General features: G+C 36.4%; 112 protein-coding genes and 2 tRNA genes (1 of these 114 only partly in view). 45 read left to right on the plus strand and 69 right to left on the minus strand.

The window, feature by feature from the left end; translation table 11 throughout:
- Nucleotides 1-28 precede the first annotated feature (28 nt).
- The 18 genes from RBH95_RS06750 to xerA form a co-directional block, all read right to left on the minus strand.
- Nucleotides 29-310: a hypothetical protein gene (locus tag RBH95_RS06750; RefSeq protein ID WP_307901918.1), complete on the minus strand. Its 282-nt coding sequence runs from the start codon at nt 308-310 to the stop codon at nt 29-31.
- Complete coding sequence (locus tag RBH95_RS06755) at nt 300-695, minus strand: hypothetical protein (RefSeq protein ID WP_307901919.1); 396 nt, start codon at nt 693-695, stop codon at nt 300-302. Before RBH95_RS06755 ends, RBH95_RS06750 begins: the two co-directional genes overlap by 11 nt.
- Nucleotides 696-847: 152 nt before the next feature.
- On the minus strand, nt 848-1,345 hold the full coding sequence (locus tag RBH95_RS06760; protein WP_307901920.1) for a hypothetical protein: 498 nt from the start codon (nt 1,343-1,345) through the stop codon (nt 848-850).
- Nucleotides 1,346-1,532: 187 nt separating this feature from the next.
- A complete protein-coding gene (locus tag RBH95_RS06765) occupies nt 1,533-1,910 on the minus strand; it encodes a hypothetical protein (RefSeq protein WP_307901922.1) in 378 nt (125 codons plus the stop codon).
- Between the two features lie 811 nt (nt 1,911-2,721).
- On the minus strand, nt 2,722-3,168 hold the full coding sequence (locus tag RBH95_RS06770; RefSeq protein ID WP_307901923.1) for a hypothetical protein: 447 nt from the start codon (nt 3,166-3,168) through the stop codon (nt 2,722-2,724).
- A 169-nt stretch (nt 3,169-3,337) separates the two neighbouring features.
- Entirely contained in the window at nt 3,338-4,084 is a 747-nt protein-coding gene (locus RBH95_RS06775) for a DUF4240 domain-containing protein (RefSeq protein WP_307901924.1), read from the minus strand.
- Between the two features lie 396 nt (nt 4,085-4,480).
- Nucleotides 4,481-5,083, minus strand: a complete 603-nt coding sequence (locus RBH95_RS06780; RefSeq protein ID WP_307901925.1) for a hypothetical protein — start codon at nt 5,081-5,083, stop codon at nt 4,481-4,483.
- A gap of 151 nt (nt 5,084-5,234) precedes the next feature.
- Nucleotides 5,235-6,179: a hypothetical protein gene (locus RBH95_RS06785; protein WP_307901926.1), complete on the minus strand. Its 945-nt coding sequence runs from the start codon at nt 6,177-6,179 to the stop codon at nt 5,235-5,237.
- A gap of 66 nt (nt 6,180-6,245) precedes the next feature.
- A complete protein-coding gene (locus tag RBH95_RS06790) occupies nt 6,246-7,094 on the minus strand; it encodes an IS3 family transposase (protein ID WP_307902240.1) in 849 nt (282 codons plus the stop codon).
- Nucleotides 7,040-7,498, minus strand: a complete 459-nt coding sequence (locus tag RBH95_RS06795; protein WP_307901927.1) for a helix-turn-helix domain-containing protein — start codon at nt 7,496-7,498, stop codon at nt 7,040-7,042. The genes RBH95_RS06790 and RBH95_RS06795 overlap by 55 nt, the downstream gene beginning before the upstream one ends.
- A 209-nt stretch (nt 7,499-7,707) precedes the next feature.
- Nucleotides 7,708-8,775, minus strand: a complete 1,068-nt coding sequence (locus tag RBH95_RS06800) for a T9SS type A sorting domain-containing protein (RefSeq protein ID WP_307901929.1) — start codon at nt 8,773-8,775, stop codon at nt 7,708-7,710.
- 774 nt (nt 8,776-9,549) lie between these two features.
- Entirely contained in the window at nt 9,550-9,987 is a 438-nt protein-coding gene (locus RBH95_RS06805) for a hypothetical protein (RefSeq protein WP_307901931.1), read from the minus strand.
- 159 nt (nt 9,988-10,146) lie between these two features.
- Nucleotides 10,147-10,599 carry a hypothetical protein gene (locus tag RBH95_RS06810; RefSeq protein ID WP_307901932.1) on the minus strand — a complete coding sequence of 151 codons (453 nt, stop codon included), beginning with the start codon at nt 10,597-10,599 and terminating at the stop codon, nt 10,147-10,149.
- Between the two features lie 215 nt (nt 10,600-10,814).
- On the minus strand, nt 10,815-11,453 hold the full coding sequence (locus RBH95_RS06815; protein WP_307901933.1) for a hypothetical protein: 639 nt from the start codon (nt 11,451-11,453) through the stop codon (nt 10,815-10,817).
- 149 nt (nt 11,454-11,602) lie between these two features.
- Entirely contained in the window at nt 11,603-12,085 is a 483-nt protein-coding gene (locus RBH95_RS06820; protein ID WP_307901934.1) for a DUF4265 domain-containing protein, read from the minus strand.
- A 150-nt stretch (nt 12,086-12,235) separates the two neighbouring features.
- The gene (locus RBH95_RS06825; protein ID WP_307901935.1) at nt 12,236-12,916 is read right to left on the minus strand and encodes a hypothetical protein; all 681 of its coding nucleotides are present in this window, start codon (nt 12,914-12,916) and stop codon (nt 12,236-12,238) included.
- 148 nt (nt 12,917-13,064) lie between these two features.
- Entirely contained in the window at nt 13,065-13,637 is a 573-nt protein-coding gene (locus tag RBH95_RS06830; protein WP_307901936.1) for a hypothetical protein, read from the minus strand.
- 105 nt (nt 13,638-13,742) lie between these two features.
- A complete protein-coding gene (gene xerA / locus RBH95_RS06835; protein WP_307901937.1) occupies nt 13,743-14,873 on the minus strand; it encodes a site-specific tyrosine recombinase/integron integrase in 1,131 nt (376 codons plus the stop codon).
- Between the two features lie 109 nt (nt 14,874-14,982).
- Here xerA and RBH95_RS06840 point away from each other — a divergent pair, with 109 nt between their 5' ends.
- Nucleotides 14,983-15,372: a hypothetical protein gene (locus tag RBH95_RS06840; protein WP_307901938.1), complete on the plus strand. Its 390-nt coding sequence runs from the start codon at nt 14,983-14,985 to the stop codon at nt 15,370-15,372.
- A gap of 34 nt (nt 15,373-15,406) precedes the next feature.
- Here the strand turns inward: RBH95_RS06840 and RBH95_RS06845 are convergent, their stop codons facing one another.
- From RBH95_RS06845 to RBH95_RS06880, 8 genes are all read right to left on the minus strand, one after another.
- A complete protein-coding gene (locus RBH95_RS06845) occupies nt 15,407-15,832 on the minus strand; it encodes a hypothetical protein (RefSeq protein WP_053977303.1) in 426 nt (141 codons plus the stop codon).
- A gap of 46 nt (nt 15,833-15,878) precedes the next feature.
- The gene (locus RBH95_RS06850) at nt 15,879-16,607 is read right to left on the minus strand and encodes a hypothetical protein (protein WP_307901940.1); all 729 of its coding nucleotides are present in this window, start codon (nt 16,605-16,607) and stop codon (nt 15,879-15,881) included.
- The gene (locus RBH95_RS06855) at nt 16,600-17,949 is read right to left on the minus strand and encodes a site-specific integrase (protein ID WP_307901941.1); all 1,350 of its coding nucleotides are present in this window, start codon (nt 17,947-17,949) and stop codon (nt 16,600-16,602) included. The genes RBH95_RS06850 and RBH95_RS06855 overlap by 8 nt, the downstream gene beginning before the upstream one ends.
- Before the next feature lie 344 nt (nt 17,950-18,293).
- The gene (locus RBH95_RS06860; protein ID WP_307901942.1) at nt 18,294-19,241 is read right to left on the minus strand and encodes a HipA domain-containing protein; all 948 of its coding nucleotides are present in this window, start codon (nt 19,239-19,241) and stop codon (nt 18,294-18,296) included.
- A gap of 4 nt (nt 19,242-19,245) precedes the next feature.
- Nucleotides 19,246-19,566, minus strand: coding sequence for a HipA N-terminal domain-containing protein (locus tag RBH95_RS06865; RefSeq protein ID WP_053993051.1), 321 nt, complete (start codon nt 19,564-19,566; stop codon nt 19,246-19,248).
- Complete coding sequence (locus tag RBH95_RS06870; RefSeq protein ID WP_053993052.1) at nt 19,563-19,772, minus strand: helix-turn-helix domain-containing protein; 210 nt, start codon at nt 19,770-19,772, stop codon at nt 19,563-19,565. The genes RBH95_RS06865 and RBH95_RS06870 overlap by 4 nt, the downstream gene beginning before the upstream one ends.
- A 189-nt stretch (nt 19,773-19,961) precedes the next feature.
- On the minus strand, nt 19,962-20,435 hold the full coding sequence (locus tag RBH95_RS06875) for a hypothetical protein (protein WP_307901943.1): 474 nt from the start codon (nt 20,433-20,435) through the stop codon (nt 19,962-19,964).
- A gap of 56 nt (nt 20,436-20,491) precedes the next feature.
- Nucleotides 20,492-21,061, minus strand: coding sequence for a hypothetical protein (locus RBH95_RS06880; RefSeq protein WP_307901944.1), 570 nt, complete (start codon nt 21,059-21,061; stop codon nt 20,492-20,494).
- A 285-nt stretch (nt 21,062-21,346) separates the two neighbouring features.
- Between RBH95_RS06880 and RBH95_RS06885 the strand changes: the two genes are divergently transcribed.
- From RBH95_RS06885 to RBH95_RS06950, 14 genes are all read left to right on the plus strand, one after another.
- Nucleotides 21,347-22,351, plus strand: coding sequence for a YafY family protein (locus RBH95_RS06885; RefSeq protein WP_307901945.1), 1,005 nt, complete (start codon nt 21,347-21,349; stop codon nt 22,349-22,351).
- A gap of 69 nt (nt 22,352-22,420) precedes the next feature.
- Nucleotides 22,421-24,904 carry a restriction endonuclease subunit S gene (locus RBH95_RS06890; protein ID WP_307901946.1) on the plus strand — a complete coding sequence of 828 codons (2,484 nt, stop codon included), beginning with the start codon at nt 22,421-22,423 and terminating at the stop codon, nt 24,902-24,904.
- Between the two features lie 5 nt (nt 24,905-24,909).
- The gene (locus tag RBH95_RS06895) at nt 24,910-25,788 is read left to right on the plus strand and encodes a hypothetical protein (protein WP_307901947.1); all 879 of its coding nucleotides are present in this window, start codon (nt 24,910-24,912) and stop codon (nt 25,786-25,788) included.
- 5 nt (nt 25,789-25,793) lie between these two features.
- Entirely contained in the window at nt 25,794-27,431 is a 1,638-nt protein-coding gene (locus tag RBH95_RS06900; RefSeq protein ID WP_307901948.1) for a class I SAM-dependent DNA methyltransferase, read from the plus strand.
- A gap of 1 nt (nt 27,432) precedes the next feature.
- Nucleotides 27,433-28,620: a restriction endonuclease subunit S gene (locus RBH95_RS06905; protein WP_307901949.1), complete on the plus strand. Its 1,188-nt coding sequence runs from the start codon at nt 27,433-27,435 to the stop codon at nt 28,618-28,620.
- Nucleotides 28,621-28,642: 22 nt separating this feature from the next.
- Nucleotides 28,643-29,107 carry a hypothetical protein gene (locus RBH95_RS06910; protein ID WP_307901950.1) on the plus strand — a complete coding sequence of 155 codons (465 nt, stop codon included), beginning with the start codon at nt 28,643-28,645 and terminating at the stop codon, nt 29,105-29,107.
- A 47-nt stretch (nt 29,108-29,154) separates the two neighbouring features.
- A complete protein-coding gene (locus RBH95_RS06915) occupies nt 29,155-29,676 on the plus strand; it encodes a hypothetical protein (protein ID WP_307901951.1) in 522 nt (173 codons plus the stop codon).
- 4 nt (nt 29,677-29,680) lie between these two features.
- Entirely contained in the window at nt 29,681-30,250 is a 570-nt protein-coding gene (locus RBH95_RS06920) for a DUF1643 domain-containing protein (protein ID WP_307901952.1), read from the plus strand.
- A gap of 86 nt (nt 30,251-30,336) precedes the next feature.
- A complete protein-coding gene (locus RBH95_RS06925) occupies nt 30,337-30,894 on the plus strand; it encodes a hypothetical protein (RefSeq protein WP_307901953.1) in 558 nt (185 codons plus the stop codon).
- Between the two features lie 12 nt (nt 30,895-30,906).
- Entirely contained in the window at nt 30,907-34,398 is a 3,492-nt protein-coding gene (locus RBH95_RS06930) for a DEAD/DEAH box helicase family protein (protein WP_307901954.1), read from the plus strand.
- Between the two features lie 673 nt (nt 34,399-35,071).
- Nucleotides 35,072-35,302: a DUF2188 domain-containing protein gene (locus RBH95_RS06935; protein WP_307901955.1), complete on the plus strand. Its 231-nt coding sequence runs from the start codon at nt 35,072-35,074 to the stop codon at nt 35,300-35,302.
- A 3-nt stretch (nt 35,303-35,305) separates the two neighbouring features.
- Nucleotides 35,306-35,923: a hypothetical protein gene (locus RBH95_RS06940; protein ID WP_307901956.1), complete on the plus strand. Its 618-nt coding sequence runs from the start codon at nt 35,306-35,308 to the stop codon at nt 35,921-35,923.
- Between the two features lie 2 nt (nt 35,924-35,925).
- Nucleotides 35,926-36,933: a cyclic GMP-AMP synthase DncV-like nucleotidyltransferase gene (locus RBH95_RS06945; protein ID WP_307901957.1), complete on the plus strand. Its 1,008-nt coding sequence runs from the start codon at nt 35,926-35,928 to the stop codon at nt 36,931-36,933.
- The gene (locus RBH95_RS06950; RefSeq protein WP_307901958.1) at nt 36,923-37,576 is read left to right on the plus strand and encodes a hypothetical protein; all 654 of its coding nucleotides are present in this window, start codon (nt 36,923-36,925) and stop codon (nt 37,574-37,576) included. Before RBH95_RS06945 ends, RBH95_RS06950 begins: the two co-directional genes overlap by 11 nt.
- An 83-nt stretch (nt 37,577-37,659) precedes the next feature.
- Here the strand turns inward: RBH95_RS06950 and RBH95_RS06955 are convergent, their stop codons facing one another.
- The 7 genes from RBH95_RS06955 to RBH95_RS06985 all read right to left on the minus strand — a co-directional run bounded on the left by RBH95_RS06955 (nt 37,660) and on the right by RBH95_RS06985 (nt 47,399).
- A complete protein-coding gene (locus tag RBH95_RS06955) occupies nt 37,660-39,267 on the minus strand; it encodes a hypothetical protein (RefSeq protein WP_307901959.1) in 1,608 nt (535 codons plus the stop codon).
- Between the two features lies 1 nt (nt 39,268).
- Nucleotides 39,269-42,427, minus strand: coding sequence for a DEAD/DEAH box helicase (locus RBH95_RS06960; protein WP_307901960.1), 3,159 nt, complete (start codon nt 42,425-42,427; stop codon nt 39,269-39,271).
- Between the two features lie 830 nt (nt 42,428-43,257).
- The gene (locus tag RBH95_RS06965) at nt 43,258-44,304 is read right to left on the minus strand and encodes a carbon-nitrogen hydrolase family protein (RefSeq protein WP_307901961.1); all 1,047 of its coding nucleotides are present in this window, start codon (nt 44,302-44,304) and stop codon (nt 43,258-43,260) included.
- Between the two features lie 286 nt (nt 44,305-44,590).
- Nucleotides 44,591-45,022 carry a hypothetical protein gene (locus RBH95_RS06970; protein WP_307901962.1) on the minus strand — a complete coding sequence of 144 codons (432 nt, stop codon included), beginning with the start codon at nt 45,020-45,022 and terminating at the stop codon, nt 44,591-44,593.
- A 126-nt stretch (nt 45,023-45,148) separates the two neighbouring features.
- Nucleotides 45,149-45,817, minus strand: coding sequence for a hypothetical protein (locus RBH95_RS06975; RefSeq protein WP_307901963.1), 669 nt, complete (start codon nt 45,815-45,817; stop codon nt 45,149-45,151).
- Nucleotides 45,807-47,270: a tyrosine-type recombinase/integrase gene (locus RBH95_RS06980; protein WP_307901964.1), complete on the minus strand. Its 1,464-nt coding sequence runs from the start codon at nt 47,268-47,270 to the stop codon at nt 45,807-45,809. The genes RBH95_RS06975 and RBH95_RS06980 overlap by 11 nt, the downstream gene beginning before the upstream one ends.
- Nucleotides 47,271-47,325: 55 nt before the next feature.
- A tRNA-Met gene (locus tag RBH95_RS06985) sits at nt 47,326-47,399 on the minus strand.
- Between the two features lie 140 nt (nt 47,400-47,539).
- On the opposite strand from RBH95_RS06985, the gene RBH95_RS06990 reads away from it, so the two are divergent.
- Together RBH95_RS06990 and RBH95_RS06995 are read left to right on the plus strand one after the other, a co-directional pair.
- A complete protein-coding gene (locus RBH95_RS06990; protein ID WP_307901965.1) occupies nt 47,540-47,932 on the plus strand; it encodes an START-like domain-containing protein in 393 nt (130 codons plus the stop codon).
- 55 nt (nt 47,933-47,987) lie between these two features.
- The gene (locus RBH95_RS06995; protein ID WP_307901966.1) at nt 47,988-48,836 is read left to right on the plus strand and encodes an aminotransferase class IV; all 849 of its coding nucleotides are present in this window, start codon (nt 47,988-47,990) and stop codon (nt 48,834-48,836) included.
- Here RBH95_RS06995 and RBH95_RS07000 read toward each other — a convergent pair.
- From RBH95_RS07000 to RBH95_RS07020, 5 genes are all read right to left on the minus strand, one after another.
- Nucleotides 48,833-49,393 carry a YqgE/AlgH family protein gene (locus RBH95_RS07000; RefSeq protein ID WP_307901967.1) on the minus strand — a complete coding sequence of 187 codons (561 nt, stop codon included), beginning with the start codon at nt 49,391-49,393 and terminating at the stop codon, nt 48,833-48,835. The genes RBH95_RS06995 and RBH95_RS07000 overlap by 4 nt on opposite strands.
- 156 nt (nt 49,394-49,549) lie before the next feature.
- Nucleotides 49,550-49,822, minus strand: a complete 273-nt coding sequence (locus tag RBH95_RS07005) for an HU family DNA-binding protein (RefSeq protein WP_053992906.1) — start codon at nt 49,820-49,822, stop codon at nt 49,550-49,552.
- A 197-nt stretch (nt 49,823-50,019) separates the two neighbouring features.
- Entirely contained in the window at nt 50,020-50,970 is a 951-nt protein-coding gene (gene fmt, locus RBH95_RS07010) for a methionyl-tRNA formyltransferase (protein WP_307901968.1), read from the minus strand.
- On the minus strand, nt 50,967-52,874 hold the full coding sequence (locus RBH95_RS07015; RefSeq protein WP_307901969.1) for an ATP-dependent DNA helicase RecQ: 1,908 nt from the start codon (nt 52,872-52,874) through the stop codon (nt 50,967-50,969). Before RBH95_RS07015 ends, fmt begins: the two co-directional genes overlap by 4 nt.
- A 2-nt stretch (nt 52,875-52,876) precedes the next feature.
- Nucleotides 52,877-53,416 (minus strand): ATP-binding protein, encoded by a 540-nt coding sequence (locus RBH95_RS07020; RefSeq protein ID WP_307901970.1) that lies wholly within the window; start codon nt 53,414-53,416, stop codon nt 52,877-52,879.
- Between the two features lie 192 nt (nt 53,417-53,608).
- On the opposite strand from RBH95_RS07020, the gene RBH95_RS07025 reads away from it, so the two are divergent.
- From RBH95_RS07025 to RBH95_RS07040, 4 genes are all read left to right on the plus strand, one after another.
- On the plus strand, nt 53,609-53,902 hold the full coding sequence (locus tag RBH95_RS07025; protein WP_307901971.1) for a DUF493 family protein: 294 nt from the start codon (nt 53,609-53,611) through the stop codon (nt 53,900-53,902).
- 180 nt (nt 53,903-54,082) lie between these two features.
- Nucleotides 54,083-54,736, plus strand: a complete 654-nt coding sequence (locus RBH95_RS07030; protein WP_307901972.1) for a DUF4290 domain-containing protein — start codon at nt 54,083-54,085, stop codon at nt 54,734-54,736.
- A 5-nt stretch (nt 54,737-54,741) separates the two neighbouring features.
- Nucleotides 54,742-56,058, plus strand: a complete 1,317-nt coding sequence (murA, locus tag RBH95_RS07035; RefSeq protein ID WP_307901973.1) for a UDP-N-acetylglucosamine 1-carboxyvinyltransferase — start codon at nt 54,742-54,744, stop codon at nt 56,056-56,058.
- A 179-nt stretch (nt 56,059-56,237) separates the two neighbouring features.
- The gene (locus RBH95_RS07040) at nt 56,238-56,765 is read left to right on the plus strand and encodes a hypothetical protein (protein WP_307901974.1); all 528 of its coding nucleotides are present in this window, start codon (nt 56,238-56,240) and stop codon (nt 56,763-56,765) included.
- A gap of 81 nt (nt 56,766-56,846) precedes the next feature.
- Here the strand turns inward: RBH95_RS07040 and RBH95_RS07045 are convergent, their stop codons facing one another.
- The 9 genes from RBH95_RS07045 to RBH95_RS07085 all read right to left on the minus strand — a co-directional run bounded on the left by RBH95_RS07045 (nt 56,847) and on the right by RBH95_RS07085 (nt 64,827).
- A complete protein-coding gene (locus RBH95_RS07045) occupies nt 56,847-58,151 on the minus strand; it encodes a deoxyribodipyrimidine photo-lyase (protein WP_307901975.1) in 1,305 nt (434 codons plus the stop codon).
- Nucleotides 58,148-58,615: an SRPBCC family protein gene (locus RBH95_RS07050; protein WP_307901976.1), complete on the minus strand. Its 468-nt coding sequence runs from the start codon at nt 58,613-58,615 to the stop codon at nt 58,148-58,150. Before RBH95_RS07050 ends, RBH95_RS07045 begins: the two co-directional genes overlap by 4 nt.
- On the minus strand, nt 58,615-59,079 hold the full coding sequence (locus RBH95_RS07055) for a TspO/MBR family protein (protein ID WP_307901977.1): 465 nt from the start codon (nt 59,077-59,079) through the stop codon (nt 58,615-58,617). The genes RBH95_RS07050 and RBH95_RS07055 overlap by 1 nt, the downstream gene beginning before the upstream one ends.
- On the minus strand, nt 59,079-59,588 hold the full coding sequence (locus RBH95_RS07060) for a glutathione peroxidase (RefSeq protein ID WP_307901978.1): 510 nt from the start codon (nt 59,586-59,588) through the stop codon (nt 59,079-59,081). Before RBH95_RS07060 ends, RBH95_RS07055 begins: the two co-directional genes overlap by 1 nt.
- A gap of 33 nt (nt 59,589-59,621) precedes the next feature.
- Nucleotides 59,622-60,305 carry an SDR family NAD(P)-dependent oxidoreductase gene (locus RBH95_RS07065; protein WP_307901979.1) on the minus strand — a complete coding sequence of 228 codons (684 nt, stop codon included), beginning with the start codon at nt 60,303-60,305 and terminating at the stop codon, nt 59,622-59,624.
- A complete protein-coding gene (locus RBH95_RS07070) occupies nt 60,302-61,243 on the minus strand; it encodes a mechanosensitive ion channel family protein (RefSeq protein ID WP_307901980.1) in 942 nt (313 codons plus the stop codon). Before RBH95_RS07070 ends, RBH95_RS07065 begins: the two co-directional genes overlap by 4 nt.
- Before the next feature lie 156 nt (nt 61,244-61,399).
- Nucleotides 61,400-62,851 (minus strand): SDR family oxidoreductase, encoded by a 1,452-nt coding sequence (locus RBH95_RS07075; protein WP_307901981.1) that lies wholly within the window; start codon nt 62,849-62,851, stop codon nt 61,400-61,402.
- Nucleotides 62,848-64,167, minus strand: a complete 1,320-nt coding sequence (locus RBH95_RS07080; protein WP_307901982.1) for an AarF/ABC1/UbiB kinase family protein — start codon at nt 64,165-64,167, stop codon at nt 62,848-62,850. The genes RBH95_RS07075 and RBH95_RS07080 overlap by 4 nt, the downstream gene beginning before the upstream one ends.
- 3 nt (nt 64,168-64,170) lie before the next feature.
- Nucleotides 64,171-64,827: a TetR family transcriptional regulator C-terminal domain-containing protein gene (locus RBH95_RS07085; protein WP_307901983.1), complete on the minus strand. Its 657-nt coding sequence runs from the start codon at nt 64,825-64,827 to the stop codon at nt 64,171-64,173.
- Between the two features lie 271 nt (nt 64,828-65,098).
- Here RBH95_RS07085 and RBH95_RS07090 point away from each other — a divergent pair, with 271 nt between their 5' ends.
- The 4 genes from RBH95_RS07090 to RBH95_RS07105 all read left to right on the plus strand — a co-directional run bounded on the left by RBH95_RS07090 (nt 65,099) and on the right by RBH95_RS07105 (nt 70,813).
- Nucleotides 65,099-65,947, plus strand: a complete 849-nt coding sequence (locus RBH95_RS07090) for a DUF2911 domain-containing protein (RefSeq protein ID WP_307901984.1) — start codon at nt 65,099-65,101, stop codon at nt 65,945-65,947.
- Between the two features lie 161 nt (nt 65,948-66,108).
- Nucleotides 66,109-68,037 carry a helix-turn-helix domain-containing protein gene (locus RBH95_RS07095; protein ID WP_307901985.1) on the plus strand — a complete coding sequence of 643 codons (1,929 nt, stop codon included), beginning with the start codon at nt 66,109-66,111 and terminating at the stop codon, nt 68,035-68,037.
- 129 nt (nt 68,038-68,166) lie between these two features.
- A complete protein-coding gene (locus RBH95_RS07100) occupies nt 68,167-70,098 on the plus strand; it encodes a helix-turn-helix domain-containing protein (RefSeq protein WP_307901986.1) in 1,932 nt (643 codons plus the stop codon).
- Nucleotides 70,099-70,282: 184 nt separating this feature from the next.
- Nucleotides 70,283-70,813 carry a hypothetical protein gene (locus tag RBH95_RS07105; protein ID WP_307901987.1) on the plus strand — a complete coding sequence of 177 codons (531 nt, stop codon included), beginning with the start codon at nt 70,283-70,285 and terminating at the stop codon, nt 70,811-70,813.
- A 3-nt stretch (nt 70,814-70,816) separates the two neighbouring features.
- Here RBH95_RS07105 and RBH95_RS07110 read toward each other — a convergent pair whose 3' ends face one another.
- From RBH95_RS07110 to RBH95_RS07155, 10 genes are all read right to left on the minus strand, one after another.
- Nucleotides 70,817-71,800 (minus strand): Gfo/Idh/MocA family protein, encoded by a 984-nt coding sequence (locus tag RBH95_RS07110; RefSeq protein WP_307901988.1) that lies wholly within the window; start codon nt 71,798-71,800, stop codon nt 70,817-70,819.
- The gene (locus tag RBH95_RS07115; RefSeq protein ID WP_307901989.1) at nt 71,784-73,481 is read right to left on the minus strand and encodes a sodium:solute symporter; all 1,698 of its coding nucleotides are present in this window, start codon (nt 73,479-73,481) and stop codon (nt 71,784-71,786) included. Before RBH95_RS07115 ends, RBH95_RS07110 begins: the two co-directional genes overlap by 17 nt.
- A 113-nt stretch (nt 73,482-73,594) precedes the next feature.
- Entirely contained in the window at nt 73,595-76,117 is a 2,523-nt protein-coding gene (locus tag RBH95_RS07120) for a PIG-L family deacetylase (RefSeq protein ID WP_307901990.1), read from the minus strand.
- Between the two features lie 199 nt (nt 76,118-76,316).
- Nucleotides 76,317-77,057 carry a hypothetical protein gene (locus tag RBH95_RS07125; RefSeq protein ID WP_307901991.1) on the minus strand — a complete coding sequence of 247 codons (741 nt, stop codon included), beginning with the start codon at nt 77,055-77,057 and terminating at the stop codon, nt 76,317-76,319.
- A gap of 36 nt (nt 77,058-77,093) precedes the next feature.
- Nucleotides 77,094-78,161, minus strand: a complete 1,068-nt coding sequence (corA, locus tag RBH95_RS07130) for a magnesium/cobalt transporter CorA (RefSeq protein ID WP_307901992.1) — start codon at nt 78,159-78,161, stop codon at nt 77,094-77,096.
- A gap of 35 nt (nt 78,162-78,196) precedes the next feature.
- Nucleotides 78,197-78,727 (minus strand): mechanosensitive ion channel domain-containing protein, encoded by a 531-nt coding sequence (locus RBH95_RS07135; protein WP_307901993.1) that lies wholly within the window; start codon nt 78,725-78,727, stop codon nt 78,197-78,199.
- Between the two features lie 75 nt (nt 78,728-78,802).
- The gene (locus tag RBH95_RS07140) at nt 78,803-79,390 is read right to left on the minus strand and encodes a Maf-like protein (RefSeq protein WP_307901994.1); all 588 of its coding nucleotides are present in this window, start codon (nt 79,388-79,390) and stop codon (nt 78,803-78,805) included.
- Nucleotides 79,390-80,304 (minus strand): geranylgeranylglycerol-phosphate geranylgeranyltransferase, encoded by a 915-nt coding sequence (locus RBH95_RS07145; RefSeq protein ID WP_307901995.1) that lies wholly within the window; start codon nt 80,302-80,304, stop codon nt 79,390-79,392. Before RBH95_RS07145 ends, RBH95_RS07140 begins: the two co-directional genes overlap by 1 nt.
- Nucleotides 80,305-80,338: 34 nt before the next feature.
- Entirely contained in the window at nt 80,339-80,869 is a 531-nt protein-coding gene (locus RBH95_RS07150) for an HAD family hydrolase (RefSeq protein ID WP_307901996.1), read from the minus strand.
- Nucleotides 80,859-81,617 (minus strand): Rossmann-like and DUF2520 domain-containing protein, encoded by a 759-nt coding sequence (locus RBH95_RS07155; protein WP_307901997.1) that lies wholly within the window; start codon nt 81,615-81,617, stop codon nt 80,859-80,861. The genes RBH95_RS07150 and RBH95_RS07155 overlap by 11 nt, the downstream gene beginning before the upstream one ends.
- Nucleotides 81,618-81,675: 58 nt before the next feature.
- Between RBH95_RS07155 and RBH95_RS07160 the strand changes: the two genes are divergently transcribed.
- Nucleotides 81,676-82,068, plus strand: a complete 393-nt coding sequence (locus RBH95_RS07160; protein ID WP_307901998.1) for a group III truncated hemoglobin — start codon at nt 81,676-81,678, stop codon at nt 82,066-82,068.
- 77 nt (nt 82,069-82,145) lie between these two features.
- A complete protein-coding gene (ccsA, locus tag RBH95_RS07165; protein WP_307901999.1) occupies nt 82,146-85,334 on the plus strand; it encodes a cytochrome c biogenesis protein CcsA in 3,189 nt (1,062 codons plus the stop codon).
- Nucleotides 85,335-85,408: 74 nt separating this feature from the next.
- On the opposite strand, the gene RBH95_RS07170 is transcribed toward ccsA, so the two are convergent.
- Nucleotides 85,409-86,125: a DUF3307 domain-containing protein gene (locus RBH95_RS07170; protein ID WP_307902000.1), complete on the minus strand. Its 717-nt coding sequence runs from the start codon at nt 86,123-86,125 to the stop codon at nt 85,409-85,411.
- Nucleotides 86,122-86,721 (minus strand): transcriptional regulator, encoded by a 600-nt coding sequence (locus tag RBH95_RS07175; protein WP_307902001.1) that lies wholly within the window; start codon nt 86,719-86,721, stop codon nt 86,122-86,124. The genes RBH95_RS07170 and RBH95_RS07175 overlap by 4 nt, the downstream gene beginning before the upstream one ends.
- A 164-nt stretch (nt 86,722-86,885) precedes the next feature.
- On the opposite strand from RBH95_RS07175, the gene mscL reads away from it, so the two are divergent.
- From mscL to RBH95_RS07200, 5 genes are all read left to right on the plus strand, one after another.
- On the plus strand, nt 86,886-87,335 hold the full coding sequence (gene mscL, locus RBH95_RS07180; protein WP_307902002.1) for a large conductance mechanosensitive channel protein MscL: 450 nt from the start codon (nt 86,886-86,888) through the stop codon (nt 87,333-87,335).
- Between the two features lie 42 nt (nt 87,336-87,377).
- Complete coding sequence (locus tag RBH95_RS07185; protein WP_307902003.1) at nt 87,378-87,977, plus strand: glutathione peroxidase; 600 nt, start codon at nt 87,378-87,380, stop codon at nt 87,975-87,977.
- A gap of 114 nt (nt 87,978-88,091) precedes the next feature.
- On the plus strand, nt 88,092-89,261 hold the full coding sequence (locus RBH95_RS07190; RefSeq protein WP_307902004.1) for a PLP-dependent aspartate aminotransferase family protein: 1,170 nt from the start codon (nt 88,092-88,094) through the stop codon (nt 89,259-89,261).
- A 92-nt stretch (nt 89,262-89,353) separates the two neighbouring features.
- A complete protein-coding gene (gene bshB1, locus RBH95_RS07195; protein WP_307902005.1) occupies nt 89,354-90,070 on the plus strand; it encodes a bacillithiol biosynthesis deacetylase BshB1 in 717 nt (238 codons plus the stop codon).
- A 59-nt stretch (nt 90,071-90,129) separates the two neighbouring features.
- A tRNA-His gene (locus RBH95_RS07200) sits at nt 90,130-90,205 on the plus strand.
- Nucleotides 90,206-90,300: 95 nt separating this feature from the next.
- Here RBH95_RS07200 and RBH95_RS07205 read toward each other — a convergent pair.
- From RBH95_RS07205 to RBH95_RS07220, 4 genes are all read right to left on the minus strand, one after another.
- Complete coding sequence (locus RBH95_RS07205) at nt 90,301-91,341, minus strand: response regulator (protein WP_307902006.1); 1,041 nt, start codon at nt 91,339-91,341, stop codon at nt 90,301-90,303.
- Nucleotides 91,342-91,462: 121 nt separating this feature from the next.
- Nucleotides 91,463-95,254 (minus strand): ATP-binding protein, encoded by a 3,792-nt coding sequence (locus tag RBH95_RS07210; protein WP_307902007.1) that lies wholly within the window; start codon nt 95,252-95,254, stop codon nt 91,463-91,465.
- A 25-nt stretch (nt 95,255-95,279) separates the two neighbouring features.
- Nucleotides 95,280-95,651, minus strand: coding sequence for a response regulator (locus RBH95_RS07215; protein WP_307902008.1), 372 nt, complete (start codon nt 95,649-95,651; stop codon nt 95,280-95,282).
- A 431-nt stretch (nt 95,652-96,082) separates the two neighbouring features.
- Nucleotides 96,083-97,066, minus strand: coding sequence for an aldo/keto reductase (locus RBH95_RS07220; RefSeq protein ID WP_307902009.1), 984 nt, complete (start codon nt 97,064-97,066; stop codon nt 96,083-96,085).
- A 247-nt stretch (nt 97,067-97,313) separates the two neighbouring features.
- Here RBH95_RS07220 and RBH95_RS07225 point away from each other — a divergent pair, with 247 nt between their 5' ends.
- A complete protein-coding gene (locus RBH95_RS07225) occupies nt 97,314-98,675 on the plus strand; it encodes a hypothetical protein (RefSeq protein WP_307902010.1) in 1,362 nt (453 codons plus the stop codon).
- Between the two features lie 69 nt (nt 98,676-98,744).
- Here the strand turns inward: RBH95_RS07225 and RBH95_RS07230 are convergent, their stop codons facing one another.
- From RBH95_RS07230 to RBH95_RS07245, 4 genes are all read right to left on the minus strand, one after another.
- On the minus strand, nt 98,745-100,310 hold the full coding sequence (locus tag RBH95_RS07230) for a M28 family peptidase (protein WP_307902011.1): 1,566 nt from the start codon (nt 100,308-100,310) through the stop codon (nt 98,745-98,747).
- A 108-nt stretch (nt 100,311-100,418) separates the two neighbouring features.
- The gene (locus RBH95_RS07235; protein WP_307902012.1) at nt 100,419-101,453 is read right to left on the minus strand and encodes a M28 family metallopeptidase; all 1,035 of its coding nucleotides are present in this window, start codon (nt 101,451-101,453) and stop codon (nt 100,419-100,421) included.
- Nucleotides 101,454-101,533: 80 nt separating this feature from the next.
- Nucleotides 101,534-101,941 (minus strand): FUSC family protein, encoded by a 408-nt coding sequence (locus RBH95_RS07240; RefSeq protein ID WP_307902013.1) that lies wholly within the window; start codon nt 101,939-101,941, stop codon nt 101,534-101,536.
- A 4-nt stretch (nt 101,942-101,945) separates the two neighbouring features.
- Complete coding sequence (locus RBH95_RS07245) at nt 101,946-102,731, minus strand: DUF3108 domain-containing protein (RefSeq protein WP_307902014.1); 786 nt, start codon at nt 102,729-102,731, stop codon at nt 101,946-101,948.
- Between the two features lie 199 nt (nt 102,732-102,930).
- Here RBH95_RS07245 and RBH95_RS07250 point away from each other — a divergent pair, with 199 nt between their 5' ends.
- Nucleotides 102,931-103,710, plus strand: coding sequence for a zinc-dependent peptidase (locus RBH95_RS07250; protein WP_307902015.1), 780 nt, complete (start codon nt 102,931-102,933; stop codon nt 103,708-103,710).
- Between the two features lie 8 nt (nt 103,711-103,718).
- On the opposite strand, the gene RBH95_RS07255 is transcribed toward RBH95_RS07250, so the two are convergent.
- Nucleotides 103,719-104,180 carry a pyridoxamine 5'-phosphate oxidase family protein gene (locus RBH95_RS07255; protein WP_307902016.1) on the minus strand — a complete coding sequence of 154 codons (462 nt, stop codon included), beginning with the start codon at nt 104,178-104,180 and terminating at the stop codon, nt 103,719-103,721.
- Between the two features lie 264 nt (nt 104,181-104,444).
- On the opposite strand from RBH95_RS07255, the gene RBH95_RS07260 reads away from it, so the two are divergent.
- The 6 genes from RBH95_RS07260 to RBH95_RS07285 all read left to right on the plus strand — a co-directional run bounded on the left by RBH95_RS07260 (nt 104,445) and on the right by RBH95_RS07285 (nt 109,882).
- Nucleotides 104,445-105,275 carry a universal stress protein gene (locus RBH95_RS07260; RefSeq protein ID WP_307902017.1) on the plus strand — a complete coding sequence of 277 codons (831 nt, stop codon included), beginning with the start codon at nt 104,445-104,447 and terminating at the stop codon, nt 105,273-105,275.
- A 60-nt stretch (nt 105,276-105,335) separates the two neighbouring features.
- Nucleotides 105,336-106,190 carry a universal stress protein gene (locus RBH95_RS07265; RefSeq protein WP_307902018.1) on the plus strand — a complete coding sequence of 285 codons (855 nt, stop codon included), beginning with the start codon at nt 105,336-105,338 and terminating at the stop codon, nt 106,188-106,190.
- Between the two features lie 23 nt (nt 106,191-106,213).
- Nucleotides 106,214-107,065, plus strand: a complete 852-nt coding sequence (locus tag RBH95_RS07270; protein WP_307902019.1) for an ATP cone domain-containing protein — start codon at nt 106,214-106,216, stop codon at nt 107,063-107,065.
- A 1-nt stretch (nt 107,066) separates the two neighbouring features.
- Nucleotides 107,067-108,440: an MBL fold metallo-hydrolase RNA specificity domain-containing protein gene (locus tag RBH95_RS07275; RefSeq protein WP_307902020.1), complete on the plus strand. Its 1,374-nt coding sequence runs from the start codon at nt 107,067-107,069 to the stop codon at nt 108,438-108,440.
- 146 nt (nt 108,441-108,586) lie between these two features.
- On the plus strand, nt 108,587-109,042 hold the full coding sequence (locus tag RBH95_RS07280) for an Hsp20/alpha crystallin family protein (protein WP_307902021.1): 456 nt from the start codon (nt 108,587-108,589) through the stop codon (nt 109,040-109,042).
- 111 nt (nt 109,043-109,153) lie between these two features.
- On the plus strand, nt 109,154-109,882 hold the full coding sequence (locus RBH95_RS07285) for a sulfite exporter TauE/SafE family protein (protein WP_307902022.1): 729 nt from the start codon (nt 109,154-109,156) through the stop codon (nt 109,880-109,882).
- An 8-nt stretch (nt 109,883-109,890) separates the two neighbouring features.
- Here the strand turns inward: RBH95_RS07285 and RBH95_RS07290 are convergent, their stop codons facing one another.
- The gene (locus RBH95_RS07290) at nt 109,891-110,736 is read right to left on the minus strand and encodes a universal stress protein (RefSeq protein WP_307902023.1); all 846 of its coding nucleotides are present in this window, start codon (nt 110,734-110,736) and stop codon (nt 109,891-109,893) included.
- A gap of 272 nt (nt 110,737-111,008) precedes the next feature.
- Here RBH95_RS07290 and RBH95_RS07295 point away from each other — a divergent pair, with 272 nt between their 5' ends.
- The 5 genes from RBH95_RS07295 to RBH95_RS07315 form a co-directional block, all read left to right on the plus strand.
- Nucleotides 111,009-111,848 (plus strand): universal stress protein, encoded by an 840-nt coding sequence (locus RBH95_RS07295; protein ID WP_307902024.1) that lies wholly within the window; start codon nt 111,009-111,011, stop codon nt 111,846-111,848.
- Between the two features lie 178 nt (nt 111,849-112,026).
- The gene (locus RBH95_RS07300) at nt 112,027-112,521 is read left to right on the plus strand and encodes a DinB family protein (RefSeq protein ID WP_307902025.1); all 495 of its coding nucleotides are present in this window, start codon (nt 112,027-112,029) and stop codon (nt 112,519-112,521) included.
- 12 nt (nt 112,522-112,533) lie between these two features.
- Nucleotides 112,534-112,851, plus strand: a complete 318-nt coding sequence (locus RBH95_RS07305; protein WP_307902026.1) for an antibiotic biosynthesis monooxygenase — start codon at nt 112,534-112,536, stop codon at nt 112,849-112,851.
- Nucleotides 112,852-112,989: 138 nt separating this feature from the next.
- Nucleotides 112,990-114,300 carry a TolC family protein gene (locus RBH95_RS07310; RefSeq protein ID WP_307902027.1) on the plus strand — a complete coding sequence of 437 codons (1,311 nt, stop codon included), beginning with the start codon at nt 112,990-112,992 and terminating at the stop codon, nt 114,298-114,300.
- A 25-nt stretch (nt 114,301-114,325) separates the two neighbouring features.
- Nucleotides 114,326-115,343 carry the 5' portion of an efflux RND transporter periplasmic adaptor subunit gene (locus RBH95_RS07315; protein WP_307902028.1) on the plus strand. 59 nt of this gene lie beyond the right edge of the window, so the window shows 1,018 of its 1,077 coding nt (coding positions 1-1,018); its start codon is at nt 114,326-114,328; the stop codon falls past the right edge of the window.

Raw genomic sequence — 115,343 nt, forward strand, 5'->3', positions numbered from 1 at the left:
ACACGGTGTTGTGCTTAGTTTTTTTTTCTTAGATTTTCTTAATCAAGTCATCAAACTCAGCTGATAATTTTAGAAATTCTTTAGTCCAATTATTGGCTATAGAAATTTCTTGAATAGTTGATGTCGGAGCAAACTCAACACCAAGTAGAATCTTGTCTATTGGTCTGTCATATTTTAAATTCTCAATTTGTTTTTTTAAATTTTTAATTACTTCTTCAGGAGATAATGGACTCCAAACTGATTCTACGGAGTTTGACAAAAAATCAATTGTCGTTTCTAAAATCTCCTTTAAAAGTTTTTTATCGTCCATTTATCAGTTCAGAGTGATTTTTGGCATTTTTCAAATCAGATTTCCATTTTTCCGTATGCTCGTCAGGTTTTAAATCAGAAATCCGTTCAAGTAGATAATTTCTTAATTGGTCAACAGTCCAATTTTCGTTAGTCATTGTGAAAAGTACTTCGCGTTTCCAAATATTAGGAATAAATCGAAACCAATTTCGCCATTTTTCAGTCAATTCAGCTTTTTCTATGGCTCGATAAATTAGTCCATTACAATCAATAAATAATTTATTTTTATACAATTCATAAAATATTGATTCCCTATCTGTATAGATAAATTTATCGAAAAGTATGTAGTCAGTTAGGTCTTCTGAATTCCACTTCTTTTCGGATATGTTCAATAATGGAAAATTCATTTTCATCAATTAAGCACAACGGTTTGGCTATGATTCCGTTGCGAGGAAAATCCGTAGGATTTTCGGAGTAGGAATCAATAGTAGTGTTAATATACAAAGTTTCGCTTAAACATCTAATTGAGCAATGGATTATAGCCGTTGTTGGCAATAGTTTATTCAGCCATATTAGTAGTTGCAACTTCTCTGTGTAATTTCCATCTACCGTCCTTTTTATCCTTTTTCAAAATAGCTAAAAAAGTATCAGTAATTTCTACCGCTTTGCCCTCTTTGTTAGTATAGTAAACAGAGCTAGTTCCAAAATCGTAAGCCACACTATCACTTACAATTATGGTCTCTTTAGGTCTCATGACCAGACTGTCGTAACTAAATAATTCATTTGGGTTCGACCTTTGAGTTTTATATTGTTCCCATTCTCCGCATACTGGTGTAAATGAAATAATGTCTTTTGTTCCAAACATTTTCAGATCTTGATATCTTTTTTCTTTAATAGCAAGTTCAAAGCCACTTCTTGTTTCTTCGATTGATTTTAATTCTGCTTCAATATCAATTTTATTTTCAACAGTCATTAGATTTTTGTCTAATTTCTTATCTCTATTGTTATTACAGGCAGTAAAAATTATTAGAATTGTCAATAAATATAGAAGTCTCATATATATTAAATTTTGTTTAGTTTAAATTATTGCCAACGGTTTGTGTATAGTTTCGTTGCGTGAAAATCCGCAGGATTTTCGTGTTAAGAAACTAAGATAATAAAGTTGCGAGGATTTTCCGTGAGGAAAATCAGAAGCAATGAATTATACATGGTGTTGTAACACGTTTTTATTTTAAAAATGATTTTTAATTTTTTAGTGAAACTACAGCATTTACGATAAAAATAATAAATGAAATTCCTGTTGCTAAATAAATTATATTAAAATTAATATCAGTAAAACTCATTAATGTAATGGAAATAACAAATGATGTAAAATGAATTTTTGACCAAAATAAATTAGTGTTTATTTTTAAAACGCTAAGAATGAGGTAAAACGTAAAATACAATAAAGGTAAATAAGCAGTAAAAAAATCAATTGGTGAGTTTATGATTTGAAGTTGCCATCCTATGGTCTGATTTAGTTTAATCATTGTGGCAAGTGCATCGCCAAGCAAGGAAGCTAACAAAAAACTAAAGAAAAAGACTAGGAATAGACGTGTTTTTAGTAATACATCAAAATTCATTTAATTAATATTTTGAACTAAAATAAGTTATTAAAGATTGTACTGAGTTTTTTTAATTATTACGGTCTGAATTAAGTCAGATTGAGAGCTGTTCTCTTTAGATTTACTGTCAGATTTATTTTTTTAGAGTGGCTATTAAATGTGTTACAACGGTTTGTGTATAGTTTCGTTGCGTGAAAATCCGCAGGATTTTCGGGTTTAAGAAACTAAGATAGCAAAGTTGCGAGGATTTTCCGCGAGGAAAATCAGAAGCAATGAATTATACACTGTGTTGTGCATAGTGTTTTGTTTTAAAACATTATTGACAAAATGGAGATAATAGCAAGTGCTAAAACGCAATTCCAGGGATTTGCTATGTTTTCGTTCCAATAATTTTTATTCCATATTTTTTGAAGTCTTATCCATTTATTAAGGGATAGAATTGAAATTAATGATGAAAACAAAATTTTAATAAAGGTACCAATCAAATTCAAGATCAGATATGGGATAGCAAAAATTATACCCTCAATTGTTCTTGGAGCTTCCCATATTAGATCGGCGATTGATTCCCATTTATTATTTTTTTTTGTCAATTTATTCTTGTTTATTCATTTTTTATGGTCTATCAAGTATGCGTTGGGGAGGTAATGCTTGTATTATTAAATTGAACGATTTTTTTCTTTAGACATTATGCACAACGGTTTGTGTATAGTTTCGTTGCGTGAAAATCCGCAGGATTTTCGGGTTAAGAAACTAAGATAGCAAAGTTGCGAGGATTTTCCGTGAGGAAAATCAGAAGCAATGAATTATACACGGTGTTGTAACCAGTTTTTTAATTTGGTTTTTCATTTTTCAGTAACGCTGAGTAAATTTTCATTAGTCTTTTTTCATAAATTCCAAAAGATGACTTTGTTATTAAAACACCAATAATTGGAAAAGTCAGCATTAAAATCAATTCAAAACTCAAAATATCTGCTCCATTAGTTAATTTGTAAATAGCAACTCCCCAAAGTCCGACAAACGTTGCTATCAGAAACAAGTTAGTTAATAAGTCAAATTCGTTTTTAATTTCAATGATTGTTTTTCTGTCTGTTTTTTCTTTTAAATCTATAACAGATATAATGTTATAACCTTTCCCGTGAGTGTTTTTCATATATCCATATAATTTTGTCTCGCTCAATTGTGTTACTGTTAATTTTGTAGTTGGTGATTTCAAATCATTCCGAACAATATCAATTGGTTTATCAGATACAAGATTGTGTTTTTTTATAAATAACATTCTTTAGAGATCTGATTTTGAATTGGTTACAACGGTTTGTGTATAGTTTCGTTGCGTGAAAATCCGCAGGATTTTCGGGTTTAAGAAACTAAGATAGCAAAGTTGCGAGGATTTTCCGTGAGGAAAATCGGAAGCAATGAATTATACACTGTGTTAGCCACAGTTATTTTTATTCCATTCCGAATTTTGCGTATAACTTCGGAAATCTATTTTTTAATTCATTTTTATCTTCTTCCCATTCTTCTCCAGTAATTTCAAAATTTTCTTGAATTCCATTAGGCATGTCATTTCCTGTCTTTTTTTCATAAATGTCAGTTGGAATATAACTTAAACCTTCCCAATCTCCATCGTTTGTTTCTTTGAGTTCGGAAAGTGATTCAATATTCTGAACTGCACTTTCAAATACTGATTTTCCTTGTCCAATTAACCAACCTCTAAAATCAGAGAAACAGTCATCAGAGCAACCTCCATTTATTATATATGCAGCAGCCCAAAAATCCCAAGTATAGATTTCCCCTTTTAATGTTCTAAATTTATTGTCGAATTCTAAAACTTCTTTTGCAGTTAGTTTTAATAATTCTCTTTCAAGTAGAGATTGTTGTTTTTCATAATCTCCAGAACTTTCAGATTTTGTAATCTCAATAATTTTCCAAAATTTTTCTGAATCCATAATTTCTTTAGAATCTTGAATTGATTCTGTGATTTCAGTATTTTGAAATTTGATAAACTCTTTAAAACTTTTAGCAAAACCAAAATGATAAATTGCCATTGAATAAACAAAAACCATAACCAATAAAGGGATTTTATTGATAAAAGGTGTGTCTAAAGTTGCTAAACCAACTAATGCTCCTAGAAGTGCTAAAGAAAATAAAATTATTGAAACAATTTTCGCCCAATTCTTTCCTTTATAAACCATTATTAACAGTCCGATTGTCAATGAAAACCTTATTATTTGTTGAATAAGTTTTCCTGATTCAATTCAATTTCAGGTCGAACAGAGTGATAAAAATATATTGTGTGAATTGAAACTAATAAAATACTTATTGAAATCAGTATTGTTCTTTTCTTTCCAAGTTTAGTTAATTCGTTCATTTTTTGGTTTAATTGTGGCTAACGTGTAAGCTAAGGTTAGTGTGGGAGGGAGATAATCGGCAGATTATCAACCGAGCCACTAAGCTTAAGCTTATTTATGGTTTTTAGTTTATCGGAATAAAAGTAACTAAATAAGGTTAAGTGACCTAGCAAGTACAAACAGAACTTAGAATTTAGTCTAAAAACCCACATTAACTTTAGGTATTGTTGTAAAACGTTTTTAATCAGTGGGTATTTCAATAAATTCCGATAATATTTTTCCATTTTTAGAATTTATTTTTATCACTTTCGATTGATTATTTTCTAATTTACTTTTCAAAGTCCAAATCAGTTTCTTTTTCTCAAAATCAATATCCCAAAAATATATTTTATTCAGACCATTCTCATTTCCTATTTGAAGTGCTTTTTTCAAGTCAATTTTTGTATGATTCTGCAAGACTCTTAAGTAAGGCTCTAAAATATCTTGAGTGTCTTTTTTATTCCAAGGTGTTGTGCAATTCAGATTAAATGGAATCAATAATTCCGTCAATTCGAGGTCTTGACAAGTTATTCGATAATTCAGCCAAAACTGTATCGCTGGATATTCAGAATTTTTGAATTCAGCTAAACTTATGCGTTCAAGTCCTTTTTCGGGATTATGAATTTCTACTATCGTTTTTGATTTATCGAATTTAAAGTTTGCTTCTAGGATGTCTTTATCAACTATAAATTTAAGTTTCTCTTCAACTCGATGTTCGGCACAAGAAATTATTCCATCGATGAAGTTTTGTGAGTTAGAAACCCAAAAATTCATTAGTAGTAAGATTGTTAGCAGGATTTTCATTCAAATGTTTTACAACGTTTTGTGTATAGTTTCGTTGCGTGAAAATCCGCAGGATTTTCAGGTTTAAGAAACTAAGATAGCAAAGTTGCGAGGATTTTCCGTGAGGAAAATCAGAAGCAATGAATTATACACGTTGTTGTATGCCGTTTTTTTATTTTCCATTTCTACATTCCTCAACTAATTTTCGAGTTAAGGAATCCATTTTAATTCTGTCTTTATATTCAAATTCGGTTATTGTGTCTTTATAGAGCTCAAAATCTGTATATCTTATAGTCAATGGTGAATCCGAAGAGAATCCAGTTTCAGTTTTCCCAGCGTAATTTCCAGAGCCACCAAGTCTGACTCCTGGAACATTCTTTATTCCTGTAACATAATTCTCGTATTGTTCAATCTTTGTTCGATTTCCATTGTTGTCCACGAGATAGTATTCGTGGTCTATAATTCCTGCTTTAAATTCCGGTTTGATAATCAGAACTCCATTTTGAGGAATCTCTAAAATTTTTCTGTCATTTTCTGTCTTTGGCATTATTCCACATTCTTCTCCGTAAACTATTTTGAATTGTCCGCTGAAGTTTTCAGGAATCAGGTAAGTTTCTGCCTCTGGTTTTGTCAAATAAGACCTTAAGTATGAAAATCCAAAAATTAAGACTATTGAGCAGAATGCGACAAGAGGAAATAATAGTAATCTAATTAGATTTTTCTTAATTGATTTATTCTTTTCTTCCTTTGGCAATTTCCAATCAAGATATAGAAGTTGAAAAATCATTCCAATTGTCCATAAATAGAAAATCGGAATGCTAAAGGCGTTAATCCAAGGATCTATTATCAAGTAAAGAACCCAAACCCAAGCGTAAGAGAATATTCCAGACACAATTATAATTCCGATTGCACGTAATATTTTGTTTTCGGTTGGTATTAAACCTAAAAGGTTATTTCCGATTACCGAAATTCCAATTGCAAGTGGAACTGTCCAAAATAGGTAAGACCAAATGTCGCCATCTCCAAACCAATCTTGTGAAAAAAGCACAATTAATGCTGTCACAATTCCAGTGACAATGTGAATTAATCCGCTATATAATTTGATTGGTTTTCGCATTTTTGTATTATACTGAAATAGGTTGACCTTTTTTTGGTTGATTTTCGGTTGTTCAAAACGATGTTTTCAAATCGTTAGAGGATTTAAAATTACATTATTTTTTCGATACGATTTGTAGTTGATGTTTGGATTGAGATGTACTTCGGCAGGTTTTCTCAGATCCAGGCTGAAATGAGCTCTTAGGTTGTTGTAAATATAGACCGCTTGCTGTGTCATTTTTTTGGCTAGTTCCGTGTTTTTAATGGTTTGTTTCAGCCCATATTCATGTTTTAGGGTTCTGTTAATACGTTCTGCAACGGCGTTTTCATAAGGATCGTATTGTTCTGTCATACTCATGGTAATGCCGTTTTGTTCAGCAAACTGCGAGTATTTGGGATTGCAGTACTGGAACCCTCTGTCAGAATGATGGATGAGCTTTTGGTTGCGATATTTTCTGTTTTTAATGGCCATGGCGAGTGCATCTTTGCAAAGAGATGTTCTCATATGGCTGTCTAGTTTATACCCCATAATTTGCTTGGAATAGGCATCGGTTACCAATGCTAGGTAGTTGTGTCCGTTTTCGGTTTTAATGTATGTTATGTCGCTTACCCAAAGCTGTTCTGGTTGGGTGGGGACGTGGTCCTTAACAAGGTTTTTATATTTTTTGAACATGTGGTTGGAGTTTGTTGTAGTGATGTAATTTTTGGCTTTAGGTATTAGTAGTCTGTTAAGCCTTAGAAACCTATAGAATTTATCTCTGCCAATCTTAATATTGGCATTTATAAAATCTTGTTTCAGCTCACTGTAGAGCTTGATTCCACCAGTTTTAGAGCCTACTTTTTTACGGTAACCCTTAACTAAAGAAATTAGTTTTTGTTGGTCTATTTCTTGTTTTTGTTGTGTTTTGAGTCTTTTGTAGAAGGCTTGCTTAGATATCCCAAAACATCCATAGAGCCATTTTCTTTTAAACGGTCTTTTTTCTTTTTCTCTATCTCTTTTGCCAATGTTTTGGGTAATGACTTTTTTGACATGTCGACACCTGTAATAAGTTCCATATCAGCGATAATGTCCTGTTGGAAGTCCTTTTGGAACTCCAGTTCTTCAATACGCTCTTTCAGCTTTTTAATTTCGTCGTTTTTGCTCATACCAGTGTTTCGTTGCACTAAGGTACTGTATTTTCTTAACCAATAGGCTATGGTGGTTCTGGGAACCTCATATTTTTTGGAAGCTTGGTTGTTGGATAGCTGTCCGCTAATGATTTGGTCAACGACCAGAAGTTTGGTCTCTAGATTGACTTTTTGGTAGCTTTTTTTTCGCCAGTGTTGTTTTTCGTGTTTCATAAGTGACTGTAATTGTTTGTTCAATTTTTAGTCAACCTATTTCAGGAAAATTCATTTCTCAAATGGCATACAACGGTTTGTGTATAGTTTCGTTGCGTGAAAATCCGCAGGATTTTCAGGGTTAAGAAACTAAGATAGTAAAGTTGCGAGGATTTTCCGAGAGGAAAATCAGAAGCAATGAATTATACACTGTGTTGGCAAAACGTTTTTTATATTTTAATAATTTTGAATGTTGTATCCTTATTTATTCTTAGAAAATAATAGCCATTTTTAAAATTGCTTATATCAATCTTTTGGTCTGAAAGCATTATTTTTTTGTACAATTCATTTCCTGATAAATCATAAATAAGTATTAATGAATTTTCCTTAAAACCTTGCAGATGAATATAATCTGAGGTTGGATTTGGAAAGATATTAAGCTTCTTGAAGTCTATGTCTTGCACTGAAAGCATTGTATTTTCAGATTTTGAAATTTTTCCAGCGAGATTTTCAGCGATGTACATATCTGTACCGTTAGTAATGGTTTGAACGGGACCATTCAATCCAGTTATAAAATCTTCTATCAAAATTGGGTTACTTGAAACATCTACGCTAGCAATTCTATTATTATCTCTCTCAGCGATATAAAGTATATTGCCATTGAACATCAATCCTAAAGGAGTATTGAGATTTGTAATGAAATCAGTAGCTAAATAATTGGTATTGCTAACATCTATTTGTACGATTTTATTTGCGTATGGATCAGAAAAATAAAGAAAGTTATCTTTTATCTCCAAAGAAGCTGTATATGCTTGATTTGATATTATTTCAATAGGAACAGGGTTATCGTCTAAAACATCAATAAAAGATACTTTACCATTATTTGGAAGTGTATCGACACCAGATCCCGAGCTGAAATACAAAAAGTCTCCAAACGATTTTAAACTCCAAGGTTTGTAAACGTCTAGCACATCAATTATTGTTGGCGATTGTGAGTTGACATTAATCTTAGAAATTTTGTCGCTTTGAAAATTCGCGAAATATAGTTCATTACCAATAATTTCAATATCTGTTATGACATCACCTATATTGATTATTTCCTCAATAATTATTGGGTCTGAAAGCACATTAATTTTGGAAATAATCCCATCACTTGTTTGAGAGAAATATAGTTCGTTTCCATAAAAAGCCAAACCACCTGGAAAGTTTAATCCTGTAACAACATCAGTGACCTGTCCTTGTGAATAATTCGTTACGAAAATTAAGAATAGTAAAAACTTAATGCGAATTTGGTTCATAATATAGCTTTAAATGTTTGCCAACGGTGGGTATATGTTTAGCTTTAGCGTTGTTTTGCCGTCATAAATGTATGGATAATATTCCTACATCCCTATATTTATGAAAGGCAAAATGGAACATATACCGTGTTGTGAGCTTTAGTTTTAAACCACGTGCTGCTGAGCAATTTTTTTAAGTTTAAAAATCTCATTTCATTAATTTTTTTCGGACCAATGAAATGAGCTAAATGTCCGTAGGCCAGTTTCACACCCCTTGCTGAATTCCGATGTTTTTACAGGTCCAATGAATTATGTAACTGGCATGGATCGTTTGACCTGGGCGCTTTTTAATCTTTTAATTCTTTTAGTTCTGTAGGGCGTTGCGCTGGTCCGGCCAGGTACGGGATTTCACCCCTTTGGGGGATTGTTTCTGTGGTCGGAATCCAGTACCTTGGCATTCAAGTTTTGTACGACACCGCTCGTTTGAAAATACATTTTCACGGCGCTTCCCGCCGAAAACTTGGAAGCGGATGGGCCCCTGGCCATCCCCTTGGACCAACCCAACGCCAAGCTGTCCACTTCAATTAAAATCAAGCGCAAAAACATCGAATTGAAAATCAAAAGGTGAAGCTGGTCTATTGCTTACAACGGTTGGGCTATGATTCCGTTGCGAGGAAAATCCGTAGGATTTTCGGAGTAGGAATCGAGCCAAGTTAAATATACAGGTTTTTGGTTTAGCATATAGCGAGCAATGGATTATAGCCGGTGTTGGCAACTGGCTTTTTTATACTTTTACTAATTCGGCCATTTATAATCTTCATCATTCTCAAAAGGGACTCCAAGTTCTAAATCAGTTATAATTCCATATTCTACGTGTAAAGTCAGCCAGTTTTCTTCGTTAAAATGAGTTGTGAAAAAATCATAATCGTCGATTTCCCAATCAGATGTTAAATCCGCAAAAATCTCTTTTTTTACAAAGTTTAATTCCGCTCCAATTATTTTATTTCCGTTGAATTTTAGTTCAGGATTTATAGTTCTTAAATATCCAAATCGGTCATTTTCATTTTGATAAAAAGTCAGACGTAATTTTTTAGAATTCCATTCCAAAATCAGCTCATTGTCATCGTCTTCATTAGTCAAAATTCGGTCTGGTTTATTTAAAATTCTGATGACTTCTTTTCGTGTCATTCCAAATTTTAAATTATCAACTCCGATTTTTGGTTTCAGTTCCATAGTTTGTTTTTAGCTTGTTGCCAACGGTTTGTATAACCGTCAGTTACGGGTTAATATGCGTTAATTTTTCGGTTTAGAACTGGCGTTAGCAATTCCGAGTGGATTCGGACGTAGTCGAATCCGCCGTAATTGCGGTTATACATTGTTGTAGTGCGTTTTTTAATTTATTATTATGGGAATCACAACGTCGTCTTTGTCAAAAGTTTTTATCTGAATCGCTCCATTTTTTCCCTCTCGTTTTCCCCAAATGGCAATTGCTTGATTAATTCCTAAATTATTTATTTCTTTTACTTTTTTTGAAATTAAACGTCGATAAACATATCTGTAATCGTGAGTTGGTATCCCGTCTACCATATAAAATATTTCTTTATTTGGGTCAATATTTTTCACGAACTCAAAGTCAATTGCTAATTCAGGATTAAAGTCCGCCACATTATTCAGTCCGATTATTTTTTGGTAATTCGATTCGTATTTGATTTCCGATAAAGGCTTTTCGATAACTTCTATCGATTTATTATTTTTTCGTTCAGAAATAAATTCAGTCGGATTTGTCAAAACCCATTCATTATTGACAACAATTAAGGTTTTGTCATTGATTTTTATTCTCTCCATTTGAGTTTTACAACTTAAAAACAAAGTTGAAATCAGAAGTAAAATTATTGTCGTTTTTCTCATTTCTCAAATGCACTACAACGGTTTGTGTATAGTTTCGTTGCGTGAAAATCCGCAGGATTTTCGGGTTAAGAAACTAAGTTAGCAAAATTGCGAGGATTTTCCGTGAGGAAAATCAGAAGCAATGAATTATACACGGTGTTGTACAACGTTTTTTATTTTATTATTTGTTCGATTAATCCGTCGTCGATTTTCTCGGTGTTTAATTTTATATATCGATAAGATTTGACTATAGAACTGTCAATTTCTAAAATCAAAACTTTGTTTTTGTTCGAGTAAGCAATTCCATTTTTGAAAGTCAGATAATCGGTTCCAAATTCCGATTCTAATTCTGTTTTTGAGAGTCCAATTAGATTAGCTTTTCCCAAATCAGAATCTTTATTATTTATCTTTAATTCAATTAATATTTCAGTTTTGTCTTCATAGTTGTGTTGGTTTTTTCCGTATTTAAAGACAACTATTTCATTAATTTCTAATTGTCTATTTACAGTAGAAATGAAGTTATAACTATAAAAAATAGAATCATTAATTTTTGGTTGAAAGTAGTATTCCAAACCATTTGTCACACTCGTAGTGACATCTCTTTTTGTTTTATTTTTAAATTCTTGTAAGTCAATAGGATTTTCAAGAAAAGTGGTCAAATTTAGGTTTTTTAAATATTTTTCTTGTTCCTCTTTGTCAGGGTAGGGAAGTAATTCAAACCTATTTGTTTTAATTTTATCTGAATTATTTTCAGTTGCATTTTTACAACTAATACTAACCAAAAATATTACGATTAAAATTCCAAATTTCATTTTTTGGCAAATGTTGTACAACGGTGTCGTATAAGAATAGTTGCGGGTTTACGTGCGAGGATTTTCCGCAGGAAAATCAGACGTAGTAAACTTGCAACTACCTTTGGTTACGCCCAGAACTGAGCAATTATTTTTATACATTGTTGTGCCTAGTTGTTTTTTAATTCAGCTCGATGTTTGTCCGATAGACAAGGTTCTGCGAATTCAATAATTCCGTCATTTTCATATTCGTCTAATATTTTTCTTATTCCCGAATAATTAACTTGTTTTACAATTTCCATTGAAAAGTAAGTGTCATTAAGTCCTTCGCTTTCACAATCCAATTCTTTAAATCGGTTTCTAATAATTTCTTTGTCAAATCCTTTTTTGGTTATGACTACTAAAACTATAGAATTTCCAGAATGTTTGGTTGTTTTTTTATAAGTCAGCATTTTTTCCGATTCGTCAAATTCCGCGTAAAATTCGTCATCGGTTGCGACTTGTGGTCCGTAGAAAGGAATATTGTCCAATTTATAAATTCCTTTATCCTTGTCAATTATTTCTGCCCACATAGTTTCTACAGTCAGTTCGTCAAGAACATTGCTGTGATATTTGAATAAAATTTTCTCGTATTTTTCTTTAGTTTCTGTCATTCTGCAATTAGGCACAACGGTTTGTGTATAGTTTCGTTGCGTGAAAATCCGCAGGATTTTCGTGTTAAGAAACTAAGATAATAAAGTTGCGAGGATTTTCCTTGAGGAAAATCAGAAGCAATGAATTATACACTGTGTTGTGTACCGTTTTTATTTACATTTTTCAATTCTTGCTCTAACAATAGAGTCAAATTTTCTTTCTTTTTTAAAATCATATTGAACTGTGGAATCACGAATTACTTGAAATTCTGAATAATGGACAGTCAAAGGTGATTCAGATGAAATTCCGCCATTTGGCATTTCCCCTGGAAAATTACCCGAAGCTCCAAATCCAATTCCAGGAACATTTTTAGTTCCTTTTTTATAGTTTTCGTATCGTTCAAGTTTAACTCTTTCCCCATTTTTGTCAATCGAATAGTATTCGTGGTCAATTATTCCACTTTTGAATTCATAGTCGACAAACAAAATTCCGTCATTTGGAATTTCTAAAATTCTTCTTCCATTTTCTACTTTTGGTTTAATTCCGCATTTTAATCCATAAATTATTTTAATCTTTCCGTTGAAATTTTCAGGAACAAGATAAGTTTCAGGTTCTATTGTATTGATTTTGGTCCAAATCGGCCAAAATGCAACAATTCCGACAATACTTCCCAAAATCCATATAGTTTTAATTTTCAGTTTTCTCTTAGATAATAGAATTAGGATTATACCAACTATGAAAATAGGTAATCCAATAATTGCAAAAAAAGCTGCGAATGTCAATCCGAATGCTCCGATTAACAAAAGTGCGATTCCAAAGTAGAAAAGTATGTCGTTAGTTTTCTGGTTCATTCGAATGGTACACAACGGTTTGTGTATAGTTTCGTTGCGTGAAAATCCGCAGGATTTTCGTGTTAAGAAACTAAGATAGCAAAGTTGCGAGGATTTTCCGTGAGGAAAATCAGAAGCAATGAATTATACACTGTGTTGTGTGTAGTTTTTATCTTTTAGCTTGTTTATTTTTTGGAATATTTATTACTCCACACCCATCAACGAGATATTCATTATTCATTTCTTTTAATCTCATTGTAATTGTAAATCCTTCCCAACTTTTGGCTTCTACAGTTAAAAAGTTTGAAGTTGAGTCAAATTCGGTAAGTTTAAAACCATCGTCAGGGTAATCTTGAGCGTCGAAAATTGGGTCAAACCCAAGTCCATATTCAGGATCTTTTTCTTCAGCGTCTTGAATCATTTTGGTCAGTTCTGATTTAAATTTTTGACTGACATTTGGATAGCTATTTACCCACTCAATAATTCCTATTTGCTCTTTCATTTTGTTGCAGTTTGAAACATAGTCATTAATAAATTTTGTAGCTACATATGTAATCGAATCTGAGATTTCTGGAGTGTTTGGAATTTCTTTAAGTGGTTTATTTTCTATGGTTTTAATTTCTTCTATATTATCAATTTTATTTTCAATTTCTTCTTTGTTTTTTATAATACTGATTTTATCCTTTGAGTTATTACAACTTAGAGCAATGAAAACCAGTAAGATTAAGCTCGACTTTTTCATCAATTTTAAATGTTGGTTTGATTTTACTAATTACACACAACATAGGGATAAACCCCATGGGGTTTATCACCATTATATTTATTACATCAAATCTACATATAATTCTTACATATCGAGTGGATTTGTAATAGAATTAAACGTATTGCTGGCTACATGGGTGTAAATCTCCGTGGTTTTTGTAGAATTGTGTCCCAATAGGAGTTGAATGTATCGAAGGTCGGTGCCTGCCTCTAAAAGATGTGTTGCAAAACTATGTCTTAGAGTGTGGGCGGTTACTCGTTTTTTTATTCCAGCCTTTTTTGAGGCTTTGTCTATTATTCTTCCAACGCTTGTGGTACTGTATTTTTCCTTGTTTTGTCCCTCGAAAAGGTATGTTTCTGGTCTATATTCAACATAATACGTCCTCAGATCATCAAGTGTTGACTGTGCCAATAGAGTATATCTGTCCTTGTTGCCCTTGGCATCGTTAACCTTTACAAGCATTCTAGAGCTGTCAATATCTTTGGGTTTTAGGTTGAGCATTTCTCCGAGCCTTAGGCCAGCGGAATACAGCAGGGAAAGGATGCATTTGTGTTTAAGGTTGGTGGTCGCTTCCAGTAGATTTTTTACTTCTGTTTTGGACAGGACAATTGGCAATTTCGTTTGTTTTCTAGGGCGTTCAATATCATAAAATCTGTTTGGCATGCCTAATACCATTTCATAATAGAATTTGATGCTGTTGATGGTTTGGTTGATATAGGAGTTTGACCATTTAAGGCTTACCAAATACATGAGATAGTTTCTAACGTCAAGCTCATCCAGTTTGTCAATATCCTTGGCAGGGTAGTGGTTGATAAACTTTTCAAAGCATGAAACGTATGTTTTTACAGTGTTGTTGGCATAATGCTTGAGTTCAAGTTTATCAAGGTAGGAGTCGGGGCATACCTTGTAACCATCTGGTTTTTCCCTGTTCCTGAACCATTTCACATCAAATTCCTCATCGAGCATTTTTGCGTTTGTTTTTTCGAAAAAATAATTGGTATTGATCCAAGCTACACCACGGAAAAGGTTGAAGATGGCATTGAGATTTCTTTTGTGGTTCGGTACGTAGTACATTCCAAAATCATTGCTCCATTCAATGCCGTCCAGTTCTTTTATCATACTGTTCAGAACTTTGTCGGAACTGAACTTGAGCCCAATGTACTTTTTGTTGTCAATCAAAAGGTGTTTGAGTGAGATATGTTTTCTGACTTCCATATTTTTTGGTTTGGTTATAGTAATATTACTGAAAATAAATAACTTAGTCGTATGTCAAACGTATATGATACATTTGTATTCGTTTGTACACGTTTGTAAACGTTTGTACATGGATAAATTGAAACCAACCGTTAAATGTTTGAAATGCCGAAAGAAACTAAAAGGGCGTTCCGACAAGAAATTCTGCAATGACCATTGCAAAAGTGCCTACCATTACAGAAAGAGCCTTGAAGGAGAACTTAAGTTTTACAATGATGTATTACGTGTCCTTCGCAACAACAGGAAAATATTGAAACTCTACAATAGGGCAGGGAAGTCCACTGTAAGATGTGAGGTTTTGTTGAAAGAAGGCTTCAATCCAAATTTTTTCACCCATTACTGGAAGAATGGCAAAGGGGATGTGTACCTGTTCGTTTTCGAGTTCGGTTTTTTGAAAAGGAGCGAACATGGAAATGACAAATATGTGCTTGTAAAATGGCAGGAATATATGGAGCATTGAATATTATGAGAAAAACAATGCTCCGTATTGTTTGTCAAGTAAGAAAGAATACCACATTTCCCGTTTGAACATCATAAAATGCAGTTCTGCCCATATGATCCTTTGGAACATTGTTAACTGGCAGGTATCTGTTAGTTATTAGGTTTTTTAGGTCCTCGATGTCTTTTTTTGTTGCAGGTTCACTTGCTTTAGGCGTGAATATTTTCTTTACTGTGTCATAGGCCATATTTCCTGCGATGTTATTTGCCACGCCACCCCACGACATTTGCTCTGTTTTTGTTTTTTGGTCTTCCTTTGGCGGAGCTAGATCAGTTTCTTTAGCTGTTGGAGTTAAATTAGGGACTCCCTGTTTCTGTTGCCAATTACGGCTTCTACAGGAATTGCTACAGAATTTTTGTTGGCCTTTTCTTTTGGGTATGTAGTCATCGCCACAATAGTGGCAAATTTCGGTTTCCTTCATTTATGCGTAAATTAAACGTTTAATTTACGCATAAATGTAAGAAAGTTTACAGATCCAACCTAAAAATACCTTTTAAAATACTTCTTTCGGCTTCCTCATTGCTGATAAGCGGCTGTTTTTTAACGGGCTTGTCAGTAATTGTTTTTGCCTTTATTTTTTGAGGGGTATCGGTCAAAGGTTCTTTTGGGGTTTGATTGTGGACTCCTTCAAAACTAAAACCGTTATCGTTTAATTTTTGGAGCTCATCAAAAGAATCCCCAATGATGGATTTTATATTCGGCTTGACATTTTGGGCCTGGAAATTCGGTTTGCGGAAGTGTTGGACAAAGAGATTTCTATGTTCGGTGTAATTTGTATGCTGTAGCCTGAAAAGGGGAGTGGCTTCATTCAAATTATCGAGGTACTGGGCCATGTTGTCATTGAGCCAACCAGTGACATAACAGATGGCCTCCAACTGTTCCAGATATTTTTTTGCCACATAGTCAAATTCAATTGCTTCCGATTCCCCTTTTTTATGTAGCAATTGGAAAAAATTTTTTTCCAATGTCCCTGCTTTCATCATCATTTTGCCACTGTCCCGTTTGCTGTCCAGTTCAATTGGACCCGCATAGTTGTCGAACAGCAGGGCTTTGTTTAAGAAGTCCTTTTCTTTTAGGGCTTCAATTTTCATAAGTTCCTCCGCCAAAATTGAATCTTTCGGAATGAAGAACAGAAAATCGATCCAGAGATTTTTAAGGAGATCCAAATAGAAATCGTGTAGGGGTGTTCTATCCATTGGTTTGTTTTAGCATTTCAGAATAATCTTCGGGCAGTTCGGCATCGATATCCCTCAAATATTTTTCCAGTGCCGCCATGGATGAATGCCCAGTTATGAGCATGAGCTTGCTTTTGGCTTCAAATGGAGAGGATTCCTTCACAAGTGCCCTGTAGAGTTTGGTAATATAGGTGTGCCTGAAACTGTAGAGTCCATAATCGGTTCCCAAATTGAAATGGTCCTTAACCACTTTTTTGAACCGTTTTGAGAAGTAGTCCCTTTTGTTGATGAGTGCCGTGTCCCAATCCCCACCCAATTTATCGGGAGTGAACAGTACGGACTCGCTGTCCATTTTTGAGAGGTTAGGCAGTTCGTTCCAAAGAATCTCAGGGATTATCTTGGTCTTCAATGGACTGTTCTTTGCCTTAAACTGAATGGTCCTATTGTTTACATTGATATCTTTTACTTTTAACCTACAGACTTCAATAGGTCTCAAAAAGTTATAGGAGATAAACTTTATATATAATAGGAGTATGGGGTCTTTCTCTTCCAGATATTCAAAAATGGCTTCTTGGGTTTCGTTGGAATAGGTCTTGTTCCTCTCGGGGGTGGACTTAAGAACAGGTATTTTCTTTATGAAATTTGATTCTATAATGTCATTGTCCTCCAAGACCTGCACAAGACTGCTCAAATCCGTTCGGTAATTGTTCCTGTTTCTTGCACTGGTGTTGGTCAACATATCGTTTAGAAATGCAGAGACCACTTTTTTGTTCAACTGTTCAATGTTCTTGACCTCGGGAGCATTGTTTTCGATCCACTTCAGAAAAGTATCAACCCTGCCCTCGTATCCCTTTACGGTTGTTTTGCTGAGCAATTTCCTTTTGATGTTCAGTGAAAAGTCAAAGGCTTCCCTAAGGGATGTTTGGGGGATTTCAACCTCGGGAACTTCCGTTTCAATCGGCTCTACTTCCTTTTTGGGAGTGTTGTCCAGTGCGGTCTTTGCAGGGGGAGTGATTTCCTCTTCTTTTTTGCCGTTAAGTTTTTGGTAGAGTTCCGTATTGTCAGCAAAAGGGTTGTAGCCCTGTTTTAGAAGTTTCAGGATGGTCTTTCTGTAAATGGTCAGTACTTCGAGGCGCTCTTCTTTGGTTTTATATTTATTGGTCTCTCCATAAAAGGGAGTAATCCGTTTTAGTTTTCCTGATTTTGGGTCTCGGAAGGAGAAATATACATACCATCTTTTGGAAATATCTCCCTTTGCGGTGTAGATTTTTGGGTTGGAAAAATTCTTTTTTTGGGACAAATCGTATGCAGTTTCGTATTCACTTTCGTATGCAAAAGCAATAATCTGTTCAGACGTAAACATAAAAAAAGCGGTTTAGTAAAACCTAAACCGCTCATTTGCAAATGATTGCTTCTTGTAGCGAGGACGAGATTTGAACTCGTGACCTCTGGGTTATGAAGGAATTTTTATATCCCCAAAACGCCCGTTTTATGGGGTTTCCAGCCCATTGTATGAGAAATCGTGTTCCAAAAACGTGTTCAGTTTCTGTTCACTTTTTTGTTAATAGTTTACTGATATAAAACTAGTTAAAAAAGTGAAGAATCAAAGCCTCATCCATAAAAAAAATGAACACGTTGAAGTAGGTGTAAAATGAAAAGAAAATGGGTTTTCATAAGCAATAAAAAAGTGCCTCAAAAGGCACTTTTTTATGAATCGATTTCCAACTGTTTGTATCTTGTTTCGAGCAAAGTTGTATAGGCTTCTTTCATTGTTTTTGATAGGAATGAGCTTTCTATCCATTTAAAAGCTTTTGGTTTGTTTTTGTGCATGCGTTTGAAGGAACCGCTAATTTGTTTTTCGGTCAGTCCTAATCCTTTGCCCAACAATTCAAAATGTTCCCGTTTTAACTTCTTTTTCTTTCCAGAAAGCGTAAGTGCCAATTCTTCGGTATCTTCAGGAAGCAGGATGGTAACATTCAATAGGTCGTAAGCGGGAGCCAATACCCATCCAGAAAGGCTTTCCATCATTGAAAAATTCTTTAAGTGCATATCATTGTTTCCTGTTAGGAAAACAAACAAAGCCAGTTCAAAATAAAAGATTTTGTCAAGCAGTGTGTTTTCTGAATAGGAGTCAAGGGCCTTTCCAACTCTTTCCATGGAGCTTTTATATTTGTCGAAAGCCTCTGTGATCTGGAACATATCAATCATGTGGAGTTTTTCGCCACTTTCGGTTCTGTCAATACGTTTGGTGATATAGGATAGTTCCCCTGAAGCCAATCGAATTAATGAGGACGGAACTACACGAATTCCAAAAGCTTCCGCAATACGCATGGTGACATGTTCATTTTCTGGCATTTCAGGAAACTTATCGGAAGGAGGCTTAAAAATGTATTGCCCACCCAAAGCTCCAACCACCGTTAACCTCGTATCGGGATGGTCTTGGGCTTCTTTTATCAGGGACATGGATAATTTCGCCTGAACACCAGGGACAGCAACACTGCGTTCTACAATGTTTTTTGCCAGTTGATCCATTTGATCAAGTGAATAATCAATTTTTGGAGGCATAGGACTGGCAAAAAATTCCAAGGAGCATTTTTTATGGAAGTCCGTATTGGGCTCTGTTGGCTTATAGCAGTATAAACATTTGTGTTCCATGTAGCTATTCTTTAGGTAAAACACTTACGGCTCCAATGCAATTGGCACAACAGGCCAATAAAAGTCCCATACGGTCATTTCGGTTGATCTTCCAATTTTTGGAGGCAATATCCAGTAACCAACCTTCAGGAATGAGGCCTTCAAAGAAAGGGAAAAGGCGTTTTTCCGTATAAGGTTTTGAGCTTACGGGCATGGTAAAAGTGATGAATTTGTCTGGATAGTCTTTGACGTATTCTGGAACATATTGAAACACGTATTCGCCATCGTCGGTTTCAGTTAATACACCTGCCAGAATCTCCTTGTAATATACGTTCCCCTGTCTCATTTATTCAGTTCTTTACTGTTAACAGGAGCCAATTCATGACCAAACATGGCTAGGACCAAATTCACTTTGTCCATGTTTAGATTGGTTTTGCCTTGTTCTATTTTTCGTATCACCGTTAAAGCCACGCCTGTACGGTCAGCAAATTCTTCCTGTGTAAGGTTGACCTCTTTTCTACGTTCCTTAACAAATTCAGATAATCTTTTCATTATATGCAATTGAATATAATATTGTGTAAATATAGTAAATTATATGTAATTGAATATAATTTGTGTTGTTTTTAATGTTTTGTATGTAAAAGCATATAAATTTATGGTGTAGAAATAAAAAACGGTTTAGAGTAATGCTAAACCGTTTTTATGCGATTAAGAAATAGATAATAACCCCTATTACGTTTCCTAACTTTTAACTTGATTAGCTTTGTATTCTACCAAGCTAGATAATAAAGTAGTATTAAAAACGTCAACAACACTTCTCATGGTAAGGCCAATGCCATTAATAGATTTTAAATATTCTGTAAGAAGTTCTGCGTTGTTAAAAGGTAAGCATAGGTATTCCTTTTTATCATTTTTTAATTTTATTACAATGATAGATAGAGCTTTTTTCTCTTGAGTTTCAGTATGAATAAGGTATTGATACTTTAACTTAAAGCCATTGTATTCAAAATCTTTAATCGTTTTGAATTCATAGCCTTCTTTTATGCCAAGCCCTAGTTCTATTGCTTGAGGATACCCTTTAGTAAGATAATTATATTCCTCTTGAGAAGTAATCACTCCTTTCTTTGCAGTTTCTTGAGGTTCTTGAGTAGTCTCCTGTGAAAAAGTTGAAAGGGACATTGTGAAAAGCATTATGCAAAAAGCAATTTTTTTCATGTGTAATTTTTGTTGGTTCTTAATTTGTTTTATGGTTTTGTAGTTAACAGAATCAATTAGAATGAATATCCAATTCTAAGGGCTCCACGATGTTGCCAGTTGTCTACGTATTTATTGTCGATAAATCCTTGACCTTTGATCTCGATATTCCATGCAGTACCAATAATTGGCTCAACAATTAAGTTTCCAAACTTAAATTTGTAACCTAACTCAGGGCTGAAAAGTGATAAGTAGCTAAAGCGTCCGTCTACACCGTTTTCATCAAACCATACGGCTCCAAAGTTGAAATTATTGCCAATGTAGAATCCTTTAGCGTTTTCTTTGTTGAAATATGTTTTACTTCCAAGCCAAAACGTGTATCCATTACCTGTAGCAGATCCAACAGGAGTAGAATAGTCCATCATACTGTAACCTAAAAATGCGGTTGCAGTTTTAATTGGTTTATCTGAATCTTCATTGTTGGAAATGATTTCAAGTTCTATACCTACATTTTGAAAATCTTGTGTGAACATAAATTCTCCCGATAGATCAAATTGAAATTTCTTGTCTTTGTCACCTTCTTCTTGGGAAAAACCTAAGGTAGAAACCATAAGGGCAATAGCTAATGTCTTGAATGTTTTTTTCATAAAATTTGGGTTTATTGGTTAGTAAACAATTGGTTGATTTAATCCAGAAACTAGGATTAAAGGACGACGAAAATAGGAAAAATGATCTAAAAAATTAACAAGAAATTACATGTTAACTTTAATGAATAGGAAACCAGTACGTTAGGTTTAAGTGTCATAATGGTAGTTAAGTTTATGTTTGAAAAAAGGAGATAAGTATTTTTTTTATTTGATTTCGACCTATATAATTTTTCATATTTTTAGCATTCTCAATAAAACCAATTTAACTCATTCAGTTCAGTCCTAATGGCAAATAGCACCCATGCTCATTTAAGGTACAATATTCTAGATTATTGTTTTCGCAATAAAGCGTTTAGCTTTGAAGAGTTATTAAGATATGTAAATGAAGGAATCACTATTTATTATCCCGGAGAAGGCATATCCGTTAGAACATTACGTGACGATCTTAAGGTTTTTAGGGATAAAGTCAACGGTTTTGGAGCACCATTACCAGAAAAGGTAAGAGTTTTAAAGTATTCAGACCCCAATTTTTCAATTGCTCAAAGGCCTTTATTAGAATATGAGCAATATTTAATAGATGCTGCTCAACAATTGTTGGAAAGGTTTGAGAATGATCCTAAATATGATAGGCTAGCAGAAGCTTTAATTAAGTTTCAGGATGAAGAGGAACAGCAAGATCAAGATGCAACTCAGGTGTTGTTTTATGACCATAATGAGGAGTATAAGGGTATAAAGTACTTAAAGCCTTTGTATCTAGCTATTAAAAAAAAGCAAGTGATCCAAGTTGTCTATAAGGGCTTCCAGGATGAAGAAACTACATCTTTTGAATTTCACCCTCAAATTCTAAAACAATATAACAGGAGATGGTTTGTTTTTGGGTTTAATGGCACAAAGGAGACTAAAGAATGGAGTATTCCTTTAGATGAAAGGCTTATTAGTTTTGATTTCGTTGACGGTGTTAATTACATCGAATCAGATACTGATTGGGATATATTCTTCAGAACTATGGTGGGAGTCGTTAGACCTAAAGATGCAAAAGTAGAAAGGGTCGTTGTAAAGTTTTATAATGGTAGAGAAAGCTATTTCAAGACAAAACCATTTCAGCCCGATTACGAGGAATTCTTTGAAGAAGAAAAACAAGACCAAGTTTGGTTTGAGACTATAATAAACAAAGAGTTAGTTCAGCAATTGTTGTCTTATGGTCAAGATGTTGAAGTGCTTGAACCTGAGGGTTTAAAAGAACAGTTAAGTGAACAATCAAAAACCATGCAGCAATATTACTGTAAATAAGTGTGCAAATACTTCGCATACATTGGTTGTTAATTTGCAGAGTAAAATTAAAATGGAAATACAATAATTATGACCTTACACGAAGCTATAGAACAAGTACTGCAAAATGCAGAAAAGCCTCTTTTATCAAGAGATATAGCTGAAATTATAAACAGTCAAAAACTTTACAAACGTAAAGATGGGCTTCCTGTATCTGCTTCTCAAGTAACTACTAGAGCTAATAACTACTCAAAATTGTTTACAAAGGAGGCGGGTAAAATTAAATTGGTTAAAGATGATATTATTAGCTTAAAATTTCAGCATTATCGTAATAGGCTGGTACATGAATCCAATGCGATAAGAACTTATGGTAGGGCAAACAAAATCGATCTACTTGTTCGTGCACTAGAAGAACTATTACACGAGGATAATTACGATTACATGTATAAAATTATTTCAGAACCAGAAATAAATTATACAAATAGAAACAATCATCCTAGAGAGAAACTGCTTGTAGCTCACAAGCTATGTGACTGGTTTTTTAAGCAATCAAATAATAGGTCGTTAAGATTAAGTGAAAAATTAATTACTGTGTTATCAGGCCTAAACTGGTTTCAAAATAAAGACAATGCTATCGAAACCTATTTTGAAGGCTATAATGACTTTATATTAAAAATTGCTGCCGATAATAAAGAGGCAACTTTTTCAATTAAAGAAGAATACAATCCTAACCTTTTTAATGAATTTGAATATGATAATCAGATTAACAAGGTAGTCTCAAAATTAATTGATCGAGGTAATTTTGCCTATATGAGGTCTCAAACAACAACTACGGGTATTTTCATCCCACCATTTAGAAGAAGTGCGGCTAGAAATTCAAAAGGGGAGTTTGATCTTATGTTATCTAAATTACAGAATAATCATGTTGATTTAGATAAGGCAATATTAATAGTACCTTCAGGTGTTTTAAGTAGTCAAGCATTCTTTAGGAAGGAAGCAAGAGAGCAAATTATAAACTCAGGGGCTTTAGATACTGTGGTGGCATTTCCTAATGGAATGTTGGAAAATACAGCAATGAATGTGTCCATGCTTATTTTCGATTTTAATATTAGAGATAATCAAGTGTTCTTTTTAGATGCTTCTAATAAATTAGTAGAAGATGTCTCAGAGTTGGTTAAAACAATGAATGATAAAAGATACGTTAAAGATGTCTCTAGAACTGTAACCAATCAAGACCTCTTCAATTATGATTTGGACCCTAAGCGATATGTGATTGATATTGACGATATAAAGGTTAAACCTGGTCATAAATTATATCATGTTGGGCAATTATTAGAACAGCGCAAATTTGGCTCTATGTTTCGTAATAAAAGTAGTTTATATGTTGGAGGTGAGTATAAGCTAATCAAAATGGGAGACATCGATAAAAATGGTCTTTATTTTGAACCAAAAGATAATATGCTCGGTATAGACCATGACGAAGTTGAAAATATCGATAAACACTTAGTTAGAGGTGGTGTAGTGTTGAGTGCCTTTAACAATAAAATTAAAGCATCGGTTTTGCCAAATGATGTGTCTTTTGCATTGGGGCAAAATGTATATTGGTTAAAATTTTATGATAATGAGGTTTTAGATGAATACGCCGCTAGAGAATTAACCCAATCATACGTAACCAAACAAGTCGAGTATTATTCTAAAGGCGCTACAATAGCTAGATTGAGTATGAGGGATTTAATGGAAATTCAAATCCAGATTCCAAATCTAGAAGAGCAAAAAAACATTCTGTTTAAAGAATTTAGAAAATCAGAAAAACAGGTTCAGGGAGACAATATTACTAACCAAGAACAAGATTTTATTAAAACGCTTAAGCACACGCTTAAGCAACCCTTATCAGGTTTAGGCAATGATTTTGTATCATTAAAATCATTTTTAAATAAAAAAATAAAAGCTAAAGATACAATTGGGAGTAACGAAACTATTGTACCGGTATTTGATACAGATACACCAGAGCAAATAGAAATCCACACCTTAAAAAACACACTGGACAGAATGGAACGTGCTGTGACCGATATGGATTATATTTTAGAGCAAGCTATAAAGATAATTTCTATTTCAGAGCCAATAAAAGAGAGTATTCAGCTGAAGAAATTCTTGCAAAACATAGCTTCAGAATATCCAAATATTCAATTTAAAATAACGGGGAAAGAAGTAGAGTTTTTGGCAGACCGTAAACAATTAAGAATTCTTATGCATAATTTTATTACTAATGCCATAAAACATGGGTTTAAAGATAGTTTAGAAAAACCAACAATATGGTTAGAGATAAAGGCTAAAGATACGATTTCATTTCAGTTGTCAATTCGCAATAACGGTGTGCCATTGCCACCAGAATTTACAATTCAGGATTTCCTAGCAAAAGGAAGCTCAATTAGGTCAGACGTAGGTAGCGGATTTGGTGGATTTTTAATAGGTTTAATATTAAAAAAACATAAAGCAACTATAGAGCTGATAAAAAATGAGGGCTTGGGTATAATGCCATATAATGTAGAATTTTTAATAACATTACTAAAATAAAAATAATGTCAAAACCTTTAAGAGTATTATTAGTTGACGATAAAAAAGATTATTGTGAATCCTTATCAGGAGTCGCGCGTCATAATAACATTCAGTTAGAGTATAAATTGGATTGGGAAACAGGCTTTGAATTTTTAAAGAACGACCTAAGTATTGAATTTGTTATCCTGGATGGAAAAGGCAAAATTGAAGCAGATCAGGAAACGGAAAAGGATAATTTTGTGATAAGAGCAATGAGAGATATAGACACATATTCAATACAAATAGGTAAACACATTCCTTACTGTGTAAATACAGGTTTCATTGACCGATTTGAAGCTCTAGAAGGTAATGTCAAAATTTTTGAAAAGAAAGATAGCGAACGAGACTTGATGTTTAAATATATAGCAGAACAGATCGCTATTTCAAATTATAGAACTGCAAGAATAGACTTTGAAGAAGCTTTTGTCGCATTCGATAAGGGAATTATTTCGAGAGATTTTGAAAGTGTCCTTGTTTCAATCATCATTGCATATAAAGATAGAGATTACCGTAAAGTTAACTTGAATGCGCAACGTGACTTTTTAGAGGGTATTTTTATTTCTCTAAATAGAGAAATACCTTGTATCCCACAGGCTTTATTTAAAGGAAATGGTTTGCCAAATCATGAATCCTGTACAAGATTTATGGAAGATAGAGATGCAAATGGTCATAAACTTAATAAGGGTGTATCTCAGGAAATTAAATCCGCTTTTAGAAAACTAAAGGAGTCAACTAATGGCTATTCTCATTTGTCGGATGAAGATATTGTGAAAACACCTTTTTGTGCCAATACCTTTTTAATCATGGAAATTCTAGAATGGCTACCAGAATTTGTTGAAACCAACTATAAAAATCACATATAATTTAAATGATCACAGGACAATTAAAATCCCAAATAGACCAAATATGGAATACCTTCTGGACAGGTGGTATCACCAACACCATTACTATTGTAGAACAGTTAACCTATCTCATCTTTATCAAAGATTTAGATGAAACCGAAACTCGTAACGAGCGTATGGCTAAGCGATTAAATAAAGAATTTAATCCCATTTTTGGTTCTGACCAACAAAACTTTCGATGGAAGAACTTAAAGGAAATGGACGTTAATGCCCGTCATGCCATATTTTCTAATAGTGTAGATGGTATATTTCCTTTTATACGTTCATTAGGAAGTAAAAAAAGTCTGTTCAGTACTTATATGAGTGGTGCTACCTTTGGGATTTCCAAACCTGCTGTTTTAGATCAGGTAATGGAAAAGTTGGAGCGTATTGATATGACCAATCAAGATACCAAAGGAGATATATACGAATATCTTTTGTCTAAATTGGAAGGTGGTGGTACCGCAGGGCAGTTTAGAACGCCACGCCACATTATTAAGCTTATGGTAGAGTTGATGCAACCAACTTTGGAGGATGTAATCTGTGATCCTTCAATAGGGACCGCTGGGTTTTTGGTGGCAGCTAAGGAATATATTGATAAGCATAACGATGTGACCCAATTGGATAAATACCGGGATCATATCAATAAAACGATGTTTAATGGGACTGAGTTCGATGCTACGATGTTACGTATAGCCTCTATGAACCTATACTTACATGGTGTGGAAGAGCCAAATATTATAGATGTTGATGCCGTGAGCAAGGATAACGAGATAAGCAATGCTCATACGCTTATCTTGGCAAATCCCCCGTTTACAGGTAAGATTGATAAAGCCAGTATAGCCCCTAGCCTTGTAAACGTAACCAACACCACGAAAACCGAGTTGCTGTTTTTGGCTCTTATGTTACGTCAGTTAAAAACTGGAGGAAGAGCAGCAGTGATTGTGCCGGATGGTGTAATGTTTGGTAGTGGTAAGGCCCATAAAAGCATTCGCCAGGAAATAGTGGAAAACAATAAATTGGAAGCCGTTATTTCTATGCCTAGTGGGGTATTTAAACCTTATACAGGGGTAAGCACTGCCATAATGATATTCACCAAAACAGGAAGTGGTGGTACTGATAATGTTTGGTTTTACGATATGCAGGCCGATGGAAAAAGTCTTGATGATAAAAGAAACTTATTGGTAGATGAGGAGTTATTTAACGATTTTTCTTTTGCAGAAGATTTAACACTTGGAAAGTTGGCAGAACTAGCCAAGGCTCACAACAATTTTAATTTACCACAAGTGTTGGATCACTTTCGCTATTTGAAAAGTGAGTATTTTGGTAAAATGCATGATAAAAGAGGGGAATTGCTGCATTTACACGATTTACCAAGCAATTTAGGCTTCGATAAGTTTTTGGATGGTACTTGCACCCATAATTTTGCAGACCGTACTTCTCAAAGTTTTTTGGTGCCGTTTAAGGAAATTAAAGATAACGCCTGGGATCTCTCTATTAATCGTTATAAGGACATCGTTTATGAGGAAGTTGAGTACGATGAACCTAAAATAATTTTAGAGAGGATTAAGAAGTTAGGAGAGGAAAGGGGTGAATTAATGAATAAAATGGGGAACTCATTATAATATGATTTTAGAGAAGAAAATCGCAGATGTTTTTACTTTTATTAGAAATGGTGTTTCAATAAAGCAAGATTCTTCATCAGGCGGGGTGCCTATTACTAGAATTGAAACAATTGCCAGTGAAAAAATTGATGAGAAAAGAGTAGGGTATGCAGATTTAGATTATGGAAATTTGGGTAAGTATGAAGGGTATCTTTTGAAAGAGGGGGATATATTAATGTCTCACATAAACAGTCCAAAACATTTGGGTAAATCTGCTATTTACGAAGGAAGCCCTAGGCACTTAATTCATGGTATGAATTTACTTTGTTTGAGAGCTAAACTAGAAGTGTGTTATCCAAAATATATGTCTTATTATTTTGCTTCTCAAAATTTTAAAAGTGACTTGATGAAGATATCTAATCAATCTGTTAATCAGGCTAGCTTTTCGGCTGGGAATTTAAAAAAATTGAAAATCCCCCTCCCAGACCTCGAAACCCAAAAACGCATCGCTCAAATTCTCGAGGATGCCGCTGCACTTCGTGACAAAACTAAAGAGCTACTAGGAGAGTATGATAAACTCGCGCAATCCATTTTTTTGGATATGTTTGGTGATCCGGTTGTTAATCCTAAAGGTTGGGAAAAAGAGCAAATTCAAAGTCTTGGTAAAACCATAACAGGTAATACTCCATCTAGGAAGATTAAAGAATATTATGGAGATTTTATTGAGTGGGTTAAAACGGATAATATTAACACTCCTGAAATGTATTTAACCAGTGCAATGGAATACTTGTCTGAAAGCGGATTGAGAGTAGGAAGAAGTGTCAATAAAGGGGCTATCTTGGTTACTTGTATAGCTGGTAGTAGAAAAGTAATAGGTAATGTTGCTGTTGCAAATAGAAGGGTGGCCTTTAATCAGCAAATAAATGCTTTCGAACCCAAAAACAAAATTTCTATGTTTTGGTACTACCAATTCGTTTTAGCGAAACCTTACGTGCAAAATTTTTCAACTAATGGGATGAAGGGGATAATTACTAAAGGAAAATTTCAACTAATAAAATTTATAAACCCTCCCATAGATCTCCAAAACCAATTTGCGGATAAAATAGCCTTGATAGAGCAACAAAAGGAATTGGCCAAACAAGAGCTTAAGGAAGCAGAAGATTTGTTTAACTGCTTATTACAAAAAGCGTTTAAAGGGGAGTTAGTGTAATTAAAATGGTATTTGGAGAGGCATGAAAATAAATAAACAATTAGTTGGAGTTGCGGGAGAATATTTTGTTGCGGCAGAATTATCGAGAAGAGGCTATTTGGCGGCAATTACCTTAAGGAATTCAGATGGAGTGGATATTTTAACGAGTAATATAGATGGATCAAAATCTTTCGCCATTCAAGTTAAAACGACTCAAGATAAAAAGAAATGGGTATTAAATAAGAAAATAGAGGATGAGGTTACTAAAGATAAATATTTTGTGTTTGTTACGTTGTATTCAGATCCTTCTAAATACCCGGATTACATTATAATTAAAGGCTCAGATTTAGGGAAGTTCATTAAGGAGGGGCATCAAAATTGGTTGAAAAATCCTGGTAAAAAAGGGCAGCAAAGAAAAGATACTTCAATTAGAGAATTTAATCCTTCATATATAGATCAGTCTAAGTTGATGAGTTGGGACGGATTTGTTGATTTAATAGAGGGTTAATCGTCTAAAAAGGTTAAGATTAATAATAAACACATTAGTTAAAAATTATGGAGAAAAGTGAAAATTTACATGATAAGTTCAATGAAATTATCACAATTCTGTTGAGGTCTAATTATCCGGACGTTCAAATTGAAGATGACGGACAGGGTAATGTACGTAATAATGTGTTTGTGATACCGTCAAGAGCGATTACGGTTAAAGTTTTTAATGATACATTTTATTGTCAATTAGATCCTAAAATAACAAGAAGAATGTCGCTTTTTAATCGAAACACATCTTGGTATATTGACCATTTAAAGTTCATTCTTAAATTAACGGCCAGTACGGGAAAAACATATGCATATCCTAGGATCAAGTTGCAAAAAAGTATGGAACCTGTTGACATTATGGCCTCTGCATGCTATATGTTTGCATGTGTTAATTATGCAATTAACTTCTTTTCAATGGCATTAAATGAGCACTATAATAATCAACTTCAAAGTTTGGCAGTACAAGAGGTGAAAACTTATGAGAAGTTGAGTGGTGATTTAACCCAAGTATATATATCCTATAAGAAAAAGGAAAAGTAATCATATGGAAGCCAAAAGAATTTGCATACCTGAATATGATTCCGAAAATAGATTTGTACTTGCTAAAGAAGGTATCAATAATTTGTTAGTAATATGCCTTAATCCAAGTACGGCAGATGCTACGACTGATGATGGAACCACTAGGAATATTGATCAAATAGCCTCAGTTAATGGTTTTGATGGTTGGTTATTGTTCAATCTGTCGCCAGAACGTACATCAAGACCGGAGGAATTAAGTGTTGAACCTTATAAGCCAGACCATGAGATGAATATCAATCTTTTGGAAGGGTATTTTTTAGCCAATCAATTAAAAATTAATAATGTTTTATTGGCTTGGGGGAATAATATTACGGCCTTATTAGACCTTCCATATTTAAGGGAGAACGCTGTGCATATACTCAATATATTAAAAAAATACAGGTTGGACTATTGGTGTATTAAGCATACACATAAGGGACATCCGTTTCATCCCGCTTCTCAAGGCCTTAATAGATATGTGGGCCCTGTCGGAGATATTATATTGAAACCTTTTGATGTGCAAAGTTATTTGAAGGTATTAACTAAAGATAGCTAGTTTTAAGAGGGTAACAAGACTAAACAAATGATGTTTACTCAAGTTGATTCTGGATTATAAGACAAATACAAGTAGTTTAAATTTATATGAATTATAAGAAAGAACCTTATCCAAAATGTCTAAAACAGTTGCTGTTGGAAGCACATGAATTGGCAATAGAGTTAAAAGATAAGCTATCTCATGATTCTACGCCAATTCTTAAAGATTTGTATAGGGTTGCCAATGATAAGGTTTGGAGACAAACAAACTTATTCGAAGAGTTAGGCTATTTCCCAAATAATGTCTCGGGGAAATCCGGATCGGAGAACGAGTTTAAGGGAATATATGTTTTTGGAGAACAGCAAGGTGATAAAGTGGTTCCGGTATATGTTGGAATAAGCCGTACTATCTTCAGAAGGTTGCGGCAACATGGATGGGGAAAATTGCATAACGAATGCACATTAGCTTATTTACTCTCTAACCATGAAGATCCCAACATAACTAGAGCTAGTGTTACAAATGAATTTTTGAACACCTCCAAGGAACAACTTAGAAACTATAAGGTTGTATTACATCCTGTAGAAGAAGATTATAACCTTTATTTTTTAGAAGTTGCTTTGGCGGGAATTTTTAAGGCCAAATGGAATAGTTTTAGAACACATTAGTATATTAGAGCTATGAATACAAATTTCCAGTTTCTTCAAAGCGAGTTTACTACCTTTTATGAAAGGGCTGTAAATGCAGAAAAATTAGTTATTACGGATCCTCGAGCGTCGCTCTTTTATGCCCGTATGGCCCTTGAAGTTGCTGTAAACTGGATGTATGTTAATGATGATGAACTGGAACTGCCTAATGATAAGACTTTAAATAGCTTATTGGTCCAGTCGAGTTTTAGAAATCAATTTAACCATAAACTTTACAATGAGCTACATCTTATTAAAAAAATTGGAAATTTAGCTGCGCATAATAAAACTGTTACTGATGTAGATTCCCATAATACCATAGAATACTTATTCTATTTTGCAAAGTGGTTTGCAAGATCATATGCACAAGGCTCTTTTGAAGATCCTGGACTATTTAACTTCGAAGTTATTCCAGAAAAAGGAGGTGTAACACTTACCAAAAGAGAAATAGAAGCCCTTGAAAAATCCCTTGATGATAAGTTGTCTTCTTTTCAGCAAGAAATTAAAAAACAGGAGGAAGAGAAGCAAGCACTGGCTGCCGAAAATGAATTGTTAAAGCGTCAATTGCATTTAAAACAGCAAGCGTTTGGGCAAAATAAGAAGCTTGCTAATGTTCAGGATGAGGTAGTACACCCTCGAAATGAATATGAAACGAGAAAGTACATTATTGATGTAAACTTGCGTGAAGCTGGTTGGGATTTAAAAGGGGTTAACGATAAGGAATTTGGAGTTAAGTATATGCCAATTTCCACAAACCCTTCAGGTCTTGGTTCTGTAGATTATGTGCTTTGGGATGACGATGGTCTGCCTTTGGCTTTGGTTGAAGCTAAAAAAACAATGGAAAGTGTTACCAAAGGAGAAAATCAAGCACAATTATATGCCGACTCTTTAGAGAAAATGTTTGGTCGCCGACCAGTAATGTACTACAGCAATGGGTACGAAATCTATCTTTGGGACGACCAGTTTTATAAACAATCAAGGCCAGTACATGGCTTTTACACAAAAGGAGAGCTACAGACTTTAATGTTTCGTCGTTCACATCGACAGGATATTAGAATTGCTCCCATTGATACCGATATTGCAGGGCGTACTTATCAAATGCGTTCAATAAAAAGTATAGCAGAACATATTGCAGGGACGGATAAGAAAAATGGAAAATTAATAGGGACCTACCGTGGGGCCTTATTGGTATTGGCAACAGGAACGGGGAAAACTAGAACATCTATAGCATTCTCAAAAATGATGCTAGAATGCAATTGGGCTAAGCGCATTTTATTTTTGGCTGATCGAATAAGTTTGGTAGATCAGGCCAAGCGCAACTTCGTAAAGCACCTTCCTGAGCATGCTAGCGTTAATTTATTGGAAGAAAAGGATAATCCCGATGCCCGTATAGCTTTTTCTACTTATAAAACCATGATGGGATTAATAGATGGTAGTAGGGATGGTGAAACTCGGTTTTATGGAGTTGGTCATTTTGATCTGGTTATTATTGATGAAGCACACCGTTCTATTTACAAAAAGTATCAGGCTATTTTTGAGTATTTTGATGCAATTTTTTTGGGTTTAACGGCTACTCCTAAAAATAGTATTGATAAGAATACCTATCATGTTTTTGGTTTGGCTGATAAAACTCCTACGGATGCTTATACATTCGAGGAAGCGGTTAACAATATTCCAAGGTATCTAAACCCATATAATTCTATAGAGGTTCCAACAAAATTTTTGAAGGAAGGAATAAGATATAGCGAGCTTTCTGACGAAGAAAAGGAACAATTTGAAGAAGAAATATTAGATGGGGAAGAAGCTACAGGAAATGAGTGGGTTTCTTCATCCGAATTGAATTCCTGGCTTTTCAATAAGCCTACGGCTATTAAAACCTTACGTTTTATATTAAAGCATGGTATTAAAAAACGAGGGGGAGATGAATTAGGGAAGACCATCATTTTTGCCAAAAACAGAAAACATGCACAATTCTTGAAGGATACCTTTTTGGAATTGGATAAAGAGCTTTATGGTAATGACTATGTCAAAGTAATTACGCATAGTGAACCCAAAGCCAAAGAATTTATAAATCGCTTTTGTGATGAAGAAAAGGATCGTTTGCCGCAAATTGCAATTTCGGTAGATATGATGGATACTGGTATAGATGCTCCCAGTTGCGTGAATTTGGTTTTCTACAAACCGGTGAAGTCCTATACTAAATTTTGGCAAATGATTGGTAGAGGGTCGCGTTTACGGCCTGATTTGTTTGGTCCAGGTCAGGATAAATCACATTTCATGATTTTTGACTTGTGTGGTAATTTTGAGTTCTTTGAGCAAAACCCAGAAGGTATTGAAACCACATCTCAAAAAGGCTTAACAGAAATAATATTTGGATTGAGGTTACATCTTGCGGAATACTTAAGAAGTGACCAATTTAAGGATAATGACCAATTGAAATCATTTAGAACTGAACTATTGGACGGTTTATATAATGATATCGCTACCTTGGATTTGGAGCGTTTTGATGTGAAAATGAATTTGCAGATTGTTCATGAGTTTGGCAATGATAATAGAGAGCTTTGGAATCATTTGAGTAAACGAGATGTCAAACGTATTGAAGATCAGTTGGCGCCTTTAGTGAAACCACAAAAAGGTGATACGGATATGGCAAGATATTATGATAAACTACTGTATAATTTAATTGCCAAACGACTGGAAACCCCGAATAATGAAACTTATGTGAATGGTTTTATGGCCCCTATTACTAAAGTGGCCACTACATCTCAAAAATTACTGAAGAAAACTACAATACCTGAAGTTAAATCCAAAGAAGAGCTAATAAAACTACCATTACAGGAAAGCTTTTGGAAGATTGAAGGAATCGCTCACTTGGAAAAATTAAGAAAGGGGGTAAGAGAGTTGGTTAAGTACATGGACCCTGTAGACCAAAGATATGTAACTACCGATTTTGCTGATTATATTATTGAGGATGAGATTAAGGAAGGAGGTATGGTGAATGGGGCGGTTAAGAATAATGGGGCTCCATTCCAAAATAATGTGCATAGATTGGAAAAGATCGTTAGAGATAATGAAAACCATATAACTATAAATCGAATTCGTAAGGGGGAAGCTATTACTAAAGAGGAGTTATTAGCATTAGAACATATGCTTTTCGAGGAAGGTATTGATAAAAATGCCCTTGAAAAGGAATTAGGAACTCAATTTAATATGGTTCAATTCATTATTTCTTTAATGGGGTTAAGCTCTGAAAAAGTTGATGCTGCTTTTGCGCAATTCATTAACGACTACCAACTTAATGCAATTCAAATTCAATTTTTGGATACCATAAAAAAATTCTTAACAACTAATGGTAGGATAGAACCTAGCAAACTATATGAGGCACCCTTTAAAAACTACCATACCATGGGAATCGATGGGGTGTTTACTACTCAACAAGCAGATGCCATTTTCAAAATTGTAGAAGATTTTAATCAGGCTAATTAGAATAGGTCACTATGAGCTTTTAAGCCAAACTCTTACTTTATATTGCGGGTATCTATAATTGCAGCATAATTTTTAATACTGGTATTATGAATAGCCCTAAACAAGTTAAGGACTCAGTCAATCCACTTCCTCTTTTAAATTTTAAGGTAGTATTCTTTGTGATCCACTTTACGATCCAGGTTATATTATTAGTTTTTCAATTCAGTCTGCTAGAATAATCGGCCTTTTTACTGAATTGTATGAACCCGTTCTACAATACTGTTTTTTTATCTCTTTTGTGTAAAAAAACAAACTGTGCAATTATATTGCATAGTTTTGTTGTAATATTGCCTCAGGTATCAATTATTTAATGATATGAAATTATGACAGACCTTAAAAATATCCAGAATTACAGTTTGGCGAAGTAAGAAAGCTCTTAATCTATTATTGAGACATCGATATAACCTATTGTGACATATTATCATTTTTGTTAAAATTTTAACAATTTAGGAATGGTAATTGTCAAACAGTTAAGTGAAACAAAGAGAGTAGTGTAATGCAAAGGACATTGCCCCATATTTTGGACATGTGAAAAAAGCGGTTTTAGCCTGTCCTCAAAATATCCCGATTCCCTTTCACGGTTTATGTGATAGTGTCCGTAATCACTATTAGAATTGATTAATACCATTTAACAATGAAAAATTACCATTTAGTACATGATAATGGTGTGTACAAGCTTAAACAGGAGAATGCACAACGTGCTTCTAAAATTATTGATACCAATAAGCAAGAGGCTATTAAGGTGTCCAAAGAATTTATTCAAAATCAAGGAGGAGGATCCTTGAAAATCCACAAAAACAATGGAGGTTTTCAAGAAGAGCGTACTTATCCAAGATCTATTGACCCAAAACAATCTAAAGGATAAAGTATGGAGAAAGATTACTTAAAATATTACCACCCCAATGTGTTAATAGGCATGGTAATAATAGTGTTTGTGTTAATATATTTTACCAAAGAATCACTTGGGTTATCAATTTCCATATTTAGTGTTTTAACGCTTTTTATTGTTTTGATTACTAGGTATTTGTGGAATGTTAGGCCTTTTTCCTGGATGTTTTGGTTTGATGATTTTTCTGGTCGCTATGAAGGTAAGATTGTTTATCAATATTTGGATGGGAATGGATTGCTGCAAACCGGAGAGTTGGATCATATAAAAATTGTATCCCAAAGTGGAAGTAAAATAAATATCACCTCATTTACCAAAAAGGCAGACGGTAGCTTATCATCTCCTTCAGTAAATAAAGGTATGTATGTTGAAACTACCCCAGATGACCAACATTTCAAGATGATTTATAACTATTTAAATGATGGTAGCCAGGATCAAGGATTTCCTCCACATTATGGTACCGAAGTAGTTAAGTTCATCAAGGATGGTAATGAAAAAATGCTCTCTGGCGGGTATTTTACGAATAGAACTCCTTTTCAGACTAAAGGGGAGTTTAAGGATTTAAAATGGGTTAGTAACAATAAAAAACATGATTTTTAATTATGGCAGTATTACATAAAGAGTTTATCAAATTTGATAAAGAAATTACATTAAATAGTAGTCGTAAGGAATCCTTGGCTAATAGCAGAAAAGAAATTAGGAGAAAAATTAGAAAATGGTTCAAGGATAATAAACCAGATGAAATCCAACCTAAGTTTCATGGTCAAGGTTCATACGAAATGAATACAACTATTAATCCTATTGTTGAATATGATTCCGATGGCAATATCTTAAGAAAATATGACTTGGACTATGGTGTTTATTTTATAGAGAAGGATGGCGAAGGTAAAAAGCAATCTATTGATATCTGGCATAATTGGGTTTATAATTCTGTAGAAGACCATACCAATAAAAAACCGATTAAAAAGACTACTTGTATTAGAGTTGTTTTTAGTGACGGAAGACATATTGATTTACCAATTTATTATAAGCAGGGAGATACTATAGAGCTTGCACATAAATCTAAGGGTTGGCTTTTAAGTGATCCAAAGGCTTTTTATGAGTGGTTTAATGAAGAGAAGAAATCTAAGCCTAGATTGGAGGCCATAGTAAGATGCCTGAAAGCATGGAAGAATTACAAGGAAAATAATAATTCGTCACTTAAACTGCCCAGTGGATTTGAATTGACAATTTTAGCTGTTAATCATTATGTTGATGCGGATAATCTTGATGAGGCCTTTAGGGAAACTGTTATAGCAATCGATTCAGAGCTAAATAAGACTAATGGGTTCAAATGCCTTAGGCCCACCACACCGAAGGGAGAGAATGTGTTTGCAGGTTATAGTGATACGCGTAAAACAGGTTTTCTTAATGCGTTGCATAGTTTGAAGGTTGATTGTGAAAAGGCATCTAATGAGGACAATTTTGAAAATGCCTCAGAAATTTTACGAGCGAACCAATTTGGTTCAAGATTTCCCAAAGGAGAAAACAAAAGGGAATCGGAAAGAAACCACGCATTAGCTAATTCAATGGCTGCAGCTAAAATTACTCCTAAACCATATGCAGATTAGCGATCAAATAGATGATGTTTTGTGTAGACATCGGGGGTTATATTATAACTCAAAGAATAATACTTTAGAAGGAGAGTTGTTCTTGCCTGATGGAGATGGCTACAGCATTTATATGGAGCTTGATCTTTATCCTAGGTTTTTTCCAACGGTATATGAAACTGGTGGTAGAATACCACATAAAATGGATCGACACATTTACCCTGATTCAGGCTCTTGTTGTTTTACAACAAGAGCTAAGTCTCAGGTATTATTGAAAACCTCCATTAAATCTTTACTGGAATTTATAGATGAAATAGTGGTTAGGTATTTTGAAAATAATTCCTACTATGAAATAAATAAGAAGTATTTTTCAGACGAATATTCTCATGGAGATAATGGTATAATTGAGGGGTATAAAGATATTTTAGGGATAAACGATACTATTAAGGCAGCTAGGTTAATATTGCAGGCTGCTAAAGCTCCAAAATTAAAAATACATCAAGATTGTTATTGTGGGTCAGGTAAACGACTAAGAAAGTGTAAAAACGGATCTCATTTAAATCAGTTGCGTCAGTTATATTTAATTGATAAAGATGTATTGAAAAATGATATGCTTGCCTTTAAAGATGCTATTGATACATATATGACTGAAAATCAGGATTAGTAAAAGTTTGTCAATGGAAAGTTGGCTATAGTAGATGTTTAAATAGTTGGCAGTCTCGGAAATTGCTTTTTGTTCAAAATCTTTTAAATATCCGATAATCCATGATCATATTTATAGGAGTCCCGCATGTGTTCCGGAGCTTCTATATGGGCGAATACCTTTTCAATAGGGGTGATAACCATTTCATCTTCCATTGGGATAGCCAAGCCATAGGAGGTGGCTAGAATGGGGAAGAGTTTGTCTTGAATATGGGGGTTTCTTAGTGACTGTATATTTAAAAGGTTCTTGTTGATTAATTTTATTTCCGCAAATGTTTCTAGCGGTATTTGCATGCTTTTATAGATAGCTCCACCACCACAAAAGACTAAAGGTCTGTTATCAAGGGCCTCAATTAGTTTGGCAATTGGAATTTGATGTTTGTCCTTACTGCACTCAAATGATTTGATGATCTCCTCCAGCATTTTTTTTACTTGTTCTTGAAGTTGATGGTGATAGTCCTTGATAAATGTTTCAAAAACAGCATGATCTCCTTTTTTTTCTTGAAATAGATCTTGTACATCGGCCAAAGTGATGTCCTTGTATTGTTTGATATAGTTTTCGAAAATAAAGTTCAGGCCTTTAGAAAAGGAAAGCACGTAATGTATGTCCGGTAGGTCATCTTGTATTGTAAAAAAAGCAACGTCTGTGGTACCACCTCCAATATCAACCAATAAATTCATTCCTGTTTCAATGCGTTTTTGGTGAGTAATTGAAGAAAGTCCTGCAAAGGCTTCCGGCATGACATTTAATCCATAAATAAGAAGGTCATTATCAGAAAATAAAGGGTTTAGTTCTGTCGCTTCTAATATGCTTAAGTAGTTTTGTGATAGGAAATTGTCCTTTGTTTTGTAACGGTCAACCAATTTGTAGGCTCCAATAAGGATACTGTAGGCTTTCCTTTCTTGGATTTCCAAAATAGTTTTGTTAATACCACTTGGGATCCCCATTTGTACATAAAATTCTGTGCCGAGTTTTTCTTGAAGTGTTAATAAAATAAAGGTGAGATACCAAACAGAAATAACATCAGCACTTAAGTCATGTTGCCATTTATAGGAGTTGGTAAAAGAGGCTAGTTTAAAGTATCGGTAGATTTTTTGGGATTGAGGATTGAGTCGCCATTGTTTGAGTTCCGCTTCATATTTTATCTCTATTGCTTTAAGTTTTTGCTCATATGCTGTTATGTTCCTTTGGTTTTCTATTTTGATTTTCTTCCATTGTGTTAAGCTTTTGGTATAGTCCTTTTGCATTTTCTTGTTGTGTCTATCCAAAAGGTTGCGATTTTTGTTTAGTTCCCGTTTGAGATGCTTTTCATTTGTTTTGGCAATTTCTTGTTCTAGTTGAATAATTCTATCAGTGGTGTCTTGATATAGGGGTGGAGATGGTTTTGGAGGGGTTTTGCTAAGGTTTGGTTGCATCAAAACTTCCTTAACGGGTTTGGGAATCTCCGTTTTACATCGGTCCGGATCTACAAACCCATAGCTTACAGTGTCGTCTTGATTGATTTGTACAATAGATGGCAAAAGTACGGTCGTTATTCCGTGCCTGTTCTGATGTTCTACAAACTCATAGCGTTTTTGTACTGGGTTACTAGCATCTTCAATGCATAATTTAGTTTGATGGGTACCAAAATCAAGTCCAACGGTATAGCTCATATCAATAGATAGTTATGTGGTTTAGCGATAATAATTTTGGAGTTTTGTACAATAGTTCACTGGCATTAATTTCCTCTAAGGCTTGTTCCTTTTCTACCTCAAGATTTTGAAGGTTTTTTCTTTGGGCAGGTAAGATGCTTTCAATGTTTTTCCGCTCTTGTTCATCCAATATAAATGCCAGTTTGTTCTCAGAATTCTTTATGATGTTTTTCTGTCTGTTGATACGGTTGTCATAGAATTCAGTCTTACGCTGTGTTTGCATGATTTTGTGCGTTTCCATTCTCATTTTTTGTTCATCTCTAGCGGCTGTGTCAATAAGGTCAATTTCCTCGGCTAGGATGTATTCTAAATCTGTGATTAAATGTTTAGGAATTTGGTTATTGCTTACCTGTGCCGTTGCATGTAATTGGGCCTCTCCTAAGACTTGTTCGGAGAGGTTTTTATCTTTTATGACCTCATTTTCTTGAATGTTAAATAATATGGGGACTAAATGCTCTGTTTTTTGTGCGCCCTTGAACCATTTTTTTATGATGGTCGTGGAATAAACGGCTAAAAAGTAATCGCCGGTTTGGAGCGCATTTTTAAGAAGCTGCTTGTCAAGGGAAAGTTGAAACGTATTGTCTGGGGTTTGACTTTCGGCATCAAAAAAATGCATCGCTGCGATGACTATTGGATGATAGGCATTAATGCGTATGAGCTCCTTGTTGTTGTATCCTGTTTCTTGAGAAAATGTAAAGGTTAAGGTAGTTTTGTCTTGGATGGCATTTGTAAATCTTTTAAAGGCTATAATAGTATCGGTGTCATGGGTTTGATGTGCTGTTAGGAAATTGATGAGGGCCTTTGGAGAGCTTTTTGGTAAAGTGAGTGTATATAAAAGTTGGTCCTCGTCAACCAAAGTCAATTCACAAGTTGTGAGTTTTGTTCTTATTAAAGTCTTTACATAATTAACCAATTCTTTTTCTGTAACATACCTATGGTTGTTTTGGATGCTCTCAATTTCATTTTTAAAATAGATATCATTAGTTAAACTGTCTGTTAATCCTTCACTTATCTTTTCTAGATTCCTTTGTTCGGTTATAATGGCACGCTCAATAGCATCAATTTTTTCTTTGCGTTGTTTTTCAGAAATTTCTTTACAATACAACTCTTTCTCTAAGGATGAAAACCACTCTCGAATATTTCTTACACCTATATTTCCTAGTCGGTCCAGATCTTTGTCCAAGATGGCTTCTAAATCTCCTATGCAGCCTCTGAAAATCCCAATACGGTCCAGTAATCTAGTATAAATGTCCTCTTGGATGGAGTTTTTAACAACTAAATTGTAAATATTCACAATAGGTGAATTTTGTCCAAAGCGGTCTATACGTCCAATACGTTGCTCAACTACCATTGGGTTCCATGGTAAATCATAGTTTACAAGAGCGTCGCAGAACTGCATATCCAAACCTTCACTTCCAACTTCAGAGGACAGTAATATTTGGAGCGTATCGTCGTTTTTGAATTGGTTTATTTCCGAGATTCTGTCGTCAACATCTCCATGGATCATGACTGTTTTGATACCTTCTTTCCTAAGTCTTAAATGAAGATATTTCAAGGTGTTCTTAAAAAGGGCAAAAACAATTAGTTTTTTATGTTCTTTATAGACTACATGGTTAATTATTTCTAGCAATTGTTCAAATTTTGCATCCTTGGCGTTTTCGAATGTATCGATGCCCTTATCTAAATTTTTGCGACCATTTAAATAGGCATATACACTACTGGCAACCTGTCTTTTTTTCTGTATCAATCCAAGAGCTCCGCCCTGTGTCATCTTAGCCACTCCGTGGTCATCTATATAGGTGTTTTCATCTATATATTCTTCTATAATGGCATCAAATTCATAGCGCTCTTGGGGGTATAATTCAACAATTTTGGTTTGGGGTTCTCTAACAGCTTGAGACCAATCTTGTGTGACCTCTTTTTTTCGAGTACGGGAAAACACTTTGTTCAATTCGCTCATGTCAGAAATATCAAATTGTAATTGTACTCTGGTTTTTGGCAAATCGTTTTTTGTTTTCAAGTCGGTTATTATTTTTTGGTAAAGAGGGATGTCCTTAAACAAATCTTTTACCAAAGATGTTTTCTCCCATTCAACAAGGTGTTCCTCTCCAGAGCTGTAATAAAGAGAAACTTCTGCATTTTCTAAATCATGAGCTATGGTAGAGAAAGGTATATGTTTGTTGATTTGTGTGAGTGCTTTCACAAAAGGTCTATTTACGGCAATTTCGTTATGGAATGTAGAATATTCAGTGTATTTGTGTTCATCCAATAATTGTAAAAGATAGAAGAGATTTTGTTCACTAATCATTATTGGTGTCGCAGTAAGAAATACCACGGCATTAGCATGCTCAATGATTTTTTTTGTCCCTTTATGAGTTTGTGTGGTATGGTTTCTCAATCTGTGTGCCTCATCACAAAGCATGAAATCAAACTTAATGTTCTTCCTTTCCAATAACTCAAAAAGGGTTGGGGTTTTAGAAGGTTTTTTGTTATTAATTGATTTTGGCAAACGGATCTTCTCATAATTAACAATAGCTTTAATAGTGCCATCGGCTCTTTGGATATCTTCAACTAAATCTTTGGAGCTTTCATATATTTTAAAATGAAAATTGAATTTTTCTTTAAGTTCTAATTGCCATTTTTCCTGCAAAGATTTTGGGCATACAATAAGTGCATTTCCCATTTCACGTCTTGCCATTAATTCCAACATAATATGACCTGCTTCTATGGTTTTTCCTAAACCAACCTCATCCGCAACAAGTATTCTGCGGTTTTCAGAGTTGATAAATTTCAACAGGGGTTTAAATTGGTAGGCTTTGAAAATGGTGTTGGAGGCCTTTAGAGAGGAGATGGTATTGTTGCTTGTATTTTTAATTTTAAAACTTGTATTGAGTTTAGCAAAGTCCTGGAATGTCCCAAAAATTCCTTGTCGCAATCTTTCAAATGGATTGGTTAGATCAGTGTCTGGGATTAAGTTACTTTCCAAGCAATTTTTTATGCTGTTGTCAATATTAACACGATAAAGTTGTCTGCCTCGTGCAGGTGGGCAAACCTCCACAATGATTCCCTTTTCTTTAGAATTGACATGTATAACGGGGTCTCCAATTTGATATTTTGCCATAAATTTTAAAATTATATAAGTGTAGGGTTGCCATGTTTGTGCCGTGCCATAAAACATAATTGCAGGTTTCTTTGTGTGAAATAAAGTATGAACTCAAGCGGGATGTATGAAAACACGGTGTTTTGTAATGTGTAGTACATTGTTGGTTGGGTTAGTACTACTAAAATAATAAAAAAGTCAGTAAAATTATACGGCTTCCCGTAATACTAATATATACTCCTTGGTATTGTTTGAAAATTTATTGGTTGGCCTTTGCAGCATATGCAAAATTGGAGAGTTTTTACGTTTCTATATTGCAAAAATGTATTTAAACATTTTGATAGGGAAGGAGTGTTTTGATGGAGATCTTCATAAATGGGTGATGTGAATAAGTCTATTTTCCTTTTTGAGTTTAAAAGGATACAACGATTGTTTCAACAGTTGGAACTTGATTTTTTAACAGTTTTGAATTGAGATTTTTTGATTTGTGGCAATATGTGAAATAACTTTTCATTGTCGTGCTTCATCAACCATTCCAACAGTAATGTTTATATGTTTTTTTTAATTCTTAACCACACTTGTTGTCAAATCAACAGTTCAATCAACAGCTCGATTGGTGATGGCAATTGTGGTCAAAAAACAGCTTTTTGGCTAATAATGGTTACAAACGTACCCAAATTTTGGGTCTTTGCCACGGTCGAACAACGATCGTTGCAACGTTTGAAAGCTCATTCTGCAACGGTTCAGATTGGAGCAGCAACGATCGTTGCAACGTTTAGAATAGTGTATTGTATAATCTGAAGAGAGGTTATTTATCCAAAATAAGATTTACACTTTTCGGGATAGCTTCATTATAGTTCCATATCACTTCCATTTTCTTGTCTTTTGAGAATGTATGGCAAAGTAACTTCTTCATAAAATTTACGATATGGACCTGATAAAGCGGCTTTCCAGTTTTGGTGTTGTTCTTCTGTAAATTGAGGTATCCAGAATCTGTCGGGAATCGAGGGAGTTGATCCTTTAACTTTACCCATTTCGATGTCTCCCCAGATTATGCCTTCGCCATCTTCATAGGATAATTTCTTAATTACTTTACCATGACCATCAACAATCTTTGCTTCTCCCAAAAAATACATGGTAGAGTTTATTGGTTCGTCTTCCCAGATATAGTTTTCGCTTACTTTCCCAACATGATTTGCATGTACCACGGGAACCCCAAGCAGAGTTGCGAAATCGGTAGGTGCATTTTGCAATAGGGCAAGGTGATTCTCATCAACTGATTGTTCGGGATCTTCAAATGCTGGCCAGCAAGAGCCTCCAATAACAAGATCTACCTTATCCAACATTCTTTTGGCCGTATCAGTGCGCAGATATTCCCAACATAAAGACACCCCAATAGTTCCAATTTCAGTCTCAAAAACTCCATCATCATCTCCTCCTGAGTAAAAACAATTTTCATGATAGGTTGGATAATCTTTATTGTGTACAAAATATTGGCCATCGGGGAATACGAGTACAAAACTATTATGTATTTCCTCTCCATGAAAGGCTAGAAAAGATCCTCCAATAATTCCGTTATATTCTTTAGAGAGCGACTTGAGAAGTTTCAATGATTTTCCTTCAAAAGGTTCTATGTCCTCCACTACCTTATTATTGAAAGGAAAACCAAAGCCAGGGGAGGTAAAGAACTCAGGAATTAGTACAAGGTCTGCGTCATTTTTAAAGGCTTTTCGGATGTACTTTTCTGCATTCGCAAGATTATCATCAAATTGCCCCACCTTAACATTAAGTTGGATTGCAGCAACACGAATATTCTTTTTATTGGTACAACTCATTGTTAGTGTTAATAGCATTGACATAAAAAGGCCAAGTCTCATACTTTTAAATCTTCTTTTCATTTTAGTTGGTTTTTGTCTGCTTTATAATTAGATCGGAAAGAGTTATCTCTTACAATATAAGTAATATCGAAAAAACATCTAAAGGAAATTAATCCCATCATATAATGAGTATGCATTTTCTAAGTCATGTTTTTATGTCAATCTTGTATGAAAATGACTTTGTTTTTTTAGTGAAGTAGGGTGTCGGTTGAATAGGTCTCTCTAGGTTAATTAAAAAAAGCCAAATCATTACTTGGCTTTTGGAGATATAATAGAAGTTTTTCTAAGAAAGAGCTTAAGAGTTAAATCAATGTTTCAACCAAGGAGCAGGAGCCCTATAAACAATTTCTTGTGTTTCCATATCGTAAAACGGCTTTTTGCCATCTGGAGAGGAGGGGTGATTTTTTATTGGGTGGTATTTTCCTTTAATGCGAGCTAGCAATACGTCCAAATCCCCTTTTGTGGCTTTTCTCTGTTGTTCAGGAGTCAGTAGTGCTTTTAGTCCATCATAGGTTGCAGCACCCGCAGCGGCATTTCCAACTCCCGCAATACTCATTGATTCTACCTTCTGCTTTTTCTCCTCCTTAGGTTCGTTTGAGATGACCTCAGTTGTAGGTTTTGATTGCTTTGCATGATGGGCCTTTGAGCGACAAGAATTACTGCAAAACTTTTGAGCGCGTCTTCTTTTTGGGGTATATTCCTTGTGGCAATAGTTACAGATATAAAATTCGTTTTCCAATGAATTAAGCGTTAAATGAACGTTCGTTTGACGTATATTTTTTGTTTTTTCAGTTTGAACTGTTGATGCTGACTACATTTGTAGTCATTTTTGTATTGGCAATCATGATAACAATTGTACTCATATTTAATAGAGAACATTAAAAACAGTTTCCAACAACATCTTATCGACTTCTTCATCCGTGATCAATTCCGTTTTCTTTTTTCGAGGTTTTGGACTCTTCTTGATTGGAGGTGTTGGAGCATGTAATTTTGGAACGGTCACCTTAAAATTAGGAGAGGCCATTTGAGCTTTTATATTATCCGTGAACTTTTTTATTCGTTCTCGTGTTTTAGGGTTGCCATATTTTTGTAGGATAATGCTTCGGTGGTCTTCGAAAAGCTGCCTTTGGATTGCAAAAAGTTCTACAATGGTTTCACTTGGTAAATGGATACACTCATGAATGTTATCGTGCATCCATTGTGATAGCATTGTAAAGGAATCCAAATGTTCCCAATATTTTAAGAACAAATGCTCAAATTGGGTATTACCCAAAGCTTCTTTTGCATCTAAAAGGACAAAAACATTTTCTTCGAATACGGCACTCTTTTCAAGGAGTGTATATTTTTCAAATCTTGCTGGGTCAACAGAGGTTTTTCTGTCTCTGTCCATAAAAGCAACTGTGTTTATATCTTGTTTTGGAACAATATCTCTGTAAATGGAATCCTGTATAAAATCATAAAGGATTTCGGGCACATAGAAGATAAAAAGCCTTGTGATGTTATTTTTTATGGTTTCAAAAATACTATTGGTCATTTGCCTTTTGTAACAAGTGTGAATAGTCATTAGGTAGGGAAGCATCAATATCCCTTAAATATTTTTCCAAAGCATCCATGGTTGTATGTCCTGTAATCTCCATTAAGGCGCTTTTTGCTGCAAACGGAGTAGAATTCTTAACCAGTGCTCTGTAGAGTTGCGTAATAAATGTATGTCTGAAACTATAGAGTCCATAATTGCTGTCCAATCCAAAATGTCTTTTTACAGCCTTAAAGCGCTTGGAGAAATTATCTCTTCTATTGGTTTCCGAAGCATCCCATTCAGCCCCAATGGCATCGGGTGTGAACAAATAGTGTTCTGGATCCATGTTTGATAGGTCTGGTAGATCAGCAATCAAAATTTCAGGGATCAATTTGGTCTTGAAAACCTTGTTTTTTGCTTCAAATTGAAGTGTTTTACTTTTTAGGTTGATGTCCTTAATCTTTAATCGATTTACTTCAATAGGCCTTAAAAAGTTATAGGAAACAAATTTTATGTACAATAATAATATAGGATCGTATTTCTCCAAATATTCAAAAATAGCTTCCTGCTTTTCTTTGGTATAGGTCTTGTTTCGGTTGGGCTTTGTTTTCATCACAGGAATTTTTTTCATCGGATTGGAAATGATGATGTCATTGTCTTCCAAAAGCTGCATGATGCTGCTAAGATTTAACCTGTAATTGTTTCGGTTTCTCGAACTGGATGTTAAAAGGATATGGTTTAAAAAGTCCATAGCCACTTTTTTGTTGACCTGATCAATGGTTTTGATCTTTGGGCGGTTTTCCTCAATCCATTTGATGAAAATGTTCACAGAGTAGGAGTAGCCCTGTAAGGTGGCAGGTTTTACAATCTTACCTTTTAGTTCCATCCCAAAATTAAGGGCCTCCTTTACAGTCATTACCTTTTCTTCTTCCTCAAAGGTTTCATTCGGAGCTTCAATTTGAGGAACGGGACCTTCTTCTTTAGGTTCAGCTATAGGTTGTGAAATTACCTCAGTTTTTTCTTCCTTTTCTAATTTTGGAGCGGTTTCAGGAAGGATTGGTTTATCCTCTGGTTGTATTTCTTCAATAGGTTTTGGTGGAGCAGGAGCATTCAGAACCTTTATGCCTGGATTTTTCGACTGAAATAATGCCGTGTTATCAGCAAAAGGATTGTAGCCCTGTCTTAAAAGTTTCAAAAGTCTTATCCTGTATTTCGAGAGTACCGCCAGTCGGTCTTCTTTGGTTTTGTAGAGGTGGGCAGTTCCATAAATGTTTTTCATTCTTTGGAGTTTGCCCGTTTCTGGGTTGCGATACGAAAAATAGACATACCATCTTTTCTTGAGGTCGCCTTTTGCATCGTAGATTTTTGGGGTGGAAAAATTGGTTTTGTGTGCCAAATTGTGTTCTAAATCGTGTGCGAAATTGTGTTCACTTTCGTGTTCAAATGTAAGGATTTCATTTAATGTGGACATAAAAAAAACGGTTTAGAGTGAACTAAACCGTTTGTTTATGGGGGATTTCTCCTTGTAGCGAGGACGAGATTTGAACTCGTGACCTCTGGGTTATGAATCCAACGCTCTAACCAACTGAGCTACCTCGCCATTCTTGTTTTGCTTTCGCGGGTGCAAATATATAAACAAATTTAGTTTCCACAAGAAAAAATGTATTAAATTATTTTTTTAATTTTTGTTTTAAACTATCCAATTAATGTATATATTGAGCGTGATAATAATGTTTATATATGGAAGAAAAAATTAAGTTAGAAATAGAATTCCCTATCCACGCCTCGCCCCAATTGTTGTACCAATATATATCAACGCCTTCAGGTTTGTCCGAGTGGTTTGCCGACAATGTAAACTCTAGAGGGGAGATATTCACTTTTATTTGGGATGATAGTGAGGAGAAAGCTAAAATGTTGAGCAAGAAGAGTGGGGAGCGCATCAAATTTAGATGGCTCAATGATGATGCAGATAATGCCTCTTATTTTTTTGAAATCAAAATACAAGTTGATGAGATTACTAAAGATGTGTCATTGATTATTACCGATTTTATAGAAGAAGATGAAATGGATGAAGCCAAAATGCTTTGGGAAAACCAGATATCAGATTTAAAACATGTTTTGGGTTCAGCCTAGACTAACAGTAATATAAGTTATATATTTGTCCCGATTTTTAATCGGGACTTTTTTTATGATCAATTTAAACGGAACACTTCAGGAAGAAACACAATTCAATCTATCCATAAACAATAGAGGGTACCAATTTGGAGATGCTCTTTTTGAGACCTTAAAGGTAGTACATGGTAAAATTCTATTTTTGGAAGATCATTATTTTAGGTTAATGGCTTCCATGCGCATTTTACGAATGGAAATCCCTATGGAATTTACAATGGAGTTTCTTCAAGATGAAATTTTAAAGACCGTTGAAGCAAATAACCTTACAAACCAACCGGCTAGGGTAAGATTTACGGTAGACAGGGGAGAAGGAGGAAAGTACACACCGTTGCACAAAAAGATTACATATAATGTAATTGCAGAGCCATTGGATACGCCTTTTTACTCTATCGATACCGAAAAGGCATACGAAGTAGATTTGTTTAAAGATTATTATGTCGCTCCAGGCCTGTTGAGTACGTTAAAGACCAATAACAAAATTATCAATGTCTTGGGAAGTGTATATGCGGAAGAAAATCAATTGCAAAATTGCCTCTTATTGAATACCGAAAAGCAAGTAGTAGAGGCCCTTAATGGAAATCTGTTTTTGGTGAAAGGCGACAAAATTAAGTCACCACCATTACAAGATGGCTGTTTAAAAGGCATTTTGAGAAAGCAAATTATAGAATTGCTCTTGACCATGGGCGATTATGAGTTCTCGGAAGCTTCAATTTCACCTTTTGAACTGCAAAAAGCAGACGAACTATTTGTTACCAATGTTATTACAGGAATTCAACCCGTAACAAAGTACAGGAAGAAAATCTTTGGCAATACCATAGCGCGTATTTTAGTTGAAAAGCTAAATGTAAAAATCAGGCTATCTTAATTATAACTTGGATTTTCGGGGGCGTTGGACCAAATGCAGTACTCGCCTCCAAATTCTATCATTTTTTCTTTCCAAAAACTGTCTCCGCTTTTCTTGATAAGCTCATTTCTATAAACGTTCTCCGATACCACCCAAGAGCTGGAATGTAATTCTCTGTCCAATTGGCTAGGTTCCCACCCCGAATAGCCTAGGAAAAACCTAATATCCGAATCGACTAGTTGTCCACTGTTTAACAAGCCCAAGACAATCTCAAAATTGCCGCCCCAATAAATTCCATTCGATATCTCTATACTGTCCGGAATGAGTTCCGGGACCTTATGGATAAAGTAGAGGTTGTCCTGTTCTACAGGGCCACCGTTGAACACCTTGATGTTTGCATCGGTTTCTGTAATGAGGTCCCCCAATGTGTACGGAAGTGGCTTATTCAATATAAAGCCAATGGAGCCTTGTTCAGTGTGGTCGGCTAGTAAAATTACAGACCTATTGAAAGACATGTCTCCAATAATAGATGGTTCGGCCACTAACAAGTGACCTTTTTTTGGTTGAAGTGTAATCATAGCAGTATGATTTATCATAAATCTAAAACTTATTTTTTTAAAAACCAACAAAATCTACAACTAACCACTTTACCGTAAAAAAAAACTCACTTGACAAGTGAGTTTTTAAAATATAAGTTATAAAAAGACTAAAATAATTTTTTAGTGCTTTTGGTTTTAGTTAATAGCGCTTGATAAATCAGATCCTGCTTTAAACTTAACTACGTTTTTAGCTTTAATTTGGATAGTTTTACCAGTTTGTGGATTTCTTCCCTCTCTTGCAGATCTTTTAGATACAGACCAAGTTCCAAATCCTACCAAAGAAACTCTATTTCCTTTTTGTAAAGCTCCTTCGATGTCAATTAATAATGAATCTAATGCTTTTTTGGCCGCAGCTTTAGAAATTCCAGCGTTTTCTGCCATTCCATTGATTAAATCTGTTTTGTTCATAAATTTAAATTTTTAATTATTAAATAATAGTTGGGTTAAACGTTAATTGTTAAATCCTCCTACAAATTTATACGGATAATCCATTCACGCAAGTAATAGCAAGGGAAATGCAAATATTTGTTGATAACTTTAACGATTTGTTAATAAAGGATGTGCATTTTGTCGATGTTTTCAATTTTTTCAGTAATAGCAAGGGTTTAGAGCATTTTTGCCCCCTCCAAAAACTGGAATCCGTTCAAAAGTGATTTTACCTCCATTTTTCGTTTTCCGGGAAGCTGAATTTCTTTAATTATGAGGTAACCGTCTTTAACCGAAACCTTTAAATGGTTTTTTTCTACTTGAATGGAGCCAATAGCATTATTGTGGGAACTCTTTTCCTTATCAATGGCAAAAATCTTTACCGCTAAGGTTTCTCCATTGTTTTCCAAATTGCACCAGGCCGATGGAAATGGATTTAAGCCTCTAATATGATTGTAAATGGTGTCTAATGGTTGTGTCCAATCTATTTTACAATTGTCTTTGTTTAGTTTGTAGGCTGTTTTTAAATCGTCATTTTGGGGCTGAATAGTAGTAGTCACATTTCCTGCAGCGATAAGATCAACAGTTTCTATGATAAGTTCACTTCCCATGTGCATAAGGCGGTCATGCAACATCCCTACGGTTTCGTCTGGAGCGATAGCGGTTTCCTTTTGAAGAATAACAGCTCCTGTGTCAATCTTTTCATCTATAAAGAACGTAGTTACTCCCGTTTTGGTTTCTCCATTTATAATGGCCCAATGTATTGGTGCGGCACCTCTGTAATCCGGCAGCAAAGAAGCGTGCAAGTTGAAGGTTCCATATTTTGGCATGTCCCAAACTACTTTTGGCAGCATTCTAAAAGCAACGACTATTTGCAAATCGGCTTCCAGAGCTTTTAATTCTTCAACAAATGCTTCCGATTTTAGATTGGTTGGCTGCAAAACATTTAAGCCTTTGGAAAGGGCATAAGTTTTTACGGCTGATTGGTTGAGCTTTCTACCGCGACCCGCTGGTTTGTCTGGAGCCGTGATAACGCCCACAATATTATAACCCTTAGTAACTAGGGCGTCAAGGTTGGCAACAGCAAAATCTGGTGTGCCCATAAATACTATGCGAGGGGAATTTTTCATGTGTGTGTTAATTTATAGGTGTTTGTGGGTGTAATATTAATTATGTGATGTTCCAACATAAGTTTTAAAACGTTTAAAATAACATGTTCTTCGTACGGGAGCATGTTGGCTAAATCTCTTGAGGATAAAGGTTCAGTTTCTAAAGCGGTAATAATGGCATTTTTAATGCTTTTAAGGTCTGTATTTGCTGGCCTTTTTTGTTTTTCTTTGGAAATGCATACCGAACAAATACCACAGTCCTTAACATCGCTTTCTCCAAAATATTTTAGCAATTGTACGCTTTTACAAATGCCATCATTGTTGGTATAGTTGATAACCGAAGTGATTTGATCTTGCCTTAATTTGTGTTGTTGCAAGATGATCTTTGAAATCCGGTTGATGGTTTTGTCATCTTCTCTTGGCTGTATGAATGTAAGTTCAGAATCTGTATTGGAATGTTGAAAAGTGATAATTTCATCCCTTTGCAGCTGTTCCAGAGCTTTAATAATGACAGCTTCTGGCAAACTTGCTTTATTGGCAACCAGTTTCGTATTTATTTTCAGTAAATGTTCAAAGATACCTCCGTAGGTTCTAAGGATTGATTTCACAATAATAGACAAGTCACTATGAGTGTCCAAATAATGAAAAAGTGCTTGGTTGCTAATAATGAATTGCACCTTGCTTTGTTGGTTGAATTGTTGTGATAGATATATCACACTGTTTCGGTCCAACAACTGCAACACATTATAAGCAAGTGTAGTGTTGAATTCATAGGCCTTGCAAAAGTCTATAAAATTGAATTGAAATACACTGTTAACACCCTCGCCGTAAGATACCTGAAAGTAATTACATAGCTTTCTGTAAACCAATTTGATGAAATCTATACTGGGGAGGGTTTTCAAAAATTGGTTGTGTAGCTGTTGCTCGTCTGCTTTACTTTTTAAGATGACAGCAAAGGCCTTTTTTTCATTTCTACCTGCTCTACCGGCTTCCTGGTAATAGCTTTCCAAACTTTCGGGCAAATTGATGTGAATCACCGTTTTTACATCTGGTTTGTCAATCCCCATTCCAAAAGCTGTAGTCGCCACCATAATGGGGGTTTGGTTGTGGGTCCAGGCATATAAGCGGTCTTGTTTTTCATCGCTGTTAAGCCCACCGTGAAAAAACGTGCTTGCAAAGCCCTTTTGAGACAGATACTGACTTATTTCAATCGTAGATTTTCTATTTCTGGCGTAGATAATAGAAGCGCCCTGATGCTTTTTTAGGATTTGTTCCAGTTTATAGAGCTTGTCTTCGGCCTCAACCACAATATAGGCAATGTTTGGTCTGTAAAAGGAGGCTCGGAATACCTTGGGTGAAATAAAGTCGAGCTCCTTCATGATATCCTCTACCACATCGGGTTTGGCCGTTGCGGTAAGGGCAATCATGTTCACTGTGGGGTGCAGACGTCTTAAAACATTAATGTTTTTATAAGCAGGCCTAAAGTCGTTTCCCCATTGCGAAATACAATGGGCTTCATCTACCGCGATAAGATTGACATTCATTTGTTGAATCCTATCCTGAACCAAACTTTGCTGAAGCCGTTCCGGAGAGAGGTACAGGAATTTATAATTCCCGTAAATGCAATTGTCCAAAAGTGTATCTAATCGTTCAGCACTAAGGCCGCTGGTGATGGCCATGGCTTTGATGCCTTTTTCGTTGAGGTTATTCACCTGATCCTTCATAAGGGCCACTAAGGGAGACACTACAATGCAGATTCCTTTTTTGATAATAGCTGGAATTTGAAAGCACACCGATTTTCCGCCCCCTGTGGGTAGTAGAGCAAAGGTGTCTTCATTTTCAAGCACCGCATTGATGATGTCCTCCTGAAGTGGTCTAAAGGAGGTATGATTGTAATACCGTTCTAAAACTTGAATAGGGTGCATGTCTAAAGATTTAATAACCCTAAGATAAAATCGGTTCTATTGGAGACGGAGCCAAAAGGGACATCATGCAAATGATAGCCATAGCTAGCATAGGTAGCCACCAAATGTTTGTGGATATTAACTGCTTGTTCAAAATTTTCATAGCGCTCACTGTCGCTTTGAAAAATTTCTTGCCAAGGTGCTAATACAAACACATGGTTGTAGGTATGTCTTTCACACATATCTACAAAAGAAACAGGATATTGGTCACCAATATAGTCCATGTAAGCCAATACATCTGGGATGCCTCGGTCATAAAACACCGCCTTTTCCTCTTGGTGCTTTGCATCCAAAAACTGTTTCACCCGACCTTCCAAAAGCATTTCACTAAACTTAAGAGGCTCGGTCAGAAACAGTTGTTCAATACCTTTTTTACGGGCTTCTAGGGTTACCTGACGTGAAATTTCATCAAAACAATTGTAGCCGCGTTGTTTTAGGTCTTCTATAATGGACGATTTTCCGGTACCGGGACCTCCTGTAATTACGATTCTTTTTGTGTTCAATGCACGGATTTTATGCTGTAAAATTCGGAATTTAAATAATCATTACCAATTATGGGCTTAAATTCACTAAGATTGAGGGAAGTGAAATGGGGAGAGGAGTGCAGAAAATCTTCTTGAGTTTACTTATCAAGATGTTAAATAGGCTGTGATTAATACAAAGGAAACCGTATATTTGCCTATTAAAAATTAACGATGAGCATACAAGGTAACCCAGAAGAATTCTACAAGAAACTAAGGTCTCAACTTTATGACACGGCAACATGGCCTTCTATATATCTTTACAAATTTATTGTGCCTAGCGATGCTGCAAAAATACACACTATTGAAGCATTATTTAACAATATGGGAGCGGTAATTCATACTACCGAATCTAAAAATGGTAAATACACTAGTGTTTCCGTAAATGTAAACATGCAAGATCCTGATGCTGTAATTGCGAAGTATAAGGAAGTAGCGGACAAAGTAGAAGGTGTTATTAGTTTGTAAAAGTCCGTATTGGCACCCACAGCCCAACTAATATGGTGAAAGTAGTTGTGCCAGCTTACTTTTATTGACAATGAGGGAATTTCCCTTTGTTTATTTTCGTAGACTATTTAATTTTTTTTGTATTTTGCGCAAGAGTGCTACCAACTACGAGCACTATTGTAAATACCTCAATAATTTATTTTGATAGACGATTTAGAATACAATACAGAGCGTGAACATTTAATCATTCCTGAATATGGAAGGCACTTGCAAAAAATGATTAATTACGCAAAAGCCATCCCAGAAAAGGAAGAACGCAATAAAGTAGCCAAAGCCATTATTTCGGTAATGGGGAACTTGCAGCCTCACTTAAGAGACGTGCCCGATTTTCAGCATAAACTTTGGGACCAGTTGTTCATCATGGCTAATTTTGATTTGGATGTAGATTCTCCTTATGAAAAACCTTCACGAGAGGAACTACAGTCGCGCCCAGAACCATTGGAATATCCTCAAAACCATCCAAAGTATAGATTTTATGGTAACAACATTAAAACCATGATTGATGTGGCCAATACTTGGGAAGATGGGGATCTTAAGGAAGCCCTTATCTATACCATCGCCAACCACATGAAAAAGTGTTTCCTGAATTGGAATAAGGATACGGTTGAAGACGATGTTATTTTTGGCCATCTTTATGAGCTATCTGGAGGTAAAATTAACCTAAGAGAAAGTGATGAAGATTTGTCAGATTCTACCAGTTTAATGCGCAGTAAAAAGAAATTCTCTTCTGGAGGCAAAAAATCTCATCACAAAAAGAGTAATAGTAATTCCAACCGAAACAGAAAACGCTACTAAGTTTAATGAGTACATTTGTAATTGAAGGAGGCCACCAATTAAAAGGTAAAATTCAGCCTCAAGGAGCGAAAAACGAAGCTTTACAAATTCTATGCGCAGTATTGCTTACTGCAGAAGAAATTACCATACATAACATTCCGGATATTGTTGACGTCAACAAACTTATTGCGTTGTTGGGGAAACTTGGAGTGAAAATTAATAAAATAGGAAAAGGATCCTATACGTTTAAAGCCGATGAGGTGAATATGGCCTATTTGGAGTCTGCCGAATTTAAGGAAGACGGAAAAGGCTTAAGAGGATCTATCATGATTGTAGGGCCGCTTTTGGCAAGATTTGGGAAAGGATATATTCCAAAGCCGGGAGGAGACAAAATTGGTCGTCGTAGATTGGATACGCACTTTGAAGGGTTTATCAATCTAGGAGCTAAATTCCGTTATAACCGTGAAGACCATTTTTATGGGGTTGAAGCTAAAAAGCTGAAAGGAACCTACATGCTTTTGGATGAAGCTTCGGTAACGGGAACTGCTAATATTGTTATGGCTGCGGTTTTGGCCGAAGGCACAACCACTATCTATAATGCCGCCTGTGAACCTTATTTGCAACAACTTTGCAAGATGTTGAATAGAATGGGGGCAAAGATTACAGGAGTTGGTTCCAACATGTTGACTATTGAAGGCGTGGACCAATTGGGAGGTACCGAACACAGAATGCTTCCGGATATGATTGAAATTGGGAGCTGGATAGGTTTGGCTGCCATGACCAAAAGTGAATTGACCATCACCAATGTGAGTTGGGATGATTTGGGATTGATCCCAAATGTATTCCGCAAATTGGGGATTACTGTAGAGCGTCAAGGCGACGATATCCATATTCCAAAACATGAGGATGGTTATGAAATCCAAAATTATATAGATGGGTCTATCCTAACCGTTTCCGATGCCCCTTGGCCTGGATTTACGCCAGATTTGTTGAGTATTATTTTAGTCGTGGCAACACAGGCGAGAGGCAGTGTGCTGGTACACCAAAAGATGTTTGAGAGCCGTTTATTCTTCGTTGATAAATTAATCGATATGGGCGCTAAGATCATTCTTTGTGATCCGCATAGAGCAACTGTAATTGGGCATGATTTTAAATCGACCTTAAAAGCAACAACCATGACCTCTCCAGATATTAGAGCAGGGGTGTCCTTGTTGATTGCAGCATTATCTGCCAAAGGAACTTCTACCATCCATAATATCGAACAGATTGATAGAGGTTATGAAAACATCGATGAACGTTTAAGAGCTATTGGCGCGAAGATTGAGCGTGTAAGTGGTAACTAAAAAGCATTTAATTAAATAAAACAAAACCTGTAAGGAGAGTTTCTTTACAGGTTTTTTTATGTAAATTATCTTTTAGTTTAAAGTTGACCGTAAGTTGAATAAGTCCTATGCGAAAAATTACATTTCTATTTTTATTTGTAACTATATTTTCTTGTAAACAAAAGGAAGAACCATATGCCATGTATGGACTATTAATTGAAGAATCCATTCAATCAACAGAATTGTTGGAAACTCAAATTTCGGAAATCCTTAAAGATGAGAAACTCATTGAAGATGAGGTGGCAAAATCATACGATAGTCTGACAACTGAATACTTTAAATATTTGCGCAAAACATACACGGAATTAATTGGAAATATTGAAGACCCAACCAATTACAATGGTGAATTTTCTGAGAAAGAACCTATCAACGAATTTTTCTTCAATGGCGAAAAATATAATCTAAACGGGGCTGAATTCATTTCAAAACTAGAAAACTATAGAACTGATATCTTGGAATTGATTATAGATGAAAATTTAGCCAAAAGAGTTCGAAAAGAGTTAAATACAGATGTTGTTCAGAATCGGGATGGTAAGAAATTTGACTATTTGAATTATATGTATCAAGACCTACCATTAATAAGTGTATTGGCTCATATGAAAAATAGAGAAAAGTTAATTGTGGAATTGGAGAATGACTTTTTAAAAAATAGACTGTTACATGAATAAAACTTATCGTCAGTAGATGTGAAATTCCTTCCGTTTTTTAAAATTTAAAATTCTTTATTTTCATTGTTCTGAATTCAAAACTTAATTCAATGCAGCCTTATAAGTATTCAAACAACGCTCTCTGGCCTCTTTGTGATCCACCATGGGCTGTGGATAGGTGAGTTCTTGAAAATCTGGGGCCCATTTGGAAATGTATTTTAAGTCTTTGTCAAATTTTTCAATTTGTGTTGTAGGATTGAAAATTCTAAAATAGGGAGCGGCATCGACACCACAGCCTGCTACCCATTGCCAATTACCAATATTGCTGGCCATTTCGTAATCATGAAGTTTTTCGGCGAAATAGGCTTCACCCCACCGCCAATCTATCAAAAGATGTTTACATAAAAAGCTACCAACCAACATACGCACTCTGTTATGCATAAACCCAGTGGTGTTCAATTGTCGCATACCTGCATCTACTAAGGGATACCCTGTGTTGCCTTTACACCATTTTTTAAATTCTTCTTCCTTGTTTCGCCATGGAATGTTGTCGTATTTAGGTTTGAAACTTTGCGTGGCCGTATGTGGAAAATGCCAAAGAATCTGCATAAAGAATTCCCTCCAAATCAATTCCTGTAAAAACACTTCATTCGATTCGACGGCGGCTTGTTTTACGATGTCTCGAATACTCACGGTACCAAAGCGTAAATGAGGCCCTAAACGGGAAGTACTGTCCTTACCAGGATAATTTCGGGTGGCTTCATAGTTTTGGATGCTTTGTGAAGACAGCTTGTAAGGCGCAATTTCTTGTGAAGAGACTTCAAACCCTAAATCTTCCAGAGTAAAATTTTTGGTTGGAGTATGCTTATATAGATTGTCGAAATTGGCTTCAGGTGTTGTTCCATCAAGGGATAGATTTTTGAAGCGGGCTTTCCAAGCTTTCATGTAAGGCGTATAGACCGCATAGGGTGTGCCGTTTTGTTTTACGATCTCATCCTTTTCAAAAATAACCTGGTCTTTAAACGTGGAAAAATGGATTTTTTTGGAAGATAGGAATTTATCGATTTCTGTATCCCGCTGCTTTGCGTAAGGTTCGTAATCATGATTGGTATAAACTGTATGGATATTGTATTCTTCAGAAAGTTGTTTAAAAGCCTCTAGTGGAGTTTTATGAAAAATAGCTAAGGAACTCCCATAACTTGTTTCAAGAGTTGTCTTGAGGTCTTGAATTGTTTTATGGATGAAGTTAACTCGTGCATCATTTTTTGGAAGTTCTTCTAAAATATTGGGGTCGAAAATAAAGATGGGCAGTACCGAGTGATTTCCCTGTAAGGCTTGGTTGAGTCCAATATTGTCATTCAATCTTAGGTCTCTGCGGAACCAGAATATATTAATGTCTTGTTTCATGGAGTGTATTTACCAAAAATGGCTTCTAATTTTTCATATCTGTATTGGAAGATTTCTTCCAATTTCGGGCGTACCAACAAAGGGTGTACCATTTGCCCTAAAATGCCGAAAGGTAGTTTGTAGTCAATTAAATCTTCCATTTGCACACCTCCCTTTATGGGTTTGATAAAATGTTTGTGATGCCATAGTGCATAGGGGCCAAATCGTTGTTCGTCTACAAAATACTCTAGGTGTTGTACATGGGTGATTTCGGTAACCCATTTGGTTTTTAGGCCTAGGATTGGAGCTACCCAATATTGAACAATTTGTCCAGGATACATAGATCTGTCGGCACCGGATATAATATGGAAGCCCATATAATCTGGAGTAATGGTCTGTAAGTTCTTGGGATTGGAAAGGAATTGCCATGCTTCGTCCACAGAAATTGGCAGATTCTGAATTTTATGTAAACTGTAAACTTTCATCAATTATAAAGAAAAATGTATGCGTTCAGTGAGGTGGCAATTACAAGCCAGATGATATAGGGAAGCAAGAGAAGCCTCATTTCCCGAACCTTTTCAATGCGGTATTTAAAGAAGAAATAAATGACTACTAGGGTTAACAGGATAATAATCAATAAGCCAGGAAAAATAAGATGTTGCTTAAAGAAGACGTAATTCCAAGATACATTTAAAATGAACTGGACAGTAAAAAGTGTCCATATAAATTTGGAGCCTAAATCTCGTACTAAAAAGGCCATATAAATGGAGAAACATAGCATGATGGTAAACCAGGCAGCTCCAAATACCCATCCTTCTGGAGTCCAAGGAGCTTTGTTAAGGTTGAGGTACCATTCTGATTGTGGACCATTGTCCATAAACCAAGTCCCTAAGGCTAGGGCACCAAAATTGATAATCAAAAAAACAACGATGAGTTTAAACAGTTTCATTATAGGTGTTTTGTGATTTTTTTGCTTAAAGGCTTGGTGATGGAATAGTAATAATCCACTAAGTGACCGTTTTCATCTACCAGGTATTTTTGGAAATTCCACTTCACTCCAGAATTTGATACACCGTTAATATCTTTATCCGTGAGCCATTGGTACAGTGGATGTTGATGATCTCCTTTAACGTCTATCTTTTCAGTAATCAAAAAGGTTACACCATAATTTTTTTGGCAAAAAGTTTTAATCTCATTGGCATTCCCAGGTTCTTGACCTCCAAATTGATTGCATGGAAGCCCAATCACCATTAGTTGGTCTTTGTAGGTTTTGTACAGTTCTTCCAATTCTTCATATTGAGGCGTAAAACCGCATTCGGAAGCTACATTCACAAATAGTATTTTTTTGCCTTTGTAGTCGGATAAGTCAATAGGGGTATTGTCAATACTATTTATCTTAATGTCGTAAATAGATTGTTTTGGTGGGTTTTGGGAAGCTGTTTTAAATATGGAAAACATGGTTAATATAAGTATTAAGGTTCGCATGAATTTTTAAATTTTAAAGGTTACAATACCACAATCCATTTCGAAGATTTGTCCGGACATTGAGGCAGATTTATCTGATACTAAAAATACGGCTAAATCGGCAACTTCTTGTGGGTTTAAGAATTTTTTAAGGGGGTGTCTTTCTATAATATTGGCTGTCATCTTTTCATTTCTCAACAGTTTGGAAGCCAGTTCAGTGTCGGTAACAGTAGGAGCAATGGCGTTGATTCTTATTTTTGGGGCTAGTTCCGCTCCAAGTGTTTTAACCAAGCCTTCTATACCGGATTTTGAGGTTGCTATACTTGCATGAAAGGGCATCCCTAATTTTGAAGCTACGGTGCTGAACAATAAAATGGAGGGAGCCATACTATTTTTTAATACAGGCAAGTACTGTTGAATCGTTTTTACGGCACCAAGCACATTTATTTCAAAATCATTTCTAAAATCTTCCAAAGTAAACCTTGCAAAAGGCTTGAGGTTAATGCTTCCGGGACAATATACCAAGGCATCTGCCTGCTCAATATCAGGTAAATTGTCCTTGAGAATATCACAAGGGTGATGTTCTAAGTTTTTGTGGGTTATTTGTGGGGCAGACCTGCTAATGTTGACAACATGATGGTTTTCTAGCAATTGCTCTGTTATGGCTTTGCCAATACCTTTACTGCCTCCAACAATAATTACTGTTTTCATGACTGTTTTATTTCTGTTTTCTTATCAAAATCGTTTAAAATAGATATACGTGTTTTTGGTAAACTGTTTGGGTAGTTTTGTTGAATGAACTTAATCAAGCCCTCTCTAACGTATACTCTTAAATCCCATGCTTCAGGGGAGTTTTTGGCACTCATTAGAGCGCGTATTTCAACACTGGATTCCTTTGAGTCAGTGACCTGAAGCACGTTTACTTTTTTATCCCATAAATGTGTACTCTCCAACAGGCGAGTAAGTTCTTCCCTCAAGGCGTCAAAATTGATGTTATAATCCGTGTAGATAAATACGGTGCCCAAAATTTCAGCTGTTGTTCTGGTCCAATTCTGGAAAGGTTTTTCAATAAAATAGGTGGTTGGTAATACCAATCGACGTTTGTCCCAAATCCTTACTACCACAAAGGTTAAGGTAATTTCTTCTACCCAGCCCCATTCGCCTTCCACAACTAACACATCATCCAATCGAATAGGTTGTGAAATGGCAATTTGCATTCCTGCCAAAATGGTTGCTAAGGCTTTTTGAGCTGCAAACCCGAGGATGATTCCAGCAATACCGGCCGAAGCAAATACACTGAGCCCAAATTTTCTAACGTCTTCAAATAGCATTAATCCAGAACCTATGGCAATTACGATAATGACAAAGATGATTATGCGCTCCAGGATATTAAATTGCGTATAGAGTTTTCGAGCCTGAAGGTTGTCTTCCTGGTTTATGTCATAATTTTCAAGATAGTTCTTTTTAAAAACCCTCAACAGTACAATTATGGTCCATGCTATGGCAATGATGAATAGGATGGAGCTAATTTTTCTCATCATGTAATGGATGTTCTCTGAATTTTGAATAAAGGGTAGGTTGAGCTTTGGAAGGAAAAGTGCCAGAAGGATAATTAAAAAGGGAGTAATGTAGCGTCTGATGAATGTCATATAGTTGATTTTTAGAAATATAAAATACGAGTAATGTCATAGAGAAGAAAACAATTGAAATGCTTTCTTGATGTTTTTTGAAAATTGATAATTAAAACATGATATAATTTACTATTTCTAAAATCTGTTTGCAATACTGAGTGTTTAAGATTTTGATTATACGACGTTATGGGCTTCCGTATTTGTGGGAGAAGCCAATTTGGAAATCATCCCGTTGAAGATAAAAAGGTGAAAGGGGAGCACGCTATACCAATACAATCTACCTGCAAGGCCACGGGGTCTAAAAGTGGCTGTTTGTTTAAGAACATTGTTTTCAATCTTGAATTCCAGCCAAGCTTCGCCCGGAAGGCGCATTTCGGCATAGAGCAATAGTTTCATTTTTTCCTTGTCGGCAAAAATTACACGCCAAAAATCCAAGGCATCACCAATATGTAAATCGTCCGGGTGGGTACGTCCTCTGCGAAGTCCAATCCCGCCAACCATTTTATCGAGATACCCTCTAATATTCCATAAGAAACTTCCGTAATACCAACCCGTTTCTCCGCCAATAGCCCAAATTTTTGATAAGGTGAGTGGAATGTTTTGAACTTTACGTTCTTTATAATCCTTGAAGCAGCCAAACTTAGGAACATTGATGTATTTATGGGAATTGCTTTTAAGTTCTCCGCTGCTTATAAATGAATCCTTCCAACTTGAGAGGATGCTGTTCTGTTCAATCTTTTCAAAAGCCAAGGTAACTGCTTCTTTATAGGTAATGGGATGAATATCCAAAATAGTGTTGATGTTGCTTGGTTTGCCAATGATAGCAACCCCCATACTATCTACTAAATTGCATGCCAACGTATAGGATGTGGACGTTACAAAATAGAGCCAATAGGAGGAAAGTCTTGGAGTCATGACCGGGACCGTTAGAATGTACCGCTTCAGCTTTCTAACTTCGGCAAACTGTAGAAGCATGTCCTTGTAGGTCATAATTTCGGGACCAAATATATCGTAGGTATTATTGTATAATTGGGTGTTGCCTAAACTTTTAGTTAAGTAAGCCAAAACATCTCGAATAGCGAGAGGTTGCGTTTTGGTATGAAGCCATTTTGGCGCAACCATTACGGGAAGCTTTTCGACTAAATCCCTTATGATTTCAAAAGAAGAACTGCCGGAGCCAACAATAATGCCAGCTTTCAAGATGGTAGTGGCGTATTTATCAGATTTTAGTAGGTCGGCAACGTGCTTTCTTGAGCGTAAGTGCTTGGAAAGATTGTCGTCATTGGAAATGCCGCCAAGGAAAATCACTTGCTTTACCTGCGTTCCCTCTAAATAGCCTTTGAAGTTGAGAGCGCATTGAGCTTCCAGTTCCTCAAAATCTTTTGAAGAATTGGATAATGAGTGAATTAAATAGTAAGCAGCATCAATGTCTTTTGGAATGTTTGATAAGGATTGAGGTTTAAGAAAGTCAACTTCTACAATATCTACATTGGGATCGTTTTGATAATGCTCATCAATACGGTATTTATCCCTTGCGGCACAAACCACAATGTGCCCCTGCTCCAAAAGGATTGGCATTAACCGTTTACCTATATATCCCGTTGCACCGGTTAGAAGGATTTTCATGGATGAGGAAGCGTTTCAAAGTTCGAAATCGTAACATTTTTAGCTTTCAAATCAAACATCAAACTGTAGAGGCCGAAAAAGGTCCTGTTGATGTAGATAAAATGCTGTGACCCTCGGTTACCGTTCATTTTTCTCAAATCGGTATTTTTGGCATAGGATTCTCCAAGGTTGGCAATTTTTCCAAAGAAATTGGCGTCAGAAAAATCAAAGGTTTCAGACAGTAGGGGCTGCGTAAACAATTGCAGTATGTCATGAAACATAGCGGTGAAAAATTCAATTTCTTCCTTGGAGTCTTCGGGACGTAGTATTTCAAGCTCTAACATTTTAGCTTTAAACGTTTCAGGGTTGTTCAAAGTATTGGGATTTGCCAGTTCAAAATAGGGATTATAAAAAGCTTCAGGAATAGTTTTCATACAACCAAAATCAAGAGCAATTAACTGTCCGGTTTTTGAAACCAAGAAGTTTCCGGGGTGAGGATCGGCGTGTACCTTTTTTAATTTGTGAATCTGGAACATGTAAAAATCCCAAAGGGCTTGACCTAATGTGTTGGCTAAATCTTGATTGGTGTTATGCGCAATAAATTCCGAAAGATGTTCACCTTCCATATAGTCCATGGTGATGATACGTTCTGAAGATAGCTGCTCATAATAATTTGGAAATAGAAGGTTTGGTATGTTTTTGCAGGCCTTGGCCACTTCCTCGCTTTGTTGTAATTCAAGTATATAGTTGGTTTCCTCAACCAATTTGCCTTCCACTTCCTTAAAGTACTTGTCTGAGTCTTTTCCTTTAATGTTGAACATTTTTATGGCAATGGGCTTCACCATGGCCAAATCTGACTTGATGCTTTCGGCAACTCCGGGATATTGAATTTTAACGGCAAGTTTTTTTCCATTTTTTTCCGCTAGATGAACTTGGCCAATACTGGCTGCATTAACTGATGTGGGATTGAACTTATCGTAAATTTCATGAGGAGATTTCTTGAAATAGGTTTTAAAGGTTTTTGTCACCAAGGCAGGGGACAACGGTGGGACCGAGAATTGTGCCAATGAAAACTTTTCTACGTAGGCCTGCGGCAGGATGCTTTTTTCCATGCTCAACATTTGGGCAACTTTCAGGGCACTTCCTTTTAGTTGTTTTAGGCTGTCATAGATGTCCTCTGCATTATTTTGGTCCAGTCTACTTTTGGCTTCTTGCTCTGTTTTGGTAAGTTTATCTCCGTAATATTTAAGGTAGTTGACACCAACACGTGCTCCAGTAGCTACCAGTTTGGAGGCCCGTTCAATTTTTGACGTTGGTATTTTATCAATGGTTTTCATAGCTTATTTGGTTTGGAAGCGTTCCTTGAAAATGAACTTCCCAAAATCCACAAGGCTGTTTATTGGGGTAGTATCTATGATGTCGAAACTGGTATTGATAGATTTTTCTATATAGATGTCGGTTTTACTAAAATTGGCAGAAGTATCTTCCATCCAAAATTTTAGAGTAAGGAGTAACTGTACCCATGCTGCTTCTTTCATTGCTTTTTGTTGCATTTTTAAAAGTTGGCCTTTCACCAATTCGATCTGTTTGATATCCAATGTGTCCAGATAGGAGGCAAAGGCCTCTTTGAGAGGGTGTAAGTGTTTTAGCTGTTTAAGGTTAGCCTTATATTCGTTTAGGGCGAACATTATAAAACTCCGGTTGGCCGTTAGGTTTTCAAAGAAGGTGAAATAAAAGCTCAGTAGCTTGTTTTTAGCATCATAGGTTTGATATTCTTGACTGTTATTTAAGGTTTGGACAGTATGCTCGCAGAAGGCCACAAAAATGTAGGCTTCCAGGGCTTCAAAAGAACTGAAGTGTTCGTAAAATTTTGGTTCTTCAAAATTATTCAACTTTGAAAATTGATAAACAGACGTTGGTCTTTCATTGTTTTCAAGGACATAATCCATGTATAAATCAACCAGATCCATTTTTTTGGGAGTTTTCTTTTTAGGCATCACAAAACTTTTTTATAAAATTACTAAATGTCTAACTATTATTAATCATAAATTAGACAAAATTAACGTTTGTAAATAGATTTGGTGCTTTGCTTCCCTAAAATTACGAGAAAATTATCTTGTAATTGTCTGTTTATTAAATATGTATAATTGTGTATCTTTAGAGAGCAGCCTTAAGAGAAATTTTAATTTAAGGTTTTGTTAACAAATGAGAGTTCAACTAATTTGTAAATTTAGTCGCACATTTTTAAAACTATAAAACAATATGACCATGAAAAAATTATTACTTATTGCGTTAGTCTTAACCGCCTCTTATAATTTGAGGGCACAGGTGACAACGCCACAGGCTAGTCCGGCTAGTAAATTGGAACAAAAAGTTGGTTTGACAGATTTTTCGATTCAATACTCAAGACCAGGTGTAAAAGGAAGAACCGTTTTTGGAGATTTGGTACCTTACGATAAGCTATGGAGAACTGGAGCCAATAAAAATTCAATCATTACTTTTAGTGATGATGTGACGTTTGGTACACAAACTGTAAAGGCAGGGTCTTATGCCATTTTTACCAAGCCAGGAAAAAGTTTATGGGAGGTATATTTATACAGCGATACAGAAAATTGGGGGACACCTCAAAAGTGGGATGAAAGTAAAGTAGTGGCTATTATCAAAGCAAAAGCTTACCCAATGACTTTTAACGTAGAGTCTTTCACTTTTGACATCAACAACATTACCAATAGCAGTGCGGCCTTGGAAATTTTCTGGGAAAAGACCTATGTAACAATTCCTTTTGAAGTACCAACAGATACTAAAGTTTTGGCTTCTATCAATGAAGCTTTGGCAGGATCTCCAAAAGCTGAAGATTACTTTGCAGCTTCTTCTTACTATTATCAGGAAGGAAAAGATATTAAGCAGGCCAAAGAATGGATTGATAAGGCTATGGCAATGAACAATGATCCTGCCTTTTGGCAATTAAGACAACAGTCTTTGATTTATGCCAGAGCAGGTGATAAAGATGGAGCTATTGATTTGGCTAAAAAATCTATGGCAGCAGCAAAGGCAGCAGGAAACGATGATTATGTAAAAATGAACATGGACTCTCTAAAAGAATGGGGGGCTATGTAGGGTTCAATTTGTGGCAATACATATTTTAAAGCACAGCCTATGGTTGTGCTTTTTTGCTTCTATAAGGAACGGATTTGGGTGACCAATTTTTTGTATATTAGAGGTAGGACACAATATTGAATTGTAGCCTAATACCAATTAATCGATTTAATCTTTAGAATATGGCAGGTCAATTGTCCATGGATCAAGCTTTCCTTGAAAGGCTAAAAGAGATCCTAGAGTCTAATTTTGCCAATGAGCATTTTGGGGTTCAGGAATTGGCTGATGAAGCCGGTGTAAGCCGCTCCCAACTGCACAGGAAACTTAATGCTCTTATAGGAAAATCGTCCAGCCAGTACATTAGGGAATACAGGTTGGAAAAGGCTTTGGAGATGCTTCAAAATGAGGAGGCCACTGCTTCGGAAATTGCCTATCGTGTAGGGTTTAACAGCCCTACTTACTTCAATACCTGTTTTAGCGATTTTTATGGTTACACTCCAGGAGAGGTTAAGTTTCAGAAGACGGATGTTATAGAATCTGAAACTAAATCGTCAGAGGACATATCCTCATCTGTGGCCATCCAAAAGAAAGGAAATTATAAATCCTTGTTTTGGGTAGGCGGTATACTAATATTATTGTTTCTAGGGTATTCTTTTTATCAAAATTTGGAAGCAGATAATGATTTAGAAGATGTGCCCTTGCACCTTAGGGAGGACAAAACTATTGCTGTTCTACCATTCCAAAATTTAAGTGATGATAGTGAAAATCAATATTTTGCGGATGGTATTAGGGAGGATATTATCAATCACTTATCGAAGGTTCAGGAATTTATAGTGAAATCGCGTCAGTCTACAGAAATGTATCGTGATTCACACCTTTCTGCAAAAGAGATTGGCTTTGCTTTAAGTGCAAATTATATATTGGGAGGCAGTGTGCAAAAGCATGGAAATAGAATACGAGTTAGGGTGCATTTAATTAACTCCAAGACAGATGTGCAGTTGTGGTTTAGGGATTTTGATAGGGAGTTTCAAGATATTTTTGAACTTGAAAGTGAGATTTCACGATTGATTGCTTCCGAGTTGAACGTAGTATTGTCCCCCCACGAATTGGAACTGATCGATAAGGTACCTACCGATAACCTTGAGGCTTATAATTTATATATAAAAGCATTATATTCATTGTACTATGATGAAAATGTAGATTTGGCAAGGCGATATTTCAATTTATGTATTGAAGAAGACACTGGCTTTGCGCTGGCATACTCGGGTTTGGCCGAAAGCTATCTTTGGGAAAATTGGCCAACACCTACTGTAAAAGATGCGGAGCAGGTAAAGGAACTAGCCATAAAGGCGATGGAATTGGATGAAAGCTTGTCTGAGCCACATCGTGTAATGGCCTATGTGAATGAAACCTACGATTGGAATTGGACCAAAGCTGAAACGGAGTTCCAAGAGGCTGTCAAGTTGAATCCAAACAATTATTATGCGATAAGCGAATATGCAATGTATTTGCAGTATGTATTGGGAGATTTTGAAAAGGCTCGTGAAATGATTGAGTTGGCGCAATTGGTGAATCCCAACTCCGCATTTACGGCAGTGTTGAGTGCTGAATTTTACCTACACGAGGATAATTTTAAAAAGGCCTTGGAAGAAACCAGAAAAGCTAAGGAGTATGCTCCAAAAGGCATGTGGGCTTATTGGGTGGATTTTAAAATCTATACCGAGTTGGGTAATTATGATCAGGCTGTGAGGCAATTGGAAGAAAGTTGGGGATTTGTTGAAGCCTTCGAGTTGAACATACCTCCAATGTTGGAGGCTTATGAGAAGGATGGAGTTAAAGGCGTTTATAGAATGATCAATGATATGGATATCAATAACGCAAATTCGGAGGGCGTTCAACATAATGCCTATTGGATTGCTCAAAAATTTGCATTTTTGGAGGAACCTGAAAATGCTCTAAAATGGTTGGAAATTGCCTTTAGAAGAAAAAATGCCGAATTATTTATGATCAAATATGATCCCTATTTTGAAAATTTACGATCCAACGCTGACTTTTTGGAAATCTTACAAAAAATGAACCTTGGCGATTACCAAGGCGGTTTAAAACTGTAGAAGCTTAATAATGGGAAGCTTTTGTAAAGTTTTAAGAAAATTATACTTGTCAGGATTTTTGTATCTTAGATAGGTGACCTACTTCTAGTTTTTGGTCCTCAACCAATTAATACATTTAATTTTAAAAATATGGCCAGTCAATTATCCATGGATCAAAACTTTGTGGAAAGGCTAAAAGCAGTCCTAGAGTCTAACTTTAGCAATGAGCATTTTGGAGTTCAGGAATTGGCTGATGAGGTGGGATTGAGCCGTTCGCAATTGCATAGAAAACTTAATGCACTCTTAGGGAAATCGTCTAGCCAGTTTATTCGGGAATACAGATTGGAAAGAGCTTTGGAAATGCTCAAAAATGAAGAGACTACGGCTTCGGAAATAGCCTATCGTGTTGGTTTTAACAGTCCAACTTATTTCAATACTTGTTTTAGCGATTTCTATGGCTATACGCCTGGTGAGGTTAAATTCAAAAAAAGTGAAGCGTCCAATAATGATATAGGTCTAAAAACTTCTGCGTCAAAAAATACAAAGAAAACGTTTAGGAGGAAACGGAAATTTACAACCTTGTTTTGGGTGAGCAGTGTGGCTTTGGTTTTGCTTCTGGGCTATACGTTCTATATGAATTCAAAGACTAATATTGAGACGGTAGTAGAGCCTCAAATGGAAGAATTGGATAAAACCGTGGCTGTATTGCCTTTTAAGAACTTAAGCCATCATCCAGAAAACGCATATTTTGCTGATGCCATTCGAGAGGATATTATTAATAATCTTTCGAAAGTAGAGCAGATTATTGTAAAATCTCGTCAATCTACAGAAAAGTATAGAGCTTCTAGTCTGTCGGCCAAAGATATAGGCGAAGCCCTCGATGCTAATTATATTGTTGGCGGTAGTGTGCAGAAGGAAGGTCAAAAGATTAGGATTAGAGTACATCTTATCAATTCTAAAACAGATGTGCAACTATGGGCCAAGGATTTTGACAGGGATTATAAAGATCTTTTTACCTTGGAAAGTGAAATATCAAAACAAATAGTTTCAGAATTGAATTTGGTGTTATCACCGTTTGAGCTGGAACTAATTGATAAAGCACCAACCGACAATCTAGAGGCCTATAATTTGTATATGAAGGCAGTTTATTACGGGGTTTATGAAGAGGATATACATTTGGCTAGAAGTTATTTGAACTCCTGTCTGGAAATAGAGCCTAATTTTGCTGTAGCCTATTCTGGACTCGCCATTAGCTATTTATGGGAAAATTGGCCTAATCCTACTGAAAATGACATACTTCGAGCAAAGGATTATGCTGAAAAAGCTATTAAACTTGATAATAAATTATCCGAACCGCATCGGGTTTTGGGTTGGGTATATTTGAGTTATGATTGGGATTGGAAAAGGACTGAAAGTCAATTTGAAAAGGCAATCAGCTTAAATCCAAATAATTATTTTGCGCTATTTATGTATTCGCAATACCTGCAATATTCGGTAGGGGATTTTGAGCGCGCCAGAAAAATGTTGGATAGGGCTCAGTTGATTGCTCCGGATTCATTTCGTGTCTCAATTTTGAGTTCAGAGTTATATTTACACCAAGGGGATTTTAATAATGCTTTGAGGCAAGCCGAAAGGGCAGAGGAGCAATTACCAAAAGATGCTTGGCCTTTTTGGGTTAAATTTAAAATCTATACGGCATTGGGAGAATATGATCTAGCGTATAAACAATTGGAAATTAGCTGGGCATTTGAAGAGGAAGGAAAGGAAAAACTTCCTTTATTATGGGAAGCTTATATGGAAGCAGGTATAAAAGGAGTTTATAAATGGATTAATGATATGGATATTGAGCATCTAAAATCTCAAGGAACTTTATACAACAATGCGTATTGGATAGCCCAGAAATTTGCATATTTAGAAGAGGATGCTAAAGTTTTGGAGTGGCTGGAAACTGCCTTTGAGCGCAAAAATGCCGAGTTATATAAGGTAAAATATGATCCGTATTTCGAAAAATTACACAATAATCCTGAGTTTTTGAAGTTTCTGAAAAAAATGAACCTAGGGAATTACGAAATCAAGTTGTAACGTGTAAATCCCTATGTTTACTGGGGTTTGCAGATATGATTCAACATAATTTCAATCCTTTAAAACATTTTTTGAATATAATTTTATATAAGTTAAATCATTTACAACGTGGCTGTTATGTCTGGTGTGTATGTATTCATAATCTTTGTGTTGCAATCAATCATTAACTGTAATACAAGTAATTATGAAAACTTTTATCATTTTAGGGTTATGTATGACCCTCGGTAGTTTAGGCTTTTCGCAATCAGGCCTAATAGAAATTGATCTAGCGGGAATGGAAGTGGTTTCTAACAAAACCATCCATATGGATTATCTTAAAGACATTACCGTTGACAATACAGCAAAATATATTGTCGATCTAGAAAGTAAGGTAGCCAAATTTAATATCAACACCTTTGAGGAGTTTGAAAGACCTTCGGAGGATAATACGTACGAAGTAAACTTTAAATCTGAAAAAGGAAGCATCATTGTTTCCTATGACAAGGACGGAAATATAGTGTCCACAGATGAGCATTTTGAGGACATTAAATTGCCAAGGGAAGTGAGAGAAACGGTGTTTAAATCACATCCTGGATGGTTGCTTTTGGAAACAGACTATTACGTAAACTACGACTACAATGAACCTTCCCATAAATACTATAAAGTTAAAATAGGAAATGGGGAAGATAGATTAAACGTAAAGGTCGATCCAAGTGGGGTTCTTCATCAACATTAAACGCTAATATTCCAATCCAATTATCGAAGCGACTTTATCCAAGGTACCAATGAGTTGTTTACTGAACTCAAAGGTCATAAGGTCGCTTTCTTTTTTGCCTTGCCTTATCAAGTCATTAAAGTGCATTGTTTCAAAATTGTAGCCAATGCTATTGTAGTTGAAATCTAAGGTTTCAGGGGCACCTTCATTAGGGATTAAAGTAACGGTTGAAGGCTCATGAAATCGCCCATTGATTTTAATGAGGCCTTTTTCACAATAGAATTCTGCCACAGTAGGGGTTTCTTCCAAAAGGGTACTTTTTAAATGAGCTTCTACGCCATCCTCGTAATGAAATACCATAGAGCAGGTTGAATCCGCACCGTTATCAAAAAAGGTAGCAGAAGCTTCAATTGATTTGGGGGCACCCAAAGTGGTCAAAGCAGCAAAAATAGGGTATATCCCTATATCTAATAAGCTACCACCTCCAAGAGTTTTTTTGAATAAACGAGATTCATTGTCAAAATCTTTGTAGAATCCAAAATCGGCATTCATTTTTAGTAATTTCCCATAGGTGTTTTCCTTGAGCATTTTCAAAACATGTTGGTAATGCGGTAGGAAATAGGTCCAAAGGGCCTCCATTAATAATGTATCGTTGGCTTTTGCCGATGCCATCATTTCCAAGACTTCTTGGGAGTTCATGGCAAAGGGCTTTTCGCATAGTACTGCTTTTTGATGACTTAGGCACAAGATACTGTGTTCTTTATGGTAGCTGTGGGGTGTGGCAATATATACCGCATCCACATTAGGGTCTTTTGCTAGTTGTTCGTAGCTGCCATAGGCATTTTGAGCGCCATAGGTTCCTGCAAAAGCATCAGAACGTTCTTGGTTACGCGACGCAACGGCCACAAGCTCGCAGTTATCCACGGTTAACAAATCCTGAGCGAATTTGTTGGCAATTTTTCCAAGGCCTATAATGCCCCATTTGATAACGTTATCGGACGTTTTCATTGATGTTTTGTGTGTTTTGGATAAAAAGAGCAATTAGGATGACTAAAATACAACCAAATAAATTGAGCCACAAATACGGCATCCATTCAAACCACCAACCTATGATTACGATACCCTGAGTGATCAAGGCGGCAATGAATACGGCATTGGCCTTGACATATTTAAAGAAAAATGCCAAAAGGAAAATACCAAGCACATTTCCATAGAAAATAGAACCAATAATGTTTACCAATTGTATGAGGTTGTCGGCCAAATACGCCACACAGGCAATAATGATGGCTAAAACTCCCCAGCCAAAGGTGAACCATTTGGAAGCCTTTAGATAGTGTGTTTCATCTTTATCACTTACAAAATTACGTTTATAAATATCCAGAGCGGTAGTAGACGCGAGGGCATTTAATTCTCCTGCAGTACTGGACATAGCTGCACTAAGGATGACGGCCAAGAGTAACCCAACTAGGCCTCGAGGGAGGTTGTTCAAAATAAAATGTATGAACACATAATCCTTGTCATTGGTTTCTATACTTATATCATTGTCTTGGGCTGCTTTTTCAATCAGTACTTTGGCAGCATTGCGGTTGTCTCTATCTTTTTTATTCAAGAGTTGAAGCTCGTCTGTCACCTTGGAATCGCCCGTGTTGACATAGTTTTGAAGCACGGATTGCTTGGCCTTGAAAATGTCAAGTTGTTCTTCTTCCAGACGTTGGTAGTCATTAGCATAAGCAGAATTGCTTACTGTATTGTGTGCTGCTGGATTAAAGTTGATGGGAGAATTGTGAAATTGGTAAAAAACGAATACCATAACCCCTACCAAAAGGATTGAAAATTGCATAGGCACTTTTAAAAGCCCGTTAAAAATCAGTCCCATTTGCATTTCCTTTACCGATTTTCCAGAAAGGTAACGTTGCACTTGGCTTTGGTCTGTTCCAAAGTAGGAAAGGGCCAAAAAGGACCCTCCAATCAAACCGCTCCAAAGGGTATAGCGGTTTTCTAAATCAAAATCAAAACTGAGAATATTCATCTTACCACTGGCGCCAGCAATATCTAGAGCTTTGGTAAATGTGATGTCCTCAGGGAGATAACTTATTATTAAGAAAAAGGCAATAAGCATCCCTAAAAAAATAACACCCATTTGATGCTTTTGTGTAATGCTTACCGCTTTGGTACCTCCTGAAACGGTGTATATAATGACAAGGGTTCCTATGATAATGTTGAGGTAGGTAAGGTTCCAATGCAAAATAGCCGAAAGGATGATGGCTGGAGCATAAATGGTAATTCCTGCAGCCAATCCCCGCTGGATTAGAAATAGAGTAGCGGTCAAGGTTCGGGTTTTGCCATCAAACCTATTCTCTAAAAACTCATAAGCGGTGTAGACTTTAAGCCTGTCGTACAGCGGAATAAAAACCATACAAATGACAATCATGGCAATAGGCACCCCAAAATAGAATTGCACAAAGCCCATACCGTCGTGAAATGCCTGCCCAGGAGTGGACAAAAAAGTAATGGCACTGGCTTGCGTAGCCATTACCGAAAGACCGATAGTCCACCAAGGAGCAGAATTACCGCCTTTTACATAATCCTGAACATTTTTGCTTCCTCTTGTTTTCCAAGTTCCGTAGCCAACAATAGTTAATAGAGTCGTCGCCAAAACTAGCCAATCCAACCAATTTAGTACCCCCATGTTAAAAAGCTTTCATGATAAGGTAAAACACAACTATATAAATGGCATTGGCAATTAATACTAATGAATAGGATTTTAACCAAGGTTGTTTTTTTGCCGAATCCTGCATCATCTTAATCGTTTAGAGGTTTGTTGGTTTTAATGTCTTCTTTGCCAATTGATAGCATGTTAGCGAACAGGCGATAGGCACCGGGCACACCTGCAGGAAATTCTCTAAAGAAACTTAGCCCAGTATAGATATAATACCCTTTGCCGTACTTGGCAACTAACAAACTTCCTTTTTTCTTGGACTCTCCTTTGTCATGCATTTCAAGGATTGGCGTAAACTCTTTTCCCCAACTGTTTGGGAAATATAGTCCACGTTCTTGTGTCCAGCCTTCAAAATCGTGCTCTGTAATTTTATTAGGAAAGTTGAGCAATTCATGTTTGGGTTCCAAAAAGTCAACCTGAGCAAACTCATCGGTTACACGGTCTCTGGACAATTCCAATTTGTAGGGAGCCAATTGTTCAGTTTTCAAACGGTGACTGGTATTGTATTGTACAATCATGTTACCGCCATTGGCAACGTAATCAAATAACAATTGCTGTTTGAATTTTAAATCATCAATGGTATTGTAGGCTCTAACACCAACAACGATGGCATCAAAATGACTTAAGGTTTCTTCCGAAATGTCCTCAGGTTTTATAGTCATTACATTGTATCCTATTTGTTGCAGACTTTCAGGGATCACATCGCCAGCACCTTCAATATACCCAATGTTGTGGCCTATTTTTTGAATGTTCAATCTCACAATTTTACTTTCGCTTGGAAGTAACACCGTTTGAAATGGAATATGGTCATAATCTATTTCAATCATCTCTCTTGTATAGATGTTGTCTCCAACATGAACCATTGGTGTAATTAAACCTTCATCTTGGTTTTTAGGAGGAATAATAGTGAATATTACAGTTTGTTCTTCTCCCTTATGCTTAATATTTACAGACTGTTTTTCGGGATAAACTGTCCAGCCTTTAGGGTGGGCCAATGTCACCGCTCCTTGTAAGTTATTAATCCCAGCTTTTACAATTACTGAAACCTGTTTCTCTTCATCAGTATCAAAAATGATTACTTTTTCGGCAAGTTTTGCGGATGCCTCAGGAACGATTTCAAAAGGTTTGTACACTTCGCCTTTTACAGGATCATTGGTCTTGTAAATTACGGGTCGTGTAAAAGAAATAGCTGTTCCTTCAATAAGTAAATCAAAGGTGGCATTGTATACTCTTGGCGTTTCAGGTTTTCCAATCAGTGATTTGTCATCTACACGATACATGCCCAAAGTTCCTTTGCTGGTTAACCAATAAGGTGTAGTAGGCTGTTGCTGGTCATCAACCTTTAAAGACTCATGGAAGGAATGGCTTTCATTGTTGGATAAAACAATGTTTTTGGAAGTTTTGGTATTATTTAAAGTGAAATTTTGAAATGTTATGTTGGCTTCACTTCGGTTGATAGCTTCAATGCTTACGTCTACGGTGCTACCAGCAGTAGTATGATTGGTATTGGCTGCAGCTTCAAGATACAGTCCAGCACAGGCAGCAATAATTTGCTTTATTTCTTTGGTTTTGATGGTTCTCCAGTGGTCATCCTCTAAATTTTGGATTAGTTTATATGCTTCCATCAACTGTGGAATAGAGGCTGCAGGGTTTTGAAAATTGTATTCATTTTCAACAGTTTCCAAAAGGTCACCAATGGCTTGTCCTCCTTTTACACGTGTCCACGAGGTATTGATGCCTTCAAAAATATTTTGTCCATCTGCAGGCATGTCGCCTTTAATCAATTCAATGTATTCCATTTGCGAACCACGAGTTCCTGTATTTCCAAAGCCTTGTGATTTGTGTTGACTGCGGCTAAGGGAAGCAATTTCAGTGTTGCTAAGTCCTTTTGAGGGGTAATAGGTACCAATATCGAAGGACAAAAAGTTACTTTTGTTGGCTTTTTTAAATTTTTCTTCACTGCCATAAAACCACCAAGACGTGTTAAAAAATAAACGCTTGGGTTGCCAAACACTTGTTGATTTAAGTTGGTTTTGGAATTTGCTTGGGTCGTTAACCAAATCAAAGGCTTCTACACTTAACATAGCAGAGCTAGTATGGTGTCCGTGAGTGGTTCCTGGACTGCGATGATCAAACCTATTGATGATCACATCTGGTTTGAATTGGCGAATGGCCAGAACCACATCGCTTAATACTTCATTTTTATTCCATATCTGCAAGGTTTCGTCTGGGTGCTTGGAATATCCAAAATCGTTGGCTCTTGTAAAGCGTTGTTCGCCGCCATCTATTTGCCTAGCCGTAAGTAATTCCTGTGTGCGGATCACTCCTAATAACTCCCTTATTTCAGGACCAATTAGGTTTTGTCCTCCGTCACCCCTGGTAAGGGAAAGGTAGGCTGTGCGAGCTTTGACTTGGTTGGACATATAAGCAATGAGTCGCGTGTTTTCATCATCCGGATGCGCTGCCACGTATAAAACCGATCCAAGGAAGTTAAGTTTTTTGATGGATTCGTAAATTTCGGAGGCATTGGGTTTTTGGGGTTGTTGGGCATAGAGGCCAACGCAAGTAGTTACAGATATAAAAAATGCAAGTATTTGTTTTTTCATAGTTTGTTTTAATTGCCCCTAAATATAAAAATAAAACCAGCCCTAGGACTGGTTTTAATGTTTCTTTAACGGTTTGTGTAATGCCACCATCGTAGCGCTGTGTTATGCATTAATATTGTAGAAGAAAACATACTTTGACGTTTTTGAGGTTTTTTTGAAGAGGAATAAGAGGTAATACATGAATGGTTCTTAGTAGTGACTATTTTTGTAATTTTAATAATTTAATTAGGTTTTCAAAGCCCCTCCATTGACAACTTTCATCATTTATAAAGAAAAATTCTAACTCGTGTTGGTTTACAATTTCATATTTGTCAATTGTACTACAGCCGCTTACGTGATTACTTCTTAATTCAATCTCGAATTCTCTTAAGATTGCTATTTGGGAATCATTCATACGGTATTCATTACCTCCATATTTGGCAATTAAGTTGTCTGAATTTTTAATGATTTCTATTTCGTTGGAATCACGATGCTTAAAGCAGCCTTGAGATTCAAATGAATAGTATAAATTATGTCCGTCTTTTAATTCGTCAAGCATTAATACATTTTTGTTGGAGGAATAGTCAAAATAGTCAAAGCAAAGAGAAATGTTTTTTACAATAGTATCAGATACTGTAAATTCGACTGTATTTTTTTGATTAAATATAGTCGTGTATTCAATATAGTAGCTTCCATATTCTAGATTATGAAATTTTACTCTTTTTTGGAGAGGAATTATAATAGAACTATCTTGATGTAATTTAAATAGTTTCCATTTGGGCTTCAATCTTTTTACTTCATTATTGTATTTACAATAACCAAACGATATTTTAATTTTTCCAACACCTATCTCCTTGATAGGTGTTTTCTTTTGTGTATCTTCTTTTAAGTTTGGCAAAAAGAAGAAAAGAACTAATGTGATTGATAAAACAAAAGCTGTAAATATTGTAATTTTATTCATTTCTTATTAAACGGATTTTATTATGCCAAAGCTATATCACAACCACTTCTTTCTTTTAAAATAAACTACCATGGCAAAAAACACGGCAACCATTACAATCCAAACAATATAATAGCCGTATTTAAGATGGAGTTCAGGCATATGGTCGAAATTCATGCCATAAATTCCAGCGATGAAGGTAAGGGGAATAAAAATGGTAGCGATAATGGTTAGGACTTTCATGACTTCGTTCATGCGATTGCTGATAGTGGTCATGTACATGTCCATTAAACTCCAAATCATCTCTCTGAAAATATCGATGTTGTCAGAGAGCTGGATGACGTGGTCATAGATGTCTCTGTAAAATTGAATTGATTTTTTGTCTATAAGAGAACTTTCGCTCTTTTCAATTCGACTAATGATTTCCCTTAAAGGAAAAATAGCACGCCTCACCTTTAGCAATTCCTTTTTTAGCATCAGTATTTGAATGCTCATGTTGTCTGTCATGCTGCCTTCAAATATGGATTCTTCAATGTCTTCAATTTTATTACCTAGCATTTCACTTACCACATAATAATGGTCCACAATGGCATCTACCAAAGCGTATAAAAGATAATCAGACCCCATACTTCTAATGCGACCCTTGCCTGCACGAATACGCTCCCTTACGTTATCAAAAACATCACCTTCGGCCTCTTGAAAAGTAAGTACATAACGGTCTCCCATGACTAAACTTACTTGTTCAATAATCACATTTTCGTTAGCATCTAGATGTAACATCTTTAGGGAAATAAAGATATAGTCGTCATATTCGTCAATTTTGGGACGTTGTGAAGTGTTGACAATATCTTCAAGAATTAATGGATGGAGACCATAATGATCACCGGCTTTTTCAATAGCTTCAATGTGATTGAGGCCATTAATGTTCACCCAAGTAATGGATTCGGTGGTTTTGTAACCGAAGACATCTTCAATGTTTTTGAGTTCCTTTTCAGTTACCCCTTCAGGGTTGTAATCGAAAGATTCAATAAAAAGCTGTTGGCTGTTTTTTTCCCCAGTGTAGATAAGCGTTCCAGGGGCTTTGCCTATATGTTTTTTATATTTTGCGGTTCTTTTTTTTCCCATCTATAAAAAGTTGACTTTATAAATATAGCTAATATTTATAAAGCATCGTGTCCATCATCGATAGCATCTTTTTTGATAAGTGTTACGGGTTTTTGAAGAATGAGATTATTGGGATAGGTGATAAGGTCGCCGTTATCCAAACGTAAGTGCAATTGAAAAGCTCTAATGTCTTCAATAATGGCTTCAATAGGGAAATCCTTATCGTGAATTTGAATTTTGTCCCCTACTTTATAAGGGAATGAGAAAAACATGATCACTCCAGAGGTAATGTTGCTTAAAATGGACCAAATGGCAAACAACCCAATCCCAATTACTGCGAATACCGATGAAAACACTAGGGCCATGTCTTCAAACTTAACCCCGAAAATAAAGGCGCCAAAAAGCAAACTTATCAATACCAAAGTTACCGTTGTATACCTGTTGATAAGGTGGATTCTAGCTTCGTTAATTCCACTATTTCGGCCAATTTTGGTAATGGCTGTTTTTAAGATGGCTCTTATGATTAGAAGAATGATAAGGAGGATAAAAGCCTTAATTAACTTGTCTTGATAAGCTTCAAAAAACATAGTGGATACAATGAAATTCTTTAAACAAAGATAGCTGAGAAATTGGAATAAAAAACAGAAAAAGAATACCGATTTTTAATCAATCAAACCAAGTAGCGTTTTGTAAACAAGGTGGGTTGGGAGGCCTACAACATTAAAATAAGAGCCTTCAATTTTGGTAATGCCAATTTGCCCAATCCATTCTTGGATGCCGTAAGCTCCAGCTTTATCAAAAGGTTGGCAGGTGTTGATGTAGTAATTGATTTCTTCGGCTGTAAGGTCTTTAAAGGTCACCTTGGTAATGGCATTTACCGTTTTTTCAATGGAGGTGGTTGTAAAACATACCGAGGTAATGACTTCGTGGGTCTTCCCGCTCATGGAGCTTAACATTTGGAAGGCCTCTTGCTTAGTTTTGGGCTTGCCCAATGCTTCATTGTTGTGCCAAACAATGGTGTCGCTGGTAATGAGAATGGTATTTTCTTTAAGTTCCTCCTTAAAAGGGATGGCTTTTAGCTGAGCCAAATAATCACTGATCTCGAAATGTCTCAGCCTATTGGGATATTCTTCTTCAACAGGTTTTAGGACGATTTCAAAATCTAATCCAAGGTCTTTGAAAAACTGTTGCCTTCTGGGAGAACCAGAAGCTAGGACAATGTGGTAGGATTTTAGTTGGTCGTTCAGCATTAATCTAAAAGACTGTATTTATAAACAATCAAGGATAACATTCCTAGTAGCATGACCAATTTAATCATATTGCTAATAAAATGAAATTCTTTTTTGCTTTCGGCCATAAAGATTTTGATGGATATGTAAAGCATTGGAGCAATGATAGCCCCAAGAAAATAGACGACAGCCACCATATTTCCGTACAAATAGTTGATTAAATAATAAATGGCGCCTCCTAGGGGAATGAAGGAAACGGCAAAGACAATTTTCTTGGCGCGTTCACGGCCAATAGCAATGGGCAAAGTATTCATTCCAGCTTTGTAATCGCCATCAATGTCCTCGATGTCTTTGATCATTTCACGCAATAAATTTAAAATGAAAGCGAAAAGGGCATAATCCCATAAAATGGTGAAAAATGTCAATTGCGTTTCTTGGTTGGCGGGTGTAATAGCGGGAATGAGTTCAAATAACCCAACAATTATGAGGCTTAAAGCTACCATAGCCGAAATAACCAGATTTCCAACCAAGGGCATGGGTTTTAAATAGGATGCATACACATACAGTAATCCCGAAACAATAATGAAGGTTGCAAAAAAGGCACTTTTACCTACCAAGTGTGATAAATAGAATCCAAGACCAACTCCTATGACATTAAAGGCAATAAAAAGGTTGTTGGCCGCTTGTTCCGAAACGGTTTTGCCAACAATAACGTGGTCTGGCTTGTTAATTAAATCGGTTTCCACATCGTAGATGTCATTGATAACATATCCTCCTGCAGCAATGCACAAAGTAGCTAATACCAAAAGTGAAAACCCAAATAAGTTTAAAGTGATGTCTACCCCAAATGGCTCAAAAAAAGCGTATTTAATGAGGTATTGCATTAAGGCAATCATTAGGAGGTTCTTCCAGCGGATTAGTTTTAGTATTTCCAAGTTGATGTTGTTTAGTTAGTCAGGCTTTGTTGGGTTAATCGTATTTGGCGCTAAAATTACTGTTCCATTTGCCTTGTACTTTCAAGACTTGCTCAATCACATCGCGAACAGCTCCTTTACCGCCCTTTTTATGAGACACATATTTGGAAATGGCTTTTATTTCAGGTACGGCATCCTGAGGACAACATGGTAAGCCTGCTAAAGACATTACAGGGTAATCTGGGATATCGTCACCCATATACAACACATTTTCTATGTTGATATTGTTGTTGTCAAGGTACTCGTTGAGCTTTTCAATTTTATCATGGGTTCCCAAATACACATCCTTAATGCCTAGACCATTTAACCGTAAACGAACTCCTTCGTTAGAGCCTCCGGAAATGATGCAGATATGAAACCCCGCATCGATGGCAGTTTTCAGTGCAAACCCATCTTTAATGTTCATGGTTCTGAGCATTTCGCCAGAAGTGGTTACGGTAATAGTACCATCGGTAAGCACACCATCAACGTCAAAAATAAAGGTAGTGATGTGTTCTAAGTATTCTTTATAGCTTTTATCTTCCATGGGTTTTCTTGATTGCACTGGTAAGCAGTTTGTAGATGGCTTCGTGCTGCGGATTCTCCAGTAATTTTAAATGTTTTTGAATTGTTTTTTTGTCGTTGCGCTTGGCAGGACCTGTTTGGGCCATATATGGGGACATGTCCTGAACTTTTTTAGCTGTCTCCATAATGAGCGGCTTTAGGATTTCAAATTCCACACCTTGGCTTTCGGTAATTTCATGAGCAACACGATACAGTTGATTGGTGAAATTGTTCACAAAAACAGCCGCTAAATGCAAAGCTCTTCGTTGATCACTATTTACTTTATAAACATTGGAGCCTAAAGCTTCTCCTAGTTTTTGTAAAAGAGGAAGGTTTTCTCTTTTCAAAACTTCAATGCAAATGGGGACATCGGTAAAATTTAAGTCAGCTCCTTTAGTGAAGGTCTGTAACGGATAAAAGACGCCTCTTTGGTGTTTTTTGTCTAAATCGTGGATGCCTACACTTCCAGAAGTATGTACGACCAATCTGCCTTCAAAAGGTAAGTTGGAAGACAGTTCTGTTACAGCATCATCACTTACCGCAATTATGTAGACGTCACTTTGGATAAGTTGTGAAAGGTCGTTTGTTACAGAAACTTCATTTTTGTAGGTCTCCAAAGAAGCCAGATGTCTGTTGTACCATTGGTTTACAGACACCGATTCGGACTTTTTAAGAGCCTTGTATAAGTGTGTAGCCACATTACCGGCACCGAGTATGCTAACTGAAATCATGCTGCTAAATTAAGTAAGTCTTGCATGATATGAAAGGGATATGATTTATCTTTGTTGGATGTCCAAAAAAGATATTCAAAACAGAGCCGATATTCATTTGTTGGTAACGACGTTTTACAAAAAAGTGAGAACCGATGAGGTTTTAGGGCCTTTTTTCAATCCTGTCATAAAAGATTGGGAGGCCCATTTTGAACATTTGACTACTTTTTGGGAGTCGAGTTTGTTTTTAAAGACCAAATATTACGGCAATCCGTTGGAGGTTCATGTAAAAGTAGATCGAGAAACCAACCACAGGATAACCGAATTGCATTTTGGGCTTTGGCTCAATTTGTGGGTACAAACCATAGACGAACTGTTTGAGGGCGAATATGCCGAAAATGCCAAACACAGGGCAAGAAAAATGGGCAGCTTTCTTTATTTGAATATTTTCCAAGCCAGACAAACTCCTTAAAAGTTTCAGGGATTTTAACATAAGTAAGTAAAGTAAATACCTTAAATTTGCGCGAGCTAAAATAAGTGTCTCATATTATGCAAAATAAACTTGCCAAAATTCTATTCTCAACACGACTTACCGCTATTTTATTTATTGTTTTTGCCGCAGCCATGATTGCTGGTACCTTTATGGACAAGAACATGGATACTTCGCCAACGCCGTATTCTAGGCAGCTAATCTATAATGCCTGGTGGTTTGAAGCCATAATGGGAATCTTTGTAATTAACTTTATTGGAAACATTTTTAAATACAGACTTTTTTCTAAGGAAAAATGGGATGTTTTACTGTTGCACCTTGCCTTTATCTTTATTCTTTTAGGTGCTTTTGTAACCCGCTATATTGGTTATGAAGGAATGATGCCTATTCGAGAGGGAGCAACCGAAGATACATTCTTGTCGCAAAAAACATACGTTACAGCCTACATTGATGGTGATATGGTTATTGATGGACAGGCACAGCGTAGGGTCATTCAAAAAGAAGTGGATTTTTCACCACGTTTAAATAATAGTTTCAGTGTAGATACCGATTATGATGGACAGCCCGTTTCTATAGAATTAGAAAAGTTTGTGGCCGGTGCTGAACGTGATATTGTTCCAGATGAATCTGGTGAAGAATATTTAAAGGTGGTTGAATCCGGTGGAGGGGCGCCTCACAATCATTTCTTAAAAAGTGGAGAAGTACAAAGTATTCACAATACCCTGTTTTCACTTAATAAATTCGTGGATGGTGCCGTAAATATTACTCACAATAATGGAAAGCTTTTAATCCAATCGCCTTTTGAAGGGGAATATTTAACCATGGCAACGGGCACACAAGGAACATTGGTTAAGGATAGTATCCAACCTTTGGCTTTACGTTCTCGTTACATTATTGGGAATATGCAAATGGTATTTCCAAAGCCTGTGGTTAAAGGTGTGTTTGATATTGTTGAAAAACCTCAAATACTAAAAGGTGATGAAGATGGATTGGTGTTTAAAGTTACTGCTAATGGCGAAACGGAACGCGTGAGGGTTTTAGGAGGAAAGGGTAGCGACAATTCTTTTGAACAAATTAAAGTAGGTGGTTTGGATGTAGCCGTAAAATACGGTTCCAAAAGAATCAAATTGCCATTCAGTATCAAGTTGAACGATTTTATTGCAGAACGTTATCCGGGTACTGAAAATAGTTATTCATCTTATGCTAGTGAAATTACGGTTTTCGATAAGGAAAATGGAGATTTCAATTACCGCGTTTTTATGAATAATATCCTGGATCATGAAGGGTACCGATTCTTCCAAGCTAGTTTTGATCCAGATGAAAAAGGAACGGTGTTGTCTGTAAACCATGATTTCTGGGGAACTTGGATTACCTATATTGGGTATTTTTTATTGTACTTTGGTTTATTGGCTATCTTGTTTACCAAAGGCACTCGTTTTGCCGATTTAAGAAGGATGTTGGATAAAGTAAAGAATAAAAAAGCGGCCTTAACAGTTGCTGTCTTGCTATTCGGTTTACAAGGATTTTCCCAAGAACATACGCAAGGCGATGGACATGACCATGAGCGTCCAACCAAAACGCAGATAGATTCTGTATTGCGTGCCAATATCACGCCTAAGGAAGAGGCAGCTAAGTTTGGTAGAATGGTCATTCAGGATTACAGTGGTCGTATGATGCCAATGAATACTTATGCTTCGGAAATGTTGCGTAAGTTGAGTAAGCACGATACTTATGAAGAATTTGATGCCAACCAAGTACTGTTGTCCATTCAGGAAAGTCCTATGTTATGGTACAATGTACCGGTGATTTATTTGAAACCTAGAAAGGCAGATTCCATCAGAAGTATCATTGGGGTGCCAAAGGACCAGAAGTATGTTGCTTTGGTAGATTTTTTCAATGAAGTTGGAAGTTTTAAGCTGCAACCGTATTTGGATAGAATGACCAATGTGAATGAGTTGAATGCTTATGAAAAGGAGTTTAAGGAAGCCGAACAGCGCGTGTATTTATTGTACAATGCTATAGAAGGGCGTTCCATGAAAATATTCCCTCTGCCTAACGACTCTAATAACAAATGGATTTCGTCTTTAGAGTTTAGGGAAGAAGGCTACCGTGAAAAAATTGAGGATTCCTTGTATGGCAACTTTATCAACGTAGGGTTTAGCGCTTACTTGATGAATTTGCATCAGGCCAAACAAACAGGTGATTATTCCAAAGCAGATGAAATGTTGGGGGCCTTCAAGAAAACACAACATCGGTTGGGAGAACAAGTGATGCTTTCTGAGAAGAAGATCGATGCAGAAATTACCTATAACAAGTACGATATTTTCAAGAAACTGTTCAGTTGGTACATGTATGCAGGGACGTTTCTGTTTATTGTCATCATTGTTCAGATTTTTAAGGAAAAGAGCAAAGCTTTGTCAGTCTTGGCAAGTGTTTTTAAAGTGTCTATCATCGTGCTTTTTGCATTGCATACCCTAGGTTTGATAGTGCGTTGGTATATTTCTGGCCACGCACCTTGGAGTGATGCTTACGAGTCTATGATTTATGTAGCTTGGGCAACCATGTTGTTCGGGTTGATTTTCGGTAGAAAAAGTGATTTGACTTTTGCAGCCACAGCCTTTGTTACTTCTATGATTTTAATGGTAGCACACTGGAACTGGATGGATCCGGCCATTGCCAACCTGCAACCTGTTTTGAACTCTTATTGGTTGATGATCCACGTGGCTGTAATCGTGGCAAGTTATGGTCCGTTTACTCTTGGAATGATATTGGGAGTCGTGTCTCTTTTATTGATGATTTTTACTACGGAAAAGAATAAATCCAAAATGTCTTTAAATATTCAAGAATTGACCATTATCAATGAAATGGCCTTAACGGTGGGTCTTGTAATGTTGACCATTGGGAACTTCCTAGGAGGAATGTGGGCCAATGAAAGTTGGGGGCGTTATTGGGGATGGGATCCAAAGGAAACATGGGCCTTGATCAGTATCATGATTTATGGATTTGTTATCCACATGCGTTTGGTGCCAGGATTACGAGGTAGATATGGTTTTAACCTGGCATCCATCATTGCTTTCTCAAGTATTTTGTTTACCTATTTTGGGGTTAATTTCTATCTGTCAGGGTTACATTCTTACCAATCGGGACAACAAATTGCTAGTTTGAATATTATTGCCATTGCTGTAGGGATTGTAGCTGTTTTGGGAGTATTGGCTTATAGAAAATATGCAAAGTATTATAAGAAATAAAATTCCTGGATTTATAAATAAAACAAAAGGCGCCAACTTAGTTGGCGCCTTTTGTTTTTTATACAATGTCCTATCTACAACAACCTAAGAGCAAATTTATAGGCCATGCTGAACATGATAGCCAAACCAAAGCTTAAAAGAGTGCCTATTAGGATATATTCGGTTAATTTTCGGTCTTTGGCTTTAGAAAGGTCTCCAAACCTAAATACGGATTTGGCAGCTATTAAAAAGCCAATGCCGGCCCAATAGCCCATTAATATAAAGGCGAATACAAACAGACGTTCTAATATGCCAATGTAGGCACCGGCGCTTTCCAAGGATTCGTCTATGGTGTCTTCTTCCAATTGCCATTTGGAGATCACCGTTTTCATAATAACCGAAGAGACCGATGTGATTCCTAATAGGCAGCAAATAAATAGAAGTACTTTGCTGTTGAGCAACTCACTGAAGCTGAACTGTACAGGAGCGTAGGCGTAGGCTATCGCTGTAATTACTGCTATGTGGGCTAATTGGTCTAAAACAAATAGAAGTCGGTTGTTCTTTTGATTTCTGAATTGCAGTTTTAACAAATCGATGACGTAATGGGATATGGTAATGCTTAAGATGCCTATCCAATAGGAGCTATCTGCTCTTAACAAAAGTATAAGCAAGGCAAAATGAATGGCAATATGCCAATAAAGGTATTTGGATTTATAAGTTTTTGCTTCCTTGTCGGCTACCCATTTGGCGGGTTGCAATACAAAATCCCCAAGGATATGGGCAAGCATTAGTTTGATAATTAGGTGAATCATAGTTGTGTGATTTGGGACTTGTAGTAGTTTATAAGTTTTACAATCTCGTCATGTCCAGCGCGTTTTAAGCCTTGACTGATATTGCCTTGTGTGGTATCAAACATATCCGCCAATTCTATCTGGTTCATGTTAGGATGTTCTAAGGCTGCTTTTAGTAAACGTGCTGAAGTGGGTGTCCAATTGTTCATGCTTAGCAATGCTAGGTCAAACATGATATTCAAGGTTTGGTCTAGTTGAGAAAATGGCGATTGTATAGCTAAGGTGGTTTTCTTTAATTGCTCAAAACACTTGCCGGAATTGATAAAAGCAGTACCATTGGATTCGGTGATTTTGTTTGCTGTATAACTTTTCTCTCCAAGGCCTATGGCCAATCTAGCGTCTATTTTTTTTAGCTGTTTTATAGAGGCTTTTATTAAAATGGCGGCTTCAAGAGCTGTGTCCGGGGGTGTTTCCAGTTGAAAGCTGTCACCTCTGTAAATTTCCCATTGTTGTGGAGTGCCTCCATAGAGTGTTAGTGCTCCTTTGAGAGCAGGCATCCATTCATTGGGCTCTAGGCTTCTTGAATTTATAATATCGCCAGTTATAATGCTGGTCATGACTTTTTATTGTTTATTTATTATCACTTTAAAAGCTAATATATTAAAATATCACTTTAAAAGCTAATATTTTTTAATATAATATTTCTAGCAAATATTCTTATACATTTATACTATGCTAAAAAAGTATAAAAAAGTAGGGTCTTTAACTAAAAAGCATTGATATGAAATTAATAAAAGAATTTAAGGAATTTGCAGTAAAAGGAAATATGATTGATATGGCAGTAGGGATCATCATAGGGGCTTCCTTCAATAAAGTTGTTGATGTGTTGGTTAAAAATGTGTTTATGCCGCCTTTATCCCTGTTGTCAAATGGGATTAATTTTGAGGACAAACGCATAATACTAAGGGAAGCTGTAATAGATGTTTCCGGTAAAGTTGTTTCTGAAGAAGTTGCTATTGGTTATGGGGCATTTTTGGAAACCTTATTGGATTTTTTAATTGTTGGGTTTACCGTATTTATTGTGGTGAAGTTTATGAATCGTCTTCGCAATCGAGCTCAAAATACTGCAGATAAGACTGTGGCAACGCCTAAGGATATTGAGTTGCTGTCTCAGTTAAACACGCTTATGGAAGAACAAAACAGCCTTTTAAAGGCCCGTTTAAAAGATTGAGAGCTATTACAAGTTTCCAGCAAAAAGAACTACCTTTAAGACATGAAAAAGATCTTAGTATTAATGTTGGCAGTAATAGTTGTGAACTGTAAACATGCCGCCAAGGAACAGGAAACAGTAAACGTTTCCGAGGAAGAACATAGAAATGAGATGCCAATGGAAAAGGAGCAGATTTACCAGTTTAAAGTTGCCGATTTATATGGAAATCCTTTTGACTTTTCTTCCCTAAAAGGAAAGAAAATCATGATTGTCAATACAGCCAGTGAATGTGGTTTGACCCCTCAATATGCCCAGTTGCAAGAATTGTATGATGAGTTCAAGGATGAAAATTTCACTATTGTAGGATTTCCTGCCAATAATTTTGGACGTCAAGAACCTGGTACCAATAGCCAAATTGCGTCTTTTTGCAAAGAAAATTATGGAGTTACTTTTCCTATGATGGGTAAAATATCGGTAAAGGGAGATGATATCCACGAAGTCTATCAATTTTTAACGCAAAAATCCAGAAATGGTTTGGAAGACTCAGAAGTGCAATGGAACTTTCAAAAGTACCTTTTGGATGAACAGGGACACCTAGTAAGGGTAATTGCTCCAAAGACATTGCCTATAGACGAGTCCATTATTAATTGGATTAAAGAGTAATGGGGTAACAAAAAGTTAATGTAAATTTAAACGCTTTAGCCTTAAAAACCAGGTGTGTAAAACGCTATGTGTGTGTTTTGTTTTGTAATTTTAGATTCTAAAATTTCGAAACTTATGTCACAAGATAAATTAGGATTAAATACAACATGCGTCCATGTGGGGGAAGTGAAAGATGAGCAGTTTAAAAGTGCCATTTCACCTATTTACCTGTCAACCTCATATGCTTTTCAGGATGTAGATCAAAAGCGGTATCCTCGTAATTTTAATACACCTAATCAGGAAGCTTTGGCTAAAAAGTTGGCGGCTCTAGAGCATACCGAAAAAGCTCTTATTTTTGGCTCCGGCATGGCGGCCATAAGTACCTTACTATTGGCATTTCTCAAGACAGGGGATCATTTGGTGGTTCAAAATAGCATTTACGGGGGCACCAGTAATTTTATAAGAGAAGAATTTCCTAAACTGGGTATCGAATTTACATTTACAGAAGGCTATGAAGTCGACGATTTTGAACAAGCTCTCCAAGTTAATACAAAGGTTATTTTTATAGAAAGCCCTTCCAACCCTTTGTTGACCATTACAGATTTGGAAGGTGTTGCTAAACTAGCTAAATCCAAAGGTGTTATTTCGGTAATAGACAATACGTTTGCCAGTCCAGTAAATCAAAATCCTATAGATTTTGGTATTGATTTGGTTATGCATTCAGCTACCAAATACTTGGGAGGGCATAGTGATATCTTGGCCGGAGTGGTGGCAGGCCCAAAGGAATTAATGGATAAAGTTTGGAAAGTTGGTAGAAATTATGGAGGGAACCTAAGCGATTTTACCGTTTGGATGTTGGAACGAAGTATCAAGACCTTGGGCTTGCGCGTGAAGGCGCAAAGTAGGAATGCCAAAAAGATTGCCAAGTTTTTGGAGGGGCATGAGGACGTTAAAAAAGTAAATTATCCCGGTTTAAAAAGCCATCCGCAACACGCTTTGGCAAAATCACAAATGAAAGGGTATGGAGGTATGCTTTCTTTTGAATTGGCAGATGGTTTGGACGCTTTTAAATTTCAAAAGGCTTTCCAGCTCATCAAACCATCTTTAAGCTTGGCAGGAGTGGAGTCTACAACAGTGTCACCGCATATTACGTCACATTCTTTAATGAGTTCAGATGAGCGGGAAGCTTTAGGAATTAGTGATAATCTCATTCGCTTTTCTGTGGGGATAGAGTCAAAAGATGATTTGATAAAAGATCTTGAACAAGCTTTTATCAAAGTAAAGGCAACCGAGGTAACGGCTTGATGCGTTTGCTGGTTTTGGCAATAAAAGAGGAGGGGATTAGGTTTTGTAAAACAGAAACAATTCGTAATTTGTCCTCTTAAAAACAAAGCTTCATGAAACTAGATATACTTGCTATAGGGGCACATCCGGATGATGTTGAATTGGGGTGTGGGGCCACTATAGCCAAAGAAATAGCCAATGGAAAATTGGTGGGGATTATAGATTTAACCCGAGGAGAATTGGGCACGCGTGGAACCGCCGAAACCAGAAAGGAGGAGGCCCGTGTTTCTGCTGAAATTTTAAGAGTTTCCCTTCGTGAAAACCTTGGTTTTGCAGATGGATTTTTCGTTAACGATAAGGAGCATCAGCTAAAGCTTATTGAAGCTATTAGGAAATATCAGCCAGAAGTAGTGTTGTGCAATGCTATTGATGATCGGCATATAGACCATGGAAAGGGGAGTAAACTGGTAAGCGATGCCTGTTTTTTAAGTGGCTTGATGAAAATTGAAACTGAAGCTTTTGGTGAAAAACAAACTCCATGGCGTCCTAAGTTTGTCTACCATTACATTCAGTGGAAAAACATTGAACCGGATTTAATTGTGGATGTTACTGGCTATATTGATGTGAAAATAGATGCCGTAATGGCTTATAAAACACAGTTTTATGATCCTAAGGCTAAGGGACCTCAAACGCCTATTTCCAGTAAGAACTTTACGGATAGCATTGAATATCGCGCTAGAGACCTTGGACGCTTGATAGGTACTGAACATGGAGAAGGTTTTACCGTAGAGCGTTGTATAGCAGTAGATAGCATTTTTGATGTAAAATAAATTGAAAAAAAGTTTTGCAGTAATGATGAAATCATTTACATTTGCAAACCAATTAAAACGGTGGTTGTAGCTCAGTTGGTTAGAGCGCCTGATTGTGGTTCAGGAGGTCGTCGGTTCGAGACCGATCTTCCACCCAAAATTACCAAGCCTTTCTTATTAAGAAGGGCTTTTTTTGTGGTTTGAAGTTTATAACTACCTTTAGATTAGAAATGTTAGAGGACTATCCAAACTCATTCAATCACTTGGTAGATGGTTACGGGTTCGCTTTTATTTTTTAGGGAAATGCTTCCTATTTTTTCACAGATAAAAGACTCTTTTACTTTTTCGTAGCAATCTTCGCTGATGATGATTTGGTTTTCTTTGGCAATATCCTGTAATCTGGCTGCAGTGTTTACAGCATCTCCAATAACGGTATAGTCCAGACGTTTTAAACTGGCCGATCCAATATTCCCTGAAATCACTTCGCCACTTTTAATTCCTATGGATACTTTGGGTGTAAAGGTCAGATCGTTGCTCATCTGTGGTAGACTGTTGATTTTATTTCTTACCGCCAAAGCAGCATCTATAGCGCGGTCTAAATGATATTCTCCTCTAAAAACAGCCATTATAGCATCCCCAATGAATTTATCGATATAGCCATTTTGTGCCATAATTTCTTTTACCATCTCATCAAAATAGGCGTTTATTAGTGACACTACCGTGTTGGCTTTTGCATTTTCACTGATGGCTGTAAAGCCACAGATATCAATAAAAATGGTAGTGGCTTCAATGGTTTCGTTATCCATTATGGTGACTTCAAATTCACGGCTGTTCATAAAGTTGAGGACACTTTCATCTACGTACATTTTCAAGATGTTGTTTTCTTTGACTGCTTGTATGGTTTGTTTAATGTAGCGGGCATGGTCAAGGGTTTTCTCCATGGTTAGTGTGAGATCTTCGAAGTTGATAGGCTTGGTGACAAAGTCAAATGCACCGCGATTCATGGCGGTACGTATGTTTTCCATATCTCCATAAGCTGAAACGATTACAGCTTTAAGAAGAGGTTTTTGTTCGCTTAATTTTGAAAGTAGGGTAAGGCCATCCATTTCAGGCATGTTGATGTCGCTGAGCACAATGTCCAAATCAGGTAAATTGCCAATTTTTTCAAGGGCATCGTTGCCGTTTTGGGCAAAGTAAAATTCATATTCCTTTTGCCTAATTTGCTTTCTGAATTTTTGCTTTATCAGAACCTCTAAATCCGGTTCGTCATCTACTACCAATATTTTTGACATAACTAATTAGGTTTAAATCCATAACTTTTAATTGGTTGTTCCACAGTCGATATCATGATATTATTTTCATAATGTTCCTTCTACTTAATGAAGATCTTCCCTTTTTTGGTTGTTATACCTCTTACTTTTGGTTTGTATCTTCATTATTGATAGGTAATAAAATGGTGAACATTGTTCCCTTGTCTAGATCCTTTTCTGATACATTGTTAATGTTTATCGGTTTACCGTCACTGGTTTTAACAGTTAAGGTGCCACCATGGGTTTTAATGATATCATATGATAATGATAATCCCAATCCAGTTCCTTGACCACTGGGTTTTGTGGTGAAAAAGGGCTGGAAAATTTTGTCCACCACCTCTGATGGGATGCCATGGCCATTATCGATGATATTGATTTCAATTTGGTCGCCCACTTGTTTTGTAGACATAGTAACCATTGGTTTGTAGTCGGGTGGGGCTGTTTTTTTCTTTTCATTGACGGCATAGAATGCATTGTTGATAAGGTTTAATAATACCCGACCAATATCTTGGGGAGCGACCATGATTTTTGGGATTGAGTCATCCAAATCCATATGCATGCCAGCCACAAAGGACTTGTCGCGAGCCCTAAGGCCATGATATGAAAGACGCATGTATTCATCTGCCAATTTGTTAATGTCTGTCAATTCTTTGTCCGAACTACTATTACGACTATGCTGTAGCATGCCTTTTACAATGGCATCAGCCCTTGTGCCATGGTGCCTAATTTTTTCTTCATTGGCAGCGATGTCTCTCATGAGTTCTTCTTCTAGTTCAAGGTCTCTTTCGCTTTCCGGTTTTTGTCTCTCGGCTTGAAGTTCTTCTATAAGTTCGGTGTTGATTTCTGAAAAATTATTGACAAAATTGAGAGGGTTTTGTATCTCGTGGGCAATACCCGCGGTTAACTCTCCTAGGCTTGCCATTTTTTCGGATTGGATAAGTTGGGTTTGGGTGGCTTCAAGGTCGTGAAGGCTTTTCTCCAATTGGGAAGTGCGGTGTTTTACGCGCTCTTCTAGGATACGGTTTTCTTTTTTTAACCATTGAGAACGGTAGTTACTAATGCTGTAGAGGATCAAAGCAAACAGGGTTACATAAGCCAAATAGGCCCACCAGGTTTTCCACCATGGAGGAATAATGCTGAAACTTAATTCTACTGGCTTACTCCATACATTGTTATAGCCCTTCGCAATGACTTTAAAAGTGTAATCCCCAGGGGGGAGATCTCTGTAATTTTCACTTTTTGCTTCGGTGATGATATTGCTCCAGTTTTTGTCAATGCCCTCTAAAAAATAGCGATAGACCACTGAGTTTGGATTGGAATAGGCCAATGCATTAAAATTAAAACTGATGTAATTTTGATTATGGGGCAGTTGTAATTCTGAAGGTAAATTATAAGGCCCTTCAATATCGTTGTATTCAATATTGGGATCTAAAGTGCTGGAGGAGCTATTGCTATTTAAGGAACTACTGTGGTCCAAGGGTGTCGGTAAACCTTGTTTCTCACTGTCAATACTGGGAAGGGCGGTTTTAAAGTTAATGGGGGTGTCATAAAGATTGATTCCAGAGATATAAGCTTTTAAAGCAGTGGTATCCGACTTTATGTCATCGATGATGGATAGGATTTCATTTTCAATGCCTATCCATAACCTTCCCTTATCATCAATCATGGAACTTCCCAAAGCCACATCCAAAAATTGTAAACCTTGTTCCTCTGCTATAGTGGTGACCTGCCATTGTTCATTTAAAGAGTCGTCCCTTTCTATTTTTTCTAAAATGTTGATTCCTCTTAAAGTTCCAATATAGACTTTGTTGTTTTGACTATTAATGTCATAAACATCATTGGATACCAATCCTTGTTCTTTTTGGAATATTTTAACTGAGCCGTTGCTAGGATTAAAGAGATAAACACCTCGGTCAGAGGAAATCCAAAGTTCATTTTTCTCTGTTAAATGAAGATAATTAAGGTTATCTGTTAAAAATCCGTTTTCAGTGGTGAAGTGTTCAATTGTATGGTTTTGAGGGGCAATGCGGTAAATGCCATTTTCAGATGTGGAGGCCCAAATGTTGTTATTTGCATCTTTACTTAAAGAATAAATAATGGTTCCGCTTCCAACCGTATCTAATTGAATTTTTTTAGCTTCATTTAGTTTGTTATTTAAAATGGTTATATATCCATCATTACTTCCTAACCAGTAATTACCATTTTTGTCTTCAATTTTAGATCTGTATGCACCTTCTAATCCTTGATCTTTAGTTAAATATTGAATGGATTGTTTTTGAGGGTCTATGATAGTAACGCCTGTAGGGTTGACGGCTGTAGACCAAATTCGATTTTGGGAATCTTTATACATATAGGGATTCCTCTTTTGTAATAAATTGTTTTTGACTCCTAATTGTTTTATTGACTTTGTATTTGGATTGTAAATATCTATTCCATCTGTAGAGCCTATCCAAATGCTTTTGTCATTGAGCATGATGTTGCTCCAGATGCTATCATTTGACAAACCATCCTCGGAAGTAAAATTGCCAGCTCTTCCTTCATTTATGTTTATTTTGTATAAAGTTTCGTCTTGAAATTTTGTCGTGGTCCAAATATTACCTTGGTAATCCTCCTTTAGAGGACTGATAAATTTGTTTTTTCTAGAATTATTCAAATTAAATTTTTCAATAGTTTGCTTGGAAGGATTATATTTTAAAATGCTTCCCAGATCAGTTCCTAACCAAATATTTTTATGTTTATCTTCATATATAGAAGTGGTACCTGCATAGTTTGTTATAAATTTTCCGAGAGGTAGTCTATTGTAGGTAGCATTTTTCTTGTCTATAAAGGCAGCACCATCAAGTCCTCCTAACCATATATTACCCTTGGAGTCTTCTTCGATTGATACGATTTGATTTCTGGAGCTATCTTTTTCTTTTTCAAAAACTAAGGATTTATTTTTACCATTTTTTAAATCAAGAATGTTTACACCATTAAAAGAAGATAGCCATATGTAGCCTTCATTGTCTATTAAAGGAGAGATGTAAATTGGAGGGGTGGATTTGAGTAGTCCTTCTTTTGGAGTAATGTTTTTGATTGTTTTCCTTTCTAGATTTATTATATGATAGCCTTTTTCAATATCTGGATACCAAATGTTACCTTGTTTATCTTCATCAAAACTATATCCAGCATTTAAAGGGAGATCACTAATGATTTTAGAGGCCAATTTCTGGGAGGGGTCTATAACCCACAAACCATTTTGATATTGAATCCAAATGCGCTCTTTTGAATCTATAAATTGGCAAAACGATTGAGATAAATCCAGACCTTGGTCAGTTCCATAAATCTCAAATTTATGGGAATCATATCGAGCTATCCCAATTTGGGTTCCAATCCACAAAAAACCATTGTTGTCTTTTATGATATTGTTTGGGGAGCCATTTAATCCAAATGCTTGACCTCCCGTTTGAATCCCTCTAGAGGTGCCGCTTATATTTGCTAAAGGTCCTGCCTCGATGATATCAGGCTCCCCTAATGTTATGGTTTCTAATTCAAAGGTGAATGTGGGGAGGGAATCCAAATTGAAAAAGGTAGAGGGGAGTTCATTTAAATCTAAGTGTTCAGACTCTATTTGCCCCTCAATATTGGTAATGTCATCTATAACAAAGGGTTTGGAAGGGATGCTCTCTAGGTTTAATTGTTTTGTAGGTAAAGGGGCCAGTTTAATGGTGGGGATGGAATCCCAATTGATGGTGTCCTTTTTGGGAAAGGTTATTTTTTTCTCTATCGGGGGAAGGTATTCCATGTCCCATTTTGGTAATGGAGGGGCAGGAACCTTTTGTTGGCATGAAAAGAGCATCAAGCTTATGGTCACGCAATAGAATCCGATTAGGAATGTTGGTTTTTGCTTATACATGGTCAGCTGTTCTAGATATTGAATGTTATAACATTTGATGGATTTCTTTTCTTAGGGATTCAAAGTCGATTGGTTTTGTAAAGAATTCCTTGGCACCCGATTGTATGGCTCTATTGAAATTGTCACTGTCGCCGTAGGCTGAAATCATGCTTACGGTGATGTTTGGGAATTGTGATTTAATTTTGTCCAATAATTCCAAGCCAGTCATTCCCGGCATGTTGATATCGGAAAACACATAAACCACTTTGGGAGGGTTTTCTCTTTCCAATATCTCCAAGGCTTCAGAACCAGAAAAGGCGAATAACAATTCTAGATTTTGGTTTCTTACTTCTTTTCTGAATTTTTGACGAAACAAGGTTTCAATATCTCTTTCGTCATCTACAATCAATACTTCCATAAGGCTGTTATTTGTTGGCTACATATTCATATACAGGATAAGTGGCATCTGCTTTTCCCTACTTTTTAGGCAGTGAATAGAAATGTTTTTTATGGTTGTGATGTTTGGGGCTTAAGCTTGAATAGCTTTTGTTCTTAGGGAACAGTCGGTTTTATTTTGGGAGGAATTGGGGATTATGATGAAATGCTTATTTCGTAAAAAACGAAATTTCTTCAGTAAGTCTTACTAAATACGATGTAAAGACTTCATATCTAATATACAATAAAAATGATAATGAAGTGAGGCTAAGTGAAATAAGTTGGAGTTGTGATGCTTCTTTGTGAGTAAAAGGAAGGGAGAATACGCTTCTCAAAAGGAAGGGAACCAAATTTTAATTGTGTTCAATTATTCTTGGTTCCCTTGATAATAGGATATATAGACAAGTAAAGTTTTTAATAAACTCCACGGATAAACTCATGTACGTTTGCTTTGTAAAATTCAGCAAGGGTTGTGTGTAGTTCTTTTGATAACGGAGGTAGTTCAGATACCAAGGCATTGGCTTGTGCCTGATTTGGAGAACTGGCTCCTGGAATGATTGTAGATACGGCTTTATGATCTAAAATCCATCTCAAAGCTAACTGTGCCATGGTCATGCCTTCTGGTGCTAAAGGCTTTAGGGCATCAGCCAATTCCACACCTTTTTCAAACGGTAATCCGGCAAAGGTTTCACCTACATTAAAGGCATTACCATCCTTATTGTAGTTTCTATGGTCTTCTTTTTCAAAAGTGGTGGTTTTAGTGAATTTACCAGCCAGCAAACCACTTGCTAAAGGTAAACGGACAATAATGCCCACCTCTTTGGCTTCGGCTTGGGGCAATAATTCATTCACCAATTTTTGTCTGAAAATATTAAAAATAACCTGCAAGGATTGCAGGCCCTCTTGCTCTAGACACAACAGTCCTTCTTCAACCGACTCAACACTGGCTCCAAAGGTTTTGATGAGTCCTTCGTTTTTAAAATCACGTAACCAATCAAATACATCTCCCTTTTGCATTTCGGCAGTTGGGATGCAGTGCAGTTGTAGCAAATCCAAAGCATCTACGCCTAAACGTTGTAAGGAATTCTCGATGGCCTTTCGCATGGCATCTTTGGTGTAGGAAGAAGGATAGATATCACCACCACGGCCAAATTTAGTAGCCACTTTAATGTCTTTATCCGTTTGTTTTAAAAATTCCCCAATAAAGCTTTCACTTTGGCCATTGCCGTAGACATCGGCAGTATCAAAAAAAGTAATGCCATTTTGTACAGCAGTGTTTAAAATATCCAATGCCTTATCTGTAGAAAATTGCTTTCCCCAATCGGCACCAATTTGCCAAGTTCCCAAGCCTATTTCGCTGATTTCAAATCCGTTTTTTCCTAAGTGTCTTGTTTTCATTGTAATTGTTTTAAGGCTGTAATGCTTCAAAATTACGTGCTTTTTTTGGACGGCCAAAGGGTATGGTATCTTGACTTTGGAAAAGATTCATTTGATAGTGTAAATATCTCCATAATATATTTTTAACATTGCTGTGAGTTTTTTGTCATAAAACAGTTTCAAAAGTAATCTTATGGTAATCTTTCCTTAATAAGACCCTTAAAAGAGCAATCTATTTTTGCGGCAAAACAAAATAACAAAAATTAGTATGAAAAAATCAACGGGCCTTGTATTAGGGGTTTTGGCCATCTCCAATGTATTTACTTCATGTAGTGATGATGATGCGTCTAACGGAACACCGTCCCAAGTAGACAAAACATTTACAATTGCCGTGATTCCGGATACACAAAACATGACCGATTTCACGCACCAAACGAGTTACCAAAACAATGAAGGGGTGAATTTCCCTATTGATGCCTATACTCAGTTTTATGATATGATGCAATATGTAAGCAATAATGCGGTGACCCAAGGAGGAGAGATTGCCTTTTTGACTTCGGTTGGGGATATTTGGCAACACCAAACAGAAATTGTAGATGCTGAGCACGAAGCAAGAGGCTTTTCGCACGATCCTTATTCCTTGATTTCCTATTCGGGAGAGGTGTTCCCAACAGAGGAAACCCTGAATTTTGAAATGCCTTTGGCAAGAGAAGGATATGAAATGGTGGCTCAAACAGGGATTCCTTTTGGAGTTGCTCCAGGAAACCATGATTCGGATGCCATGTGGTCTGAAGCGTCTTTTGAATCGGATCCAAGTTTAGTAGACCAGATAGGAACTTTAGGAGTGATTCCAGAAATCTTGGGAATGTTGCACATTGGAGGATGGGATAATTTCAATGCTGTATTTGGAGAAAACTCTGATTTTTTTAAGAATAAACCATGGTATGTGTCTAGTTTTAATGGAGGGGCCAATTCTGCTCAAACTTTCGAAGGGGCAGGGTATACGTTTTTGAATATTAGTCTTGAAATGCAGCCTAGTGATGACGTGCTTGCTTGGGCACAATCTGTTATTGATACACACCCAGGACTTCCAACGATTATTACCACCCATGATTTCTTGGATGCCAATGGAGAGCGTTTGCCTAACCCAATTGTGGATTTGCCTAGAATTGATCCAGAGTATCACAATTCGGCAGAAGATGTATTCCAAACCTTGGTAATGCCAAACGATCAAATATTTTTAATTCTGTCTGGACATCACCATGGAAAAGCCATGCGCGTAGACCAAAACAATAGTGGACATGCCGTGATTCAGGTGTTGGCCGATTATCAGGATAGAGGGCAATCTGTTTTGGATGCTGACCCTACGTTCTTGACTTCACATGGGACACCTTATGGAATTGGTGACGGATGGTTGCGTTTAATGAATTTTAACTTTGAGGACGAAACGCCTTTCATTGAAGTGAAAACGTATTCTAGCCATTATCAAAAGTTTTCAGATGATGTGGCAACTTATTCTGAATGGTATAAAGCTAGTGAAAATCCAGAAGTAAGTGATAGTGAATTCCATGCTTTGGATAGTTATACAATTGAACTTTCAGATTTTAAAAACAGATTTAGCGTGAACTAAATTTATAAGATTTGATGTTATAAAAAAGCCTCCCATATTGGGAGGCTTTTTTTATTCGTGTCTTCTCTTTTATTGGACAGCCTTATCAGCTACAATACGTTGCTCTTGGTTGACCAATTGCCATGCGGTGTAGAAAACCAAACGTGTTCTTGTCTCCAATAAATCGTAGGCTATTTTGTCTGGCGTATCTGTTGGTTTATGATAATCGGCATGAGAACCGTTGAAATAAAAAATAGCCGGAACGTTATGTTTGGCGAAGTTGTAATGATCTGATCTGTAGTAGAAACGGTTAGGGTCGTTTTCTGCGTTATAGGTGTAATCAATTTCAATTTTGGTGTATTTTTCATTGGTAGCTTCTGAGATTTGGTGCAATTCCGTACTTAAACGATCAGACCCAATCAAGTACACATAATTTGGGCTATCTGTATGCTTATCATCTACACGGCCAATCATGTCAATATTAAGATCGGCAATGGTGTTTTCCAAAGGGAATACAGGATTGAAATCGGTATAATATTTGGAGCCCAATAGGCCTTTTTCTTCACCAGTAACATGTAAAAACAAAATGGAGCGTTTTGGTCCTTTTCCTTCTTTCAAGGCCGTTTTAAAGGCTTCGGCAATTTCCAAAAGTGCTACCGTTCCTGAACCGTCATCATCGGCACCGTTGTAAATTTGTCCTTCCTTAATGCCTTCATGGTCTAAGTGAGAGGAGATTACCAAGATTTCTTCGGGTTTTTCAGATCCTTTAATAAAGGCTAGTACATTCTCGGAATTGATACTGTTTGAGTTTGTAGTAATACCTATTTTTAAAGGAATTTCAATGGTCTTGGATGCGTTATGGGTAAGAATATTTGGGTACAAATTTTGAGCTGTTACCGTGTTGATAATAAAGTGAGGGATGTCACTACCATCTCCTTGAACGGCCATGGCTCCATGACTACTTTTCTCTGTTTTCTTTTGGTAGTAGGAGGAAACGCGATCATAGGATGTGTCATCCATAAAGAGTACTGCTTTGGCTCCTTTGGCAATGGCTACGTCTCTTTTTAAATTTCTAGCCCCTCTACCAGAAGACCATATGGTGGCTTTGTCTGTTCCTGTAGTTATAAAAGTACCGTCATCATTTTGAGGTTCGCCAGCTTTTATTAGTACAACCTTATCCTTAACATCAATGTTGGTATAGCTGGAGTACTTTTCTGTTTCAATACCGTAAGCCACATAAACGATAGATTGCACGTCTATTTGTTGCGTTGAAGGGGCGCCTAAGGAGGTATAATCCACATATGGGGTCAAGGTTTTGTTGCTTATGGCCAGACTGGTTTGAGGTATTCCTTTTAACTCTAAAGGAACATTTTGAAAGTAGGTGTCCCCCAAAGGAGAAGGCACTTCCATGTTTCGATATTGATCAGCCAAAAATGCAACAGCTTTTTTCTGTCCTTCGGTTCCGGTTTCCCTTCCCTGAAATTCGTCGGAAGCATAGGTATATAGTAATTCCTTAAGTTCTTCCGAGGTTATTGTATTGGCATAAACCGTAGGGTCGGTGGTGGTAGGGGTAAGGTTAAAGTGTTCGTTTTTTTTGGAACTGCTACAGCTAGCAACTACCAAAACAAGGCAGCAAAGGGCGATAAGGTTTTTCATTAAGCACAAAATTTAAAGCTATACTGAATTAAAATTAGAAAAATTATCCTGCGAATGTAATAATTCTGTTAATCAGAGTGGTTTTAAATAAATGGCTTTAACAAAGTTTTATTTGTCGTCACGGGAAAGTTTATGCTTGGAGTTGGCCAAATACCACGCTGTGGTAAAGATTAATTGGGTGCGCTTGGCCAATAGCGGGTAGTTGAGTTTTTCAGCGGTATCCGTGGGTTTATGGTAGTCTTCGTGTTCGCCGTTAAAATAAAAAATGACAGGAATACCGGCTAAGGCAAAGTTATATTGATCGGATCTGGAAAAGTATTGATTGGTGTCGTTTTTGTGATTCAATCGATAATCCAATTCCAATTGTGTAAAAGTAGTATTGGCAGCTTCCGAAATATAGTATAACTCAGTACTCAATCTATCTGCTCCAATGACATACACATAATTGGGGGTATGTAGATGGATATCATCAACCCTACCTATCATATCAATATTAAGGTTGGCAATGGTTTTTTTTAGGGGAAGGATGGGGTGTTCTACATAGAATTTAGACCCTACAAGACCCTCTTCTTCTCCAGTAAGATGAAGAAACAGAATACTCCGTTTAGGGCCATTACCATTTTTTTTTGCTTCATTAAAAGCTTGGGCCATTTCCATAAGTGCAGCAGTTCCAGAAGCATTGTCGTCGGCACCATTGTAGATTTGTCCATTTTCCATGCCTTCATGATCCAGGTGGGCGGTAATGATAATGGTTTCCTTGGGGTGCCTGCTACCTTTAATAAAGGCCAAAACATTTTGAGAATTGTTCAAACTATCCACGAAAAATGATTTAGGTACCGATTGAAAATAGTTTTGGTCGCCTAAGGGAGACGGAATGCCCTGGGCCTGATAATAATTTTTTAGGTAGTTGGCCGCCTCTTTTAACCCGGGTTCTCCCGTTTTTCTTCCTTGGTATTGGTCTGAGGACAGTTCGTAAACATAGTCCATTAACTCTTGGGAAGTAATGGTACTGGCATATTGTTCTATGGTCTGGCGGTCTTCAAAAACAATACTGTCTTTAAGATCCTGAATGCGCTCACTATACTTTTTTGTGGCGCAAGACCCAACAATGGAAAGAACAGAAGTGAAAATGAAAAGCTTCATTGTACTGTGTTAATTGTCAGTCAAATAAAGCGAAAAAAAAAGGAATACCGAAGCATTCCTTAAAGTTTGTGGGAAGTGAATTATTCAAATTCGAGATCTTCAACCTCTTCAATGTCAATTTCTTCAGTATCCAGCTCGATATCTTCTATTTCTAAATCTTCCGCATCAATATCCAGTTCTTCCAAAATTTCCTTAGAATTTTCTTCCGATTCTTTGGCGCGTTCCTGCAATTCTTCGGTATTGCCCAGCTCTACGGCATTGAATACGGATTTGTAGGTGGAAATACCCAAAGTGATAATTGTTAGCAGAAAAATATACTGCACCACTTTTTTGGATTTGTTTTGTTTTTTGGAAACAAAAAAGATGGAAAGCCCTAATAAAAAGGCTAATACGGCAGGTATGAATGCAAGGTTTGATAGAGGCGTCAAGGCTAAAATGACGGCCAAAAGACTGGTGGTGAACCCTAAAATAATTAATAGTTTTCTCATGCTCCTAGTTTTTAAGGCCTGTGGCCGATTTAATTTTTAATTCACCATTACCAACCGCAATCTTAAATTTAGCATATACCGGAATTTTATTGGCATCGGCGGTTAACCATAGTAAGTTGTCGTTGGTGCCTTTGAGGACATCACTGTTATTAATTGAAATGGCCAGTTTATAGCAGCTTTTTTGCCCGATATTGGTGGCTATTGTTTCGGTCCCTAAATATTTGAAATTAACAATGTTTTCTTTGTTGTCAAAAAGTACCTTGAACGATTTTGTTGCACCGCTGGTAAGGCCGGCAAGATCCAAGGTGCGCAATTTGTAAAGTGTACTTACCAAATCCCTTGTAGTGTTGCTTATGGACACGGAGGTGTTTTCTTCATTAAAACCTCCGCCTTTCTTTTTCTTCTTTTTAAGACTTTTTACGGTATGGCTTTTATGGCTGTATTTGTACTGCATAAACTTGTAATAGCCACCTTCATCTATTTCTCTTTTGTATAGATATGGCGTTAAGGTTTTTGGGCTTACGTAGCTTTCGTAAAGATCTCTAATCTTAAAGAAATTGTCCCATTTGCTATAGGTGGCAGCTGTACATTTAAGTCGTAGCAAGGTTGCTTTGGATGTGTTTACAGCACTCGTTTCCATCTTTACTTGAGCCAGTTCTGTTAGGATTCCTGACATGTTATAAGAGGCTGAAAAAATAAGTGTCTCACCGGCGCCTACAGCATTGTTTTGCGCAAGAGAAAATAGGGAAGCCAAAAGTGAAAAGGCTAGTGTTAAGCAAATTTTGTTCATAGGGCTTTGTTTAAGCTATAAATGGTTTTAACATTTATTATGCCAAATGTATTATTAAGTTTTTAATATGAAAAAGTATTTTTTAAGACCTATGGGATAATTTAAGGTGTGAACTTAAAAAAGGAGGTTTATAGCGCTAAAATAATTCCTTTTATGGTTAGTTTCCTTTATTTTTGGAGGGCCAACATTATTTTATGCCATGATTACCACTATTGCATTTTTGCTACTTTTAGCTTTTGGTGTTTATGCCCTTTCCAAGTTGAAGCGCAAACCGGCCGCCCCCTTTCCAAAACATTGGCATAAACTACTTATTGAGCACGTGGAATTTTATGAAGGGCTGCCACCAAAAGAACAACAACGTTTCCAGAAGCGAATGATGGAATTTCTAAGTGAAGTGTATTTGGAAGGTGTACAAGTAGAACTTGAAGAATTGGATAAAATACTTATAGCCGCCAGTGCCGTGATTCCCGTTTTTGGTTTTCCAGAGTGGCATTATACCAATTTAAGTGGAGTGTTGCTTTATCCCGATAACTTTAATGAAGATTTTGAGTTTGAAGATAAAAAGGGCAATCGTATAATTGCTGGAGTGGTAGGGACGGGCAGGTTGGAAAAACAAATGATCCTTTCCAAAAAGGCCTTGCGTCATGGATTTTCAAAAAGTTCATCCAAAACCAATACAGGTATCCATGAGTTTGTGCACCTAATTGATAAAATGGACGGAGTTACGGACGGCGTCCCAGAACGATTGATACAGCATGCTTATGTGATTCCTTGGTTGAAGATGATTCACAAGGAAATGGAAGCCATTAATAGCAATAAATCGGATATTCGAAATTATGGAGGTACCAATGAAGCTGAGTTTTTTGCGGTAGCGTCGGAATATTTTTTTGAAAATCCAGAGCGCATGAAAAAAAAGCATGCGGAACTTTATAAGATGATGGAGAGTTGCTTTTACAGAGCAGCAATGAAGGCCGATTAGTGAAGTGCTTAGCCGTGGTGATCTCTTAATTTTCCATTAATCGTATCTATTTTTATTACATATACCACAGGAACCTCCCCCTTGTAGATTTTGCTGGAAAATTCACTGATAAAATCTACGTCTTTGTGTTCTTTTCTTAAAATGAGTTCCTTAACACCAAGTGAAAAACTGTGTAATTGGGCTTTGGCATAACTGCCTTTAAGTTCTTCAAACTTGCCGTGCACGAGTATGGATTTCCATTGGTTTACAGAGGTGACTTCGTCCACCTGTAAGGCCACATCACTATTTTTGCGCATGGCCATTATTTTATGGCCTTCCCCGGAGTAGGCCAAGATCCAATGGTTCGAGGCATCATAAAAATATGTAATGGGAGCTATAAAGGGTTGGTGGTAATACAAGTACGCCAAATGACCAATGTAGTTCCTTTCAAGAACCATATAACATTCCTTTTGAGTTAAAGACTTGATCATGGCTGTACTGTTAAAATGCTGTTAATGAGTGAAATTACTCATTTTTTTGGAGATAAAACATGATAATTGTCATTAAACCTTGTTTTGAATGCTATTGTGAATAGTTTTCATGGAGTGTTTAGGTGGTTTTGAAGAGTCAAGGATGAGAAAGCATGTTTTTAGAGTCTAAATGTCAGATTTTTAATTGGTTAATACTGATTTTAATCATGGTTTAAATGCGTTATTTTTCTTAAATTTAAGGAAATATACTTAAAGGGCTTGGCCATGAAATACAATGTATTAATACCGACAGATTTTTCTGATAATGCTTGGAATGCGGCGGTCTATGCAATGAAGTTGATGGCTAAGGAAGAATGTACATTTTATTTTTTGAATGCCATGAATGCCAAGATTTCGGCAATGTCCAACATGTCTAAAAAATTCAATGAAGTCTTGAGTGAAAACGCATTCAAGGAATTACGAAGCTTAAAGGCAATGGCCGAAGCGGCGCAACATGAAAGTAAACACGAATTTGAAATTGTTTTCAGTTCGGAAAATATCAATGGAGCCATTAATGCCTGTATCAAAAAATATAATATTAATTTGGTGGTAATGGGGACCAAAGGCGCTACGGGGGCCAAAGAAATCTTTTTTGGTAGCAATACTGTGAGCATGATCTTTAGGATGTCCTTATGCCCAATGATGGTTATCCCCGAGGATTATCATTTTAAAACTCCTAGGCAAATAGCTTTTCCCACCAACTACATGAGACCCTATCGTGCTGAAGATTTAAAACCTCTCTTTACTATGGTTGAAATGTTTGGTATAAGGATTAGGGTGGTGCATATACAACAGAAAAGTAGATTGAGTGCTGAACAAAGAAATAATTATACGCTGTTAAAGGAGCTTTTGGCCAATTATGATCATAGTTTTCATTCTATGCCCAATTACACAAGTAAAACCAATGAAATTTTTGATTTTGTGGAAGAATTGGATATTGACATGCTGGTAATGATTAATTACAGGCACAGTATTTTGCAACGGTTTACTAGAGAGCCCGTGATAAAAAATATAGGGTATCGGCCTGCGGTTCCCTTTATGGTCATTCCAGGTTAAAACCTAAAAGGATTTTACTCTTCTAAAGAAATAGATTTATAATTTTTAAACCTAGGAGTCATGAGAAAGAAAATATTACTACCAACAGACTTCTCAAAAAATGCTTGGCAAGCAATGAACTATGCCATTGAACTATACCAAAACGATCATTGCGATTTTTATGTACTCAACGTGTTTACGGCCACCAGTAATATACTGGAAAGCTTATTAAATATGGAGCCTGGAAGTGAGCTCTATGAAACGGCTAAATCCAATTCCGAAGATGGTTTGGCAGAGGTAATGGATAAATTAACGTTTAAGTATGACCACAATCCTAAGCACCATTTTGAAAGTATATCCACATTTAATAATCCTATTGAGGCTATCAAGGAGGTGGTAGAGCGCAAGGATATTGATATGATTGTAATGGGAACCAAAGGGGAAACGGGATCGGAGCATGTGGCCTATGGAAGTACAGCGGTATATGTCATGGAAAAGGTGCGTAACTGCCCGGTAATAGTAGTGCCTGAGGCTAGTAAAGTAGCATTGCCTAAGGAGATCGTTTTTCCAACAAGTTTTAAAACGCATTACAAAAAGCGGGAGTTGGCGTATCTCATAGAACTAGCACAAAACACTGGAGCTACTATTGCCATATTGTATGTGTCTGAGGATGACAATTTGGACGGGAATCAAATTGAACAAAAGGAAATGTTGGAAGAGCAATTGGAAGATGTGCCTTGCCAACACCATACTTTGCATTATCAGGCAGTGGAGCCAGCCGTAAATATGTTTGTGGAAAGTAGAGATAGTGATATGGTGGCATTTATTAACAAAAAACATTCATTTTTTGGAAGTATTCTAAGTAATCCAATGGTGAAAAACATAGGATTCCATTCTAGGGTACCAATTTTGGTCATGCATGATTTAAGAAATTAAGTGGCTGTTTAAGAAAATAACGAATGGTTAATCAAAATTGGGATATCACTAAATCATCGGGAGAGCGGGTTAGCTTCTCCATCCCAAAATTAAAGGCTTCATTAAGGCGTGTAGGGGCAAGTGATGTGGTTATCAATCAAATTATTGATAAGGTTAGAGATGAGCTTTATCAAGGTATTTCTACCAAGGAAATCTATAATAGAGCCTTTGCCTTGCTTAAGAAGAAGAGTAGATATTTGGCCTCCAAGTACAAGCTGAAAAGAGCAATTTATGAATTGGGGCCAACAGGGTATCCTTTTGAACAGTTTGTGGCTGCAATTTTAAATTATTCGGGCTATAACACTGAGGTAGGCCAAATTTTACAGGGGCAATGTGTGCCTCACGAAATTGATGTAATTGCCCATAAAAATTCCGAAACAACCATAGTGGAGTGCAAGTTCCATAGTGAACAAGGACAAAATTGTAATGTCAAAATACCATTGTACATACATTCCAGGTACCAAGATGTCAAGACGCATTGGAATTCTAATGCGAATAATCATTCCATACTTACCGATGGGTGGTTGGTTACCAATACCCGATTCACAAAGGATGCTTTGCAATATGGGAAATGTTGTGGATTGTATTTGCTTAGTTGGGATTATCCCGAAGGTAATGGATTGAGGGATAGAATCGATCGTTTGGGGTTATACCCTATTACAGTTTCTACATTGCTTACCAATAGGGAAAAACAATTTTTATTGAGCAGGGATGTCGTGTTGTGTCGCGACCTAATGGGAGATGCCTTTTATTTGGATCATTTAGGGGTTTCTGAAACCCGAAAGGAACGCATTTTAAAAGAAATAGAACAATTGTGTAATCTACCTCATGACTGATATGAAAAATTACGCTACCATCCATTTTTTAGGAGCATCAGGAGTTGTGACGGGTTCCAAATTTTTTATCGAAACTTCGGAAATGAATATTTTGGTGGACTGTGGTATGTTTCAGGGGCTAAAAGAGTTGCGGGAACATAATTGGCAAGATTTGCCCATTGATGTAAAGAAAATTGACGTGGTTCTTTTAACTCATGGGCATTTGGACCATGTAGGCTACCTACCAAGATTGGTGCAAAAGGGGTTTTCGGGGAAAGTGATAGGGACGGCTCCAACCTTGGCTATTGCAGAAATTATTTTAAAAGATAGTGCCAAGATTCATGAGGAGGAGGCCGAAAAAGCGAATAAAGAACAGTATTCGAAGCACCATCCGGCCTTACCGTTTTATACAGAAAGGGACGTTGAAAAAACTTTGCAATTGTTTCAGGTAGGAATCCAAGATACTTGGTTGAACCTTTCAGAACATATTACTTACAGGTTTCGTTATAACGGACACATAATTGGTGCTACTTTTATTGAGTTGGATATCAATGGAAAACGCTTTGTGTTTTCTGGTGATGTGGGGCGATGGGATGATTATTTGCTCAACGATCCCAAAACCCCGGAATGGGCTGATTATTTATTTGTGGAAAGCACCTATGGGAATAAATTGCATCCGCAAGAAGATGTTGAGGAAGTGATTTCGCAATTGGTTTTGGATACACTGCAACAGCAAGGCAACCTTATTATTCCCAGTTTTGCCGTTGAGCGTTTGCAAACCTTGGTTTATATTCTTTGGAAACTTTATAAAGCAAACAGAATACCCAATATCCCTATATTTATTGATAGTCCCATGGGTACTAATGTGTTATCTGTTTTTAAGCGCTTTCCTAAATGGCACAAATTGTCCATGCAGGAATATCAGGCCATGTGTGAGCATATAAACATTGTGGAATCATTTGGAGAGACTTGGGAAACCATAGATGATCCAAGGCCAAAAATTGTTATTGCGGGCAGCGGAATGGTTACTGGCGGAAGAGTGCTTACCTATCTACAGCAGTATATAGATGTGCCCAATACAACGGTATTGTTGGTAGGCTATCAAGCAGAAGGGACTCGTGGAAGACTGTTAAAGGATGGCGCTCATGAAATTAAATTCTATGGAAAATACTATACAGTAAGGGCTTCAATAAAGTGTATTGAAAGTCTTTCGGCACATGCAGATCAAGACGATTTGCTGCATTGGCTTAGAACTATTAAAAACATTCCTGAAAAGGTATATTTGGTCCATGGAGAGCTACCTGCTTTAGATGCATTCAGACTGAAAATAGCGGACGAGTTTGGTTGGAAAACAACAATTCCAAAATTGTTCGATACGGATAAAGTAATGTTATGATTTTTAAAATATAATAACACCTTTTTTAGTATTTATATTTGTGGAAATCAGCTTGTTAATTTTGTGTTAGCTGATATTTATCATTTTATTTTTTCTTCAATATCCTTACATTGTTGTTGGTAAGTTTAACCATTAAAATTAAGGTCATGTCACTTATTAAATTTAACAATCGAAACCGATTACTCCCTTTTTGGGATAATGAGGGTTTAAAATCGCTGTTGGGCTCTGATGCGTTTTTCAACAACGATTTATTTGACGAGGACAATTCAATGCCTGCCATGAATGTTACCGAACATGATAAGGACTTTGAAATTGAATTTGCAGCTCCTGGGTTCTCTAAAAAGGACTTTGAAGTGACTATGGATGATAATGTGCTACGTGTTTGCGGTAAAAAGGAAAATGAAGTGGAGGAAGAAGAAGAACACGGTTATAAGCGCAGAGAATTTAACTATAATTACTTTGAACGCTCTTTGAAATTACCAAAATCTGTGGCTACAGAACAAGATGTTAAAGCAAAATACAAAGATGGTATTTTAAAGTTGCACCTTCTTAAAAAGGAGAATGCCAACGAGCCTTTAAAAAAAGTTATTGAGGTTAATTGATAGTTGAAAAGGCAGAGGGTAGATTAATACAGACTTTCTGCCTTTTTTTACTTTTAAAGAGATTTGAGTTATCTGTAGAAGTCTCTTAGACTAAGTGATAGTGTTTCCGAAATGTTGACCAAGTACCTTCCTGTTTTTGTATTGCTTTCCTTGCTTGCAGAAGTTTTGGGAACAATTGGAGGCTTTGGATCTTCTGTGTACTTTGTACCAATAGCCAACTTTTTCTTTGATTTTCAATCAGTTTTAGGGCTTACAGCCTTATACCATCTGGCAAGCAATACCAGTAAAATTGTTTTGTTCAAAAAAGGATTTGATAAAAAGCTGGTTTTAACATTGGGTATTCCTGCGGTTATTTTTGTGTCTGTAGGAGCATATTTTAGTAAATATTTTAATCCTAAGGTATTAACGTATGTGTTGGGAGCATTTTTAATGCTCATGAGTTTAATTTTTTTAATATTCAGTAAACTTCGCGTTATTCCCAATGCTCCAAATGCCATTGTAGGTGGCTCGCTGTCTGGATTAAGTGCGGGACTTTTGGGAACTGGAGGTGCCATAAGGGGGATTACCATGGCTGCTTTTAAAATGGATAAGGATAAATTTATTGCTACTTCAGCGGTGATAGATTTGGCGGTAGATTTTAGTCGTACCATTGTTTATTATCTCAATGGGTATATGCGCAAGGAGTTGATGTATCTTGTTCCTATTTTAATTTTGGTGAGTATTGTAGGGACTTGGATTGGCAAAAAAATACTAGAGCGGGTATCTCAAGATCAGTTTCGAAATTTTGTATTAGTTCTCATCTTTCTTATTGGTATCGTTAGTATTGTTACCAATAAATAGTTATCATTTTAATGACCATGAAAAATCAATAAAGGTAATATTAGGTTGTTACTTATTCTTGAGGTCGAGGAGGTAGAAAGGTAACGTTCAAAGAAGCGTTCCTTATGAGTTATAAGGGTTACCAAATCTATGGGTTGGGTTTGGATATAGCTATGTGCAGCAAAATATACAGGTACGTTGTTTATGGTATGGTATTGATAGTTGATGTTATGGTTGAGTGTTTTTAAAATATTTTGATCCTCCAATTGCTTTTGTGTTTCTTCTCGGGAACCGTTGGCCTCAACTCTCAGCACATGAAGTGTCTTGCTATAATTGGTTACAAAGGGTATTATGCCATCTGTAAAAGCAGTGTCTTTTAAAGAAGTCTCGCCATCCAAAGGTAGCACTAAGTTGTTGGGAGGACGAAAGGCAAAACCTTCAGGAATGACCAAAGTGGTACAATTAACTTTTCTAATAACATTGATGGTGTTGCTTCCAAAGATGATTTCTTTAGCTCCAGTTGCTCCATTTGTGCCCATTATTACAATATCGATAGCTTTGGAGTTGATTACTTGTTGAATGGAATTGGTTAGGATGTCGAAATCAACCATATATTCTATACGGCCTTTAGGAAGATTAAATTCTCCTTGCAGAGTATCAACTAGGGTAGCAAGTTTCTTTTTGGCTGGTTCTATTAGGGATTGATATAAGGGTTTGGGGCCAGAAGCCATTAAGTCGTCAGTAGTGTAGGCCGAGGCACTTTTAACATGCAGCAGATAGTAATTTACGTCTCTATTCCTGAACAAATTCAACGCGTAGTGAATGGCATTGATGGAGTTTTGCGAAAAGTCTGTTAGCAGCAATATGGTTTTCATCACATTTTTTTATTAGGCTTCCTATAAAGGTACCCAAGAATTGTGACAATATCCATGACTTTCCTCATAAATACGGAGGATACTTGGTTTTCAAATGTTTCATACCTAGTATTTTGTAGATATTGTAAATAACCTAGCAAAGCAGCGGATGCTCTAGAAAGCCATTTGTTTGTTGGGTTGTTGTGAGAGATAACTGATTAATGTCATTGTGTAACGAAACTATTTGTCTTAAATTTAGGGTTCAAAAATTGACGTACATCAACACTACAATAATGAAATACCAGATATTATTACCAACTGATTTCTCTGATAATGCGTGGAATGCCACGATTTACGCTCTCAAATTGTTTTCTCAAGAAGAGTGTACTTTCTATTTATTGCATTCTAAAAATGAAAAGGTGTCTGCAATGGCCAATATGTCTAAAAAATATAATGATGTTTTAAGAGCTAACAACTTGCAGGAGCTTACCAAGTTAAAGGAGACTGTTGAGGCTACAAACAGTAATCCCAACCATTCTTTTGAAGTCATTTTAAGTGCGGGAGGCTTGGGCGAGTCTATAGAGGCCTATGTTAAAAAATATGATATCAATTTGATTGTCATGGGGACCAAGGGAGCAAGTGGAGCTAAAGGCTTCTTGTTTGGTAGTAATACGGTGGGGATTATAGGGAGAATCAAGAAATGTCCAATTTTGGCCATTCCGGAAAAAAGTGAATTTGAAGCACCAAAACAAATTGCATTTCCAACAGACTATAATAGATTTTACAGCCCAAGCGAAATGGGGCCAATCAAACGGGTTGCGGAATTGTTCAATTCCAAAATAAATGTGGTGCATATCAATACAGAAGAGGGGCTTAATGAAATTCAAAGCTATAACGTAAAAGCTATTAAGGAATATCTACAAGATTTTGATCATGACTTTCATTGGATGCCTCATTATGCGAAAAAGGCAACAGAAATTAATGATTTTGTTGAAGAACACAATATAGATATGTTGGCAATGGTTAGCTACCAACATAGTTTCTACGAAAGTTTAACAAGAGAACCTGTGATTAAAAAGATAGGCAGCCAGTTAAAAGTGCCATTTTTAATTATACCAGAAAGTAAGCATTAGGAGCTTTAAAACATAACCGCATCTATATTGCCGTAGAAGCTATTATATATAAGATGTTTACGAAGAAAGCAAGCCCTTTTTTACGGGAGCACAAGATATAAGGTAATATTAACGTTTACTTTGTGATGTCTTGTTGTAAAAGCTTTAATTTTAAGGTGTTAATCATTAATGAGATGTTATGGATACCCTTAAAAAACTTCAGGACGAATTATCAGAGGAATATCATATTACCAAAAAGTTTTTCAGATTGTACCCTGATAATAAGAACGACTATGCTCCTCATGAAAAGAGTATGAAAATGGGGCATTTAAGCACCCATATTTCAGAAATATTTGGATGGCCAGAAGTCATTTTGACAACTAGTGAGCTGGATTTTATGAAGGCAGAGCCTCCTAAAGCATTAGAAAACGCGAATGATTTAGAGCAGGCGCTTGATGAGAAGTTTGAAAACAATAAGGCATCATTTGAAGGTGCCAGTGAAACCGATTTGAGTAGCCCATGGGCATTGAAGATGAATGGGCAAACCGTTGCAGAATGGTCCAAATATGGGGCCATACGGCATGCACTCAATCAAATAACCCATCATAGGGCTCAATTGGGAGTATATTACCGTTTGTTGGGGATTCCGGTTCCAGGTAGTTACGGGCCTTCTGCAGATGAGCAAAATTTTTAAAAATAGAAGCCTATGTTTGCTGTAATATATTCATTTAAAGTAAAAGAAGGTTTGGAAGCTACCTTTCAAAATGCTTGGCGAGAACTTACGGAACTTGTACATCAATATGAAGGAGGTTTAGGGTCGCGACTGCATAAAAAGAATGAGTCACTTTATATTGCTTATGCTCAGTGGCCCGATTATGAGTCCTGGCAAAAGGCAGGAAAGAATCTCCCTGAGAGTTCCAATAAGATTAGAAAGATATTGAGGGATTCCTGCGAGCAATTTGAAACCCTGTACGAGCTGGATGTGGTGGAGGATTTGCTTAAAGAAGAGGCCTATTCAGAATAAAAGTTTAGAAAAGCGCTCACTGTAAAGTGGGCGCTTTTGGGTTATAAACTAAGCATGTGTCAAAATCCCTTGGTAACCTAAGTTACTGACAACCCCTTTTTTCAAATGTATTTTTGTCCCAACATTTAAGAATACATTATGAAGCATCGATTATATATTTTTGTAACAACGCTATTAGGCCTGCAGTTTTTAGGGAATGCCCAAAACCAAGTGCCAATTGCTAAATCGGAGGTTTTGAATGCTGTGGTTGAATCCAACCATAGCCTAAAAATTTCCGAAGAACAGTTCAATGCCGCAAGGGCAGATTTTAGGCAGACCAATGCTGTCTTTTTGCCAAACATTACGGCATCGCATACAGGGATTTCTACAACTAATCCCTTAATGGCCTTTGGTTCTAAATTGAACCAAGAAATAGTAACGGCCGCCGATTTCAATCCTGATCTTTTAAACGATCCACAGCAAATTCAAAATTTCGCTACCAAGTTCGAGATTCAACAACCCTTGATCAATGTGGATGGCTTTTACCAACGTAAGGCTGCTAAATCCAAAATGGAAGCCACAGCACTACAAAGTGTGCGTACCAAAGACTATCTCACGTTTGAAGTGGATAAAGCCTATATGCAATTGCAATTGGCTTATAAAGGCGTAGAGGTGTTGGAACAGGCTTTGGAAGCTGCTTTGGCCAACAAGCAATTGGCAGACAATAGTTACACTCAGGGCTACTTGCAAAAATCGGATGTATTGGCTGTTGAGGTTCGTGTAACCGAAGTGAGAAACCAATTGCAAACGGCCAAGAGCCAAGTGCAAAACGCTTCAAACTACATCTCTTTTTTAATGAATACAAGTCAAGATGTGGTGTACCTTCCAACAGATACGCTTGAAGCTAATATGTTTACGGAAGAGAATGCCTTAATGATTTCCAAAGAACGTTCAGATATCAAGGCGATGGAGTTGGCAAGCAATGCCTATGAAACCCAATACAAGGCCGATAAAATGACCTTTTTACCACGTCTTAATGCTTTTGGAAGTTATGAGTTGTATGACGATCAAATTTTCCATGCTGATGCCAGTGGGTATCTGTTTGGGGCCTCTTTGAGCTGGAACATTTTGGAGGGAACCAAACGTTTTGGAAAAGCCCAAAAGAGTAGAGCCGAGTTTGAAACTTCCAAACTTCAGTATGAACAATATGTTTCACAAAGCCAAATGGAACTTAACAAAGCCAAGCGGATGTTGAATGATGCCAAAAACAGATTGCAACTGTCCAAACTGGCTTTGGATCAATCGGAAGAATCTTTGCGCATCAGAACCAATCGTTTTGAGGAAGGATTGGAGAAAACCACCGATTTGTTGATGTCTGAGACACTATACGCCCAAAAGCAATTGGAATATTACCAAACTATTTTTGAATATAACTATGCACAGGCTTATGTGCAGTTTCTAACCAAATAAATTACTAAGCAAGACAGATATACATATGAAAACATTATACACATTATCAATCGTAGCTGTAACAGCATTGTTTATGAGCTGCGGAAGCAAGGACGCAAAACAGGAAGCGCAAAAGGGACCAGCAGTAGCCGTAACCGTAAGTCCTGTTAAGGCTGATGGAAATAGCACATTTTTAAGTGTTAGCGGGAAAGTACAGGCCGTAAACAGTGCCGATTTGAGCACCCGTTTTATGGGGTATGTAAATAGTGTCCCTGTAAAAGTAGGAGACCAAGTTAGAAAGGGTCAATTGTTGGTAGCTATCAATAATAGTGACCTTGAGGCCAAGCGCGCACAAATCAATGCGGGAATTACCCAAGCCACTGCAGCGTTTAAAAATGCCGAAAAGGATTATAACCGCTACAAAAACCTATTTGCACAAAACAGTGCTACCCAAAAGGAATTTGATGATATTACGGCTAGATATGATATGGCAGCGGCCAATCTAGAGGCGGCTAAACAGCAGAAAAATGAAATCAATGCCCAAATGGCCTATACCAATATTACCGCGCCTTTTAATGGAGTGGTAACAGCTACTACGGTAAAGGCAGGAGATATGGCGAATCCAGGAATGCCATTGGTATCCGTGGAAGGTCCTGGGAACTTTGAGGTTATTGCCATGGTACCGGAATCGGATATTTCAAAAGTGGCCAAAAATCAAAAAGTAGAGGTATTGGTAAAAGCAACCAATAAAACCTATGAAGGGAACGTAGCGGAAGTAAGTACTTCAGCAAAACATACCGGAGGGCAATATGTGGTAAAAATAGCCTTGCCTAAAGCAGATGATAAGATTCTGTCAGGCATGTTTGCCACAGTACAATTCCCTATGGAAGGCACTACCCAAAAACAAATGGTTTTGTTGCCAACTTCAGCAATTGTTACCAAGGGACAATTAACGGGAGTCTATACGGTAAGCCAAAATAACACCGCAGTATTACGTTGGTTACGATTGGGGCGTACCTATGGAGATCAAGTAGAAGTATTGTCTGGTTTGGATAGCAGTGAAA

The organism is Mangrovimonas sp. YM274 (assembly GCF_030908385.1).
Taxonomy (GTDB): domain Bacteria; phylum Bacteroidota; class Bacteroidia; order Flavobacteriales; family Flavobacteriaceae; genus Mangrovimonas_A.

Excerpts from the sequence above, each read along its gene's own strand:
- RBH95_RS07300 (WP_307902025.1), top strand. The coding sequence starts at position 112,027 with ATGGATACCCTTAAAAAACTTCAGGACGAATTATCAGAGGAATATCAT.
- ccsA (WP_307901999.1), top strand. The coding sequence starts at position 82,146 with ATGCAAAATAAACTTGCCAAAATTCTATTCTCAACACGACTTACCGCT.
- RBH95_RS06825 (WP_307901935.1), bottom strand. The coding sequence starts at position 12,916 with ATGAACCAGAAAACTAACGACATACTTTTCTACTTTGGAATCGCACTT.
- RBH95_RS06950 (WP_307901958.1), top strand. The coding sequence starts at position 36,923 with ATGCAGATTAGCGATCAAATAGATGATGTTTTGTGTAGACATCGGGGG.
- RBH95_RS06910 (WP_307901950.1), top strand. The coding sequence starts at position 28,643 with ATGAAAATAAATAAACAATTAGTTGGAGTTGCGGGAGAATATTTTGTT.
- RBH95_RS06940 (WP_307901956.1), top strand. The coding sequence starts at position 35,306 with ATGGAGAAAGATTACTTAAAATATTACCACCCCAATGTGTTAATAGGC.
- RBH95_RS06775 (WP_307901924.1), bottom strand. The coding sequence starts at position 4,084 with ATGGTTTATAAAGGAAAGAATTGGGCGAAAATTGTTTCAATAATTTTA.
- RBH95_RS06785 (WP_307901926.1), bottom strand. The coding sequence starts at position 6,179 with ATGCGAAAACCAATCAAATTATATAGCGGATTAATTCACATTGTCACT.
- RBH95_RS06965 (WP_307901961.1), bottom strand. The coding sequence starts at position 44,304 with ATGAAAAGAAGATTTAAAAGTATGAGACTTGGCCTTTTTATGTCAATG.
- bshB1 (WP_307902005.1), top strand. The coding sequence starts at position 89,354 with ATGAAACTAGATATACTTGCTATAGGGGCACATCCGGATGATGTTGAA.
- RBH95_RS07100 (WP_307901986.1), top strand. The coding sequence starts at position 68,167 with ATGGCCAGTCAATTATCCATGGATCAAAACTTTGTGGAAAGGCTAAAA.
- RBH95_RS06840 (WP_307901938.1), top strand. The coding sequence starts at position 14,983 with ATGGATAAATTGAAACCAACCGTTAAATGTTTGAAATGCCGAAAGAAA.
- RBH95_RS06765 (WP_307901922.1), bottom strand. The coding sequence starts at position 1,910 with ATGAATTTTGATGTATTACTAAAAACACGTCTATTCCTAGTCTTTTTC.
- RBH95_RS07310 (WP_307902027.1), top strand. The coding sequence starts at position 112,990 with ATGAAGCATCGATTATATATTTTTGTAACAACGCTATTAGGCCTGCAG.
- RBH95_RS07070 (WP_307901980.1), bottom strand. The coding sequence starts at position 61,243 with ATGACATTCATCAGACGCTACATTACTCCCTTTTTAATTATCCTTCTG.
- RBH95_RS07255 (WP_307902016.1), bottom strand. The coding sequence starts at position 104,180 with ATGATCAAGTCTTTAACTCAAAAGGAATGTTATATGGTTCTTGAAAGG.
- RBH95_RS06795 (WP_307901927.1), bottom strand. The coding sequence starts at position 7,498 with ATGAAACACGAAAAACAACACTGGCGAAAAAAAAGCTACCAAAAAGTC.
- RBH95_RS07225 (WP_307902010.1), top strand. The coding sequence starts at position 97,314 with ATGAAAAAATCAACGGGCCTTGTATTAGGGGTTTTGGCCATCTCCAAT.
- RBH95_RS06980 (WP_307901964.1), bottom strand. The coding sequence starts at position 47,270 with ATGTCCACATTAAATGAAATCCTTACATTTGAACACGAAAGTGAACAC.
- RBH95_RS06945 (WP_307901957.1), top strand. The coding sequence starts at position 35,926 with ATGGCAGTATTACATAAAGAGTTTATCAAATTTGATAAAGAAATTACA.
- RBH95_RS07250 (WP_307902015.1), top strand. The coding sequence starts at position 102,931 with ATGATTACCACTATTGCATTTTTGCTACTTTTAGCTTTTGGTGTTTAT.
- RBH95_RS07000 (WP_307901967.1), bottom strand. The coding sequence starts at position 49,393 with ATGATTACACTTCAACCAAAAAAAGGTCACTTGTTAGTGGCCGAACCA.
- RBH95_RS06870 (WP_053993052.1), bottom strand. The coding sequence starts at position 19,772 with ATGAAAAGATTATCTGAATTTGTTAAGGAACGTAGAAAAGAGGTCAAC.
- RBH95_RS06995 (WP_307901966.1), top strand. The coding sequence starts at position 47,988 with ATGATCAATTTAAACGGAACACTTCAGGAAGAAACACAATTCAATCTA.
- RBH95_RS07205 (WP_307902006.1), bottom strand. The coding sequence starts at position 91,341 with ATGTCAAAAATATTGGTAGTAGATGACGAACCGGATTTAGAGGTTCTG.
- RBH95_RS07230 (WP_307902011.1), bottom strand. The coding sequence starts at position 100,310 with ATGAAAAACCTTATCGCCCTTTGCTGCCTTGTTTTGGTAGTTGCTAGC.
- RBH95_RS07045 (WP_307901975.1), bottom strand. The coding sequence starts at position 58,151 with ATGAAACAAGACATTAATATATTCTGGTTCCGCAGAGACCTAAGATTG.
- corA (WP_307901992.1), bottom strand. The coding sequence starts at position 78,161 with ATGGGAAAAAAAAGAACCGCAAAATATAAAAAACATATAGGCAAAGCC.
- RBH95_RS06815 (WP_307901933.1), bottom strand. The coding sequence starts at position 11,453 with ATGAAATTTGGAATTTTAATCGTAATATTTTTGGTTAGTATTAGTTGT.
- RBH95_RS06780 (WP_307901925.1), bottom strand. The coding sequence starts at position 5,083 with ATGAAAATCCTGCTAACAATCTTACTACTAATGAATTTTTGGGTTTCT.
- RBH95_RS07295 (WP_307902024.1), top strand. The coding sequence starts at position 111,009 with ATGAAATACCAGATATTATTACCAACTGATTTCTCTGATAATGCGTGG.
- RBH95_RS06890 (WP_307901946.1), top strand. The coding sequence starts at position 22,421 with ATGACCTTACACGAAGCTATAGAACAAGTACTGCAAAATGCAGAAAAG.
- RBH95_RS06880 (WP_307901944.1), bottom strand. The coding sequence starts at position 21,061 with ATGAAAAAAACATTCAAGACATTAGCTATTGCCCTTATGGTTTCTACC.
- RBH95_RS06845 (WP_053977303.1), bottom strand. The coding sequence starts at position 15,832 with ATGAAGGAAACCGAAATTTGCCACTATTGTGGCGATGACTACATACCC.
- RBH95_RS07005 (WP_053992906.1), bottom strand. The coding sequence starts at position 49,822 with ATGAACAAAACAGATTTAATCAATGGAATGGCAGAAAACGCTGGAATT.
- RBH95_RS07305 (WP_307902026.1), top strand. The coding sequence starts at position 112,534 with ATGTTTGCTGTAATATATTCATTTAAAGTAAAAGAAGGTTTGGAAGCT.
- RBH95_RS07190 (WP_307902004.1), top strand. The coding sequence starts at position 88,092 with ATGTCACAAGATAAATTAGGATTAAATACAACATGCGTCCATGTGGGG.
- RBH95_RS07270 (WP_307902019.1), top strand. The coding sequence starts at position 106,214 with ATGGTTAATCAAAATTGGGATATCACTAAATCATCGGGAGAGCGGGTT.
- murA (WP_307901973.1), top strand. The coding sequence starts at position 54,742 with ATGAGTACATTTGTAATTGAAGGAGGCCACCAATTAAAAGGTAAAATT.
- xerA (WP_307901937.1), bottom strand. The coding sequence starts at position 14,873 with ATGGAAGTCAGAAAACATATCTCACTCAAACACCTTTTGATTGACAAC.
- RBH95_RS06885 (WP_307901945.1), top strand. The coding sequence starts at position 21,347 with ATGGCAAATAGCACCCATGCTCATTTAAGGTACAATATTCTAGATTAT.
- RBH95_RS07110 (WP_307901988.1), bottom strand. The coding sequence starts at position 71,800 with ATGAAAACGTCCGATAACGTTATCAAATGGGGCATTATAGGCCTTGGA.
- RBH95_RS07065 (WP_307901979.1), bottom strand. The coding sequence starts at position 60,305 with ATGAAAACAGTAATTATTGTTGGAGGCAGTAAAGGTATTGGCAAAGCC.
- RBH95_RS07050 (WP_307901976.1), bottom strand. The coding sequence starts at position 58,615 with ATGAAAGTTTACAGTTTACATAAAATTCAGAATCTGCCAATTTCTGTG.
- RBH95_RS06925 (WP_307901953.1), top strand. The coding sequence starts at position 30,337 with ATGAATTATAAGAAAGAACCTTATCCAAAATGTCTAAAACAGTTGCTG.
- RBH95_RS06975 (WP_307901963.1), bottom strand. The coding sequence starts at position 45,817 with ATGACCAATAGTATTTTTGAAACCATAAAAAATAACATCACAAGGCTT.
- RBH95_RS06860 (WP_307901942.1), bottom strand. The coding sequence starts at position 19,241 with ATGGAACACAAATGTTTATACTGCTATAAGCCAACAGAGCCCAATACG.
- RBH95_RS07170 (WP_307902000.1), bottom strand. The coding sequence starts at position 86,125 with ATGATTCACCTAATTATCAAACTAATGCTTGCCCATATCCTTGGGGAT.
- RBH95_RS06755 (WP_307901919.1), bottom strand. The coding sequence starts at position 695 with ATGAATTTTCCATTATTGAACATATCCGAAAAGAAGTGGAATTCAGAA.
- RBH95_RS07290 (WP_307902023.1), bottom strand. The coding sequence starts at position 110,736 with ATGAAAACCATATTGCTGCTAACAGACTTTTCGCAAAACTCCATCAAT.
- RBH95_RS06990 (WP_307901965.1), top strand. The coding sequence starts at position 47,540 with ATGGAAGAAAAAATTAAGTTAGAAATAGAATTCCCTATCCACGCCTCG.
- RBH95_RS07060 (WP_307901978.1), bottom strand. The coding sequence starts at position 59,588 with ATGTTTTCCATATTTAAAACAGCTTCCCAAAACCCACCAAAACAATCT.
- RBH95_RS07260 (WP_307902017.1), top strand. The coding sequence starts at position 104,445 with ATGAAATACAATGTATTAATACCGACAGATTTTTCTGATAATGCTTGG.
- RBH95_RS07175 (WP_307902001.1), bottom strand. The coding sequence starts at position 86,721 with ATGACCAGCATTATAACTGGCGATATTATAAATTCAAGAAGCCTAGAG.
- RBH95_RS07095 (WP_307901985.1), top strand. The coding sequence starts at position 66,109 with ATGGCAGGTCAATTGTCCATGGATCAAGCTTTCCTTGAAAGGCTAAAA.
- RBH95_RS06850 (WP_307901940.1), bottom strand. The coding sequence starts at position 16,607 with ATGGATAGAACACCCCTACACGATTTCTATTTGGATCTCCTTAAAAAT.
- RBH95_RS06875 (WP_307901943.1), bottom strand. The coding sequence starts at position 20,435 with ATGAAAAAAATTGCTTTTTGCATAATGCTTTTCACAATGTCCCTTTCA.
- RBH95_RS07105 (WP_307901987.1), top strand. The coding sequence starts at position 70,283 with ATGAAAACTTTTATCATTTTAGGGTTATGTATGACCCTCGGTAGTTTA.
- RBH95_RS06905 (WP_307901949.1), top strand. The coding sequence starts at position 27,433 with ATGATTTTAGAGAAGAAAATCGCAGATGTTTTTACTTTTATTAGAAAT.
- RBH95_RS07160 (WP_307901998.1), top strand. The coding sequence starts at position 81,676 with ATGTCCAAAAAAGATATTCAAAACAGAGCCGATATTCATTTGTTGGTA.
- RBH95_RS06920 (WP_307901952.1), top strand. The coding sequence starts at position 29,681 with ATGGAAGCCAAAAGAATTTGCATACCTGAATATGATTCCGAAAATAGA.
- RBH95_RS07040 (WP_307901974.1), top strand. The coding sequence starts at position 56,238 with ATGTATGGACTATTAATTGAAGAATCCATTCAATCAACAGAATTGTTG.
- fmt (WP_307901968.1), bottom strand. The coding sequence starts at position 50,970 with ATGAAAAATTCCCCTCGCATAGTATTTATGGGCACACCAGATTTTGCT.
- RBH95_RS07090 (WP_307901984.1), top strand. The coding sequence starts at position 65,099 with ATGAAAAAATTATTACTTATTGCGTTAGTCTTAACCGCCTCTTATAAT.
- RBH95_RS07210 (WP_307902007.1), bottom strand. The coding sequence starts at position 95,254 with ATGTATAAGCAAAAACCAACATTCCTAATCGGATTCTATTGCGTGACC.
- RBH95_RS06915 (WP_307901951.1), top strand. The coding sequence starts at position 29,155 with ATGGAGAAAAGTGAAAATTTACATGATAAGTTCAATGAAATTATCACA.
- RBH95_RS07240 (WP_307902013.1), bottom strand. The coding sequence starts at position 101,941 with ATGAGAAAACTATTAATTATTTTAGGGTTCACCACCAGTCTTTTGGCC.
- RBH95_RS07150 (WP_307901996.1), bottom strand. The coding sequence starts at position 80,869 with ATGGAAGATAAAAGCTATAAAGAATACTTAGAACACATCACTACCTTT.
- RBH95_RS06770 (WP_307901923.1), bottom strand. The coding sequence starts at position 3,168 with ATGTTATTTATAAAAAAACACAATCTTGTATCTGATAAACCAATTGAT.
- RBH95_RS06820 (WP_307901934.1), bottom strand. The coding sequence starts at position 12,085 with ATGACAGAAACTAAAGAAAAATACGAGAAAATTTTATTCAAATATCAC.
- RBH95_RS07125 (WP_307901991.1), bottom strand. The coding sequence starts at position 77,057 with ATGAATAAAATTACAATATTTACAGCTTTTGTTTTATCAATCACATTA.
- RBH95_RS06800 (WP_307901929.1), bottom strand. The coding sequence starts at position 8,775 with ATGAACCAAATTCGCATTAAGTTTTTACTATTCTTAATTTTCGTAACG.
- RBH95_RS06805 (WP_307901931.1), bottom strand. The coding sequence starts at position 9,987 with ATGGAACTGAAACCAAAAATCGGAGTTGATAATTTAAAATTTGGAATG.
- RBH95_RS07215 (WP_307902008.1), bottom strand. The coding sequence starts at position 95,651 with ATGGAAGTATTGATTGTAGATGACGAAAGAGATATTGAAACCTTGTTT.
- RBH95_RS06955 (WP_307901959.1), bottom strand. The coding sequence starts at position 39,267 with ATGAGCTATACCGTTGGACTTGATTTTGGTACCCATCAAACTAAATTA.
- RBH95_RS07235 (WP_307902012.1), bottom strand. The coding sequence starts at position 101,453 with ATGAAGCTTTTCATTTTCACTTCTGTTCTTTCCATTGTTGGGTCTTGC.
- RBH95_RS06750 (WP_307901918.1), bottom strand. The coding sequence starts at position 310 with ATGGACGATAAAAAACTTTTAAAGGAGATTTTAGAAACGACAATTGAT.
- RBH95_RS07185 (WP_307902003.1), top strand. The coding sequence starts at position 87,378 with ATGAAAAAGATCTTAGTATTAATGTTGGCAGTAATAGTTGTGAACTGT.
- RBH95_RS07120 (WP_307901990.1), bottom strand. The coding sequence starts at position 76,117 with ATGAAAAAACAAATACTTGCATTTTTTATATCTGTAACTACTTGCGTT.
- RBH95_RS07015 (WP_307901969.1), bottom strand. The coding sequence starts at position 52,874 with ATGCACCCTATTCAAGTTTTAGAACGGTATTACAATCATACCTCCTTT.
- RBH95_RS06960 (WP_307901960.1), bottom strand. The coding sequence starts at position 42,427 with ATGGCAAAATATCAAATTGGAGACCCCGTTATACATGTCAATTCTAAA.
- RBH95_RS07220 (WP_307902009.1), bottom strand. The coding sequence starts at position 97,066 with ATGAAAACAAGACACTTAGGAAAAAACGGATTTGAAATCAGCGAAATA.
- RBH95_RS07285 (WP_307902022.1), top strand. The coding sequence starts at position 109,154 with ATGTTGACCAAGTACCTTCCTGTTTTTGTATTGCTTTCCTTGCTTGCA.
- RBH95_RS07080 (WP_307901982.1), bottom strand. The coding sequence starts at position 64,167 with ATGAAAACCATTGATAAAATACCAACGTCAAAAATTGAACGGGCCTCC.
- RBH95_RS06830 (WP_307901936.1), bottom strand. The coding sequence starts at position 13,637 with ATGAAAAAGTCGAGCTTAATCTTACTGGTTTTCATTGCTCTAAGTTGT.
- RBH95_RS06900 (WP_307901948.1), top strand. The coding sequence starts at position 25,794 with ATGATCACAGGACAATTAAAATCCCAAATAGACCAAATATGGAATACC.
- RBH95_RS06865 (WP_053993051.1), bottom strand. The coding sequence starts at position 19,566 with ATGAGACAGGGGAACGTATATTACAAGGAGATTCTGGCAGGTGTATTA.
- RBH95_RS07085 (WP_307901983.1), bottom strand. The coding sequence starts at position 64,827 with ATGCCTAAAAAGAAAACTCCCAAAAAAATGGATCTGGTTGATTTATAC.
- RBH95_RS06930 (WP_307901954.1), top strand. The coding sequence starts at position 30,907 with ATGAATACAAATTTCCAGTTTCTTCAAAGCGAGTTTACTACCTTTTAT.
- RBH95_RS06760 (WP_307901920.1), bottom strand. The coding sequence starts at position 1,345 with ATGAGACTTCTATATTTATTGACAATTCTAATAATTTTTACTGCCTGT.
- mscL (WP_307902002.1), top strand. The coding sequence starts at position 86,886 with ATGAAATTAATAAAAGAATTTAAGGAATTTGCAGTAAAAGGAAATATG.
- RBH95_RS07245 (WP_307902014.1), bottom strand. The coding sequence starts at position 102,731 with ATGAACAAAATTTGCTTAACACTAGCCTTTTCACTTTTGGCTTCCCTA.
- RBH95_RS07115 (WP_307901989.1), bottom strand. The coding sequence starts at position 73,481 with ATGGGGGTACTAAATTGGTTGGATTGGCTAGTTTTGGCGACGACTCTA.
- RBH95_RS07275 (WP_307902020.1), top strand. The coding sequence starts at position 107,067 with ATGAAAAATTACGCTACCATCCATTTTTTAGGAGCATCAGGAGTTGTG.
- RBH95_RS06855 (WP_307901941.1), bottom strand. The coding sequence starts at position 17,949 with ATGTTTACGTCTGAACAGATTATTGCTTTTGCATACGAAAGTGAATAC.
- RBH95_RS07265 (WP_307902018.1), top strand. The coding sequence starts at position 105,336 with ATGAGAAAGAAAATATTACTACCAACAGACTTCTCAAAAAATGCTTGG.
- RBH95_RS06935 (WP_307901955.1), top strand. The coding sequence starts at position 35,072 with ATGAAAAATTACCATTTAGTACATGATAATGGTGTGTACAAGCTTAAA.
- RBH95_RS07075 (WP_307901981.1), bottom strand. The coding sequence starts at position 62,851 with ATGAAAATCCTTCTAACCGGTGCAACGGGATATATAGGTAAACGGTTA.
- RBH95_RS07025 (WP_307901971.1), top strand. The coding sequence starts at position 53,609 with ATGAGCATACAAGGTAACCCAGAAGAATTCTACAAGAAACTAAGGTCT.
- RBH95_RS06810 (WP_307901932.1), bottom strand. The coding sequence starts at position 10,599 with ATGGAGAGAATAAAAATCAATGACAAAACCTTAATTGTTGTCAATAAT.
- RBH95_RS07140 (WP_307901994.1), bottom strand. The coding sequence starts at position 79,390 with ATGCTGAACGACCAACTAAAATCCTACCACATTGTCCTAGCTTCTGGT.
- RBH95_RS07135 (WP_307901993.1), bottom strand. The coding sequence starts at position 78,727 with ATGTTTTTTGAAGCTTATCAAGACAAGTTAATTAAGGCTTTTATCCTC.
- RBH95_RS07280 (WP_307902021.1), top strand. The coding sequence starts at position 108,587 with ATGTCACTTATTAAATTTAACAATCGAAACCGATTACTCCCTTTTTGG.
- RBH95_RS07055 (WP_307901977.1), bottom strand. The coding sequence starts at position 59,079 with ATGAAACTGTTTAAACTCATCGTTGTTTTTTTGATTATCAATTTTGGT.
- RBH95_RS06895 (WP_307901947.1), top strand. The coding sequence starts at position 24,910 with ATGTCAAAACCTTTAAGAGTATTATTAGTTGACGATAAAAAAGATTAT.
- RBH95_RS07155 (WP_307901997.1), bottom strand. The coding sequence starts at position 81,617 with ATGATTTCAGTTAGCATACTCGGTGCCGGTAATGTGGCTACACACTTA.